This is a genomic window from Nitrospira sp. NS4 (genome assembly GCF_049546785.1).
In the GTDB taxonomy this organism is placed as follows: Bacteria; Nitrospirota; Nitrospiria; order Nitrospirales; family Nitrospiraceae; genus Nitrospira_D.
The window spans coordinates 505,478-617,306 of sequence record NZ_JBMWAN010000002.1; the positions used below are offsets into that span (position 1 = coordinate 505,478).

Sequence of the window (111,829 nt, forward strand, 5' to 3'; positions counted from 1 at the left end):
GGCCCGGTAGCGCACCTCGGTCCTGGCTGCATTGAAGAGGGTGAGGGTGAAATGCGTCCCGGCCGGCTCCCGCCTGAGGGTGGCGAGGTAGTGATTGAAGCCTGCGAGGGCGGCGCCTTTGCAGGATTGCATGGAGCCGCTTTCGTCCAGAATGAGGGTGATGTAGAGGGGGCGGACTGCCTGGTCCGGTTGCTGATGCGCTGGCCTGTCCATGATGGCGACCTCCTTCCAAGGGGTGGTGGATAGGCGCCATCCTATGCGATGACCGTGACAGGGCAGGTCACTCCGGACAGACCCTGCCGGGGGAGCGAAACTATTGTGACTCCAAATGGTTATGCGACAACAGGCGGCCGGAAAGTCCTGGATGCCGTGACATCCGGGGTCACGGAGACGGATTGGATTGCGGAGGGCGCCGCACTTGTTTGATGTTCACGCCACGTCCGGCACGCTCTGAAGCGGAAGGTCTTCTTCTGCCGATGCCGCGGCAAATGCCACAATCGCCCGTATATCCTCTTCCTTGAGAGTCGGAAAGTCCTGCAACAGTTCCTGGACGCTATCTCCCTCAGCCAGGCTGGCCAGGATAGTGCGGACGGTCACGCGCTACCCTTCACCAGCGGTTCCCCCCCCCCACATACCTTCGGATCGCGCACGATGTACTGGCGGTAATCCATACCTCCTCCTCTGTCCCCTGGACCAGGCGAGTTTCCAAAAGTATAGCCAAGATACCAGGGGAAGTCATTCCCCGGTCTCCAGTGCTCGTACCGATCGATCAGCCCCCCGGTTCTCTGACCGAGGCTCGAATGATATTGCGCGCCTCAGATTCGACCGCTACCCGCAGCCGCTCGGGCTTCAAAACCTGGACACCGCTTCCAAAACTGAGGATCCATCCGAGCAATTCCGGTGTATCGGCCACCTGGAGGGTCATGAGGAGCTGGCCGGTCTTGAGTTGCGTCACCTGCTGGCTGGGATGCCAGGTCCGGTCCTTCACCCAGGCGGCCGTGCCTTTGTCGAACTGGAGCTCGACGGTGATGCGTTCGCCGCGCATGACGACCAGCGCGTCTTCCACATAGGCCTCCAGATCGAAATGCAGCGGCATCTGATAAGGATGGTCGGTGGGCGTGAGGGATTTGACCCGCTCCACGGCGAACATCCGCACCTCTTTTCGCCAGTGGCAATAGGCGATCAGGTAGAGACCGCCGTCCACATAGCGTAACCGATAGGGATCGACTTCCCGCCTCGTGGTCACATTGCGTCCGGCGGAGAAATAGCGCATTTGCACCGTATGCCGGTGGGCGATGGCCTGCGACAGGATGTCGATCGTCTCGCGATGGTGCCGGTAGTTCTTGTGCGGGCCCAGGCCGACGGAAAACCACTGGTCCAGCCGCTGAAGATACTCGGTGGCGCCTGAGGGAATCGCGGCGGAGATCTTCGAGAGGGCCGAGTTCAGGGACGTCGCGATGAGGGTGCCCTGAAGCGGGCTCAGCAGCTGCCGGCTGAAGGCCAGGGCCATCAATTCGGTCGGGGACAGACGGAGGGCTGGAATGTTTTTGAATCCGTCGAGGAGCCGCCACCGGACTTCGCCGTCGATCCGTTCGGTCAGGAGCGGGAAATGGGAGGCTTCCAGCGCCGCCAGATCACGGCGGACCGTGCGAGGGTGGCGGCTCAGATCGTCCGGGATCGCCTCCACCAACTGCGCCAGGGTCAGGCCGTTACGGGCCGCGCCGAGGCGCTGCAGCAGATGCCATTGACGTGTGACCTGGTCATTGCGCGGCATAGAACACCCTGCTGGTACTGAGGTCGTACCATGCCACAAACAGAGAACATCGGAAAGCGTTCTCTCGGACGCCGCACGAGCCCTTTCGGGCCGGCTTCAGGGAATCAGACCGGTCGGCAGGCTGATGAGCCAAGGTGAGCCGTTGATCTGCCCGGCGGCCAACAGGGATTCGACCGGAGCCGGACGGCTCAAAGTTCTTGCGCTTTGGTCCAACGTGCAACCGGCGACGATGATGAGAAGGCATGGGGTGGATGACGGGTTTCGAACCCGCGACCTCCGGATCCACAATCCGGCGCTCTAACCAACTGAGCTACACCCACCATCCAGGGAGAGGTTTGGAGGCAATGTGGAAGGGGGATCTTAGCAAAGAGGAGCAAGGCCCCGCAACCGGCTCCGCACCGTCACTCGTCATCCGTGAAGCGACAAGCCGGTGACCCGGGCCCCGCCTGACGGTTGACGCGCTCACGCGGTCCGGGCGTCGAAAGCGGCCTGCATCTCATTCACGATCTCCGTCACGGTGGCGGAAGGATCGGCGGCGTCCCTGATGGGCCGGCCGATGACCAGATAATCGGCCCCGGCGGCGATGGTCTGGGTCGGCGTGGTCGCCCGCGCGTGGTCATCCACCCCTTTTCCCGCCGGCCGCACGCCGGGCGTCACGATGACGAACCGCGGCCCGACTTTCTGCCGGATCGCCGCCGGCTCTTCGCCGGACGCCACGACGCCGTCGCAACCGACTTCCGAGGCCAGGAGCGCCCGCGCGGTCACCAGGTCCTGCACGGTCCGCTGGATCCCCATTTCGCGCAAATCGTTGCTGTCGAAGTTCGTGAGCACGGTGACGGCCAGCAATTTCAGGGAAGAGCCCTCGCGCCCCTGCACCGCCGCGGTCAGCGCCTTGCGGTTGGCATGGACGGTGAGGAAATCGACCCCCATGGCCGCGACCCGCGCGGTGGCGCGGCGAACGGTTTCTTCGATGTCCAAGAATTTCAGATCGAGGAAAACCCGCATGTTCCGGTCGAGCACCCGCTTGATCATGTCCGGCCCGGCGGCGGTGTAGAGTTCCAGCCCGATTTTCACGAAGGAAATGTGGCCTTGCAGCCGGTCTAACAGACGCTCGGCTTCGGCCGCAGAGGGCACATCGAGCGCGAAGATGAGCCGGTCACGTGCGACGATCTTTCCCATAGAAATGCTCCTTACTCACGACAACCCCCGCGCATTCTTGACGATGCGCGGATTTCTATGATACAAGTTCCATTCTTTTTGGAGGACTCTACAATGCCTGTCATTCACAAGTCGACGATTCGCCAGGCCCGTCGGGCCGAACTCCGGCACAAGCGCAACCACGCCATCATGAGCGCGGTGAAGACACTGGTCAAGAAGGTGCAGACGGCGGTGGCCGAGAAGAAGGCGGACGACGCCAAGACCGCCCTGCTCACTGCCACCTCGGCCATCAGCAAGGCCGTGACGAAAGGCGCCCTGAAGCCCAATACCGCATCCCGTCGTGTGTCCCGCTTGACGAAGCATGTCAACGGCCTGACCGCTTCCCGCTCGTAATCGTTCTGACATTCGAGACCACTCGTGCCGATCCCCGTCCGGTTGTGGCCGGCGGTCGGCGCGGGGCATCGGTCGGCTCCCCCGTCGCAAAGCCGCAGAGCCTCAGCAGCACCCGCTCCATCACCATTTTAGGATGGCTGCTGCTGCCGCCCTTGAGCTGCCCGTCCGCCTCCAGAAACAACCGCAACGCCTGCTGCAGATGCTCCTCGGAAAACCGGTTGAGGAACGACCGCACTTTCAGCGGATCCATCCGCAAGGTCCGCGCGGCGTCGCCTTCGCGGCCCCCTTCACGGACCTGCTCCTTCACTTTCCAGATCCGGCGATACTGCCAGGCCAGCGATCCCAGGATGCGGAGCGGCGCCTCGCCCGCTTCCAGATTCCTGGCCAGGATCGACAGGACGCGCCCCCGATGCCCGTCGGCGATCGCCAGCGTCAGGTCGAAGACCGACGCGCCTGGCTCGACGCCCCGCAGCTGGTACACGTCGGCGGCGGTCGCGGGCCGGTCCGAATCGATATAGGACGCCAGCTTTTCCATCTCCCGGCGGGCCGCGTAGAGCGATCCGCCGCAGGTTTCCTTCAGCACCTCGACCGCCTTGTCATCCAGCCGCAGCCCGAGCCGCTGCGCGTCGCGGCCCAGCCAGGGCCCCAGCTGCATTTCCCGCAGGGGCGAGCAATCGACCGTCACCGCCGCGCGCGTGAGCGCCTGGGAAAATTTCAGCCGCCCGTCCAGCTTGACGGCGACAAACACCAGGGTCGTGCTCTCCACCGGCGCCGCCAGATAGGGCAGCAGCTTCTCCGCCTCGCGGGCCGGAAGCTTCTCGGCTGTCTTCACGAGCACCACCCGGCGCTCGGCAAACACCGGCACTTCCGACGCGCAATTGAGAATCTCCGACCCCTCCGCTTCGTCGCCATAGAACAGGTCGAAGTTGAATTCGCCGCCCTCGCCCAGCAGCGCCGCCTTGAGCGTGGCCACCGCCTCGTCGCGCAGCAAGTCCTCTTCTCCCGCGACGAGGTAGACCGGCGCGGGCGGACCCTGCTTCAGCGCGGACTGCAATTGTGTCGGATTGACGGCCGTTCCCATAGGTTCGCCTAAGAGTCTTATTTGGCTGCCGGGACAGCAGCAGGCTCTGAAGGAGCCGGCTTCTTCAGCCCGCCGGATTCCAGCTGCAACAGAAACCGCGAGGCCAAATCCTCCGCGACGAAGCGGCCCGCCTGTTCCAGCGCGCGGTTTTGCAACGAGCGGTTAAATTGCAGGTCGGAGGTGACGTAAAACTCCGACGACCCCTTGGCGATCTGCGACCAGACCATTTTCTTCGTCCTGGTCTCTTCCACCTTCACCGCCACCACGACTTCCGTCCGGCTTTCCAACGTCGTGGCTGATCCCGTGGGATTCTCCGGCGTCGGAGTCAGGGTGAAGCTCAACGTGGGAACGCTCACCGACAGGATCTGCCCGGTCAGGACCAGGTCGGCCGCCTCGGAATCCGGCACCACCTGGGCGCCGCTTCCGGACGAGAATTCGCGCCGCAGATAGTTCGTATAGCGCGTCTCCAGATTGGGCTCAAAACTTTTATTCTCCAAGGTGCGGATCACCAGGCGCGGCGGAGGCACGTCGGAGGTCTTCGCCGTCGTCCCGCCGATGGTCGGGCCGGCTCCCTCCACGCGGAATTGATAGCCGCACGACGGTAACAACAGGCTGAAGGCGAGAGGCACAAGGCATGCGGCAAGACCCGTCATACGCGATGACGCGTTGCCCTTCCCCACATCTCCGCCCCCTCCCCCCTCGCCCCTTGCCCTTCGCCGATCCATCATCACACCACGAAATTCATCAGCTTCTTCTCGACGTAGATTACTTTCTTCGGCTCTTTTCCCTGCAGCCATTCGGCCACGACTTCGCGGGAGGCCCGCTCGACCGCGTCGCGCGCCGCATCCGCCGCGACCTCGATCTTGCCGCGCAGCTTCCCGTTCACTTGCACGGGGATCGTCAGCCGGTCGCTGACCGTGAGCGATGGATCGAATACCGGCCAGGGCTGCTGCGAGACGCTCGGTCGATGCCCGAGCACCGCCCAGAGCTCTTCGGCCACATGCGGCGCAAAGGGCGAGAGGAGCAGGACGAAGGGTTCCAGCAAGGCTCTTGGACGCTGCTCGGCCTTGGTCATCTCGTTCGTGAACACCATCATCTGCGCGATGGCCGTATTGAAATGCAGCTCCTCGATATCCTCTGTCACTTTCTTGATGGTCTGATGCAGGAGGCGCTGCTGCTCAAGGGCGGGCGCCGAGGCCACGACGGAGGGCGACAGGCCGCCCTCTTCCGTCACCATGAGACGCCACACCCGTTCTAAAAATCGGGTGATCCCCTCCACGCCTCTGCTGCTCCAGGGCTTCATGGCCTCCAGCGGGCCCATGAACATTTCGTAGAGCCGCACCGCGTCGGCGCCGAACTGATCCATCATCTCGTCGGGATTCACCACGTTGCCGCGCGACTTGGACATCTTCTGATTGTCCTCGCCGAGCACGATCCCCTGATGCACCAGCTTCTTGAAGGGCTCCGGCGTGCTCACCACCCCGATGTCGTGCAGCACCTTGTGCCAGAAGCGGGAGTAGAGCAGATGCAGCACCGCGTGTTCGCTGCCGCCGACGTAGAGATCCACCGGCATCCAATACTGTTCCTTCGCCGGATCGACGAGCTGCGCCTGATTCTTCGGGTCGATGAAGCGGAGGTAGTACCAGCAGGACCCGGCCCACTGCGGCATCGTATTCGTTTCCCGCCGCGCCGGCCGGCCGGTCGCGGGATCGGTCGTCACCAGCCAGTCCTCCAGATTCGCCAGGGGGCTTTCCCCTGTGCCGGACGGTTTGAAGTTGCTGGTCTCCGGCAGGATGAGCGGCAGCTGCTCTTCCGGCAGGGGGCGGGATTCTCCCTCCACCCAGACGATCGGAAACGGCTCACCCCAGTAACGCTGGCGGGCGAAGAGCCAATCGCGCAGCTTATAGTTGATCGCTTTCCTGCCCTTGCCCTGCCGTTCCAGCCAGGCCGTGATCGCCGGGATCGCGTCGGCCGGCTTCATGCCGTTGAGCGAAAGCGAACCGTCGGCCGAGGCGGAATTCACCACCGTGCCGCGATCCGTCGCGACGAAGGCCGCTTCGTCGACCTTGCCGCCCTGAATCACTTCGCGAACGGGCAGCTGATAGGTCTTGGCAAAAGCCCAGTCCCGCTCGTCGTGCGCCGGCACCGCCATGATCGCGCCGGTCCCGTAGCTCATGAGGACGTAATCGGCGATCCAGACCGGCAGCCGCTCGCCGTTCACCGGATTGACGGCGTACCCGCCGGTGAAGCAGCCGGTCTTCTCCTTGTCGAGTTCGGTCCGCTGCAGATCGCTTTTGCGGACGGTGGCGTCGCGATAGGCTGCGACAGCCGCTTTCTGCGACGAACTGGTCACGACCTCGACCAGCGGATGCTCGGGAGCCAGCACCATATAGGTCGCGCCGAAGAGGGTGTCCGGCCTGGTGGTAAAGACGCGGATCGAACCGTTGCTGTCGGCCAGGGCGAAATCCACTTCCGCGCCGATGGAGCGGCCGATCCAGTTCTTTTGCATCTCCAGCGTGCTGGGGGGCCATTCGACGAGTTTCAAGTCTTCGAGCAGGCGGTCGGCGTAGGCGGTGATCTTCAAGACCCACTGGCGCATGGGTTTGCGAACGACGTCGAACCCGCCGACTTCGCTCTTGCCGTCGACGATTTCTTCGTTCGCCAGCACGGTGCCCAGCGCGGGGCACCAGTTCACCGGCACTTCTGCCACGTAGGCCAGGCCGCGCTTATAGAGCTGGAGGAAGATCCATTGCGTCCAGCGGTAGTAGTCGGGATCGGTGGTGCTGATCTCCCGCTCCCAGTCGTAGGAGAGCCCCACCCGCTTCATCTGCCGTTTGAACGTGGCGATGTTTTGCGCGGTGGTGAGGGCCGGATGCACACCGGTCTTCACCGCATATTGCTCAGCCGGCAGGCCGAACGCGTCCCAGCCCATCGGATGCAGCACATTGAAGCCCTTCATCCGCTTGTAGCGCGAGACAATGTCCGTCGCCGTATACCCTTCGAGATGTCCGACGTGGAGACCGGACCCCGAGGGGTAAGGAAACATGTCCAGGCAATAGAACTTGGGCTTCGAGGAATCGTCCAGGGCCCGGAACGGGCGATGTTCTTCCCAATAGGCCTGCCACTTCGCCTCGATGGCGTGATGATCGTAACCTTTGCTCATAAGCTCATCGTCATCCGGTCTTTAAATAGGATACTGAAAAAGACGGAGGACTCTAACACAGCCCCCCAAGGGTCACAAGATTCGCGGCGGGCCATGCCGCGCGCGGTTTGTTATACTGCGGGCTCTCATGGGACTCTACAGCCGCTACATTTTCCCCCGGCTCATGGACCGGTTCATGAGCGGGACGGAGTTTCAACAACTTCGTGCGGAGCTGCTGCAAGCGGCGCATGGCCATGTCCTGGAAATCGGTCTGGGTACCGGGCTCAATCTGCCGCACTATCCCGGCAGCGTCTCGCAACTGCGCGCGGTGGATCCCGCCCCCCTGCTGCCTGCTCGCCTGGCGGAGCGGAGCGCGGCCGCCTCGTTCCCCATTGAAGTATCCCGCATCAGCGCCGAACGGCTCCCGTATGAGGACCGGACGTTCGACTGCGTGGTGAGCACCTGGACCCTTTGCACGATCCCCGACCCGGTTGCCGCACTGCGGGAAATCCGCCGCGTGCTCAAGCCGGATGGAACCTTTTTGTTTCTGGAGCATGGGCGAAGCGAGAATCGAAAGATCGCCGCCTGGCAGGATCGCTTGAACCCGATTCAGAACGTGGTCGGCTGCGGGTGCCACTTGAACCGCAAGATCGACCGGCTCATCGTGGAAGCCGGGCTCACCATTACGAAACTGGATCGCTTCACCATGGACTCAGTGCCGCGCATCGGAGGGACCATGTACCGGGGCACGGCCGTCGTCAGCGCGCCCGAGAGCCCGGATGCCCGTTGAGCTGGACCAGCATGCTTTCGACAGAAGGCAATCCCGTAGACGTAGACAACGGCACTTAGAAACCCAAAGGCATAGAGGAATTAACATCGAACACTGCCGACACTCTAACGGCACAATGCAAATCCTCATGGCCATCCTGGAATCCAGCGTGATGACAAGACTCTCGATCATCTCGGCGCACCCACTCGGGCACCACCACGTTCATCCGCACAGGCTCACGATCTTTTCGAGCGTTATCTGAGATCGAGCTTGTCTTTTCCTGCTTTCTTCATAATCGAATCGGCCATTCCCTCTGTGCCTCTTTCACATGACAGGCGAAACTGCTTCTAATTCATTTTTTTGAGCGCTGCTGCAAGAAAGAGACGCTGTAGAAACGTCTAGTAGCGGGTTTGACCACACATTCTACCTACCGTCCGTTTGACATAAGCAAATTGGACGCGCAATTTTATTTTGACCTCTGCTTAAAGAGTTGTGACCAACCTAATCGATTGTTTCATGCTTGGGAGGGACTATCATGAAAATGAAGATGGGGGGTTCAATTCCATGGTTCGTCGTCTTGCTTCTGGCGTTCTCGGCTTGGGTTGGACCTGGCCCAGTGGCGGCACAAAGTTCGCCCGAGGCCTGTAGACTTATCGATGCGCTCGGCTTGGATAAGCAAATCAACCAGCACGCCCACGAAATACTCGCCGCCTGTGGACGTGTGCCCGCATCCGCGCCAGTAGAGATCAGCAGCGCTTTCAGTTCTTCTGCTCCAAGTAATTTAGGTGGGATTGATCAGGACGTCGTGCTTGGGGGAGAAGGGACCTATCCCCATGTGACTCAATCGGAAACCCAGGTCTGGACTGAGGGAAACACGAGCGTTGTGGCCTACAACGATTCCCGCACGGCACCGACCTGTTATGGAGGCGGTTCCTACTCCACTGACGGCGGGGCCACGTGGACGAATCTGAACTCGAGACCCTTCTGTTCCGGTCACGGCACCAATTACGGCGACCCAGTGCTGGTTTACGACAGGAAGCATACACGATGGCTGGCGGCATTTCTTGCAACCGGCTGTGGTGGCCAGGGTATCGGGATGTGGAGTTCGCCTGATGGGATCACCTGGTCGGCCGGATCTTGCGCGCATAGCGGCACGTCCGATGACCGCGAATCGGGCTGGGTTGACAATAACCCTGTAAGTCCGTTCTACGGTCGTGTGTATATCAGTTGGAACAATTTTGCAGTTGCCAACTCTCCCATCTTTGCCACTTATTCAGATGATGGAGGCGTCACTTGGAGCGTTCCGGTCCAAGTCGTGGCGAATGCGACCTTCATCCGCAATGTTCAATTGACGACCGGTCCTGACGGAGCCGTGTTTATTGCTGGCATGAATGAAGGCGGTGGCGGGTTGAGCCCACGCCTTAACCTTGTCTATCGTTCTACGAACGGCGGCACATCCTGGTTGGAGTTTTCGATGGGGTCGAGCTTTACGCCTCCGGGTACGTCATTCTGCGGGTATTTCGCCGCCATGTTTCCTTCCTACTGGCGGCACATGGGGTGGGGCGACATCGGAGCGGGACCAGGTGGGGTCATCCATTACGCCTACGCGCAAGGAGCCGCTGGCGACGCAGGGGACATTTACTACACGAGCTCGACGGACAACGGTGCGACCTGGAGCACAGCGATCAGACTGAACACCGACAGTGGAACCCGATTGCAGTGGCAACCTTCGCTATCGGTCTCACCGGCAGGTCATGTGTTCGTGAGTTGGTACGACGCCCGGAATACGACCGGCAATGCGTACGAACGCTGGGGAAGGGTATCAAACGACAATGGCCTGACATGGCAGACCGACGACGTGATCAGTGACGCCCCCAGTCCCCTGCCCCTTCAGCCCGATTCAACCGTCAATTCATGCTATGCGGGAGATTACGATCGGAGCTTTGCCGATGGCAGTGCGTTCTTCACGGCTTGGGTCGACGGGAGAGTGGCCATCAGCGGAGTCCCTCAGCAGGATGTTTACTTTGATCGGGTCACTGATGTGCCACCTCACCTTATCTTGACGGCAACTGGGTTTAAGCAAAAGGGGGCACAGTCTGCGAATCTATCTTGGATATCCGCGATTCCAGGCGGCAACGTCGACATCAAGCGCGACTCCACTGTGATGACCACGGTGCCTGACAGCGGCGTCTACACAGACAACATCGGGACCAAGGGCAACAAGGCTTCCTATGTGTACCAAGTGTGCTATGCAGGAACGACAGACTGCTCTAACCAAACGACGGTCAAATTCGGGAAATAAGTAACGAGAAACGAAAAAGAGAGAAATTGGATGGGTGGGCGGTCAAGCACCGCGGACATTACATTATGATGAGTTTTCTGAAAGGCGAGACCGCCGCTGCCTAATTCGCTGTGTTGCGGGTACCCGCGGTGGTTCCCCCCTGTTGCCGCGATCGCCTCGCGGCACGGAGTGCGGCTGCGTCCTTGCGCATCCAAATGTCCCGCCGGAGTGCTGTATCAGCAGCTACCCGGCCGCAGACTCTGGACGGCCGTTGAGCAGGGCCAGCATGCTCTCAACCGAAGGAAACCCGGCGGATGCGGCGGACGGCAATTGAGAGCTGGATTTGGCGCTATGGACAATATGGCCGATGCCGAACTGCCGCGCGGCCGTGAGACAGCCCTCATCGTCATCGACATACAGTGATCGATCCGGATCAAAGCCCAGGAGCCGCTGACAGGCCGGCCAGTATTCTGGCCGCATCTTGAGATAGCCGACCTCGAACGCGTCGAGAATGCGATCCACCTGCCGGTCGAGGCCGGTCTTGGCGGCCTTCACCGACACCCCCGCCTCGTGCGCATTCGTGACGATCGTCACGCGCTTCCCGAGCTTCCGCAGATCCCGCAGGAATTCTTCCGCCCCCGGCAGAAAGCCGATCATGTGATCCAGCTCGCGATGCAGCGCCACCACGTCGATCCCCACGCGCTCCGTCCAGTAATGCAGGTCGGTCCAGGCCAGTTCGCCTTCGACGGATCGGTACATGGCCATCAGCCGGTCGCGCGAGTCTTCGAAGGTGAGGCGGTGGAGCGCCGCATAGCGTCGCGGCAGCTCCTCCTCGAAAAAGAAGTTGTCGAAATGCCGGTCGAGGAGCGTGCCGTCCATGTCGAGCAGCACGTCGTCGATTCGGGACCAATCGATCGAGTGATCGGTGACGGGTGATGAGTGATGCGCCATCGGGATCTCAGTATACCTGACCCGGCCGGGAGCGGCGAGGCCTGTTGTGCTTATGAAAACCTGTATGATACGGTCCAGTCCACCTATGAGAACCAAACGCGACTCCGTCACGACCACGAACGCCCTGCCCTTCAGATCCGACGCCCCGATGCCGCTCGTGGCGATCATCGGCCGGCCGAACGTGGGCAAATCGACGCTGTTCAACAAAATCCTCGGCGTCAAGACCGCCATCGTCGATGACGTGCCGGGCGTCACCCGCGACCGGAACTATGCGGACGCAGTTTATCGGGAGCGCAAATTCCGGCTGGTCGATACCGGCGGCCTGGATCTCTCCACCTCGGACGGCATGCTGTCGTTGATTCGCCGGCAGTCCGAGCTGGCGATCGCGGAAGCCGACATCCTGATTTTCCTCCTGGACGGCCGCTCGGGGCTGACCCCGCCGGACCATGAAGTGATGCGGCTGCTGCGCGGCGTGACGAAACCGATCTTCTATGCGGTGAACAAGATCGACACGCCGAAGGCCGATCCCCTCGTGGCCGATTTCTATCAACTGGGCGCGGACGAGCTGTACCCCCTTTCCGCCGAACACGGCATCGGTGTCGCCGAGCTGCTGGACGCGCTCTACCCGCTGCTGCCGCCGGCGGACCAGGCCGGGGAGCTCGCGCAGCTCCCGCGGATCGCCATCGTCGGCCGGCCGAACGTCGGCAAGTCCACGCTCATCAATGCCGTCATGGGTGAAGAACGCGTGGTGGTCAGCGACGTGCCCGGCACGACGCGGGACCCGATCGATTCGCTCGTCACCCACAACGGCAAACGCTATGTGTTCACCGATACCGCCGGCATCCGGCGGCGCGGCCGCATCGACCGGGGCATCGAAGGCTACAGCGTCATGCGGTCGCTCCGGGCCATCGGGCGGTCCGACGTGGCCGTCCTGCTGCTCGACGGGGTGGAAGGCGTGACCGAGCAGGATACGAAGATCGCCGGCGCCATCCTCAAGCAGGGCCGGGCCTGCGCCCTCCTCGTCAACAAGTGGGACCTCCGCGCGGGCGATGCCGAGGCGCGGAAAGAGTATGAGCGGGAATTCAACCGGCGCTTTCCCTTTCTCACCTGGGCCCCGGTCTTCTACGGCGCCGCGGCCAAGCCGGACTCGCTACGTCAACTGTTTCCGCAGATCGACGAAGCCTACGGCTCGTTCACCAAACGGGTGCCGACCGGACAACTGAATCAATTCCTGCAGGAACTCCTGATCACCCATCCGCTGCCGGTGCGCAAAGGCAAGCCGTCGAAAGTCACCAAATCGGCCTTCATGACGCAGGTCGCCACGAAGCCGCCGGTCTTTGCCTTGTTCGTGGGGCATCCGCAGGACATCACGCCCTCCTATCTGAAATTTCTCGAAAGCCGTCTGAGAGAAACCTACGGATTTTCCGGCACCCCGATCCGCATCCTCGCGCGCAAGAAATAGCGCGCTCCTTCACAAGCGTTCGCTCGGCGCTCATCCCCGTAAGACTACGAGGTGAACGGTTTTCATCTTGACTCCCCTTCGATCGCATGTTATTCGCAGATTATCTGCGACCTATGTGCCGGGTGTTCGGACCGCCTTCCCGCAGGGAACTCGATAGCTCCCGGAACCGAAGCACGAACAGGTTGACTCCACTATGATGCCAGCACACATCGGTCTGCGCCTTCTGTTGATCGTGGCCTGCTCGACGGGCACCACGGCCCTGAGTACATCCGCCCCCGCGTTTGCGGAAGAGGCGCCCGCCTCCTCCGCAGAACCAGCCACGGAACAGGCCTCCGGTCAGTCTCCCGCGAATTCCGACGAGATCAACCCCTCCATTACGCTGAAGGGATCGGTGTGGCGAACGAAGCCGGGCATCGTGTTTTTGAAAACGCCCGTCGGCCTGATGACGCTCAGCTCGAAGACGACGCTGAAAGATCTGCGCGGCTCTCAAGAGGTCTCGTTTTGGGTGCACGGCTCCAGCATGGCCATCGACATCCGCAAGCGGGCTGACGGCTCACTGGTCCACCGCTACCTTAGCGGCCCCTTCACAACGGGAGAGGACAGGAAATTGCCGCGCTGGACCCCGGAAGGCGACCAGTCGTTTCACTACGGAACCCATGACGCGCGTCTCGCTGCCCTGCGTCAGGGTGATCCCGTGACCGTGGAAGTGGACGACACGGGCACGGTCATCGGCCTGCACGATCTGCTGTTCGACCTGCAGGTGGGGCAGATTCCGGCCGGCAGCTCCCAGACCCATCTGTTGTTGAGCGGCACGGTGTCCAAGCTCAAATCCAACTTCATTTTTTTCAGAACCCCCGTCGGCGTGATCAACGTGAATGCGAAGATCGGCATCAAGAACGCCAAAGTGGGGCAGACCATGACGCTCCATATCCATCAACAGCATGTCGTCGCCGATTTGGGGCCCTCCCGGGCCGCACCCCCGACCCATCGCTTTGTCACCGGCCCCCTCGAATTTGCGACGCCGGACCGGACCGGTGTGAAACTCTGGACCCCCGAAGGAGAACAGACGTTCCCCGCGGACCAAGGGAAATCCGTGCTGGCCAGCGCGAAGGAAGGCGCGCCCATTACCGTCGAGCTTGACGCAGAGGGGGCCGTCGTCGGATTTCACCGGCTCAATTAGCAGGCTGTTGATACAGGCCGGCGGCGGCCTTTCGGCCGGCCTTCCTTGACAGCGTTTTCATTCCCTCCGTAGACTCCATTGAACACCATGGCCATCACCGCCACCAAAACCGGTCCGGATCGATCCTCCGCCGATCTGTCGCGCACGACGGCCAGCTTCGACACGCTCTATCGCGATCATGTCGACCTCATGTACCGCTTCGCCACGCGGCTGTGCGGGGAATCCGAAGCGGCGAAAGATCTGGTCCAGGAAACCTTCCTCAACGCGTACCGGGGCTACAAGGCGTTTCGCGGAGACGCCCAGGTCTCGACCTGGCTCTATACGATTGCGTCCCGCGCCTGCATGCGGATGCGGCGCAAGCGCAAAGGGGAGCCGGACCATGAACTCTCGCTGGAGGAGTTCATCCCGACTTCGGACGGAGAATTTCGTCTTCAGATTCCGGTTGAGGGCCTCAGCCCGGAAGAGGCGCTGCAAAACAAGCAGCTCCGGCAGGCTCTCGATCAGGCCATTGCCAAGCTGCCCAAGAAATACCGGATGGTGCTGATCCTGCGGGACATGGAAGGGCTCAGCGCGAAAGAAGTCGGCAGCGTCGTCGGCCTCAATGAGCGCGCGGTGAAATCCCGCCTCCATCGAGCCCGCTTGTTCGTCCGGCGGGAACTCAGCGCGCGCGGCATCGCGGAGCCCGAAGAGACCCATAACGGTCACCGGTTGACGCACAGAGGAGCATAACCATGGTTAAACGCGCGACTGCTCAATCGGCTCGACAGGAACCGGCCCGGCCCCATCGTCACGGCAAAGCACGCTGTGTGGCCGTCTTGCGGAAGCTGTCCGCCTACATCGATGATGAACTGCCGGGCACCCTGTGCGCCGAGCTGCGCAAGCACCTCGGCGGCTGTCCCAATTGCGAAGAATTCGTCGCCTCGCTCAGACAGACGGTCACGCTCTGCCGGCATCAGCCGACCCCGTCCCTCTCCGCGACAGAACGGGCCCGCATGCGAGACCAGATTCTCAAGGCCGCCCGCGCCCGGTAGCCGCTCCGAATCCTTTTCAGGATTCAGGACTCCCATGGGACAGGATCGTCTCGCGTATCGCCGCATGACCGGAGAGACACGTTGTCGTGAATGGCATCATCCTATTCGCACTGTCGGCCCTATTCGCAATCTCCTCGGCCATGGCCACAACAGGCCCCTCTGAGCCGGGCCTGGACCGGGGACGCAGCATCTATGAACAACGCTGCCTTGAATGTCACGGAGCCGAAGGGCGGGGCGACGGGATGAAGGCGCCGTTCTTATCCCCCAGACCCGGCAACCTCGTCTCGGCCGCGACCTCCGCCAAGTCCGACAAGGACCTGCTCAAGATCATCGCGAACGGCCGCCCGCACACGGCCATGCCGGCCTGGAAGGATCACCTGTCCGAGGAAGACCAGCGGGCCGTCCTGCAATATGTCCGCTCACTCATCCGCTTCACTCGCCCTTTGACCCCGCCTCCCCCCGCGCCGTAACGACGGGGACCCCACGCCTCTGGCCCCTTTCGGATTCGTCAAAGCCCATGCTACAGTACCGGCTTTTAGACCTCTTTGACTCTTGCCAGGGGACAGGTGATGACTATGATTCGTCGTACTTTTACGGGCCTATATTCCTTCATCCTGCTCATGCTGGTCGCGCTCCCCCTCTCGGGATGGGTTGGCGCCGGCCAGGCGCTCGCGGCTCCGGGACACAAGCAGAAACCGGCGAGCCCGCCGAAAAGTCCGGCCACGGAAACCGCCCGCCTGTATGCCGAAGCCGTCGCCAAAGGAGACCGGACAAAGGCCGGGCAGGTGGACTTTGCCTGCCAGTTTCGTCTCGTGTCCGCCGCGCCGTCTGGGCTGAAGTCCTATCCCCCGGCCGACGATCCGTCGTACGAGGCCTGCTGGCAGGAATTGAAAACCGCCCATGCCCCCGCATTGAAGCGGGACGATATCGGCATGGCCGTGCTCTGGCCGAGTGCCGGCCCGCTGGTGTTCTTCGGCGACGAGCTGCCGCGCATGCCGGCCTCGGCGTTTGTCATGAATGAGCTGGGCGTGTCACCTCCGGGAAGCGGCCTGCATGTCGCCGTGACCGGGAGCCGGTCCCTGCCCTCCGGTTCGTTCCGCCTGAGCGCGAACGGAAAGGTGCTCGCCGTACCGACCACGCTCGTCACCTTGACCGTGACGTATCAGGATCCGCTCGCCTCGCCGGTGACCTATGCGTCCGGCACGGTCAAGTGGACCAATACGATCAAGCGCGCGCGAAAATCTCTGAAGTCGGTCGCGACGCAGTGGGTGGTGTTCACCGGGCTGAAGAAACACGGTTTCCCCGGCGATGCCGCCGTGCTCAATCTCCCGGTTGTGACGCCGCCGGCGGTACCGGGCATGCAGCCCGAGAAAATTCCCTTTACCACCGAGATCAGCCGCGTCCTCCCCGAGTCAATGGTATGGTGGGGACCCGAGGACCAGCCGGGCACATTAACGGCCGCCGCCGCACGCGCCGCCACGTTTCCCGAATTGCGCGATCGGGTGGCGCTCCTCAACCGCATCCTGATCATCGACCCGAACCAGGTGGACGCGCTGACCGTCCTGACGCGCAACCTCTATGCGGTCCTCCTGCGAGAAGGCGGCAAGGGCCACGATCTCATCGTCAAGGATCCGGCCCTGTCGCTGGTCGTCAGCGAGTTCTACTGGAACATCTATGCGCAATCGACCAGAACCGATCTGTCGAACGGGATGGAAATGGGAGGGTTCTCGCAACCGACCCCGGCCGATTTTCTCTTCCGTCTCCTGCCGGCGGCTGAAGCCCTCGCCAAGGTCCGGCCGGAGCAGCTCGACAACCGGTTCCGCCTGGGCGTCGCCTATCGCTGGAACAACGACCAGCAGGCCGCCATCGAGACCCATGAAGCCCTGGTCAAAGAAATTCCCGACAGCCGCCGGTCGGCCAAGGCCGAAGCCCTGCTGCAACTGGCCTGGTCCCGCCTGCATAAATCGGCGTGGAACCGGATCCTCCACGATCCGGAAATCAACCGCGCCTATGCCGACGCCGACGCATCGTTGGCGGTCGCCGATCTGCCGCTCGATAAATTTCTCGCCGAATACACCATGGCCTACAGCATGATCTTCATGCCGGACTACGGGGACAAGGCCAAGCTGCTCCACCATGTGACGGAAGCGAAGCGGTGGTTCGACGAGGTGCCCGGCAAGACCGACGAAATCTGGCGGTACTTCCTCCATTCGGAACTGCTGAAGGCCGTGCTCGACGCCGATCCGATGTTCCAACCGGTCCTGGCCACGGCGGAAGAAAAGAAGGGCTAGTCCCGGCAGGAACCGTCAAAAGGGCCGAAGCATGCAGGCCCCGCGAGCAGGAGGACCACCAGGCTGCTCTACCTCTTCCCCATCTTCGCCAGCTCGTCGAAATAATGCGCGAAGGCTTTCATCCCGCTGGAAGCCTGGCCCCAGTCGAAGTATTCGTTCGGCGCATGGTAGCCATGCTCGGGGAGACTGAGGCCCAGAAAGAGGATCGGCACCTTCCAGGCTTTCTGCATGGTCACCACGGCGCCGATCGACCCGCCTTCGCGAATGAAAGCCGGTTCTTTTCCGAATCCCGCCTTCGCCGCCCGCTTCACCGCTTCGACGTAGGGTCCCTCGAACAGCCCCTTGAACGGCTGGAGCATCCCTTCCCGTTCCACCTTCACATCGGGATTCACCTTGGCGACATGTTTCCTGAGCAGCGCGAACGCCTTTTCGGGAGTCTGGTTCGGCACCAGCCGCATGCTCACTTTGAGCTCGCCCTGGCCCGGCACGACGGTCTTGACGCCGGGGCCGTGATAGCCGCCGGTGAGGCCGTGCACCTCAAAGGTCGGCGCGGCCCAGATGCGGCGCATGATCTCGGCGGGGTCCTGCGTGCGCAGCGTCCGAAACCCGTAGGCCTGCTTGAACCGGGCGACCTGAAAGCCCGACTTGAGGAAGCTCTTGATCTCCGCTTTCGTCGGCTCCACCACATCGTCGTAGAATCCGGGAATCTTCACCTTCCCCGTCCTGGCATCCACGCAGGTCTGCGCGACTTCCATGAGTTCCGCCAGGGGATTGCGCGCGGCGCCGCCGGTGACGCCGGAATGGGCGTCCTTCGTGCCGGTTTTGAGCGTGAGCCGCGCGCCGAGCAATCCGCGCAAGCCGTAGGGCATGGCGGGCCTGCCTTTGGCAAGCCAGATCGTATCCGACACGACGACCGAGTCGGGCCGGGGAATCGCCGCGCGATTGTTGAGCCCGGCCGCAAAATGCGGACTGCCGATCTCTTCTTCGAGTTCCCACAGAAAGCGAATGTTGATCGGCACTCCCTGCTCGATCGCAAAGCGCGCGCCGAGCAACGCCGCCAGCGCCGGTCCCTTGTCGTCCGTCGCGCCCCGGCCATGATAGATGCCGTCTTCCTTGCGGAAGGCGAAGGGCGCTTCTTTCCATTCCGGCTCCTGCGCCGGCTGCACGTCGAGATGATTGTAGATGGTCACCGTCGGATGATCGGCGCCCGTCGTCCACCCTCCGGAGATGATCGGATAGCCGCCGGTTTCGACGACCTGCGCCTCCGCGCCAACACTCTTCAAGTATTGCACCGCGAGCGTCGCGGCGCGCGGCATCTCGCCCGCCCGCGCCGGATCCATGCTGATCGACGGCACTTCCACCAGCTGACCCAGCAGGTCTTCGAAGCTCGCCCGGCTGTCATTTACATACTGTTTGAGCTGTTCGTCATTCGTCATAGTCGTCTGCCTCCGGTCTCATGCAGAGGGATTATAACGACGAGACGCCGGAAGCGAAAGAAGGCGGGCGCGCGATCATGCTCCGAACAATGGTAGAATACGCCCGTGATGGCGCACGCATTGATACCGGCATTCGGATTCATCTCTGGGCTTCTGCTCTGCACGGCCGTCATCGCTCCACCCTTGCCAGCGTGGGCCGAGGAGCCGGTTCCGATTCAGGCTATCCTGGAAGAGCCGCGCATCTTTCATTTGCGGCAGGTGACCATGCAGGGCGTCGCGCGCGATGTGCAGCCGCTCGATCCCTATAAACTCCCGAACGAGAATGTGTGCTACGGCGCCTACCTCTTTAAACTCGAAGACGATACGGGCGTCATGTCCGTGGCCGTGCTCGGCATCTGCGGGAGGCCGCTGGTGCGCGACCCTGAAATCGAGGACGGCCAGCGTGTGGAAGTGAGCGCCACGATTCAAGCGCCCAGCCATGGCGGCTACTACCTGAGCTTTCAGGGACTCAAGGTCGTGACCGAGGAAGAAGGCCTGGTGCAAGCCGTGGCCACCCGCATTCTCCCGGTTATCGAATGACGAACATGCCGGCACCGGTACATCCATCACAGACGACGGTCGCCTGGATCGGCACCGGAGTGATGGGCGCCGCCATGTGCGGACACGTCTTGAAGGCCGGCTATCGCGTCTCCGTCCACACCCGCACGCCGGCCAAGGCCCAACCCTTGCTCGGTCAGGGCGCCGCATGGGCCGAATCGCTTCGCGCCGCCGCCGACCGCGCCGACATCGTCGTCACAATGGTCGGATTTCCCCGTGACGTGCGCGACGTCTATCTTGCGCCTGACGGCATCCTTGCCGGAGCCAGGCCGGGCTCGATCCTGATCGATATGACGACGACCGAGCCCTCGCTGAGCCGCGAGATCGCCGCAGCCGCGTCGGCGAAAGGGCTGTCGGCCATCGATGCGCCGGTCTCCGGCGGCGATGTCGGCGCGAAACACGCGACCCTCTCGATCATGGTCGGCGGAGATCGCCGCACGGTTGAGGTCGTGCGGCCGCTCCTCGCATGCCTGGGCAGAAAGATCGTCTATCAAGGACCGGCGGGCGCCGGCCAGCACACGAAACTCTGCAATCAGATCGTCATCGCCGGCACCATGGCGGGTGTCTGCGAGAGTCTGCTCTACGGATATAGGGCCGGGCTCGACCTGCATCAGATGCTCGAATCGATCAGGGGCGGCGCGGCAGCCTGCTGGACCCTGGATCATCTCGCTCCGCGCATGCTCCAGCGCAATTTCGACCCCGGATTCTTCGTCGAGCATTTTGTGAAAGACATGGGCATCGCACTGGAAGAAACCGCGCGCATGGGCCTGACGCTCCCCGGATTGACGCTGGTCCATGGCCTGTATCAGCGGGTGGAGGCGCTCGGCCACGGACGCAGCGGGACTCATGCCCTGTTGTTGGCCCTGGAAGACCTGTCCGGCATGACGGACTCCAGCACGTGAGGATGCCATGACTCGACCTCGATCCTTCCTCCTCCTCCCTCTCGCACTGGTCACGTTGTCGGCCTGCGCCGGCAGCAAAGGGTTCGACCGGGCGGACATGCGCGAAGTGCTGCGCCAGACGGTGAACCTGTCGCAGCAGCAAACGGCGCCGGGCGTCACAGAGCGGCCCGGACCGGCATTGGCCGTCCCCTTCCGCCTGGGTATCTTTTTCGCGCGCCGGGAGTTTCCGACCCGACGTGCCATTCAGCGGGTCGAATGGCTGAGCCGGGATAAGGAGGCGCTGCTTCGCTCGCTCGTTCCCTTGCAAGACCAACAGATCCTGCGCGAAAGCATCGTCATTGCCGACTCGTCCGTGCAGCATGCCTCCCTGACGGAACTCCGGAAAGCCGCCGCGCGCTACGGTGCGGACGTGCTCATGATCGTGACCGGAGTCGGTTCCGTGGATCGCTACAACAACGGGTATGCCGCCTTGTATCCGACGATCATCGGCGCCTATCTGGCGCCGGGGACGGTCAGCGAGGCGCTGTTCCTGATCGAAGGCAGCCTGTGGGATGTGCGGTCCGGCGTCGGCTATGGCACAGAAGGAGCGGAAGGCACGGCAACGAAGGCCGGACCCGCCACCTCGCTTGAGGATCAAGAGGTCCTGACCGAGGCCAAGGCCGCGGCACTCCGGAATTTCGGGGAGCGTCTTGACGACCTGGTTGGTCTCGCCGCACATACCGGCAAGAGTTTACGGTGAGTCAAACGACCAGAGAATCCCCAATAACAGGAGCTGCTGCGTCGACGCTAATCCGCTTATCCCGGGGCTGACCTCGCCACCCTTGAAGAACCCTCCTCCGACTCCCGTCGACTCGTCGTACCGGTACTCCAGCCGTACCATCGTAGTGGTCCAACGGTAGGGGAACTTGTATTCCACGGTTGACGTAATCGCCTTCACAAACTGCTCCTGTCCCGTCCATCGTCCGTTGCGGTCCCAGTAGAATTCCGGCCGCACAGCCAGGCTCCAGGGACCGGACACGTGCCACTTCGCCACCAGGTTGCCTCCCATGGCGAAGGTGCGCGGACTGCCTGGTTGATCGGCAATGCTCTCCGTGCCGATGTCATACGACGCCGCGAGAGTCAGGTCGTCGCCTTTCCATTCCAAAATGTGGTTGCCATAGAGGCGCCAGAATTCCAGAGAGGTCTTGTTCTGATCGGGCCCCCAATAGATTGTCTGGGTGGCCGTGAGACGCGGGGTGATCTTGTAAGCCCACTGGCCTCCATAGGACGGCTGGTCGTTCGGACGGGACAGATGAAAATAGCCGTTGATCACGAACGCCGCGACGGTGAGCCGTTCGTTCACCGGATACTTCGCATTGACGCCGAACATCATGTAGGGCGTGTAGTCGGCAATCCAGGAGCGTGTGTAGTTGTTATTGTCTTTCGCGTAGAGCGATTCATACCCGATCAAACTGTTGAACAGGCCGGCTGTCACCGTCAGGCCGTTCCCCACGGGAGCGAGGTACGAGACATTCGCCCGGTGCAGATGCCGCCAGGTATCAGCCCCGTCGACCTTCGGCTCTCCCTGGAGATAGGCAAAGTCTTTCGAGTCGTAACCTCCCTGCAGACCGAATTCCATCCCCCATCGTGAGGTCTCGCCGGCATCTTTGCGCACGTACACATAGCCCATGTTCGGCGCCAATTCGTTGTGACGGGAAGCTGTGGCCCGGCTCCGCCAGAGATGATTCTCGGGGAAGTTGAAATTCACGACGTAGCTGAGATCGAAGTAGGCGCCGTAATGCCAGTCACTTGTAGCTGTCTCAGGCGCACCGGCTGGAGCCGACAACGGTTTGACCGGTTCGTCCGATACCTGGCCAGAACTCTGAGACTCGACGGCATAGACCGGGACGACCAATGCGAATCCGATCGTGAGCCCGCACACACGAATCACCCAGTGACTTGAACGGCCCACACCGTTCTTCCTGGCAGGGTCAAGAAACTCTTTTTCTCCCACAACGCGCTCCATCCGTCTTCTCACGTTCGCACAAGATTCACGCCCCTTCGCCGCCAACTATCATCCCGTGCCTCATCAAGACGGGATCACAACGGAGTGCGTCGATGTAAAGAAATCGTACAAGATAATGGCCGTTGGTCATTCCGTCCGGAGCCGATAGCCGACTCCCAACTCCGTCACCAGATAACGGGGATGGGCCGGGTTTCTCTCCAGTTTATTTCTCAACTGCCGCATGTAGACCCGTAGATAGTGGCCTTCCTCCACATGAAGCGGACCCCAGACCTCTTTCAGTAACTGCCGATGGGTCAATACTTTTCCCGCGTGGCGGATCAGCGTGGTCAGCAGCTTGTATTCGATCGGCGTGAAATGAATTTCCTTCCCTGAGACGTGCACCTGCCGCCGTCCGAGATCCACCGTAAGATCGCCGAGCGTAAACACCGGCTCGGAGACATCGGCAGATTGAGAGGCGTGGCGAAGCGCCGCTCGCATCCGTGCGAGCAGCTCATGGACCCCGAACGGTTTGGTCACGTAGTCGTCGGCACCGAGGTCGAGCGCGGCCACCTTGACCTGTTCCTGATCGCGGGCCGACAGCACGATGATCGGCGTAGCGGTCCATTCCCGCACCCGGCGAATGACCTCGCTCCCCTCAAGATCCGGCAGACCGAGGTCCAACAGGATCAGGTCGGGGTTTCTGGCCTTGGCTTCGGTCAGGCCCTCCCGCCCCGTCGCAGCCTCATAGAGCCGAAATCCGTGTGCGGGCAGTGTTGTCCGGAGGAAACGCCGGATTTCCGGCTCGTCTTCAATTAAAAGTATCGTGGCTTCCTGTGACATAGGGCCCTGCGACCTCGATTGCCGCGCTTCGATTGATCAGGACTCTGCTTGCCGGGCCTCGCTCTGCTCTGTTTCCACTGGAGGCTGCTGATCCGGCAAGGGGATCGCAAACCGAAAGAGAGCACCGCCCCCTGAGCGATGCTCCGCCCAGATACGGCCGCCATGCGCCTCCACGATGCCGCGACAAATCGTCAGCCCCAGCCCGACCCCTCCCTCTCGTGCAGGCTTGGCGCGATAGAACTTGTCGAAGATGCGCGCCTCATCACCGAACGGGATCCCCGGCCCTCGATCTCCGATTTCGACGATCACTTCGCGATCGCCGGCCGACGCGGATAGATCGATAGGGGTTCCCGGCGGCGCGTACTTCACGGCGTTCTCCACGAGATTAATCACCACCTGTTCCAGAAGCACCCCGTCGACCAGCAACAGCGGCAGATCGGCAGGAAACGCCGTATTGACGGTATGCTCGCGCAACCGGCCCTCCAATCTGGCCAGGGCCGCTCCCACCACCTCATCCACAGGGTGCCATTCCTTGTTGAGTTGGACGGCCCCGGCCTCGATGCGCATCATGTCGAGCAGATTCTTGAGCAAGCGGTCCAGGCGGTCGGCCTCCCGGAAAATAGATCGAGAGAGCTCGCGCCGGGCGGCGGAATCCAGTTCGCCCTGTTCTACCATTAAGCTACTGGCGGCGCCGGTGATGGCCGCCAGCGGGGTGCGCAGGTCATGGGAGACGGAACTCAGGATGGCATTCCGCATGCGCTCCGTTTCTACCCGCACGTGAGCCTTCTCCGCTTCTTCGGACAGACGCGTCCGTTCGATCGCCAACGCCACCTGGTTCAGGAGAGATTCGAGCAGATGCAGCTGATCGGGGTCCAAGAGCCGGCTGGAGTCGGTCGGCCGTAGCGCCACCACCCCGATCGCCCCGGCGGAACCGGCCAGGGGCATATAGAGGGCGCTGGTTCCCGGAAGCGTATCGGTTCCAAGCCCGGCGCGCTCGTTGTGGTCGAATACCCATTGGGCCACACCCGACTCCTTGGGATCGAATTCAAAATGCAGCCCTTCACTGCGTTGGACTTGCACCCGTTTGTCGAGATCCGCCAGAAAGATCGCGACCTGGGCATCGAACACGTCTCGAAGATGCTTCGCCGCGAGCTGGGTCAGCATCCCGGTTCCCCGGTGCGTGGCGAGATCGCGGCTCATCGTGTACAGCACGCCGGTACGCCGTTCCCGATAGCGGGCCAGTTCGGCTTGCTGGTGGAGACGCACGGCGAGATTACTGATGACCAAGGCCACGACCAGCATCACCCCGAACGTCAACAGGTATTGAAGGTCGGAGACAGCGAAGGAGTAGTAGGGCGGGACGAAGAAAAAGTCGAAGAACGCCACGCTGAGGACCGATGCGAGCACCGACGGCCCGCGCCCGAGGCGAATCGCGATGACGATCACCGCGATGAGATACATCATGATCAAGTTCGCCGCCGAGAAGTACGGGAACATCAGCCAGGCGACCCCGCTCGCGCACAACACCCCGAGGGTCGCATGGGCATACCCTGAGACGTCGCTGGTTCTCCGGAGACTCCGGCGGACGAGCGGCTGTCCCTCGCCGGCCTCGCCCGTAATGACATAGATGTCGATCTCCCCGCTTTGCTGGATGAGCTCCGACACGACGGATCCGAAGATCCATTCCTTCCACCGGGACCTGACCGGCTTCCCGACGATGATCTTCGTCACGTTGCGGCTGCGCGCATAACTCAAGAGTTCCTGGGCCACGTTCTCGCCGATCAACGTGACCGCTTCGGCTCCCAGCTGCTCGGCCAACCGCAGGGTCTGCCCCAATCGATCCCGTTCCGCCTGCGGCAAGCGGAGGTGCCGGGGAATCTGCACGTAGACCGCAATCCATTTGGCATGCAGGTCTGCCGCCATCTGGCGCGCGGCCCTCACGAGGCGGGGGCCGCGCGGTTTCGTGTTGACGCACACCATGACGGTTTCCGCGGCCGGCCAGGTCCGCACCACCGCGTGATCGCGGCGGTAGACTTCCATCTGCTGGTCCACCCGCTCTGCCGTGCGGCGTAGCGCCAGTTCGCGCAACGCAATGAGATTGCCTTTGGAGAAAAAGTTCTGGATGGCGTGCTGAATCTGCTCGGGAACATAGACTTTCCCGTCTTTGAGCCGCTGCAGAAGATCGTCGGGCGGAAGGTCGATCAGCTCCACATCATCTGCCCGTTCGAGCATAGAATCCGGTACCGTCTCGCGAACCCGCACGCCGGTAATTTGGGCCACCACGTCGTTCAAGCTTTCCAGGTGCTGCACGTTCACCGTGGTATAGACATGGATGCCTGCCTTCAGCAATTCCTGAACGTCCTGCCACCGCTTGGCGTGGCGCAGGCCCGGGGCGTTGGTGTGTGCCAGTTCGTCGATGAGGATGAGGGCGGGACGGCGAGCCAGGGCCGCGTCGAGATCGAATTCCTGGAGCAGGGTTCCCCGATAGTCCACGGTGCGGCGGGCCAGCACGTCCAGTCCGCTCACCAAGGCTTCGGTTTCCGCTCGTCCGTGGGTCTCCACCACGCCGATGACGACGTCCACGCCGTCGCGCCGCTGCTCGTGCGCCGCCTCCAGCATGGCGTACGTCTTGCCGACGCCGGGGTTGGCGCCGAGGAAGACTTTCAGTTTGCCCTCCGCCTGCCGGGCTTCCTCCGCCTGCACACGCTTGAGGAGCGCGTCGGGATCCGGTCGTTTCTGGTTCAAGGGTCAGATCCTCTCTCGGCGTCGCGGTTGCTCGCTCAAATGACGCCTGAATTCTAGGGAAGGGCGGGAAGGGCGTCAACGAGACAAGCGGCCGTCGGAGTTCAACAGGCTGTCGGCACCGTTCCTGAATCATGACTGCCGGGCGATCACGATCGGTGACTAGCGCCCTTCATCCAGTGCAACATTCAGCTGGAAGACATTGACTCGTGGCTCCCCCAACAATCCGAACTGGCGGCCTTCGGTGTGCCGGGCCACCAGCGCTCCCACGGTGCTCTCATCCAGGCCTCGCGCCCCGGCTACTCGCTTCACTTGGTACAGAGCCGCAGCCGGGCTCATGTGAGGATCTAGCCCGCTGCCGGAAGCGGTGACAAGGTCCACCGGGATCGGCATCTCGTTGCCCGGATGAGCCGCCCGCAAGGCGTCCACTCTGGCTTGCACCGCCGCGATGAATGCCGGGTTCGTAGGCCCGAGGTTCGATCCGCCCGACGCAGCGGCGCGATAGGGAAAGGGCGAGGACGCCGACGGGCGGCCCCAGAAATACTCCGGCTTGTCGAAATACTGTCCGATCAACCTGGAGCCCACGACCATTCCGTCGCGGACGATCAGGCTGCCGTTCGCTTGATCGGGAAAGAACAGGTGAGCCAGCCCGGTGACCGTGAGCGGATAGACCAATCCGGTGAGGATCGTCAGGATCAGTAACATCGTCAGCGCAGGTCTTATGTGGTCTCTCATGACTGCCTCAGATCAAATGAAGCGCGACTAAGATCATGTCAATCAGCTTAATACCGATAAACGGCACCACGACACCGCCCAACCCGTAGATCAGAAGATGACGCCGCAACAATGGACCCGCGCCGATGGGGCGATACGCGATTCCTTTTAAAGCGAGCGGAATGAGCGCAATGATAATCAGCGCGTTGAAAATGACCGCGGACAGGACCGCGCTTTGCGGAGTTGCCAATCGCATCACGTTGAGCGCATTCAGAGCCGGATAGGTCGTGGCAAAGGCTGCGGGAATAATGGCGAAGTACTTCGCGACATCGTTGGCGATGCTGAATGTGGTCAAGGCTCCGCGGGTCATGAGCAACTGCTTGCCGATTTCCACGATCTCGATGAGCTTCGTGGGGTTCGAATCCAGATCGACCAGATTGCCCGCTTCTTTGGCGGCCTGCGTGCCGGTGTTCATCGCCACGGCGACGTCAGCCTGAGCCAGTGCCGGGGCATCGTTGGTGCCGTCCCCCGTCATGGCGACGAGCCGGCCGCCGGCCTGCATCTCGCGAATGAGCTGGAGCTTGGCTTCAGGCGTGGCCTGTGCCAGGAAATCGTCTACGCCGGCCTCCGCGGCCACAGCCGCCGCAGTCTGCGGATTGTCGCCGGTGATCATCACCGTCTTGATGCCCATGCGTCGCAGCTCCCCGAATCGTTCCTTGATCCCGCCTTTCACAACATCTTTGAGATCGATGACGCCCAACACTTTTGGCCCCTCCGCGACCACCAACGGTGTCCCCCCCTGCTTCGCAATGATTTCCACTTGTGCGCGGGTCGCACGGGAAAAATGCCCGCCCCGATCCGTCACATAGGCTTCAATGGCATCCGCAGACCCCTTGCGGATTTCCCTCCCGTTGAGATTGACGCCGCTCATGCGGGTTTGAGCCGAAAAGGGAATAAACATGGCGCCCAGCTCGTGGATGTCGCGGGCGCGTAATCCATACATCTCTTTCGCAAGCACGACGATGCTTCGGCCTTCCGGCGTCTCGTCCGCCAGCGACGAGAGCTGGGCCGCATCGGCCAGCGCCTGATCACTCACCCCTTCTGCAGGATGAAAGGCGGTCGCCTGACGGTTGCCCAGCGTGATGGTCCCGGTCTTGTCGAGGAGCAACACATCCACATCGCCCGCCGCCTCGACCGCCTTTCCCGACATGGCGATGACGTTGGCTTGCACCATGCGATCCATGCCGGCGATACCGATGGCCGAGAGGAGAGCCCCGATCGTCGTAGGAATGAGACAGACGAGCAGTGCCACCAACACCGTCACGGTCACCGGCGTTCCTTGCTCGATGGCCTGCACGCTATACAGAGAAAAGGGTAACAACGTCACCGTTGCCAAGAGAAAGATGATGGTGAGCGCGGCCAGCAAAATTGTAAGGGCGATCTCATTCGGCGTCTTCTGACGCTTGGCCCCTTCCACCATCGCGATCATCCGGTCGAGAAAACTCTCGCCCGGGCTCGCCGTGACACGAACGATGAGCCAGTCTGAGAGCACCTTCGTGCCCCCTGTCACGGCACTGCGATCGCCGCCGCTTTCCCTGATCACCGGCGCACTCTCACCGGTGATCGCGCTCTCATTCACCGACGCCACCCCTTCGATCACCTCGCCGTCAGCTGGAATGAACTCTCCGGCCTCCACCAGCACCACATCGCCTTTCTTCAACGCACTCGCGGAAACCGCATTGGACAGATCGCCCCGCTGGAATTGTTTGTTCGTGGCGGCCTCATCATCAACGCCTGGCTCCACACGCCCGAGCTGCCTTGCGATGATATCCCGGCGCGCCCGACGAAGCGAATCGGCCTGAGCTTTGCCGCGGCCTTCCGCCATGGCTTCCGCAAAGTTGGCGAACAGCACGGTGAACCAGAGCCACAGCGCAATCGAGAAAATGAACCAAGCCGGCGCTTCTCCGTTCCCGACCAGCGCTTGGACAAGTAAGAGGGTGCTGAGGAGGCTCCCCACGAGCACCACGAACATCACCGGGTTGCGGACCTGTAGCCGAGGGTCGAGCTTGCGCAGCGCCTCCAGCATCGCGTGTCGGACAAGCGGGGGATCGAAGAGCGGGCGCGCTTTCGTCGATGTCGACATGTGATTGCCTCTGCCTAGTGGCTAGCGACCCACCATCATCAAATGTTCCACGACCGGCCCTAACGCCAAGGCCGGCACAAACGTCAAGGCGCCGACCATCACCACCACTCCGATCAACAACCCCACAAACAACGGCGTGTGCGTCGGGAGCGTGCCCGGTCCAGCCGGCACAATCTGTTTTCGAGCCAGCGAGCCGGCGAGCGCCAATGTCGGGATCGCCAGCCAGAATCGGGAAATCAGCATGGCGATCCCCCCGCTGAGATTGTAGAAGGGGGTGTTCACATTCAGACCGGCAAAGGCGCTCCCGTTATTGTTGCCCTGAGAGGTATAGGCGTACAGAATCTCGCTGAAGCCATGTGCGCCCAGATTGAGAATCGACGAGGTACCGGACTCGGTGGCCACGGCGATCGCCGTGCACCCCAACACGAGAATCGGCATGATCAGGATCAGCAGCGCAGCCATCTTCATCTCGTACGGCTCGATCTTCTTGCCGAGATATTCCGGAGTACGCCCCACCATCAGCCCTGCGAGAAACACCGCGACAATGGCAAAGACCACCATGCCGTAGAGGCCCGAGCCGACCCCGCCGAATACCACTTCTCCGAACTGCATCAGGAACATCGGAACCAGTCCGCCCAAAGGGGTGTAGGAGTCATGCATGGAATTGACGGACCCGTTCGACGCGGCCGTGGTGACCGCCGCCCAGAGGCTGGAATTCACAATGCCAAACCGCGCCTCCTTGCCCTCCATGTTTCCACCCGCCTGATCCGGGCTGGCGGCCTGATCGATTCCCATTGTCACGAAGGCAGGATTCCCGCTCTGTTCCGCCCAGACAGCGAGTGTGACGAACGGGATCAAGAGAATGGTCATCGCTGCCAGGACCGCCCAACCCTGACGCGTATCCCCGACCATCATCCCGAACGTGTAACAGAGCGCCGCAGGGATCAGGAGGATCGCCAACATCTCGAGGAAATTGCTCCAAGGCGTTGGGTTCTCGAACGGATGGGCCGAATTCACGTTGAAGAATCCGCCGCCGTTCGTCCCGAGTTGCTTGATCGCGATCTGAGAGGCCGCCGGTCCGACCGCTAACACTTGCTCGACAGCCGTCGCGGGCTCTGTCTTGGGTTTCCCCTGTTCATCCAGCACCGGCTGCCCATTTGCATCCATCACGGGCTTGGCATAGCTGACCGGCTGAAGCATGGTGACCGGCTGGTATGAGGCAAACGTCTGCACGACGCCTTGTGACACCAACAACAGGGACAAGAGCAGGGCCAGCGGCAGGAGAATATACAGCGTACTGCGGACGAGATCGGTCCAAAAGTTGCCGATGGTCAGGGCGCTGCGTCGCGCGAGGCCTCTGATCAAGGCGACCAGGATCGCCATGCCGGTTGCAGCGGACACAAAATTCTGCACGGTGAGCCCCAACATTTGAGTCAGATAGCTCAGGGTGGTTTCGCCTCCGTAGGCCTGCCAATTGGTATTGGTCACGAAGCTCGCCGCCGTGTTGAAGGCGAGATCCGGCGGAACGGCGCCCGCCCCTGCCGGATTCAGCAGCAGGAAGTTTTGAAATCGCTGCAGCCCGTACAGCAGGACCAGCCCCATGACGTTGAATGCCAGCATGGCGATCCCATACGTCTTCCAATCCATCTCTTCGGTTTCACGCACGCCGCACAGACGATACACCAGCCGCTCAAGCGGGCCCACCACCCGGTCGAGTCCACAGACTTGGCCTTCGTACACCCGTGCCATGTACCAACCCATCGGTTTGACCAGAGCGAGCAGCACGAGAAAGTAGAGTGCGATTTGCGCCAGTCCATTGATCGTCATCAGAACCTCTCCGGCTTCAACAAGGCAATCATCAGATAGATCAGTAACCCGAGCGCGAGGATGCCGCCGATGAGATAGGACCCTGCCATGTCATCCTCCTTCTTACAGGCGGTCCAGACCGTGCAGCAGGCAACCTGAAACCGCAAAGAAGAGCAGCATGATGCTGAGGTACAGGAAATCCACCGGTCACCCTCCCTACCAGTATTCCCTAAGGAGTGATGTAGCACCCACAGAGTAAAAACGGTGTTAAAACCAAGGGACGGATCGTCAAGAGGGGATCAAAACTCGCTTGGATGGGAGAGAGACATGGAATGAGCCAGTCATGGCTCAATAGTGCAGCATACAGAATCCCGCTGAACCACAGAAGGTCGGTCCAGGATTCGCTACCGGCGCGACTCTCCCAGCACACACCACATCCGGCGCGTCCCGGATTTCTGGTCGGTGACCGGTTCGCCGCTGAAGAAACTGACCTGCCAGGCGACGATGTCGTCTTTGGGGTCCGGCGTCGCGGTCCAATAGATTTCAGAGCGGATGTTGGAGAAGGGATGACCGGCCGGCAGAGCCGGATCGTGCTGTGAGATATCGATCAAGGTCTTGAGCTCATCGATGGTCGGACCGCGCCAGCCTTTTATTCCGCCAACCTCCTTCGTCGTGCACCGTTCATTGGAGCGGCTCCAGACATCATGTTCCCGATCCGGCTCCTGCTCCCAGATGAGCCCGGTCTTGCCGTCCTTCACTCCCGCTCCGTTCAGGACCAGCGTGAATCGCGCCGCGCTCTCGTCCGCAAGACACTCTCCCGAAAGGAACAGAAGGGCGCACCCGAATCCGATCAGCCGGATACCCGCATGGAGGTAGGCTCGCCTCGTCATGGTGGTCCTTTCTTCCGCAAGGTCGCGGCGCGTTCGATGGGAGATTGCGCGCAGTCTGCCCCAGGCCGCTTGTCTTTTCAAGAGTCCGTGGGGCATGCTGGGCGCCGATTGACAGGGCCCGGGGGCGCTTCAAAACGGGAACGGTCATCCGGCCTGAAGACTATCGAGGGAGGAAGCCTATGAGCGGTGCGGAGCATCATCGTCGAATCGATGTGTTGGCGATCGGGTTGTTCGGTCTCGCGGTCGGAGCCTTGACGCTCGGCGTGGCACAACTCGGCGGCATTCCCAATTCGAACAAAGTCGGCACCCTGGTGATCGCCCTGATGTTCGGAGGGATTGTGCAAATTCTGGCCGGCATCACCGACATCCGCTATCACGAGCAACTGGGCGGCACCGCCCTGACGATGTACGGATTCTTCTGGACGACGGTCTGCATCGCAACGCTCGTGAGCGAAAGCACCTCCTTCCATCTCGACATGGTGCTGTTCGCCCCCATTAATCTTGTGTATGCAGCCTTTTCATTGGTGATGGTCTACCTCACCGCCTATCGCAACGCCACGCTCTGCATTCTCCACATCGTGATTGCCGTGACCTTCTCGTCGACCGTCCTGGAGCGGCTTAATGTGATCGGGGAAACCTTGCCCGGCATCCTTCATATCGTTGTCGGATTCATGGCCTTCTATCATGCGGTGGCGAGCTTGACGCAAGCCTTTACCGGGCATCAGTTGGTCCCGCTGGGCCCGCCGTTGCTGCACCGGAATGGTTCTCCGATGCGGCGTGTCACCGACCAGCCGGTTCCGGCACGCTGACTCAAACAGGTCACAATCTAGCGCCTGGATCGTTCATAATGCCGGGTGAGCAGCCAACCGCCCCACACGAACGAGCCCAGCATCAGCACCATGCCGACGTTGTAGACCAGATGCGCCAGGCGATGGTCCCACTCCAAGCAACCAAGCATCGTGAGCAGATTGTTCCAGTCGTGGCCGTCGGTTTCCTTCCCCGTCACGCCCCCTAGCAGGATGAGGTCCATGGCTCGCGCGTCGTTGATATAGGGCGCCACGTCCATGAGGCTTTCCGCCGTCCACCAGAGCGCCACAGATCCGCCGAACGGATCGCGGGTCTTCAGGACGAACGTGCCGAGGCAGATCAGCGGCATCAGCACCTGCCCCAGGCTTCCCCCGAGAATCATCATGAACCATCCGAAGGGGCTGAAGAACAGATGACCGGCTTCGTGGAACGGGAGATTGATGAGATGCAGGAACGACTCCCCCGTATAGTTGGTTTCGAGGGGCGTGACGATGAACTTCATGCCCCACCAGGCGAGCATAATAAAGACCAGCCCGCGACCCACGAGGGTCATGGAATCGGACACATGATCCGATTCGATCAGCCACTCTCGCACCATGAGAATCCACCGAGCCTCGCTCGCCACTGGAGCCGGTGCGACGACATGAGCCGGCAATGGACGATACTTCGCGAAGATGATCCCGCACCTCACACACTCGATCGTCGCATCGGGCCGATCGGCCTGGCACTTGGGACACAAGCGGGTCTCGGCTTCGAGAGCGTCCATGCCTGCATGCTAGGGTGAAGCCATCGATCCGGCAAGAATTTAGCGGGAACCTACTTGTCGGATTCTCCACGCCGCTATTGGAGTTCCCACTCGTCCCCCCACACTGATCACCGATCACTCGGTCTCAGCGGGTCACAATGGGAAATGGCGGGAAAATCAGGACGAAGAGGACGACCGTCGCCCACCCGAGCCCGATTCGCACAGCGCCGAGCGGAGACCGGGGGGAAGGAATCGGCGGGTGGGCCACACCCAACAGGCTCGACAGGAGCGCCCAGAGCCACCATCCCTGCCAGCCGAAGTAGCCCAGCACCAGCAGAATGGGGATCACGCCCAGCGCAACGGTCCGCTGGGTCTTCCCCCACAAGGCATAGGCCACATGCCCTCCGTCAAGCTGGCCGATGGGAATGAGATTGAGACAGGTGACGAAGAGCCCGAACCAGGCCGCCTCGGCGACCGGGTGCAAATTCACGCTCGCGCCTCTGGGCAAATCGCCAAATGCCCATGACACACCCCAGTCGACGAGCAGCGATCGGCCGACCAGAAAGGGACTGGTTGGGCTGATCCCGATCTCCACCTGCGACCAATGCAGCCCCACCACCAACGCGGTGAGCGCGACGGCAAACCCCGCGAGAGGACCAGAGATGCCGATATCGAACAGGGCCTTCCGCTCCACGATTTGCCCGCGCACACGGATGATCGCCCCAAACGTGCCCACCAGCACCGGCAGCCCAGGAATAAAGAGCGGCAGCGAGGCCGGAACACGGTGCCATTTCGAGCAGAGAAAATGCGCCAGCTCGTGCGTGCCCAGGATCAACAACAACGTCGCGGCAAAAGGGATTCCCTGCAACAATTCCTCGGGACGTTCAACCAGCAGATCCCAGGCTCCGCGCATCGGACGAAAGAGGTTGGGATGATCCTGGTAGGCCCCGGCCCAGAGGGTCGTAAAAATGGTGAGGGCGAACAATCCGATCGGTAGCACATAGCGCGAGAAGGTCGATTCGACATAGTCGCCGGCATCCTCCTCCGCGGGCTCGCTGACGAACGACCGGTCCATGTCCTCATCAATAGGAGCATCTGCCGACCGCCGGTCACGATCCATGAGGGCTCCTAGGCGGTGGCGTAGAAAGGATTGTGGGCCAGCTCTTCTTCGACGGTCGTGGCTGGTCCATGGCCCGGCAGCAGGCGATAGGCCTGCGGCAACCCGAGCACTCCGGTCCGGACCGATGTCAGATGGGTCTGATAGAGCGTGTGAGGATTCGAACGGCCGATGGACCCGGCGAACAAGGTATCGCCGACGAAGCAGAGCGGCGTCTCCGGATCATCCACTCGATAGCAGATCCCTCCGGGGGTATGGCCGGGCGTTGCCAGACAGCGTACGAGCCGACGGCCGACGGCGATCGTCTGTCCATGCTGCGGCACTTTCAGCTGCGCCGCGGGAGGCTGCCAACTCAGCAGCTCGACATCCTCCGCTCCAAGATACACCGGCGCCTCGCGAAACTTCAGAATCTGCTCGATCCCGTCGGCATGGTCCGCATGACCGTGCGTCAGGCAAATCCCGACCAGGCTCAAACGGTGCGCCGATAAGAACTCGATCATGGCCGCGGGATTGTAGGCCGTGTCGATCAGCAGCGCCTCGCCGCCGTCATGGACGACATAGCCCTGCACCCCATAGCCATTGATCGATCCCTGGATCGTGTCCACCCAGACAGGCGGACGCTGCGCAGCCGGCTCCCACTTCTCGATCGCGATCTGCTCCAACGGCCCGGGACGAAGGCCGAGGGCTTTCGCCAAAGCCCGCACCTCCATGCGATCGCGCGGCTGATCGCCGCGCTCCAGCGCCGTGATGTCGCCACCGGGCAAGCCCGTCAACCGCGCGAGATCCACAACCGAGAGGCCCTGGCCCGTCCGGGATTTTTTCAGAATGTCACACAGCTCGTCTTCTAAGGGCATGCCAAGCGATCACTCCGTTTATTATCATTCTTCCCCTGTCCTCTCCAAGGCCGGCGGTGGGGGTCGTTCTTACTGCGCGCATGCACCGAGCACTAACCGCATTGATGAGAATGAAATTGATCCTACGTGCGCGGGGCGCGAGCAAGAGAACGCCCCCGCCGCCGGCCACTCCTTCACCCCTCCGGACTCAGCTCGATCTCTTTCACTTCACCGAAGGTCGAAAGCACCTTCGGCAGCGATTCGCCGGAGCCGACGGCGACGATCTTGAGACGATCGGGATGGAGGTGCTTCTTGGCCGCTGCCAGCACGTCCTCCCTGGTCAGCTTGAGCACCTTCTCACGGATCTGCTGGAGAAAATCCTTGGGCAGTCCGTCGTACTCCAGGTCCACCAGGCGGCTGACGATTGCCGAGGGACTGCTGAACGAGAAGATGAACGAGTTGACGTAGGCCTCTTTCGCCTCGGCCAACTCCTGGTCGGTGACCGGTTCGGTGCGCATCCGCTCGATGTTGGCCACGAAGCGGCTCACCACTTCCTGCGTCGAGACCAGTTTCGTTTCCGCCCGCATGAGCCACACGCCCTGATCATGTATGCCGGAATTCAACCGGCTGCCCACGGAGTAGGCCAGGCCGCGTTTGGTCCGCACGTCGTTGAATAGCCGGCTGCGGAAGGAACTCCCGCCCAGAATGTCGTTGGCGATCGCCAGGGCGACATAGTCCGGATCGTTCTCTTTGATCGTCAAATGGCCGACCCGAAGATGGGTTTGGGAGGTTTCTTTGTTCACGAACCGGATCGCCGGCTTGGCCATCTCGCTGTCCGGCACGTCGGCAATCTTCAGATCCGGCAGGGTCCCCTTCGCCCAATCGCCGAACACCTCGCGCAAAGCCGCCAGCATCTCGGCTTTCTCGAAGTCTCCGGTCACCCCCAGGATGATGCCGTTGGGATGGATCGTGTTCCGGTGAAACGCCGCCAGATCGTCGCGGGTGATGCGTGTGATCGAGGCGATGGAGGTTTCCCTGGCGGTCGGATGATCCGGCCCGTACAACAGTTTCATGAACTCCCGGCCTACGATGGAACCGGGACTATCCTGCCGGCGGCGTATCCCTTCGAGGGCCTGCAGCTTCGCAATTTCGACCCGTTCCGGATCGAACGCCGGCGCCCGCAGCAATCCCGCAAAGATCTGGAGCCCCCGCTTGAGATCCTTCTTGAGCACATCCAGCGAGGCGGAGCCGGATTCGTGTCCGATCGAAATGCCGACATTCCCGGCGAAGTGTTCCAACTCTTCGTCCACCTGCTCCGCCGACAGACCGCCGCCGCCGCCGGTCCTCATCAGCGCCCCGGTCAGAGAGGCCAGGCCGATCTTGTCCGCCGGATCAAGCCAGGATCCGGTCTTCATCGTGGCCGACACCGTGACGAGCGGCAGCTCATGATCCTCCAGGAGGTACACCACCATCCCGTTGTCGAGCACCACTCGATCGGGCTCCGGCGGAGTAAACTCGACCGGCTTGAACGTCATCGTGCGCGGATCGCCGAGCACGAGCTCTCCCGCACAGGCGGTTGTCACAGAACCCGCCAACAGCACAGCCGCCGTGAATAGATACGGCATTCCAACGCCCTTCGCCTCTTGCCCCTTGCCTCTCATCCACCTCATCGCGTCACCTCGCTGCCCGGCACTGAAGCCATCTTCTTCCCGTTCGGTTTTTTCACCAGCGTCCCCACCGTGCGATTGGATTTCGTAAAATATTCTTTCGCGACCCGCTGGATGTCCGCCGCCGTGACGGCCGCGACCCGATCCCGCGATTTCAAGACATGGCGCCAATCCCCCGCCACGGTCTGATACAAGGCCAGTTGCGACGCGAGCCCGCCGTTCGAGCGAAGCGTCCGCACCATATCGGCATCGATGTTGTTCAGGATCTTTTCCAATTCTTTGGCCGGCACCGGTTCGGTCTTCAGCCGGTCCAATTCTTCGTAGAGCGCCGCTTCCACCTCGGCGGCCGTGTGGGGAGCCAGCGGCGTCGCGGTGAGGATGAAGAGATTGGGCGCGCCCACGCCCGGATAGTTGGCGTCGGAGCCGACGGAGGCGGCGAGCCGCTTCTCGCGCACCAGCTTCGTCTGCAAGCGGGAGGTGAGGCCGTCGGTCAGCACTTCATCGATCACGTCGAACACCTCGTCGTCGGGATGGCCCAGACTCGGCTTGTGGTAGCCGATCGCCACGACCGGTTCGGCCTCGAACTCCACTTCCACGCGCCGTTCCCCGCGCTGTTCCGGTTCCACCGTCACGATGGCCGGAGCCTGCGGAGCCGCGGGAATCCTGCCGAACGTATTGTCGATGAGGGCGATGACCTCTTTCGGATTCACGTCGCCGACCAGCGCGATCGTCGCATTGTTCGGCCCGTAGTAGGTCTTGAAGAAGGCTTCGGTCGCCGCCGGGGTCAGCGAGAGAATGTCCGACCCCCAGCCGATGGTCGGAATCCCGTAGGGGTGCGCGCGGAAGGCCGCGGAGGTGAAGGTCTCGAACAGCAGGCCGTTGGGACTGTCGTCATTCCGCAACCGGCGCTCTTCCATCACGACCCCGCGCTCTTTGTAGAATTCGCGAAGCACCGGATTCGCCATGCGGTCCGCTTCGATCGCCGCCCACAGCGGCAGGCGGTTCGCCGGCAGGCTGATCGTATACCGCGTCAGATCTTTCCCCGTGGAGGCGTTGAGGCCGACCCCGCCGTGGCGCTGATAGAGCAGCGCCATTTCATTGCCGACCACATATTGTCCGGCCTGGGCCTGCAAGTCGGCGACGCGCTTTTGCAGCGCCTCGATCTCGGCCTGCTCCTCCGCCGTCGCCGGGGTGCTTCTCTTCGCCAGAGCGCGCTGCCGCTCGTCGAGGAGCGTCCCGACGCGGTGCTGTTCGTCGAGCAGCGGTTTCTCTTTTTCATAGTCTTTCGTCCCGACGGTGCGCGTCCCTTTGAACGCCATGTGCTCGTACAGATGGGCGATGCCGGTCTGCCCCGCTTGCTCGTTGACGCCGCCCACCCCGAAGGTGATGTTGATCGACACGACCGGCGTTTGATGACGCTCGACCATCAGGATGGTCAGGCCGTTGGCGAGCTTATGCTCGATGACCCGGTCGGCCAGGCTCGGCGAAGCCGCGAACAGCAGGTCGAGGTTCAGGCCAAGGCCCAGGACCAGAACCAGGAGGACCACGGTGAAGCATGAAGCGTGAAGCGCAGGAAAAGCCAAGAAACGACCGCGTGAAAACCAGGCCGAACTGGTCACTCCGGTGTTGTACGAAATCCTTCCTTGCACGAGATACGCTTGACGAGAGACGAGAGACGTTCGAGTTGTCATTGAAAGATCTCCATCAGTTGTTCCGGCCGTTCAATGAACCAATCGGGCTGGCAGGCCGCCATCTTTTCCCGGTTGCCCATGCCGTATCCGACGGCGCAGACCCGGATGCCGGCATTGTGCCCGCCGTTAATATCGTTCGTGCTATCCCCCACCAGAACCGCGCGTTCCTTGGGCACGTTCATCTGCTCGAGAATGTGCAGCAACATGCCGGGCTCCGGCTTGAGCCCGAATCCGTTGTCGCCGCCGACGACGTAATGAAAATGCTGCGCGCCCAGCCCGTTCAAAATGGCGGTCGTGTACTCGATCGCTTTGTTCGTCGCGACCGCCTTCTGCTTGTCGGAGAAATGCCGCAGCATGGGCTCGATGCCGGGGAAGAAGACCGTCCGGTCCAGGCAGTGTTCGAGATAGTGGCCGCGAAAGACTTTCAAGGCCTCGTCGAAGCTGACGCGCTCGCTCTCGCCGACCGCCAGCCGCAACAGCTTCTTCACCCCGTCGCCGACAAAGCCGAAAATTTCCTCCAGCGGACGTTCCGGCAGCCCCAACTCAACCAGCGTGAGATTGACCGAATGGGCGATGTCCCATTTGGATTCGATGAGCGTGCCGTCGAGATCGAAAATCAGGAGATCGACCGGGGTCTTCGTCATGGTGCAACCTTTCGCAATGTCTCGCCCAGTTCCGCCAGGATGCGGCCCTTCTCGGCGTCTGTTTCCTTCAGTTCGGCTTCCCGGACCAAGTCGATCATGCGTTTCAGCCCGACATGCGGCGGAATCACCGGCTCCATAATCCGCCACTTGTTCCGGACGGCTTTGACGCGAAACCGCACTTCCTCAGTCATTTCCTCCGGCACAAAGGCGGCCGTTTCGAGGTAGACCGCCCCGAGCACCTGAAAGGTGACCGGGATCACGACCTCGAGCTTGTTGACCACCTCCCACTGCCGGTAGTCCTCGGGAACTGTGACGTCGCTGATCACGACCACCCGGCCCCAAACCGGTTCGTCCCGCCAATCAATATACGGCACCAGCGTCTCGAACGACATGGCATCCATCCGCGCCCCCTTCTTGTCGAGGGTCACGTACCGCTTGACGATGGTGGTCGGTGATTGATCGAGCGACCCGCTCTGCGCCAGCGCCACAAGGGGACAACTCAGCAAAACCAGCAGGAAGAGAAGATGGCGCATCGGTCGCATTACGAGAACTCGCTCCTATTGGATGGCATGCAGCTTCATCACATTCGTTCCGCCGGGCCTCCCGGCCACGGTCCCGGCCAGCAAAACGACCCGATCGCCCACGACGGCCAGCCGGTCGGCCTTGAGCCGGCGATCGATGTCCGCAATCTGCTCGTCGGGGTCCGGCACCCACTGCATCAGCCGCGGAGTCACCCCCCAATACAGCGCCATGCGGCGGCGGATCGGCTCGTGCGGCGTGAACGCCACAATCGGCGCCGCCGGTTGATGCTTGGACAGCAGCCTGGCCGTCATGCCCGATTCCGTCAACACCGCCAGGGCAACGGCCCCTGTTGCCGCCGCAGCAGACGCGGCCGCGCTGCACATCGCTTCGGCGATCGTCTCCGTCTGCCCCGGCGAACGGTCGGCGGCCGGCGCGAGACGCGGTCCCGCTTCGGCCGCCTGCACAATGCGATCCATCACGGCGACCGTCTCCACCGGATACTGACCGCGCGCCGTCTCCCCGGACAACATGACTGCATCGGTCCCGTCGAAAATCGCGTTGGCCACATCGGACGCTTCGGCCCTGGTCGGCACCGGTTGCGTCATCATCGATTCCAACATCTGCGTGGCCGTAATAACAACCCGGCGGCGCCGGTTGGCGTCCAGGATAATCCGCTTTTGGAGGACCGGCACCGCCTCCGGCCCCATTTCCACGCCTAAGTCGCCGCGCGCGATCATCACGCCGTCGGCCTCATCCAGGATCGCGCCGAGCGAGGCAATGGCTTCGGCCCGTTCGATCTTGGCGATAATCGGTTGATCGCCGCCACAGGCCCGGACGAACTCGCGGGCCGCCTGAATATCCTCAGGCCCCCGGACGAACGAGAGGGCCAGGTAATCGACCTGATGGGCGACGCCGAACCGGATGTCCGCCCGGTCCTTCTCCGTCAACGTGGGGGCGCTGACCACGGTGCCCGGAAGATTCATGCCCTTCTGCGAGGTCACCAGACCGCCGGTGATCACCCGGCATTCGACCGTGCCTCCCGACACCGACGATGCCAGCAATTCGATGCGGCCGTCGTCGATCAAGATTTTGGCGCCGGGGCGGACATCTCTGGCCAGTTGCGGATAGGTGACGGGAAGATCGATGGTCAGGGAAGGGGATACGGTTTGCGCGCCGATCTGTCCGCCCGAACGCAGCAGGCCCCCCACCAGTCTGACGCGTTGATCGACAGCGAGTTCGACCCCCGCATCCGGTAGGGTCCCGAGGCGAATGCGCGGGCCCTGCAAATCCTGGAGCACGGCGATCGTCGCCTGACGACGGTCCGCCACTGTTCGAATGGCTTCCAGCGTGGCAGCGTGGCTCTCCGGCGAGCCGTGGGAAAAATTCAGGCGCGCGACATTCATGCCGGCCGCAATCAGCCGGTCCAGCATGGCCGGTTCACGGCTGGCCGGGCCGATCGTACAGACGATTTTGGCTCTCCGCATGGCAACGGTCATGCGTCACGCGCTCACTTCGGATTGGAGTCTGGTCTAACAGGATAGTGTGTCGACTGGATCGGCGACTCACGCTGACTCTACATCCACATATCCAGCATAGGAAGACATTCTAACCCAGGCATTGGATGACCGCAAAGGACTTGCCCGAACAGAATCCGGCTCGTTTGACCTGCTCCGGCCTGCGTGGTACGGTCATTTACCTCCCGCAGGACAAGGACATACTCTCCGTGTGTTGGAATCGATGGCTTCACCGTGTTGCCGGTCCGCTCTTCGCGTGTTTCTTTCTCGGGCTGATTGCGCTCGCTGCGCCGGCGCCAGACACCTCCGCAGGCGCACTCGCATCGGAACAGGTCCTGCAGCCCTCGCAGGAGAACGCGCCCCAGAAAGCGCGCGATCTGCTCCGGATCCTGCAGGATCGACAGGGTGTTCCCCTGCCCGGTTATGTCGGAGGCCGGGACTTCAAAAACCGTGAGCGGCGGTTGCCTCCCGGCCGGTACCGGGAATATGACGTGAACCCGAAGATCCGGGGCCGTTCGCGCGACGCGGAACGAATTGTGATCGAGCAACGCACGGGCAAGGCCTACTATACGGGCGACCATTACCGGTCGTTTACTCCCCTCAACTAGAACCGAAGGAACCCATGACGCAATCCCACACCTTGGCCGGTTATCTTCAAACTCCGAAGCCCCCCTGGTCGTCCTTGCTCGTGGTGCCGGCGGGAAAAACCGCGGCCGGCCTGGTGAAGGCCCCGCCCGGATTCGCGCTCCGCGTCATCAACGGGAAGAAATGCTCGACACCGGCAGGCGTCTTTGCCGAATTCGCGCGGGCCCTTGGCTTTCCCGACTACTTCGGCCACAACTGGGATGCGATGGAGGAATGTCTCGCGGATCTGGAATGGCTGCCGGCCAAAGGCTATGTGTTGCTCATCACAGACGCGCAGGCGGTCATTCCCGAGGATGAGGAGGAATACGAGACCCTGTTGGAGATTCTGAGCGACGCCGGCGAAGCGTGGAGCAAAGGACAGGCCGGAGGGTCGCAAGCAGTTCCTTTTCATGCCCTCTTTGCGGTGTCGGAACAGGAACGGCTCAGGCGAGCCCATTGGGACCTTGAAACAGCACCGACGGGGAACACGCAAGCTCCACATCAGAAACCGTCGCGGAAGAAATCCTCCTAGCCTGTTTGATCAGCTGGACCGCGGACCACGCTATCCGCTGATTTCCTTCCGGCGGCAGAAACCGGAATCCGTACATAGGGACGTGGTCTGCCATTAACCTACAATCGTGTGAGCAGACGCCAGGCAGACAACTGAACGCCGGATGGCAAATTCAAGGCCGCTGAGCGGGATGCTGTACAAACATCCGGCTTTGGTGAGACGCTGCCCCTAGAGGCCGGCTTTACGGGAAAGAGTCAGCAGACTGCTCCAGAAATGGGAGGCGGAACGCACGACATACCCGCTCATTTCCTGCGCGGCGGAGGTATCGCCCGGTCGCGTTGAACGGAGTAACTCATTCCAGCTGGCCCGCACCTGGATGCGATGGGCCTTGCAGATTCCGTGAGTTTCCCGCCGATCCTCGAAAGGGGCCTTTTCTCCAACGATGGCGGCTTGTCCCTCCTGCCGACACCATGAACAGACGATCGTCATACCAGCTCCCTTAGAGAAAAAACCAAACAAGTACTCGTAACAACAGCAAGAGTCGGGCCGTAACGTGAGAGATCGCCGGCCTTCAGAATATGGCCAGAATCCACATTCCTCACGGCCTGCAATGACTCTGTCGTTGTATCCAATCGGCCGGGCGTATCCTTTTGTGACACTTTTTGTCCCCACATGGGGCGTTCCTCGGCATCTCTCTCAATTCGACTGAGACTTCCTTGACCGGCACGAGAGAGCATGTTAGGGTGCGCCCCCATTATGAAGACCAGCCGCTCCGCGAAACTCTTTGCCGACGCTCAGCAGCTCATTCCCGGTGGGGTGAACAGCCCCGTTCGCGCCTTCCGTTCGGTCGGCGGACAGCCACGGTTCATCAAACGCGCAAAAGGCGCCAGGCTCTACGACGTCGACGGCAACACCTATCTCGACTATGTGCTGTCGTGGGGCCCGATGATCCTGGGACATGCAAATCCCGCCGTCACCCGCGTGATCAAGAAAGCCGCCGACAACGGCACCAGCTATGGCGCGCCGACGGAACTGGAAGTCACGCTCGCCCGCATGATCCGCGATGCCTTCCCGTCGATGGAAAAGGTCCGCCTGGTCAGCTCCGGCACCGAAGCGGTGATGAGCGCCATTCGCGTGGCCCGCGGCTTCACGAAGCGGGACAACATCTTGAAATTCGAGGGGTGCTATCACGGGCACAGCGACTACCTGCTGGCCAAGGCCGGGTCCGGGCTTGCCACCTTAGGCATTCCCGATTCTCCCGGCGTCCCGGAAGATTTTGCCAAACACACCCTCACCGCCCCGTACAACGACATCGAAGCCGTTCGGAAAATTATCGCCGGACAGCGCCGGAACCTGGCCTGCATCATCCTGGAACCGATCGCGGGGAACATGGGGGTCGTGCCGCCGGCGCCGGAGTTCTTGTCCGGGTTGCGCCGGTTGACGGAAGAAAATGACATCCTGCTCGTGTTCGACGAAGTGATTTCCGGATTCCGTGTGGGATTCGGAGGCGCGCAAGGGCTCTACGGCATCAAGCCGGATCTCACCATCCTAGGAAAAATCATCGGCGGGGGCTTGCCGGTCGGTGCCTATGGCGGACGGAAAGAGATTATGGACTTGATCGCCCCGTCGGGGCCGGTCTACCAGGCGGGCACCCTCTCGGGCAACCCACTGGCGGTCTCCGCAGGCATTGAAACGCTGAAGCAGTTGAAAAAGAAGGGCGTCTACAAGAAGCTCGAGACCCTATCGGCCGCCCTCGCGAAGGGTATCGGCGAAGCGGCGAAGAAGGCCGGCATTCCCCTCACGCAGACGCGCGTGGGTTCCATGCTCACTTCGTTCTTCGTCTCAGGCCCGGTGACCGATTGGAATACCGTGAAGCAGTCCGACACCAAACGCTACGGCCAGTTCTTCCACAAGATGCTCGAGCAGGGCGTCTATCTGGCTCCGTCACAATTCGAAGCCGCGTTCCTCTCCACCGCCCACACTTTTCAGGATATCGAAAAGACCATCCGGGCCGCGCATTCAGCCTTTAAGAGCCTCTAAACTCGACCGTCGTTCGTATCTCGCCAGATACAAGAAAGCTGCCGATTCGATACAGCTGCGGCCTTGCGGGTTGATCAAAACGATCGTCCAGCAAGGCCGCAGCGACGCTAGTACGTTGAGCCCGTGAGCGAAGCGAGAACGACGCTGGCGGGCGTTTTCAAGAGCTTCTCTATTCGTCGTCCTCGTCGTCCGCTTCCAGCGCCTCCTGACGCTTCTGCTCCTCCATCGCGTTATGGAGCAGCATGCGGATAAACATCGAATAGAGCGAGCCTTTTTCGAGCGTGCCGCCCGGGGGAATCGCGATCTTGCCTTCCTTGATCATCTTATCCATCCACACCTTCTGATCCGGGGCGATCAGAATCGGGACTTCCACCAAGCCGACTCGACCAAACATTTCCATGATCTATCCCTCCGCGACGATGTCGCTTATGAGCTATCAGCCATCGACTGTCGGCTCTGAAAATGCCACGCCGTTTTCCCCGTTGTCAACCGAACCGCTTCTGGCACGGGCTGTGCGATGCCGATCCAGGCATGCGGCGCCAAACAGCCTTCCTTCTCGCCTGCCTTGTCCTCTGTCTGAATAGCATTGTTCCGGCGTGGGAAAGTGCCCAGGCCGCGCGGCTCTCGACTTCCAATAGCGATTCGACTTTTCAACAGAAGTGCGACCTCTGCTGGAGCCCGTCGGCAAACGATTCCGCTCCTCTTCCATCCACCTTACAACCCTATCGACAACCCTCTCGCCGGCATCATCCTCCAGGGAGCCGCCCCCATCGATTTCCCAAGGGCCGTTACAAGATCACACCTTCCCAGAAACAGGTCCGGCCTTCCGTGCTCGGACGGATGGCCAGACCGAGAATGCCGGCCAACCAGCCTATCCACACTATTGATGGCGATACGCTTCGGGTAGGATCCCAGCGGATCCGGCTCCGAGGCCTCGACACGCCGGAGTTATCGGAGCCGGGCGGTCTGGAGGCGAAACAGCGGCTGGAGCAACTGCTGCACGACGGCCCCATTCGCATCGTACCCCACGGGCAGGATGTCTACGGCCGCACCGTCGCCGACGTGTTTGTGAACGGGAGGAATGTGGCGGAGGTGCTGCGGAGTGAAGGATTTGCAAAGCCGGGATCGTGATTCTGTCACCCGTGGCTCAACGGCAGGACAAGAAAACGACAGCTATGGTAATGTGAGGCCGCCGGATGAAACTGAGGTTTGAGTGGGACGCACGCAAGGCGCTCACGAACCGAGTCAAACACGGAGTATCGTTCGAAGAGGCAACAACTGTCTTCGCCGATCCGCTCGCAGGTATCCTCGACGACCCGGATCATTCGGTTTCAGAGTTCAGGGAAATCATTATCGGGCTGTCTCGAAAACAACGGCTGCTGCTCGCGTGCTTTATTGAAAGTAACCATGTGATCCGTCTTTTCAGCGCCAGAAAAGCGACGAAACTGGAACGTCAGGATTATGAAGAAAGAGGAAAGCCCTAAACGACCGCGCAAACCTAAGGATGAGATGCGAGCAGAATACCGGTTCGACTACGCAAAAGCGAAACCGAATCGGTTTGCGACTCGTATCAAGAAAGGTGCGATCGCAGTGATCCTCGATCCCGATGTTGCGGAGGTCTTTCGTTCGTCCGATGCTGTCAACTCCTTCCTTCGCTCCGTCATTTCGACGCTACCTGAACGCCGACACAAGCGAGCGCAAGCAAGCTGACGATTACCGGAGCTGTTGATAAAATCCGCCGTCGCCGCGACCTGCCTTCGTTGATTGCGGCCTTGCTGGGTAGGCCTTCTGAACAGCCTGCGAAGAGTTCTCAAAGAATCAAAGGCGATCTCAGGTCGCTCAATTTTGTGGCTGAGTAGTCAGTAGAGTGTGTCAACGCAGTGCAAGTTGTAGCGCTCTCTGAATTCCCGTTTTGCATGGTACGCAGGTTGCGCTATACTGGCAACGACTAGGAGGACTCACCGTGGCGAAGACACTCCCCTCCCCTCCGCCTGAATTCGACAAACTCCCGGTTGCCGAACAAATCGATTACGTGCAGGCGCTGTGGGATCGGATTGCCGCAAGCCCCGACCAAATCCCTGTGCCGGAGTGGCACACACGCGTCATCCGTGAACGCCTGGAGGCCTACCAGATGAATCCAACCCCAGGTCGGCTTTGGGCGGATTTACGGAAAGATATCGAACAGAAGATTCGGGATCGCTGACCTCACCGATGACGCACCGAGTCATCTTCCAGCCCTGGGCTGAACTTGTTATCGAAGCAGCAACCCTGTGGTACAACGCCCAGTAATCCGACTGAACAAAAACGGCCTGATCCAATACTGCGGGCTGATCGCCGGATAGACTGCAGGATTCGCAGTCTATCTCGAACAACAACAGGGAACGATCTCTTGATAAGAGTCGGATTTCCTTTTAGACTTGCCGTCCAGTGAGCTGCGTAGGTTCCCGCGCTATGTTGCACGGGTAGCCTGCAACAGACTTATTAGTTAGACACCGACGCCATGGAACCGTATCTCTTCTATGGAGTTGTGCTACCCGAAAGAGCCCAGCTAACACTTCAATTCAGTGTCGGCTTTTCTCACATCGCTTCCGGAGTTGAAGGCACAGCGAAGGTAAGCATCATCCTGAACCAGACTGCTGTCACTGTTGAAAGCGAGCACAACTGGGATATCTTCGACCTTCGGAATCTCGTCAAGAACATTGTCCAAAATCATCTGGCTATGGTTGGCTATCTCATGGGCTACGCCTACGATTTCGAGGTAACCCGCGTCCTAAATCAAAGCCGCGAAATCGATTACGTTTTTGGCATTGACATTCCCTGCCTTGCGGAGCGAAACAAAGATATTGATTTAGCCGTTGCCTTGGCAAGCCTTCGTGAGAAGACTATTGGCCCGAACGGAATGTTTCTGAATCGCTGCTTCTCCGATCTTACGGCTTCAATGAAACATGCTGACGACACTGCCTTCTACTGCTACAGGGCAATTGAATCTCTGCGTCACCACTGTGCTGCAGAACACAATCTGTCTGGTGCAAGCAAAACCGCGCAGTGGGAGAAGTTTCGTGAAGTTTCGGGATGTACAGAGGAGGTTCTCCGCCAAATCAAGGTAGCCGCCGATCCTTTACGTCACGGTGAGGCGGCGGGAGGCAGTTCAGAAGACCGCGCGAAACTATTCACGGCAACTTGGGGCGTTGTCGATGGCTATCTCCGCGGTGTCTAACCTCTCGGTCAAGAGGGACGCTCCGCCGGCAAGCCGGCTCCGTGCCCCTTACCTCAACCGTTCGGCGTCATCGACGAAATGACTGCACGATACATGCGGGACGACTGGGCTACAGAGTCGGCCCCCAATAGGCATGAGGCTGTACAAGTTCTTTCCCAATGACCGCGTTGACTTCGTTCACCACCGACTGGTTCGGCTAACGCCTCCGACTGCATTCAACGATCCTTTCGACATGTTGCCAGTCGTCGAGTCGGTATTTCGCACAAAACGAGCCACAAATGCTGCAAAGCCGCGTCCCGGAACTCTTGGAAGTGTGTTGTCGGACATACATGCGCTCGGGGAACGAATGGCCGATAGTCTCTTCAACCGCCGTGGCCTCCTTCAAGAATACCTGAGCATCACCTATGGTGTTCTTTGCTTGTCTGAGAGGTATGACAGTCTCCTCATGTGGGCCCACTACGCGAGCGATCACAAGGGGTTCGTCGTGGAGTTCGACGTCTCGCACGCGTGGTTCAATCAGGGGACGGCAAATCCCGGGGAAGTAGGTGTCGGGGTCGTGCGCAAAATTACCTACAGTGACGAGCGGCCCACCATATCGCTGCAGTCTAACCCGATCGATAATTATTTCGCTAAGGGCGCTGAATGGTCCTACGAAGGCGAATGGCGACTTGTATTGCGGCTGGATAAAGCGACAAAGACACTGTCAACGCCTACAAGTCACGTGCAGCTGTTCGAAGTTCCCCATACCGCAATTTCCTCTATCATCCTCGGCGCACGAATCTCTGTCGCTGATCGCAAGATGCTGATGCAATGCCGCGAGCTACCGGCCTTTGCTCATGTGCGTTTAGTGCAGGCAAGCTTGAGTCCACGCCGATATGGGCTGGAGTTCAGTCCAATACCGAAGCAACAGGCGTGTACGACTGGAGAGGGCACACATAAGAGCAGGAAACGTCGACCGCGGTAGGCCATGAGAAGGTTTGCTTCAAGCTTCGGTGCTTGGTCGATGCATTGCTGCCGAACCCCGCGATGAAGCCGACCGGCAGAACAGCCGCCCTTCGCTTGCCGTTCGCCGCCGGCTTATCACCATGCGTTAGCCATCCCAATTCAAATGTGGGGGCCATCAAATGGGGTCACATCTTGTAATATTATATTTGGTTGATGCAGGATCTCTCATGGCTCGTCCGCTGCGCATCGAATTCCCCGGGGCCCTCTATCACGTCACCTCACGTGGCAACGCGCGGCAGCGAATCTTTCGCGATGACGAGGACCGCGAGACGTTCCTGAGCACCATGGCCTGGGTCGTGGATCGGTTCGGCTGGCGCTGTCAAAAAGCAGAAAATGTACCGGGAGTCTTTCTAGCTATGGCCCGCTTGTACTCCCATGATCAACTCGTCAAGACACTCATGCGTCGTCCGGATATACGCGCGGAGGTCGAGCGCATTGAGCGGGAGGAATCCGCACTGCTCAACGCCTTGCTCAAGGCGCGGCAAGAAGCGGGTCTGACGCAAGCGCAAGTGGCCGAACGCATGGGCACCCCCGCCGTCGCTCGCCTGGAGCGGGCCCTCGCCAGCGAGAACCACTCCCCATCAATTTCGACCTTACGAAAATACCTCAAAGCTTGCGGCAAGCGTCTGCTCCTCCGGATTGCATAAGGACACTGGTTCTGTTCGACCGACCGAACAGTCGTCACCGCTCAGGCCACACGTCATTTGAGCGAGGGAAAGGGATTCTTTTCTTGTGGAGTGCCTTGAGCGGCGACCGCCGAGAGTTCAGAATGTGACTGCTCCTACCTCCACGGAATCACAACTAAAGGGAGATCTCGATGCTCGCTCATGAACTACTGCGCAAGGAAGGCATTCTGCTGCTTCGGCCGCAGGGCCCGATCCAAGCCGGTGATTTCGAGTCTGTTGCAAAACTCGTCGATCCCTACATCGAACAAACAGAAGAGCTGCGCGGCGTCCTGATAGAGGCACCGTCGTTCCCAGGTTGGGACAGCTTTGCCGCGCTCGTGTCGCACCTGCGGTTCGTTCGCGACCATCACCGGCACATCGCGAAGATCGCGGCGGTCTCGGACAGCGCAGTCCTCTCAATCATCCCGCACATCACCAAACACTTCGTCAAAGCCGAGTTTCGCCACTTCAACGCGAACGATCGCGAGGCAGCCCTCGCCTGGTTGCGCGAGTGAGAGACATGGACAGAACATGTGCCGGACATCCTTGTGGGGACTTTGGCGAACGTTTCGTCATGCGGATGGTAGACGGAGACTGATCCATGAACGCATTCATCAGTTGGTCCGGAAGCCGCGAGTTGCTGATCGCCAAGGCCGTGAAGGAGTGGCTGGGGGCGGTCGTTCCTGAGGTGCAATCCTTTGTCAGCCCCGATCTGCAGAAAGGCAAACCCTGGTTTGCCGAGCTGGCGAAGGAACTCAAGGACGCGGATATGGGTTTCATGTGTCTTGCCCCGCCTCGAGTTGCGAGCGACTGGCAGCTGGTTGAGGCGGGGGCGATCTGGAAAGCGGCCGGAAGCAGCGGGCTATTCCCGCTCTGCTTCCACATCCGGGAGAAGGATGTCCCTGAGCCCTTGCGGGCGTTCCAAATGACGCACTTCAACCAAGAGGATTTCAGGCGCCTGGCCAAGAGTGTCATAAACCTCACGGGCCAGACGTCTCGCTGGACGACGAAGCGCCAACGGGCTTTTGATAAGAGCTGGCTGCAGCTAAAAAGGAACGTCGAACATGCATTGCGTCAGCCGGACGACGGGGTGCACACGACGCGAGGGTTCATCCATGCCGTGGCCGGCGGCTGGTGGGAACGCCTCTGGTCGGAAAAAGACACGACGAAGCTGAGCTGGATGTGGTTTGAGCCATCCGACGACGGGACCGGTCAGACGATTACCGGTCACGGCTTCAGCAAAGGAGGCTCATTCGCCTCCCAGTGGGAAACCATTCTCGTCTCAGTCCAGGCGCACCTGCCTGAGCCGATCCTGGAGTATTACTGGGAAGGCCGTCATACCCACGCACCGAACTTGCTGTTCGGGGGTAAGTGTTCGATCCAATTCAGGATCTCAGCAAACGGGACCATCGAGGAGGGAAGCGGGGAATTCAAGGACGTGTGCATGACCGAGGCGCGGCCGCCGACGACTAAGTTAGTCGCGCTCCAGCGGGCGACCCCGGAAGAGATCGCGATCATGACCGGCAAGAACAAGAATACGCGAGCGCGGCGGACACTCGCTGACAAGAAATTGAAAGAGTGGCTCTAGCATCGTCACAGAGAGGCGCCGACACGTAACACTTGCTGGACAACGATATACATCCACGAACAGCAGTACTTGCCACACTAACCGCCGGCAAGCCGGTGAGTGCCGCGTAGGTCGCACGTTAGATGCCATTCAGAGGGTGAGGACTGACAAGAAAGGAAACACTGCCGGTGAGTTACGGCTTCTTCTTGTTCTTGTCCGAGGGATTCTCCGAAAACAGCAACCAGCCGAGCACGATGAATCCGATCGCCACACCGGTGACGGCCAGCCAGGTTCCAAGCTTATCCATTTTGTGACTCCTTCGCCTCACACGTCTCTCGTGAAGCGTCTCTCGTATCTCGCCAAGCATGACAGCCGCTTCCGTTTCGCGCTTCACGAACGACGGCTTTAAACAGAGCGCGGGCCAGACTGTAGCGCGGCCACCAGCCCCTTGTCGAGGCGTTTCACTTTCCCCTTGCCATCGGTTGCCGCCAATCGCGCCGAACCTTCGACCACCACACGTCCGCTCGTCTTCTCGCGCAACACATGGGAGAACGTGAACGAGGCCGGCGTCACATCGGACACGACCGTCTCAACCAGAATCGTCTCGCCATAACGGGCCGGCGACCGGTAATCCACTTCCGCTCGCACGACGACGAACACCGTGCCTTCTTCCATCAATCCCGCAACGGAGAATCCACGCTGTTCAAGAAATTGCGTCCGTGCCCGCTCAAAGTACTTCAGGTAATTGGCGTAGTACACCACTCCGCCGCAGTCGGTGTCCTCGTAGTAGATCCTAATTTCCATAGAAGCTCGTCGCTCGTACCTCGTGAAGCGTATCTCGTCAGAGCCGTTTGATGAGATTTCTGAGCATCTTGGACTCGTGATCAAGCTGTTCCAGGAGATCGTCGGTCTCAATTCCCGTGAGAAGATTCAGGTCACAGGCAATTTCGATGTGAGTTTCCAGCTCTGCACAAGAGCCCAGCGCGATATAAAGAAACTGTCTATATTCGGAGTTATGTTTCCGATTAAAACCTTCCGCAATGTTTGACGGAATCGACACAGCGGCCCGACGCATCTGAGAAACTAACCCATACAGTTCTTGCTGCGGAAATCCTTTGGTAACTTGATACACGAGGATAACCAGGGCTTTACCGAGCTTCCACACCTCAAGGTCACGAAAGTTCCGTATCCTTTCCATCCGGCTCTCCTGGCCCGAAGAGATACGCTTCACGTTTCACGAACGACGGCGCCTACAAGCTCAGCGTCGGGAATTTCGGCAAGGAGCTTTCAGCGGCGCCGGTGAGCTTGAGGACGATGTCGTACAACTGATGCACCCGCTCGGCCTTGATGGGCTCGAAGCCATGGCCGAGCACGGCATGGTGGGCCGCGTCGAGGAGCGGTTTCATCGTGGGCCAGTCGCGCAGAAAGGCTTGGCCCAGCTGGTCGCCGAGTCCGGCGAGGGCGCGGAACTGACTCTGCAACGGCAGCTTGTATTTGCCGTCGAGGTCTTCCAGCCAACAGGTGCGGCAGGTTTCCTGAAGCGCCTGCGGAAGTTGCTCCGGCTGGACGTCCCAACTCTTGATTTTGTATTGCTTGAACAGCTGGCGCTGCGCAAAGGCCTCGAGCGCCCGCACCAGGGCGATCATCGCACCCTCCGGATCATGGGCCACGTGGACCCGGCGGTCGGCATGGGCGAGCAGATCCGTCGCGAGCGAGTCCTTGACCGCGGCGGGATCCAGCACGAGCCGTTCGAGGAATCCCGCATTGGCTTTGATCGCCGGCAAGACCGCTTTCAATCCCGGCGGCCCGCCCCAGAGGGAGGCCATCTCCAGCGCCTTGGCGGCCGTTTTCAATTTGTCCCACGCCTGCCGGTAGTGGAAACGCTCCCAGAGATCGTATCCCTCTGCGAGATCGGCGAAGGCGCGGTAGGTCGGCTTCTGCCCGCCGCTGACTCTGGCTTCGATCTCGTGAAACACCCGGGCCGACGCTGAAAACAATCCCCGATTGAACAGCTCGGAGGCCTCGCGCCGCGACACGGCCGCCACGTCGTCCCAGAGATTGCTCTGGACCCACCGGACCTGCCGGCCGCCGAGATCGATCGCATCGCCATCCTGGCCCTCGCTCCAGGGTACGAGCGACACCGTTCGGGAACTCGCGGGCAGCGCAACGAGCGTCAGGGATCCGGCCATCGCGGGCGTGGCCCCGGTGAGATCCACGACCAGTTCGCCGGGATGCACCTCCCACGTCCTCAACAATTCCGGAAGGGCGATCGCCAGGGCATGGTGACAGGCGCTGACATCGGCCGCGTCGGTCAGCGTGATCCAATCCCAGCGCCGCGGCATATGCTCGATTTTCGGCTGAATGGCCGACTCCACCAGCCCTTTCGCCGACTCCGGCAGGACAAAGCAGAGCGCCTCAGGCTGGAGACGATTGATCACATAGACGGCGGCCGCCGCGTCGTCGGTGAACGCCACCACGAGAGCTTTTGTCGGTTGTTCGTGCGCCATCGCGCGCGGACTATAACATTGCCTCCGGGCCTGTTCAAATCACCTTGAAAGAGCCCGTGACACCTGTGCGCCCCGTTTGACAGGACCCCCGCCCTCGCCTAGAATCCCGCTCCATGAAGGACTTCGCCCTCAAAGCGTTTGCCGACAGCGCGAACGTGAAACAGCAGTTTGCCCGCGACCACGCCGACCGGATCGCCCGGGTCGCCGCCCTGATGGTGACGGCTTTCCGCGAGGGCCGCAAAGTGCTGCTGTTCGGCAACGGAGGCAGCGCCACCGACGCCGCGCACATCGCCGCCGAGTTTGTCGGCCGCTATAAACGCGAACGCCAGCCTCTGCCGGCCCTCGCTCTCGCCACCGACATCGCCGCCATCACCTGCATTGCCAACGACTACGGATATGATGAACTCTTCGCCCGGCAGGTGCGCGCCCATGGCCGGCCAGGCGATATCGCCATCGCCATCAGCACCAGCGGCAATTCACCGAACGTGTTGAAGGGCGTCGAGGCGGCCCGCGCCTGCGGGATGATCACCGTCGCCTGGACCGGCGGCAGCGGCGGGAAGCTGGCGGGACTCGTCGATCATCCGTTCGTCGTGCCCTCGACCGTCACCGCCCGCATTCAAGAAAGCCACATCACGCTCGGCCATGTATTGTGCGAACTCGTAGAGGAATCACTCCTTGGCCACGCGTCCTAACCGGACTCCCCCGCAGCGCCCGGCGCCCCGACAGGTTCCGCCGATCGATGTATCGGATCTCACGACCTATCCTCTGAAGAAACGTCACAGCAAAGTGCGGGTCTCCGACTTCGCGCAACCCTGGCAACGCGGCGGCTCGTTTGCCCGGTTCTATGCGTCGCTGCCGGACATTCTGGCCGTGAAGACGCTGCGCGCCGTGGCCGCCGCAATCGCGACGGCCCACCGCCGGCGTCGCCCGGTCATCCTGGGCATCGGCGCGCATGTGATCAAGGTGGGGCTCACGCCCTTGCTCGTCGATCTCATGGAGCGGGGCATCGTCACCGCCGTGGCGATGAACGGCGCCGGGATCATCCACGATTTCGAGCTTGCGCTGCTGGGCCACACGTCCGAAGAGGTCGATGCCGAAATCGACGAAGGCCGCTTCGGCATGGCCGAGGACACCGGCCGCCTGCTGAATGAGGCCATCGCGCGCGGCGCCGAGAACGGGCAGGGCCTCGGCGAAGCGGTCGGCCACTACATCAATCGCGCGCAGGGCCAGTTCCGCCACAAAGCCACGAGCATTCTGGCGACCGGCGCACGGCTCGGCATTCCGGTCACCGTCCATGTCGCCATCGGCACCGACATCATCCACATGCATCCTTCGGCGGATGGCGCCGCGACCGGCGCGACCTCGCTGCTGGATTTTCGCCGGCTCGCCGCCGTCGTGGCGGGCATGGAAGGCGGCGTGTACCTGAACGTGGGATCGGCCGTGATTCTGCCGGAAGTGTTTTTGAAGGCCGTCTCCTTAGGCCGGAACCTCGGCCATCCTTTGGCCAGGATCACCACCGTCAATATGGATTTCCTGTCGCACTATCGGCCCCTGACCAATGTCGTCCGCCGCCCGACCCAAAAGGGCGGCAAGGGCTACCAGCTGACCGGCCACCATGAAATCATGCTGCCGCTCTTGGCGGCGGCGGTCCTTGAGCAATTCCGCTAGTCCGGCGCCTGCGTCATGACAACGCCCTCCCCCGAGAGACCGCAGCCCGACTCCATAAAATGGAGCCCTGACCGATTGCAGGCCGAGTGGGACACGCTGAACGAGCGCTATTTCAGCGGACTCCTGCCGGCAATCGCCATCGTATGGAGCCGCCGCCTCACCTCCTCGGCGGGCATGTTTGTCAGTCGCGGCGGACCTCGCCCGCGAGTGGCGAATCTCATCTCCCCGCATCGGATCAGGCGGGAAATTCGCCTCTCCGAACCACTGCTGACCCAACTGGCTGAACGGACGCCGCACGCCGAGCAAGAGCTGCTCAACACCCTCGCGCACGAGATGATTCACCAGTGGCAGTTCGATGTGCTGAAGCGGAAGCCGAACCACGGCCCCGATTTTCTGCGGAAGATGACGGAGATGAATCGCAGCGGGCTGGTGTCGATTACGACCTACCATTCGCTGCAGAAGGAAGTGCTGGCCCTGGCCCGGTTTGCCTGGCGCTGCACAGGCTGCGGACGGGTGTATCGCCGCCAGCGCAAAACCATCGAACCGCGGCGGCATGTATGCGGGTCCTGCCGCGGCCCCCTACAGGAACTGCCGCGCCGCCAACCTGCGGCCGCCGCGCCGCCGGCCCCTGTCGAACCGGACATCCTGCCGGCCTGCTCCACTCCACATCCGGCGGCTCAACTGGCGCTGAATTGGGACGCGGTGACCGGCTCCGACAGCCTCGTTCCCTAGGCCGCCTTCGTCTTCTCCTCCGGCCGTTGAGCGTCGGGATGTTGATCGGGAAACACAACACGACCGCAGTCAGCGCCCCACCGTCTCGTTCTTGCCGGACGACCGGCTCTGCGGCCAATGCGATCCGTCACCGCCAACCGCGCAGACGCCGGATAGACTCGGGCAGCAACTCACGATGGACCCGGATGGTCTCAGGGCCGGAATTGCGTCGTGGCGGGCCGCCGACAGAGGATTACCGCCCCATCGGATAAGACTCCTTGCAGCCGCTGGAAGATCGGCCTTACGCAGCCTCCCCGGGATCTTCCTCCATCTGTCGCCGCGCTCGCTGGAATTCCAGATCCAGTTCCCTCAGGAGTGCCGGTACCGCCTCCGGATCTTTGGCCGCCGAAAGAGAAATCCGCTCACAGACTCTTGCCATGCCGGCCGCCCCAAGATGAGCGGCGCTTATCTTGAGGCTGTGCGCCATCCGCCGGACATCCTCGGCCCGTCCCTGACGGGACGCCATCCCGATCGTGCTCAACCGGGTGGGCGTGTCCGCGAGGAAATGACGGATGAGTCTCCCCAGGAATCCCGGATCATCGTCTTCGCTCAACATGTGCAGCCCGCCGAGGACGAGGGGATCGCTCGGGAAGACGGCTCCGGACGGGAGCGTCTCTGCCGGCGGCGGGATCATGGGTCCGGTCCGGTGCCATCGTTCAAACACCGCAGCCAACGCCTCGGTCGTGACCGGCTTGGACAGATAGTCGTCCATCCCCGCCTGAAGACACTCTTCACGATCGCCCTGCATCACATTGGCCGTCATGGCGATGATGGGGATGCGGCGAGAGGGGTACGGGAAGACAGGGGTCTCCGAATCCGTGCCCTCCTGCCTTCGGCCTCGCGCCTCCAACATGCGGATTTCACGCGTGGCCTGATAGCCGTCCATCTCCGGCATCTGACAATCCATGAAGACCATGTCATAGGGGATGCGGGACAAAGCCTTGATCACGTCCAACCCGTTGGCCACCACATCCACGCGATAGCCAAGCCGTTCGAACATCCGTACCGCCACTTTTTGATTAATGACGTTGTCTTCGGCCAGGAGAATCTTCATCCCCGGTGACCCGCTCGCCTCTGCGAGGGTGTGCCGCGTCACGAGATCCTGCCCTGCCGGCGACGCCCCCCCTGCGACGGCGTGACGGTGCTGGTCCAGCACCAGTAAGAGGCAGCGATGGAGCTGGCTCTCCCGGATCGGCTTGGTCAGATAGGCCGATACCCCCATCTCCTTGGCGCTTTTCGCGTCTCCCCGCCGGCCCACCGACGTTAACAGCACGATGCCCGGCGGCGAGGCCACGGTCCTGACGATGGCTCGCGCCAGTTGCAGGCCATTGAGCCGGGCCAGATCGAAATCAAGAATCGCCAGATCGTATCCTGTCCCGGTCCGGCTCTGCTTCTGCACATGCTCAAGGGCCGCGGCGCTGTCACTCATCACGGTGGGAATCAGCCCCCACTTCTTCATCAAGAGATCCAGGATCCGGCAGTTGATCGGCCTGTCATCGACAATCAAGACCCGCACCCCCTGCAGGGTTGCTCCCTCGCCGGCCGGCATACCGGGCTGGACGGGAAGCTGGTCAACCCGCACCGTGAACCAAAAGGTGCTCCCCGATCCCGGTTGACTCGTGACGCCGATCTCGCCGCCCATGATCTCCACGAGCCGCTTGCAGATCGCCAGCCCCAATCCGGTGCCGCCGTATTTCCGCGTCGTCGACCCGTCGGCCTGGCTGAAGGCTTGAAACAGCCTGGCCTGTTGCTCCTCCGAAAGACCGATGCCGGTGTCGGTGATGTCGAACCGGACCACGACGGCGCTCCCTTGCCGGGACACAAGACTCACTTGAATCACGACATCGCCCTTCTCCGTGAACTTGATCGCATTGCCCACCAGATTGGTCAGCACCTGTCGCAGGCGGCCCGGATCGCCCCGGACGGCGCTCGGCACCTCCGCATGAAAGAGACAGGCAAGGTTCAGATGTTTGGAGGAGGCCCGTTCGCTCAGCAAGTCGAGGGAATCCTCGACCGTATGGCGCAGATCAAAGTCGATGAGTTCCAGACTCATCTTGCCCGCTTCGATCTTCGAGAAATCCAGGATTTCGTTGATGATCGTCAGCAGATGGTCGCCGCAGTTGCGAACCGCCTCCGCATACTCGCGTTGCTCGGCCGTGAGCTCGGTCTCGAGCAGCAGCTCCGTCATGCCGATCACGCCGTTCATCGGTGTCCGTATCTCATGGCTCATCGTCGCCAGGAACGCCGATTTGGCCTCGGTCGCGGCGCGGGCCCGGGCGAGGGCTTCGTCCAAATCGTGGTTGCTCCGCTCCAGCTTCTGCGCATAGGACGATAGCGCTTGTTCCGACTCCTTGCGGAGCGAAATGTCGCGGATGAACGCGCTGAACACGACCGTCTCAGCCAACCGCAGCGGCGCAATCGAGACTTCGACGGAAAAGGACCGGCCGTCGCGATGCTGGGCCTGGAATTCCACCAGCTGTCCCAGAATCCTGGTTTCGCCCGTCCGGAAATACCGGCTCATTCCCTCCCGGTGCGCCGATCGCATGGATTCCGGGATAATCGTGTCCGCCAGATCCCGCCCGATGGCCTCATGCGCCGGCCAGCCGAAGAGCTGTTCTGCCTGGGCATTCCATTCGGTAATGGACCCGTCTTGATCCATCGTCACCACCGCGTCGAGCGCCGTATCGATGATCAGCCGCGTCCGGCTTTCATTCTCCCGTAAGGCGGCTTCCGCCTCGGCGCGTTCGAGAAACAATCCGATCTGACTGCCGATGGTGCCGAGCGTGCGCAACAGATCGGGATCGCGGGGAAGGCTCTCCCGGCTGAAGAACTCCATGATGCCGAAGACGCTCGCGCGCAACCAGACCGGAAAGGCGCAGCCCGCGTGGATGTGGTTGAGCGCCGCGGCGGCGGCCCGGATGAACTCCCGATCCTGTGTCACATCCGCTTCCCAGATCGGTTCCCCCCGCGCCCAACAGCGGCCGGGAAACCCGATCCCTGAAGCGAACACCTCCCGACGGCTGGCCGCCAGAAACTCCTGCACCGGACCCGGATGCGCGCCCCAGGCCTGCACACAGGTCAACGATCGTGTCCGGTCATCGACCTGCCAGAATACGCCCACCTCCCATTCCAGACCGGCCGCAATCACCCGCAGAAGATCCGGAAGCGCGTGCTCCACCGTCGACGCCTCCGCGAGGACTTTGGCGACCGCATGCTGCAGTGCCTGGCGACACTCCGCCCTTTTCTGCTCCGTGATATCGCGAATGACGCTGAGCACGGAAAGCGGCGCCTCTCCTTCTCCCGGCAAGGGGACCGCGGTCATTTCAAACCAGCGCGACTGCCCCAGGAGCCCCGTGAACCGGCATTTGCACAGCACGCTCTGCCCCTGCAGCGCCGCCGCATGCGCATCTTCGTACCGCTCGCGATCATCCTCATGCACGAAGTCCGCAATATCGCGTCCGACAATCGCCTCGGGAACCCCCGCATCGAATAGCGCGCACCCTGCAGGATTCACCTGCAACACGCGCCGGTCGATGCCCGCGACCAACACCCCCGCAGGTTCGGCTTCGAGGATCGCGTGCAACCGTCGTTCCTTCTCACGCGAGTGTATCCGCTCGTCCTGGGCTTCCTGCCACTCCGTCTGAGCCCGGCTGGTGGCCCTGACCAACAGTCCGATCAGCGGCATGACAATCAGCACACCGGCCGCCCCCACCGTCCACAAAAAGTTCCGGACCGGCGCCACCACTTCCGAACGCTCCACACGCAAGAGCACCGTCCACCCCGGCCCGTTCGCGTCGGTCCGTGCATGCGTGCGGGCATACCCCGTGAGCATCGGCACCCCACGTCGCAGATGCTCTTCTTCGACGAACCCCGACTCCCCTGACTGCGCATAGCGGACCGACGGCAGCCCGCTCGTGGCTAAATTCACATCGCCTGTATGGAACGCGTCCGAATCGAGAAAGACGGTCCCGTCGTTCCGCATCACCTGATATTCGACCGTATGAAAGAAGGAGGTGCGCTTTTGAAACAGCCGGATCGCGTCCGTGACCAAATGTTCCAGCCGTCCGGCCCCCACCCGGGTGGACACCACCCCACGGAAGTGACGCTGCCCGGCATCGGTCCGATGGTCCACAATCGGAGCCGTGAAGGAGATGGCCTCGAGCCCGTCACTCACCTCGTCGGTCCCGATATCGCCGATATAGGAATTTCCTCCCTGCTCCGCCGCCCGGAACCAATCCTCCGCGTGGACGTCGAGTCCTCGCGTCGAAGGATCCGTCGCCTCTGTAATGCGGCCCGTGGCATCGGTCACCCCGATCCACGAATAGAGAGGATAGGCCTGATGAAATGCTTGCAGGATATGCTGTCTGGAGGAGGAGGTGCCCCCGCTCATCCCCATGGTTTCCGAGAGGATCTGAATGTCGCCCGCTCGCTCGTTGAGGAGAATATCGAGCTTCGCGGCGATTTCCGCCGCCATGATGGCAATCGTCTCACCGGAGGCGGCGACCATCTGCCGTTGCAGCCAGGTAAAGCTGACCGTGGCAGCCACCACGGTGGCAAGCGTGATCAGCCCGATCAATGTGAATTGCCGGCGGTAGCTCAGCCTTGACCATTGTCCTCCGGCTTGTGCCGCCGCATCAGGCCCTGACACCATGGGCTCCCTTCTGCTTGTATCTGCCTGACACCCCGGGCCTCCGGCCGGACTACGGAGAGGCACGCCATTCCCTGCGCAGCCCCGTGCCCTGTCTTCGGGCCTCTTCTTTATCGGGCTGATTTTTCAGAAACTTAAGAAACGCGATGGGAAATTGTGCCGGCCGGGCCACACCAAAACGTGCCGCTTCCCATGGGAAGAGCGGCCAGGTATGATGGCCCCATGCCACACAAGATAGTGACACGCGAACAACTGGTCAGCCGGCTGCCGGCTCTCCGCGCGGGAGGAGCCAAAATCGTCTTTACCAACGGGTGTTTCGATCTCATGCACATCGGCCACACCCGCTATCTCCAGGCCGCCAGAGCCCTGGGCGACCTCTTGATCGTCGGGGTGAACAGCGACGCCTCGGTCAGGAGCCTGGAGAAGGCTCCCGAGCGCCCGATCGTGCCGGAGGCCCAACGTGCCGAAGTCCTGGCGGCGTTGGGGTGTGTCGATTTCGTCGTCCTGTTTCCCGAACCCGATCCCCGCGCGCTGATCGCCGCCGTCCAACCGGACATCCTGGTCAAGGGCGGCGACTGGCCTCCGGATCGCATCGTCGGCCGCGACATTGTGGAGGCGCGGGGAGGTCTGGTGACCACGATCCCGTTGGTCCCCGGTCACTCGACGACCGCCTTGATTCACCGTATTCGCTCAACCCACGCGTAATCCGTGTCACGCACATCACCCCCCGCAAATGAATGGATCGCCCCGCTGGTGTCCGCGCTCGGCCGCGCGTCGGCACGCCCCTGTGTGACGGGGCTCCATGGATCGACGGGCGCCTTCGTCCTCACTTTTCTTGCCAACGCGCCGGCGATGGCGGCACGCCGGGCCACCCCCTGGCTGATCGTGACCGCGGACAACGACGCCGCCGAGCGGCTGTTTGCGGATCTCCGGTTTTGTCATCAGCTGATCGGCGCGCCGGCCGACCGGGTGACATTGTTTCCCCAATGGGAAACACTCCCCTACGAAGCGACGGCGCCCCACATCGGCCTGGTCGCCCGCCGCATGCAGACCCTCCATCGCGTGCGCACCACGCCGGGCACCATCCTGGTCACATCGGTCGCCGCCTTAATCCAGCGACTGCTCCCGGTAGACGCCTGGACGCAAGCCACCCTGCAGCTCACACGCAACGGCACCATCGAGCGGGAGGCGCTCACCAGCGGACTCCTGCGCCTGGGCTACCGGCGCGTGTCGGTCGTGGAGATTCCCGGCGAGTTCAGCATCCGCGGCGGGCTGGTGGATATTTTTTCGACGGCCTATGCCGACCCGCTCCGCGTCGAATTTCTGGGCGACACGGTCGAGGCGATCCGCTTGTTCGACGCCGCCACACAGACCTCGGTGAGCAAATTGGACGAGGCCTGGATTCTGCCGGCCCGGGAATACCTGCGCCCGGCCGATCATCCCGACGCCTGCGCCCCGGTTCCCCCCGATGCCGAATGGCGCTCTCCGGACCTGTATCCGCAGATGGGCACGCTCTTCGACTATCTTTCGGCGGAGCCGGTACTGATCCTCGACCGGCCTGATGCCTTGCAAGCCGCCTGCGCCGATCTCCGGGAGAAGATCGACGACGGGTATCTGCGCCACGGTGAACGGGACGCCGCCAACCCCTACCCGTCCCCCGATCGTCTGTTCATGGCCTGGGACGAGATCGAAATTTTGTCGGCCGGCTGGCCGACCCTGGCGTTGGAGCCGCTGACACCGGCGGACGACTCCTGGGAACCGGTATGTCCTTTTCCGGCCCAGACTCCGGCCGCCGCGGGATTGGGTGTCCGCGGCACCCCCTTCAGCCAGACCTTGACCATCCTGAACCAACTGCGCGACGGCCACCGTGTCATCCTGATCGCGCGCAGCCACGGCCAGGTCGAACGGCTGCTCGCCTTGTTCCGCGAACACGATCTCCCGGCCGTGGAGTGGCAGCCCTCCGCCTGGCCGCGAACAGAGGCGGGAAAACCCCCGTTTGCCGTCGTGCAGGGCGAACTGTCGGCCGGCTGGCTCTCCGGCGATCTCCGTCTTGCCCTGCTCACGGAAGAAGAGCTTTTTGCGAAAGGCGCCCGGCATAAGCCGCAGCCCAAGAGCAAGACGGCCACGTTTCTCTCGTCGCTCGAAGACCTCAACGTGGGCGACTACGTCGTCCATGTGCAGCACGGCATCGCCCGGTATCTCGGCCTGAAGCGGCTGACTGTACAGGACTTCGAAAGCGATTTCCTGATCCTGGAATTTGCCGGCAGCGACACGCTGTATGTGCCGCTGGACCGCCTCAGCCAGGTGCAACGCTACAGCGGCGCCGAGGGGCATGTCCCCCGGCTCGACCGGCTCGGCGGCACCAGTTGGGCCAAGACGACGGCCCGCGTCAAAAAAGATATCGAGGAAATGGCGCAGGATCTCATCGACCTCTACGCCAACCGCGAACTGGTCAAGCGGGACGGCTACGGCAGCGCCAGCATGCTGTATCACGAGTTCGAAGCGGCATTCGAATATGAAGAGACGCCGGATCAGTTGACCGCCATCAAGGACATCCTGCGGGACTTGGAGTCGCCCAAACCGATGGATCGGCTCGTCTGCGGCGACGTCGGCTACGGCAAGACGGAAGTGGCCATGCGCGCGGCCTTCAAGGCGGTCGAGAGCGGACGCCAGGTGGCCGTGCTGGTGCCCACGACGCTCCTCGCCCATCAGCATTACGAGAACTTCGCGGAGCGGTTCGCGCCGTTTCCCGCCAAGGTCGCGGTTCTCTCCCGCATGCAGTCGCCGAAGGATTCCAAAACGATCCTGAAGGAGGTCGCCTCCGGCGTCATCGATGTCGTGATCGGCACCCACCGCCTCCTGCAGAAAAACGTCGTCTTCAGGAACCTCGGCCTCGTCATCATCGACGAGGAGCAATGGTTCGGCGTCAAGCACAAGGAGCGGCTGAAGCAGTTGCGCACGCAGGTCGACGTGCTGACGCTGACCGCGACGCCGATCCCGCGCACGCTGCAGATGGCCATGTCGAGCGTGCGGGACCTCTCGATCATCGACACGCCGCCGGCCGGCCGGCTCGCCATCCGCACCACGGTCATCAAGTCGAACGACAAGGCGATCCGCGACGCGATCCTCCGCGAGCTGGGCCGTGGCGGCCAGGTCTACTTCATCCACAACCGCGTGGAGACGATGCCGGCGACCGGCGCGTGGCTGCAGCAGCTGATCCCGGAGGCCCGCATGGTCATGGCCCACGGACAGATGGACCCGACGCTGCTCGAAGCGATCATGCTGAAATTCGTCAAACACGAAGCCGACGTGCTGATCGCGTCAGCCATTATCCAATCAGGCATCGACGTCCCCACCGCCAATACGATCATCGTCAACCGCGCCGACACGTTCGGCTTGGCCCAGCTCTATCAATTGCGCGGGCGGGTCGGGCGCGGCGGCGAACAGGCCTATGCCTATCTGCTGATCCCCGACGAAGGAAGGCTGTCGGACGACGCGCAGAAACGGTTGACGGCCATTCAACAGTTCACGGAACTCGGGTCCGGGTTCCGGATCGCCGCGGCGGATCTCGAAATCCGCGGCGCCGGCAACCTGCTCGGCAAAGCGCAGTCCGGGCACATTGCGGCCATCGGGCTCGATCTCTACATGACCATGGTCGAGCAGGCCGTCCAGCGGCTCAAGGGCCACGTCGTGGAGGAAGAGCCCGATCCGACCCTGCGGGTGCCGGTCTCGGCCTTTATTCCGGAAACCTACGTCGAGGACCCGCACCAGCGCCTCTCGTTCTACAAGCGACTCAGCGCCTGCACCCAGGTGGGAGAGCTCGCGCTGCTGCACGGGGAAATCCAGGACCGGTATGGATTACCGCCGGAACCGGTCGAACGGCTGCTGGAAATCATGCAGCTGCGCGTCCTGGCAAAGCTACTCAGGCTCAGCGCCATCGACGTGACCCATCAATCGGCCATCATCACCTTGAGCCCCAAAGCTTCGATCTCCGAGTCCGCCATCCACGGCCTGATGGATCGGCTCAAGAAACGACTGCGATTCATCTCACCCGTCTCCTTCGAGATCCAGATGCCGCATGACGACTGGCCTGCGACCTTTGCAGAACTCAACACAACCTTGCAAAGCCTCGGACACTGTGATACCAACAAATCCACCACATGACACCGACGAGAAAGGCGCAATCCCCCGCACGATGACACCGAGCCCCGCGAACACTCCTCACATCCCCGTCAGGCACGTGTCGGTCGGCCTTGCCGCTCTGCTCGGCAGCCTGGTGTGGCTCCTGGCCGGCTGCACGCCGCCGCAGGAAGAGGCGGTGCTGGCCCTGGTGAACGGGCGCATGATTACGCAGGCCGAGTTTGACATCCGTTGGAACGAGCTCTCCGAGGCCACGCGCGCCCGGTACAACAAGGAGGGGGGCAAGCGCCGCTTCCTCGACGAATTGATCACGCGCGAACTGCTGATGCAGGAAGCCCGGCGCCAGGGCCTGGACCAGAACGACGCCATTCGCGATCGCACGCAGCGCTACAAAGAACAGCTCATTCTCGACGAGCTCCTGAAAGAACGGCTCCGCGAAAAAGTGGAACTGACACCGGCCGAACTCACGGCCTATTACGACAAGCATGCCGATGAACTGCTTGCGCCGCTGAAAGTCCAAGTGTCCCAGATGCTGTTGGCGAACCTGCCCGCCGCCAAGGATTTGAAGAAGCAAATCGACAACGGAACCGATTTCGCCCGGTTCGCGCAACGCTATTCTCTCGACGAGAAGACCAAAGCGAAAGGCGGCGACCTGGGTCCGTACCGGAAAAGCGCGCTCGACCCGGACGTCGATACCGTGGTCCAAACGCTGAAGCCCGGCGTGGTCAGCGATCCGATCAAGACCGACGCAGGTTATTACCTGGTAATGGTCAGCCCGCTCGCCCCGGAAACGATCCAGGCGGATTTCGCCACACGCGAACGCCTCCGCCAGGAACTGCTGGCCGACAAACGGCGCAAACGGTTCGAAGAAGTCATCTCCGATATCCGCGCAAAAGCCACGGTGCGCCTCGCCGAAGGCTCCCGCTACATCACCGAAGACACGGGCACCCCCTAACGCCCGCCTTCGCCACTCCTCAACACCTGTCGGTTTCGTGTACAATCGGTCGATTGCTCATCTGCGCCTCGCTGAGGAGAAGGGTGTCGTGCGTCACATTCGTTGGCTCCGGAGAAGCTGCCTGTTCCCCCTCTCGGGCCTGCTCGGCCTCCTCTGGCTGACACCGGCGCCCCCCGTCTTGTCGGCACCGCACCTCGAGGACCGGATCGTCGCCGTCGTAAACTCCGATCTCATCATGCTGTCGGACGTCAAACGTGAGCTGGCTCCTGAGCAGGAACGCCTCAGGAAACAGCACCAGGGAGACGAATTGGCGCAGCGGCTCAAGATGGCCGAATACATGGCCCTGACCAAGATGATCGAGCGGCGTTTGCAGCTCCAGGAAGCGAAAAACAAGGGGGTGGATGTATCGGATCAAGAGGTCAAACAGGCCCTCCAGCAGATGAAGCAGCAGGGGGAACAGGTTGACGAGACCGATCCCTTCACCTTCAGAAACGTCCGGGACCAGCTGACCCTCCTCAGAGTGGTCGACCGAGAAGTCCGCAACAACGTGATGGTGGGCGAGGCGGAAATGAAGCGCTACTACAAGGAACACCAGACACGCTTCGCCCTCCCCGAAGAATACACGCTGAGCCAGATTCTGATTCGTCCCCGCCCGGCCGACGGCACGGCCGAAGCGCTGGAGAAAGCCCGCATCGCCCTGGCGGATCTCAAGCGCGGAGAGAAATTCGAGGATGTCGCGGTGCGTTACTCGGACGGACCGAACGCCTCGCGGGGCGGGCGGCTCGGACTCGTGCGGCAGGGAGAACTGATGCCCGCGATCGAACGGGCGATTGCGCCGCTCGTACCGGGCGGCATCTCCGACATCGTGGAAACCGCCGAGGGCTTTCACATCGTCCGCGTCGATGAACGAACCCCCAAGCAGTTCCGGCCCTTCGAGGAAGTGAAGTTTGAAATTCAGGGGCTGGTGTTTCAGCAGAAAAGCGAGGATGTCTTCCAGTCCTGGCTGGTCAACCTGAAAAACAAAGCCTACATCGAAATCAAGTTTTGACCAAGTCCCGCAAGCTGCCCCACAGATGATCCCGCCCCTCCCCGGTCATGATCGAATAGGGAATAAGCATCTGGCCCTCCGGCAGCTGAAGCTCGCGATGCGTCTCGCGCAGGGTGCGGACCCGCTCGCTTGGCTTGAGCTTGTCGACTTTCGTGGCCACGACCAGCGGCTCGCGCCCGATGGAGCGCAGCCAGGCGACCGTCTGACGATCCTGTTCGGTCACCACCCGGCTTTCGACCAGCTGTACCACGCCGAGCAACGAGGGTTGTTCCGTGAGGTAGGAATCGATCAGCGGCCCCCATTCGGCGCGGACCGACTTGGAGACCCGCGCGAAACCGTACCCCGGCAGATCCACCAGGTAAAACTTCGCCAGCCCGGGATCCGAGGTCGTGATCAGAAACAGATTGACGGCTCTGGTTTTCCCCGGCGTCCGGCTGACTTTGGCCAAACCCTTCCGATGCAGCAGGGAATTGATCAGGGAGGACTTCCCGACGTTCGATCGCCCGACGATGGCGATCTCGGGTATGTCGCCCTGAGGAAAATGTTCTGGGGCCACGCAACTTTTGATAAACTCGGCGGAGAGGATTTTCATGGTCGTCTCATACGTGGAAGGCCGAAGGATTCCGCCTCATATCGTTGTACACACTAACAGAACAACGCCCTAGAAACACCCCCCTATGCCCAAGTCAACCAGACGCCGGACCTTTACGCGCCTCCTGGCGTGGGTAATCTTGCTGATCGGAATTCCGATAAGCCTGCTCGCCTTCACCTGGCTGCTGACGCTCCCGGATGTCTCGGTCCTCGCCACAGCGAATCCCGGCCCGACGGCGCTGATGGAACATCGCCAGGAGATGAGCCGTGCGGAGCACCGCCAGATGCCACGCCGATGGTCATGGGTGCCGCTCGCGCGCATTTCCCCTCACCTGCAACATGCCGTGATCGCGGCCGAGGATGCCTCGTTCTTCATCCACGAAGGATTCGATTGGGAAGGCATCAAGGACGCGGCGATTCACAATCTCGAAGCCGGAGAGATGAAGCGGGGCGGCAGTACCATCACCCAGCAACTGGCGAAAAACCTCTACTTGTCTGCTGAGCGGTCGATGCTCCGGAAAGCGCGCGAGGCCCTGATTACGCGCTCCCTGGAACACCATCTGACCAAAGAGCGGATTCTTGAACTCTATCTCAACGTCGCCGAATGGGGAAACGGAGTGTATGGAGCGGAAGCGGCGGCCCGCCATCATTTCGCCAAATCGGCGCAGGAGCTGACACAAGAGGAAGCGGCCTGGCTGGCGGCGATCCTGCCGTCACCCCGCCGCTACGATCCCCTCCGCAAGACGACCTCGCTGACCAAACGACACCTGCGCATTTTGAGGAGCATGAACAAGATTCCGACAATCTCTTCGGGGCGTTGAGGATTTAAACGGAACGGACGAGGAGTCTGTCAAAAACGGTCTTTCACAACCGGCTTACCCTTTCCATCCCACCAGCCCGCCGCCATGCGGGGCGTCACATGGCTGATAGTGAAGCGGCCGTCAGGCGACAGGACCAGTGCCCCGGCGGCTCCGTCGATTCTCGTGACCAGCTTACGCAGCACCGCGCGGGCTGCCATGGCCGGACTCGTGCCTCGCTCCAGCCGATCGCAGATCTCCTTCGCGACGGCAATCCGGACGATCCCTTCCCCCAGCCCGGTCATCGACACGGCGCCGCTCTCATTGTCGGCATAGACGCCGCAACCGATGATCGGCGTGTCGCCCACCCGCCCCGGCAGCATCAGATCGACGCCCCCGGTGGAGGCCCCGGCAGCGACAGTCCCGGTTCGATCGAGCGCCACTGCACCGACCGTCTCTTTCCCGGCGCGCTCGCGCAACGCCAGACCGCCAGAGGTCATCGCGCGATAGAGCTGCAGGGTCTTCGGCGACAAGACCCGCGTCATTGTCGTCTTGCGCAGAACGTGACCTGCTGGTCGCCGTGGTTGCCGTTCCAACCGGAAGTGTTTTGCAAAAGCGGAGGCCGGTTTCCCGACCAGCAACACATGATGGGTCTGCTCCATCACCAGCCGGGCCGCCGAAATCGGATGGACGATTCCCTCGATCGACGCCACCGCGCCGGCCAGCAGTTCCCGTCCTTCCATGATCGACGCATCCATCCGCCGCACGCCGTCGAGCTGCACGTGCGAGCCTCTGCCGGCATTGAAGAGTCCGCTCTGCTCCAAGACGCGAATGGTCTGTTCGACGGCGGTGAGCGCAGGGGCCCCGCGATCGAGCCAGTGGTAGCCGATCTGCAACGCCGCAGTGAGGCAATCTGCCTGGGCAGCGGTCATCCGGCGAAGGCCGGCGCCGCCGTGGGCAAGAAGAAGAGGACGGGCGGGCTTCAATTGAGCAACAAATCCCTGGCTCGTTGATAGGCGGGATCCTGCATCCGGTCCAGGTCGGACCGGACAAATCCCAACCCGGTGACGCAGAGCTCGAAATTCTCCGAGAGCTTGCGGAACAGGGGCGGATCGATCTCGGCCCCGTGATCGCCGATCTGGGCCACGATACCGTAGGAGCGTTTGCCGGCCTTCACGTAATCCACGAGAAAGTCCTTGTGATAGATCAAGCCCGCCGATTTCAGGCGGCGTAAATACTCCGGAAAGAGCCCGGCCATGAACAGCGTGAAATCGCCGATATGCCGGTGCACGTCGCGTTCGCGTTCGAGCGACTGGGCGTCGAGCAGGACTTCGGATTCATACAGCAGATCCACGACCGTCTCGACCGGCTTCTCCTGTCGATCTCGTATCTTATAGAGCTGATCGGTGGAGGTGAAATCGACGAGGAGATTGGACACGTAGCTGGTCACATTGAGATCGGGCCAGCCGAGATGTTCCGTAAAACTGCGCTCCGTGAGCGCCCCGAAGAACTGACGGAGAGGATGCTGCGGAGATACGCTTGTTCCCATGCGCCACCTCTTACAACATTCAAAGACACCTGCCGCAGTATACCAAATCCGCACGCAGCGCCGAATTCGGTCTTCTTGTTTGTCCTATCGGTTCCCGGTCCCCAGACTTGAGCCTCGCTTACGACGACGGCCGATCCCGGCTGTCGAGCACGAACGTGACCGGCCCGTCGTTCACGAGTGACACCTGCATATGGGCGGCAAACACGCCGGTTTCGACCGGCGTCCCGAACGCCCGCAGGTCCGCCGCGACCTGTTCGTAGAGGCGCTTGGCTTCATCGGGAGGCGCGGCCTCGTCGAAACTGGGGCGGCGCCCGTTCATCGTGCGGCCCAGCAAGGTAAATTGCGACACGAGCAGGACCGAGCCGCCCACATCAACCAGCGACCGATTCATCTTCCCCTGCTCATCCGAAAAGATCCGGAAGGTCCTGAGCTTCTCGACAAGATAGCGACAATCCGCCTCCCCATCGCCCTTGGCCACGCCCAAGAGCACCAGCAATCCCGTCGCGATCCGCCCGACGACTCTCCCGTCCACCTCAACCGAGGCGCTCGTGACCCGCTGGAGAACGGCCTTCATCGATCACGTCCGTCCGCGTTGCAGTTGCGCCAGCGTGCCTTCGAGCGTGAGGAGTCTGCGCTTCGTCGGCAAGCCGCCGGAGAACCCCCCCAGCGAGGCATCCTGCGCCACGATCCGATGGCAGGGAACCACGATCGGCAGCGGATTGGCTCCCACCGCATTGCCGACCGCACGGGCATACTGCGGCCCACCCACGCGCGCGGCCACCCATTGATAGGAGCGGAGCCTGGCATAAGGCACATTCAACAGCGTCCGCCACACCTTGCGCTGAAAGGCCGTGCCGCCGGACAGATCGAGCGGAAGCTCGAACTTCTGCCGTGTTCCCTCCAGATATTCGATCAGTTGCTGCTGCGCGGCCTTCAGTCGGGCCGTCGCCTCGCTCACGAAGGGCTCAGTGGACTGCCTGCGCAACGAGGCTTCCACCGCCCGCTTCGATTTCTTCGGCAGCGCAATCCCGTCGAGGCCTTTGTCCGTCTCGGAAATACCCATCCAGCCCCAAGGGGACTGAAACAGAATCGCGCGTCTCTCTTCTCTCTTCCCCATCGCCCCTAGCCTCGTGCCACTCGCCCAAGTTTCCGTTTCGCCATGCCCCACACCACATCCAATTCTTCCGACTTCAATAGCGCGTGAACGCCGAGATACCCGCTCACACTCAAGCCGATGGCTACGATCAGCATCACGGTCTTGGCGATCCATTCATCGGGTCTGGACCAGACCTCCGCATCGGCCACCCACCAACAGGCCGCCACCAGCGGGAGACAGGCCACCAGCGCCCGGCCCAAGGAGAGACCGACCGACCGCCACTCCACGCCCCCGATCCGCCGATTCAGTACCACGACTAGGATACCGCCGTTCACCATCGCAGCCAAGGCCGTCGCCAGTGCTAACCCCGCCGCGCCCAGGACCGGCATCAACGCGAGCGAGAAGACGATGTTCGCCGCCACCGCGATCGCCGCGGAGATGGCGGGCAGCTTCGTATCTTGCAGCGAATAGAAGGCCGCGACGATGATCCGCACCCCGCCGAACGCCCAGAGCCCCACGGCATAGCACAAGACCGCCAGGGCAGTCTCCGCCGTGTCGTGGGCGGTGAACGTGCCATGCTCAAAGAACAGGTGCACGATCGGCGTGCGGAGCAGAATCAGCCCGACCATCGCCGGCAGGATGATGAAGAGGATCATTCGGAGGCCGAACCCGAACGTCGTGCGCAATTCATCGAGCGCACCCCGCGCGGCCTGGGCCGAGAGCGTGGGAAGAATCGCCGTCGCCAAAGCGACACCGAAGATTCCGAGAGGAAACTGAATAAGCCGCATCCCGTAAAACAGATAGGTGGGGCCTCCCGCGAAGAACGAGGCGAGAATCGTGCTCACCGTCAAATTCACCTGCGTGACCGACAGCCCCAAGAGCGACGGCACCATGAGCTGGCCGATGCGGCGCACGCCGGGATGGCCGGGCTCGAAGCGCATGCCGAAGAGGAGGCCGCGGAGCTTTAGCCCCGGCACCTGCATCGCGAACTGCGCCGCGCCCCCCGCCACGACGCCGACGGCCACGCCAAGTATCGGCTCCGTCACATAGGGAGAAAGAAACAGCGCGCCTCCGATGATGAAGACATTGAGGAACAAGGGCGAGAAGGCCGGCGCGGCAAAAGCGCGGACGGAGTTCAGAATTCCCATGGCCAAGGCTGCGAGGCTGATGAACAGCAGATACGGAAACATCACCCGCGTCAACAGAGTCGCCAGCGCCAGCTTGTTCGCATCGGCATGAAATCCCGGCGCCAGCAGCCACACCAGCCAGGGCGCGGCCAGGATCCCCAGCATCGTCACGAAGGTGACGATCGTCAGCAAGGTGGTGAAGACCGCGCTCGCCAACTCCCAGGCTTCGCGCTTGCTGCGCAACGTATGGTACTCGGTGAAGACCGGAATAAAGGCCGACGACATCGAGCCCTCGGCAAAGAGTTCTCGCAACAGGCTAGGGATGCGGAAGGCGACATAAAACGCATCGGCCGCCGCCGTGGCCCCGAACAGGCGAGCCAGTACCATGTCCCGGATGAAGCCGAGGATGCGGCTGGCAAAGGTGCCGAGGCCGATCAGCCCGGCGGCTTTCACCACCGAATGCTGCTCGCTTGTGCCTGCTTGCGCGGAGACCGTTGGTGCGCTCGATTCGGACATGGATGCGGATTCTAGCGGAACCACGGCAGGGCGTCTATCGAACCACGAGTTTCCGGGCAATCAATGTTCAAGAGGCAACACTCGCTTGAAAGCTTCCGGCCCAAATCAATTAAGGCGGCAGCCGACAACATTCTCTCACAGAGAGACGCTGGGTCACCAGCCATCGTGGCGGGACAACACGGCGTTGCCTGAATCCTGCGACGAGGGCAAAAAGCATCCTGAACACCGTTCAATGCTGATTACCGAGCCCGTCTGGAACTCGCCCGCATGGCAGCTTCCTGTTGCATTAACGCTCTGTGTACAACAGGAGCAGGCCGGCGAAGAGCATAAGGAGCGTGGGCCACACCAGAGGGCTAAGGCGGTTTCCACCACCGCGCTCGCGCAGCAGTTTGGCGGTTCCCACAAGAATGCCCATGACGGCAAAAGCAAGGTGCTGCCAATAGACCCGCGGCATATGGGCATGAACGAAGGAATGAAGCGCCAACAGCAGACCTGAGGCGATGCAAAGAATGGGGAAGGTGAGACCCCGGAGCGAGCCATGACGGTCCCCGCTCCGGCTGCCTGCAACCGGTGAGCCTTCGGCAATCCCGATGGCGACGGCTACGGCAGCGAAAAGTTTATGTTGGAGCGTCTCGGCATCGGTGAAGGTCTCGACGAACCCGATAGGGCCCCATGGCCAATTATCCGGATCGCTTCGAACGAAGAGGAAAGCGCCAAGTAGCAGCCATGCCGCAGACCACAACCACCGGGTGACACGCAGACCACGGTTCAGGATCCCGCCGAGCTCCATTGCCAATGCGATCAGTGCGAGGATGAAAAGAGCGGCACCCGCCCCGTGATGGTTAAACTCGGAGTACTCGATCTTTTCAATGGGGCGTAGTTCGGTGATTGAATGATGGTCTGTACCGGGATGGTCTTCTGAAGCGGAAAGCACCGCTAGAGAGGGCGAGGCCAGGCAGATCGCCAGGATGAGGGCGACTACACGGCTGGAGAACGTCGCCGCACCGATCAACCCGGCTTCGACCACCCGGCGCTGCTCACGGGTCTCGGTCTGTGCTGATGGCGCAGATGCGATCGGACCAGACATGAACGCGGATTCTAGCGGAAGTATCGAGGGGCGTCCAGGGAAGCGGAAGTATCCAGACTCTTAAGATTCCAAGGCCCGCGCCTTTGGTGCTCAAGCCAAGAATGGGGTTGAGAGAGCGAGATTGGTTGATCGAGGATGGTTGTCCGGCTCTCGCTGCGCCCAATTGAGCTGGCATCGTCCCTCGCAAAGATGGTCCTACGTTATTTTGAGGCCGGTGACAGAGTGTGATAGGGTCCGCCGATCATGCCGAACCCGGTTCAGTCCTTCACACTTGTCGATGTTCCCGGCGGCGTGCCCCTGCTCGGCCACCTGCGTGCGTTCAAGGGGCGCCCGTTGGAGACGATGTCGGCATGGTGGCGTCGGCACGGCGATGCGCTCCGCTTCAGGCTCGGTCCCAAGACCCTCTATCTCTTCAGTCATCCGGAGCTGGCCGAGGAGATTCTGGTCCAGCAATCCGACCGGTTCGTGAAAGTGTACGACCCTCGGCGGCCGGTCGGCCTCGCGCTCGTCCTGGGCAATGGGTTGGTGACCAGCTCGGGCGAGGTCTGGAAGCGACACCGGCGCATCATCCAGCCGGTCTTTCACCGCTCTCGCATGGCCGCGATGGCCGACCGGATGGCGCAGGTGGGCGAGCAGCGGCTCGCCGGCTGGGCGGATCACGCGGGACAGCCGGTCGACATCGCCGCCGAAATGATGCAGCTGGCCCTGGAAGTGATCGCCCAAACGATGTTCACCACCAGCGTGGCGCACCATATCGATCAGATCAACCATGCCCTGCGCGTGAGCCTGAAGTACGCGTTCGACTCGTTTCACAATCCGCTACGCCCGCCCCTGTGGGTACCGACCGCGCGCAACCGTGAATTTCGTGCAGTCATGCAGTTTATGGACGGGCTGATCTATGGATTGATCGCCGAGCGGCGCCGAAGCGGCGCGAAACATGACGATCTCCTCGATCTGCTGCTCCAGGCTCGCGATGAGGAGACCGGCGCCGGGCTGAGCGATCTGGAGCTGCGGGACGAAGCGCTGACGATCTTCGCGGCCGGACATGAGACCACCGCGAATGCACTCGCCTGGACGTGGTACCTCCTCGCTACCCATCCGGAGGCGAAAGCACGGTTTCACGAGGAAGTGGACCGGGTCCTCCAAGGGAGGACCCCGAACGCCGACGATCTTCAACACCTCCCGTACACACGCGCGGTGTTCGATGAAGCGCTCCGTCTGTATCCGCCGGCCCCGGCCGTCCAGCGGAAGGCGGCGACCCGCGCCACCGTCGGCGGGCTGTCACTGCCGGCCGGCGCGATCGTTCTCGTCGGCGCATACAATATTCACAGGCATCCAGCCTATTGGCGCGACCCCGAGCGGTTTATGCCGGAGCGCTGGCTGGACGGCGAACGGCCGGCTGCCCGATGCGCCTACCTGCCGTTCGGCGCGGGGCCTCGGGCCTGCGTGGGGACGCACTTCGCGACGGTGGAAGGGCCGCTGCTCCTGGCGCTGATCGGCCGCCGCTATGATCTGCGACTGGCCCAGGAGAGCGTCGAGCCTGAACTCATAGTGACCTTGCGGCCGAAAGGCGGTATCCGCATGGTGCTGCAGCCGCGGCACGCGCCGGAGATGACCGGCACCTAACAGGCTGTTCGCTCATGCCTGCTTGTGCGGAGGTGCTCGACTCAGTCGCGGAGACAGATTCTAGCGGCACAATGGCAGGGCGTCTGTGGAACCGGAGGTTTCCGGGCGATCAGCATTCTAGAGCAAGCGATTAACTTTCTTCGTGATGCAAGGCGCACGTGGTGCCAAAGGCGGGACTTGATTTGCGATTGATCAGCACACTCAAACCTGACGCAACTTTCACAGACTTTTCACCACGAAGCCTAAGACTTACCCTATGACAAGGGGTGCGGTTGAGTGGGAGCGAATGAGCGGCAAATCGCTCTGCCATACGACCATTTTGCGACCCGCATTTTCTATCTCGATCGAGTTCTGGTCGCCCCAATAGAAAGAGGAAAATTGGTACTGAACCGAAACCTTGAGACCTTTGTAAGTCTATTCTTGTGATTTGATACGAGGCAGAAAACCGTTCTCGCTACTCTCAGGTTCCTCCCTCATGCCCTCTTTTCTTACGATCAACCTTGAAGCCCAAAAGCTTCTGTAGAAGGCTGATGGTGCGGGGATGTTCGAGGCCAAACACTCGCAATTGGATAGCGAGGGTGCGCAGATAGAGCGACTTGGCTTCGGCATGCCTCCCTTGGTAGTTGTAAAGTCCAGCGAGATTACTGAGACTGATGGCGGTGTGGGGATGCTCGGGCCCAAGCACCTGCTCGCAGATCGCGAGGGCGCGCCGATGGAGCGACTCGGCTTCGGCATACCTCCCTTGGCTCTCGTAAAGGCTGGCGAGGTTATTGAGACTGGCGGCGGTGTGGGGATGCTCGGGCCCAAGGACTCGCTCCCATATGGCGAGGGCGCGCTGATAGAGCGGTTCGGCCTCGGCATACCTCCCTTGGCTGCGGTAGAGGCTGGCGAGGTTATTGAGACTGGCGGCGGTGTCGGGATGCTCGGGACCGAGCACTCTTTCGCTGATGAAGAGGGTTCGTTGATAGAGCGGTTCGGCCTCGACATACCTCCCTTGGCTCTCGTAAAGGCCGGCGAGGCCATTGAGACTGGTGGCGGTGTCGGGATGCTCGGGACCGAGCACCTGTTCCCGGATCGCGAGAGCGCGTTGATAGAGCGGCTCGGCTTCGGCGTATCGCCCTTGGCTGCCGTAGAGGCTAGCGAGGTCATTGAGACTGGCGGCTGTGTCGGGATGCTCGGGACCGAGCACCTGTTCCCGGATCGCGAGGGCGCGCTGATAGAGCGGTTCGGCCTCGGCATACCTCCCTTGGCTGCGGTAGAGGCTGGCGAGGTTATTGAGACTGGCGGCGGTGTCGGGATGCTCGGGACCGAGCACCTGTTCCCGGATCGCGAGAGCGCGTTGATAGAGCGGCTCGGCTTCGGCGTATCGCCCTTGGCTGCCGTAGAGGCTAGCGAGGTCATTGAGACTGGCGGCGGTGTCGGGATGCTCGGGACCGAGCACCTGTTCCCGGATCGCGAGAGCGCGTTGATAGAGCGGCTTGGCCTCAATGTATCGAGCACGCTTTGAGAGATATACTCCAGCCTGGTTTAGCAGGTGCGCGGCCTTTTCGGTTGCTATTTCCCATCGCTCTATGGCGGTCGCGCAAGCCAGAGCATGGGGGATCAATTGCTCATACCGGGGCCAGGAATCGACGGTGAGGTGTGGTAAGCATTCGTTGACTAGAAGAACTACCTTCTCTGCCCACACCCGTTGCGTCTCCTTATCCATCATGTCTTGGATCACGGCCTGTACCAACCGATGGAGGCTAAAGGATCGCTGCTGCGGATCGCGGTGAATGAGCGACCATCGCCCGACCTCTTTGAAGAGGTTGGCGAATTCCAGTGGCTGTCCGACCACGCGGCTGAGTGGCTCTTCCAAAGAAACGATCCCCCCGGTGAAGAGGTCCTCCGGGATGGCTTCCGGGGCCAAGAACGCGCTCAGCCGAAAAAGAGCCTCGGCTGCAGGATGACAGCTGATCGTTCTGGTACAAGCGAGCGAGAATGTCACAAAGACCGAGGGGTGCTGAGGCAAATCTCCACCTCGTTGGTCCAGGAGCCGCATGCGTTCGGTCTGATAGAGGCGGAGGTATTCGGCTGGGGACGAACCAGTTTCTTCAAGGAAAGCGCCGGCCTGGTCTAGTGCCAATGGGAGGCCTTCCAGGATTTCAGCAATCTGTAAGGCGTCCCGCCGTACGCTTTCAGGTATCGCATCAAGGTTTGCATTAGACTTGAGGCGTTGGGCTCGGCGCAGTAGGAGTCGAGCGCCTTGTTCCGGGCTGAGCGTCTTCAGCTGGATACAGGGACCGAGAAACCCGGTCGCGTGGGCGCGTGAGGTGACCAGAACATGTCCGTTGCGTGATCGAGGAAGAAATTCCGTTGTGACTGCGAGGTCATCGGCATTATCGAACACCAGCAGCCAGTTTCGGTGCGTGTCCAGCCAGTGCAAAACCCCGCGCACAATTTCCAGTTGGTCCCTACCTACCGCGCTGGGAAGTTTAAGCTGTAAGGCGATAGCGCTGAGGTCAGAGATAAGGGTGTCACGTGATTCTGCGCTGACCCAGAATACCCGTTCGTACGCGTATCCATGCTGGTACACATACTCGGCGGCGGTGTCGGTCTTGCCAATCCCACCAAGGCCTTTAAGAACCACCGTCTGTTCCGAGGAGAGGGCCACCTTAAGTTCCTGGCAAATCTCCTCGCGGCCCGTAAAGAACAGATTGCGCCGAGGAAGATTTCCGATCATTGCGGTTGAAGAGACAGACTTCTGGGGTGGAGCCGAGAGCTCTTGGCGGTTGGACAGGGTACTACTCGTAAGCTTAAGAAGGCGCTGTGCGACTGCGAGAAAGACCAGATCCTGTTCCGGCTCTGTAAGCGCATTCAGCGGGTCCTCGGGCGAATTGGCTGATTGCAGGGCCGAGAGTGAGAGCTGATGAGGTCCCTGTGACGGATCTGGGTATTTGAAGTAGGTTTCCCGAAAGAGGCAGGGGCTGATGATGATGGGGATGATCACCGTGCCTCGATCCTTGGCGTTCATGAGCAGCACGGGCAATTCGCTGTTGCGAATATACCTGGAGGCCAGGAAGGCCTTACTTACTAACAAGACCGCAGCAGTCGCCTGCTCAAGTCGTGTGCGGATTTGGCTCTCCCACTCGTCACCGGATTCTAGCGCCGGGTCAGACCAGACTACGATATGTTTTTGAAGAATAAGGGGCTCGAGATGTTGAGATAGTCGATCCAGCCATCGCTTACTGGGCATATCCCCCTGGTTGTCCTCATGGGCGTATGAGATAAAAATAAGAGGTTGGTTGGTTTCCGACATGTTGTCACACGTGGGGGAACTCCAGAGGATGGTCCTTTAGACGAAAAGAGCGGGATGCGAATAGCGGTCTTCCACGAGGAAGAAGATACGCGAGACATTAGCGAAAATCGAGAGGGTAATGGATAACATTTTGAACAGTATTGGCGTGGGGAGGTGTCGCGCCGGTTGGCCTTAGAGAGACCGGACGGCGCGCCGCCCGATGCGCCCCCGTCTCAGCAACACGGGGGCCTATGGATACAAATCACTGTCCACCAGCCACCTGATTCAGGAACACCAGCAAACTATTTTGGGCCAGCTTGAATTTCGATGGTATGAGAAGCGGAATTCTTGCGGCTTTTCTGGACGATGATCAAATCTTCCTATCCTTCCTGAATCGGTTCATCCGGCAATTCGTTGGGGTTGTCGCCGGAGCTGCCTGGGCAGGCTTCGGCAAGGACAACTCCGCAAGCGGCGATGGCATGGAAAAGCCCTTCGGCAATGTCGCCGCGCTGCAAACGCTCGACGGCCGCTTGGACCACCTGCCTCCATCGTTCATCCGACACCAGCCCCGTTAGCGAACGATCCGGCAAGACATAGGATCTGCTTCTCCACAATTGACAGCATGATCAGCACGCCCGTGCGCTCGCGCGTCTGCGAGACCGCATGTTGTGCAAAGGCCCACTCGGCTCTCAGTATCAGCCTGTGCCTGCTTGCGCGGAGGCCGTTGGTGCGCTCGATTCAGACATGGATGCGGACAACGGCAGGGCGTCTCTCGAGCCGGACGTTTCGGGGAAATCAACGTTCAAGGGCAACACAGGCTCGCTGCTTAAGCCGGGATTTGATTTGGGCGCATTTCGACATCGTCAACACCAATGATGGTTCACAGGTTGTGTATCGGAACTTCGACAGCTTCAGATCTGATAATGGCGCGATATTGAGTAAAAGGGGATAAGCGGACAATCGCTCTGCTATACGACCGTTTTACGACCGCCGCATCTCCCCATGAATAGTCGCTTCGAGTACACCCGATTCACCTGGGTCAACATCATCATACGGAACAGCAATAAAGCTGGTCGATTTCTCAAGGGAGTTGACCTATCCTAGAGCCGCTCAACAAGAAATGTCTGAGAGGCGAACGCCAGTGGAGAACAACCGCAATGCGCTGATTGGCCGGTTTGCGCCCGGGCTTCGGCAACTGCTGGACTACCGGCGGGAATGGCTCCACGTCGATCTCGTGGCTGGCCTCTCGGTTGCCGCCGTGGCGATTCCCACGGCGATTGCCTACGCGCAACTCATTGGCTTCGAGCCGGTCGTGGGGCTGTATGCGGCCATTCTTCCGCTCGTGGCGTATGCGCTGTTCGGGACTTCGCGCCAGCTGATCGTGAATCCCGACGCGGCCACCTGCGCCATCTTTGCCGCCACCGTGCTGCCGCTCGCCGGCGGCGACTCCGGCACCCTCCGGTCACTCTCCATGGCGCTGGCGGTCTTGACCGGGCTGGTGTGCATCGCGGCGGGGGTCTTCCGACTCGGCTTCCTGGCCGACTTTCTCGCCAAACCGATCCTGGTCGGGTATCTGAACGGCGTGGCCATCAGCATCTTTGTCGGCCAGGTCGGCAAAGTGGTCGGCTTCGCCATGCAGTCGCGCGGCATCATCCAGATGCTCATCGAGCTTGCCGGAAAGCTGCATCAAACCCATCTGCCGACGCTGGCCGTGGGATTGACGACCCTCGCGGTCATCATGGGCAGCAAACGCTGGTCGCCTCGTGCGCCGGCGCCGTTGCTGGCCACCGTCGCAGCCGTGGCGCTGGTCTATGGCCTCGGCCTGGAAGACAGGGGCGTGGCGGTTGTCGGCGAGTTGCCGGCAGGACTGCCGAGCCTGAGCTGGCCCCGCTTCGATGCGGACAGCCTGAAACTCCTTCTCGGCGGCGCGTTGAGCGTGGCCCTCGTGAGTTTCAGCAGCGGGATGGTGACGGCGCGGAGCTTTGCCGAACGGAATCGCTACGACATCGACGCCGACCAGGAGTTCATCGCGCTGGGCGCCTGTCAGATCGCCTCCGGTTTGTCGGAGGGGTTCGCCGTAACCGGAGCCGATTCGAGAACGGCCGTCAACGATGCCATGGGCGGCAAAACGCAGATGGTCGGGCTGATCGCGGCCGCCACGATGGCAGCGGCGCTGTTCTTCCTGACCGGGCCTCTGCGGTATCTGCCGGTGGCGGCGTTGGGCGCGGTGCTGATCTATGCGGCCGTCGGACTCTTCGATGTGGCCGCGCTCCGCAAGATGTGGCGTGTGAACCGGGCGGAGTGCGTCTTGTCCCTTTTCACGACGGTCGGGGTCATCTGGCTGGATTTGCTGCAGGGCATTCTTCTGGCGGTGGGGAGCGCGTTGCTCCTTGTGCTCACGCGCGCGTCGCGACCGCCGGATGCTGTGTTGGCCCATGTGCCGGGAATGAGAGGATGGCACGACGTGGCCGACCACCCAAAGGCCGCCACCCATCCCGGCCTTCTGGTCTACCGGTTCAGGTCCGGGATCATGTTTTTCAATGCGGGCTACTTCAAAAAGCGGGTACTGGAGCTTGTCGCAAGCCAGGCCGGCATCGAATGGGTCATTGTGGATGGAAGCACGATCAACCTGGTGGACATCACCGGGGCGGAAACGCTCGAATCTCTCGCCGGAGAACTGGCCGCAAGGGGCCTTCGCTTCGGCTTGGCCAACGTACGCCGTGATGTGCGCACCGTACTCGAAAACGCCGGCGCACTTGAACGCATCGGGTCCGATTCCATCTTCCCGACGCTCAACACGGCGAGCGAGGCCTTCCTCCATCGCGTGAGACGATCATAAAGGACAGCCGGCCGATCCTCTAACGAGCAGAAGTCTCGAGACCGTGATGGCGATAGGTCGGGAGGATTTTGTGGACGACGCTCACAACGCTCTATCCTTCCTGAATCGGTTCATCGGGCAGCTCGTTGGGATTGTCGCCGGGACGCCCTGGACAGGCTTCAGCGAGCACCAACCCGCAGGCTTGAATCGCACGGGAAAGCCCTTCGGCAATATCGCCGTTATGCAAACGTGCGACGGCCGCTTGTACCACCTGCTGCCATCGTTCCGCCGACACCAGCCCCACTAATGAACGATCCGGCAGGACATAGATCTGCTTCTCCAGAATTGACAGCATGATCAACACGCCCGTACGCTCGCGCGTCTGCGAGACCGCATGCTGCGCGAAGGCCCGCTCGGCCCTCAGCGCCACTTTCTGTTGCATGCGCTCGTGTGAGGTCAACAGCCGGACGACCGCCGGAGCCCTCCCGATCACGCTCCCGCTCACATAGGCGAGCGTCACGGCGAGGACGAGCCAGGCGGCGTTCGATGCATGCCAGCCCCAAGGAACCCAGGAGACCTCGATGGTCAGCATCGCCGCCAGGGTGAGGAAGGCTGCGATCAAGCCCGCCACGTGTTGCGCGTCGCGATAGAGCCCGGACCGCGCGACGATCATCGGCACGATCTCCGCGCTCGTGTGTTGCTCGGCTTCCTGCACGGCCTGCGTAATGCGTTCACGATCTTCTGCCGACAACGCCGTCCCTTTACCAGTCCCCACTGGCGCCTCCTCCTCCAAAATCGCCGCCCCCGCCGCTGAATCCTCCTCCACCTCCAAACCCGCCGCCTCCCCAGCCTCCGCCCCGGCTGCTGTAGGAGGTCCAGTCGTCAAAGCCATGTCCCCGGCGGCCCGACATCGCGGTCCCTAATAATAAAACCAGCAGCAAGGTGACCAGGCCCGTGACGATGGCCGGAACCAGCCAGGGTGACAGCCACAGGGCGAGGCCGGTGCCAGCCAAAGCGCCGACGACGCGATTCACATTCGAGAGGGCCAAACCAAAGACCACTCCGACGAGCAGGGCCGTCAGGATCTGCCCGACCATGTCCTCACCGCCAACCGGCTTCGATGGCCGCTCGGGCGCCTGATAGGTGCCTTCGATGGTCTTCAAAATTGCCTCGACACCGGCGGTGACCCCGCCAGGCAGATCCCCGGCGCGAAAGCGCGGGACGATTTCATTGCGAATGATCTGCGCCGACCTGGCATCGGTCAAGGTGCCCTCAAGGCCATAGCCCACTTCGATGCGGACCTTGCGCTCCTTCAGCGCCACCAGCAAGAGCGCCCCGTTGTCCGTCCCCTTCTGGCCAAGCTTCCAGGTCGTGGCGATGCGATGGGAGAACGGCTCAAGGGGTTCGCCTTCGAGGGAGGGCAGAATGAGGACGGCAACTTGATTGCTCGTCTTCGCTTCGTGAGCCGCGAGGCTGGCGGTCAGGGACTCCATCGTCGCAGCTGGCAGCACGTGAGACGGATCGACGACGCGGCCTGTGAGAGACGGCACCTCCAGCGCCCAGGCCGAGGCAACCCAGAGCACGAGGCCCAAACACAACATGAGCCGCGCCGGCTCATGCCAGACACGGCTCATGGTGAACGTCTTCATGATCGATCCGATATCCCCTAGAATTTGACCTCTGGTGGCTTGGCGACAGCCTTCTCATCCGCCACGGTGAAGTTGGGCTTCTCATCCAGATGGAGCAGGAATTTCGCCGTCAGATTGGTCGGGAAGAAACGAACCATCTTGTTGTACTCCGCCACCCGGTCGATGTAGCGCTTGCGCGCGACGGTGATACGGTTCTCTGTCCCTTCCAGCTGGCTCTGGAGATCGCGGAAGTTTTGGTCCGCCTTCAAATTGGGATAGTTTTCCGCCACCGCCAGGAGTCTCCCCAAGGCCGAGGTCAAGCCGGCCTGCGATTTCTGAAACTGTTCAAACGCCGCCGGGTCTTTGAGCGTTTCAGGTGTCACCTGAATCCCGGTGGCTTGGGCGCGCGCCTGCACGACGCCTTCGAGCGTTTCTTTCTCATGTTCGGCATAGCCCTTCACCGTCGCCACGAGGTTGGGAATGAGATCGGCCCGGCGTTGATACTGATTGATGACCTCGCTCCAGGCGGCCTTGGTGTCTTCGTCCAATCCCTGGAGATCGTTATAGCCGCATCCGGACACAAGGCCCGCGCAGGCGATGACGACCGCCATTACCACATTCGTCCATCGATCACGTCTCATAGCCCCCCCTCCTTCGACAGCGCCGGACGCCATTGTCGTCCGATCCGGCGATCATGCTATCATGCCCATAGTCATTTATATACGCCGGTCAAGAGGTCCCCATGTCGCTGGAGTCGTCGTCTCATTTGCCGGGCGGGTTTCAAGTCCGGCATCGCGCTCTGGGCGTCTATCAAGGCAGCGCGATCGAGTTGGCGTTCTGGCACCCTTCTTCCGGGATGCCGGAGTACGGTCTGTGCCGCTTCTCCACGGAGACCAAAGCGCAGGCCCTGGTCGATTTTCTCTGCTCGCCGCTGTGCGGGGAACCGATGGATCGGAGCGACTTCACCCTCGAGCCCTACGATCTGGATGAACACGAGCGCTTGATCAACGAGCACCCCCTTCCCTCCGCCTGGGAAACCCCGCTGTAACAGAATGCCGGAAGGGGCAATCCGTCAGACGTGAAACGTGTAAGGGCCCGGAGGAAGATCCACCGGCATCCCCGCGTTTCACCTTTTCACGCCCTTCTTTTACCGATGATGAGCAAGGCGCAGCGGGATCGGCCGGGTGAGAAGAGAGGCTTGTTCGGCATCCCGTTAGCGAGAGGGGCTGTGTGCGACTTCTTCGGCGGGGACTGGCGAATGACCGCGGGAATGGGACTGAATGAAACTCTGGAGGCGCTTGTCATCCTGCGCTTTGCGCAAAAACTTGAAGGCAATGCCGCGCGACGTCACGGAGCGGACCATGGCGGCCACTTCGAGAGGAGGACCCTGGTCGGAAATGGCCACCTGCAAATAGAAGATGTCATCGATGCGAACCTGCGTCTCACTCTTGATGATACAGCCTCCCACCGAGAGATCCATCACGGTCCCTTCGCCCCGGACTTTCCCGCCTGAAAACGACAGAAACAGCCGCACCGGGATTCGGAGATGCTCGCGCCGATCGACCCGCTGCTTCCCTCCGTCGAAGTTCATTCGGAAAGTCAAAAATCGAAAGCTGCATTCCTGGCAATGAAACGGCGCAATTCCCAGCCACGACGCCACATGTTCACGCGGCGATTGCGGATAGGAACGGAGCACATGGTCCGTTTGACACTGCGGGCAGGTGAGCCGACGGGCCATGGTAAACAATATCCTTACCAGGTGTCTGAAACGCGCAGCGATGCACAAGCAGACAACAGATTCGCGTCATGTTCCCGTACGCTGTTGTCGGCCTGCGACGCGCCGGAAACCCCTGTGTCCACTATAGATAGCTTTCTCACTCAGTCAAGCGGAATGCCAACTCGCGCAACACGGCGGGTCGTTTCCCGCAGGGCTCCAGGTAGACTGAGCAGCAGGCTCGCTGGCAGGTGTGTAAAACCCAGAAGTTTCTTGTCTCTTCTCACCGTTCAGACGATGATGAGCCGGTAATCGGAGAACTGTGGATCGGATGACCCTTCAGCACCCCTCCCAAAACATCCGGGAGCGCCGCCAACACCCCCGGAAGACTGCGTCGCTGCAGGCCGCCTTTACCTCGCCGGACGGCGAGGCGGGAGAGGGCACCACCCTGGATCTCTCCGCCGGCGGCTGCAAGTTCCACAGCCTTTCTCCGCTCGTGCTGCACGCGCAAATCGAGATCCAGATTTTCATTCCCGGAGAGCACATTCCCATCACGGTGCCGATGGGGTTGGTCCGCTGGACCGATGGCATTCACTGCGGAGTGGAGTTTCTACAGCTCACCGACGTCAGTCGCCAGTTGATCCGTCGCCTCTTCGGCCTCTAACGGCGCTCGCGCGCCCGGCCAGCCGTCCCGTCACCCAGGCCCATTGAAAGTTGAAGCCCCCGATGCGGCCATCGCAATCGAGGATTTCGCCCACCAGATAGAGGCCGGGTGCCAACTTCGATTCCATCGTCCGAAAGTTGATCTCTTCGAGCGGCACTCCACCAGCCGTGACTTCTGCATAGTTCCAGCCGCGATCCTGCACGACGGGGAACGGAAACTTCGTCAGCAGGGCGAGGAGATGGTCGCGATCTTTCCGCGGCAGTTGCGCACTGGCCGTCTGGCCGTCGCAGCCCGCATGCCGGATGACGGCATCGGCGAATCGTTGGGGCAGCCGCTGGGCCAAGGTCTTCCCGAGCGAGCGGCGGGGGTGTTCCCGCGTTTGCTCCATGAACCACTGCCGGAGCTGTTCCTGGGTCTCACCGGGCAGAAAGTTGGCGTAGACCTCGGCCGATTCACCCTGCTTCCGCGCCAGGCACCAAAAACGGCTCGCGTCCATGACCACCGGTCCGCTGATGCCGAAATGTGTCCAGAGCAGACTGCCTGTCCTGATATCAATAGTTCGACCATTTACAATTGTCGTCAGTTCGACTTCTTGCGAGAGACCGGAGAGCGTCTTGTGAAACATCGTGTCGACCAGCACCAGCGGCACGAGTGCTGGGACGGTGACAGTCACCTGATGACCCAACCGCCGGGCTAATTCGTAGCCGAATCCATCGCTTCCCGACTTGGGGATCGAGCGGCCGCCGGTCGCCAGAATGAGCTTCTTCGCAACGAGGGTTCCATGGGTATGATGCACCCGGAAGCCCGCCTCCGTCCCTGTCACTTGCTCGATCCTCTGCACACGATGGTCCGGACAAATGGTCACACCCACCTTACGACAGCGGTCAACGAGAGCATTGAGCACGGTCCGGGCCTTGTCGGTAACAGGAAAGAGCTTGCCGGTTTCTTCCCGCTTCAGGTTGACGCCCATGGAGGCAAACCACGAGATGGTCTCTTCAACGGAAAAGGCGGCGAGGACATTCTTGATGATGCGGCGATTGCCGAAGAAGTCGGTGGGCGACACCTCGTCGTGCGTGACGTTGCAGCGGCCTCCTCCGGAGACAAGGATTTTCGCTCCAATGGTCTTGGCCCCATCCAGAACGACGATGCGAGACGGGCCTGACTGCTCCACCGCTTCTCCGGCGAAAATCGCCGCCGCCAATCCGGCTGCACCAGCGCCGATGATCGCGACATCGCACCCCGGACAACTTTCAAGATTAGACATTTTTAACTACCGGTTAACACGGAATTAATCTGCCGATGTTACGTTCCTCCTCGTATGGTGAGGCCGGTAACGTCCTCGTCCATGATTACTGGAGGTAGATCCCATGACCTGTCAGAAATGCAAGGGCCTCATGATCGAAGAGCAACATCCTGAACTCGCTCCCGAAGCGCTCGTTCATCGATGTCTGAACTGTGGCCTGGTCCTCGATTCGTTGATTCAGAAGAACCGACTCACCAGCCGTCGCGGGAAAGACAGCCTCCTGCATGCGGCGTAAAGGAAGAGTTCTGAGCTGGTCCCATCCGGTGGGACGGAGGACTTGCCCTACCACCGGATCGGGCGGGTGTGGACGTCGCGCGTGCGGTTAGATCGAAAACTCTGCCCAGAGAAACGTATGGTCTGAAGGGTCTTTCGCTCGCCGCGGCTCGACGTCCACGTCAACCCTCACACATTTCTCCGCCAGGGGTGCGGTCGCCAGAATATGATCGATGCGCCACCCCTTGTTCGCCTCCAACGAACTCGGCGCCCGGTAATCCCAAAATGTGTACTGCTGTCGATCCGGATACAACTTCACAAACACGTCCTCGAATCCCCATGCCAGCGTCCGCTCATAGGCTTTTCGTGCATCCTCGTGATAACAGACATGCTTGAGGTGTTTCTCCGGACTGTGAACATCCATCGGTCGCGGCGCCACATTCATGTCACCGCACCAGATCGCAGGCTGAGAGGGAGAGAGATGTCGCTCGAAATACTTCCGCAGCCGGTCGTACCAGCCTAATTTATATTGATACTTGGGTGAATCGATCTCATACCCCTGCGGCACATAAGTGTTGATGATCGGAATGCCGTCGATCACCACGCGCAGGAGCCGCGCATCCTCCGACTCCCCCCCGTCGTCGAATCCGTGGAACACGGCCTCCGGTTTCTTCCGGCTCAGAATCGCGACGCCGTTATACGATTTCATGCCTCGAAAGGTAATCTCATAACCTGAAGGGGCCAGCGCCAGTAGCGGGAACTCGCTGTCCTGCACTTTCGTTTCCTGCAGACACAGCACGTCCGGCTTCTGTTGATCGAGCCAATCCAGCACGATCTGGAGGCGCTTGCGCAGGGAATTGACGTTGAAGGTTGCAATCTTCATAGCAATGAATAGGGCTGCCGGGCGGGGATGCTAACAGATGAGGACGGCGGGAACAAGCCTCGAGCCATGTATTCGGGCGGCGTTATCCGGCTGCCTGCTTCAGCCCGGCAATGTTCAATGACCGCACCGCATCGCCAATGGCATCGATCACTTGAGGGCGGGTAAACCCTCGCCGCCAGGCCAGTCCGATTCGCCGTCCGGGCACCGGTTTGGCCAGATCAATCACGACCAGCCGCTTGTTGTGATATTTCGGCGTCAGGGCGCTGCAGGGTAGCACTGTGATGCCGAGCCCCGACGCCACCATCTGCCGGATGGTTTCCAAGGAATTGCCCTGCCATCCTTCGGCGTCTGACCGGCTGAGTTCCGGGCAGGAATCCAATACCTGCTGCCTGAAGCAGTGCCCAGCGTGCGGCAACAGCACTTTCTCGGATCCCAATTCACGCGAATCAATGACTTTCTTTTTCTGCCAGGGATGTCCCACAGGCACCAGCGCCTTGAACGGTTCATCATAGAGCGCCCGCGTCATCAGCCCGTGCTCCTCTAAGGGCAACGCAATCATGATCACGTCGAGCTTCCCGCTCTTCAGCATGGCGACGAGATTAAGCGTCAAATTCTCCTCGATCTCCAGCGGCATCTTCGGCGCGCGTTTATTGAGCAAGGGGACCAGATCGGGCAGGATGTACGGACCGACCGTCGCAATCACCCCGAATCGAAGCAGCCCGGCCAGTTGATCTTTCCCCTGGGAGGCAATGAGCCTGATCTGATCCGCATCCTCCAGCACGCGTTGCGCCTGATGGACAATCTGTTCTCCCAAGGGCGTGAGGGTAATACGGTTCTTCCGTCGCTCAAAGATCGTGCAGCTCAACTCTTCCTCAAGTTTCTGAATCGCCAGGCTGAGCGCCGGCTGTGTGATGCAGCAGCGCTCTGATGCCCGGCCGAAGTGCCGCTCCTGTGCTACCGCGACGATGTATCGAAGTTCCGTCAGGGTCATAGACATCCCTCGATTTGGTTTACGATAAGTACCGTAAATCATCACTCTATATATAATCAATTGGACTGATCAATTGTTTGTCGCTAACTTGATGGCAAGACGATCGATGATTTCAGACAGCGAACCGGACGACGCGCTGAAGGTGCCGGTCGAACCGGCCGCAGAACCCCATCAGGGGGACAAGGAGGCAACCATGAGACCCAGATTACTATTCATGGCATTGGTCCTGATCGCGGTCACAGGCGTGCTCGGGGGATGTCAGAGTGTACGCATTGCGGATGCACCGGAGGCGTCAGGCGGTTCGACCCTGAGGTTCGCCGGCGGTGCAACGCCGGGCTCCGGGACGACCGACCGCGGGGAGGCGGGGTCGACGTTTCGCTTACGTCCGCCCCTTGGTCGGGAAGACGCGAGGCCGGCTACGAAGGCCGCCAGCGCCGCTGAACCAGGATCGACGCTCCGGTATCGCTGATCATCCCGGGGCGCTTGCACGAAGGACCTCGTCCGTATAGAAGATTGAGTCGAATCGTACTACCAACACTCCATGGAGGTGGAAGATGAATCTGGCAATCCGACGATGGCGAATGATCGGCGGGGTTGTGTTGCTGGCGGGAGTAGGCATGACTCTCCCTCTGAGCCCGGTGTTCGGCGAGAAGCCCGCCGGATCAGCCACACCCGCGCCCTACCAACTCCCCACGATCCTGGGTCTGGAGGATCCGAACACCTTCGTCCCGGCCGAGAACCCCTTAACGGCCAAGAAAGTCGAACTCGGCCGGCTGCTGTTTTTCGACAAGCGCCTTTCAAAGAATGACACAATCGCCTGTGTCAGTTGCCACCTGCCGGACAAAGGCTTTACCGACGGCAAGCGCGTCTCGACGGGGATCAACGGACTCACAGGCGGCCGGAGCGCGCCGGCCTCACTGAACCGCGTGTTCAGCAAAGGGCAGTTCTGGGACGGGCGGGCGGACACGCTGGAGGACCAATCCATCGGACCATTTGTGAGCCCGGTCGAACATGGCTTCATCGACCACAATGAGATGGTTGCCAAAATGCGGAAGATCGCCGGCTACCGGAAATTGTTCCAGGAGGTCTTCGGCAGGGAGATCGTGATCGAGGACGTCGGCAAGGCCATTGCCAGCTTCCAGCGGACGATTCTGTCGGGCAACAGCGCCGTCGACAAGTACGATCTCGAAGGAGACGAGAAAGCCTTGTCCGAATCGGCGCGGCGCGGCCTCGAGTTGTTCCGGGGAAAGGCCCGCTGCACGCGCTGCCATTCGAGCTTCAACTTTACGGATGAAAAATTTCACAATCTAGGCATCGGCTGGGATACCAACACGGTGGACCTCGGCCGCTATATGGTCACGAATAACCCGGAGGACATCGGAGCGTTCAAGACGCCGACCTTGCGGGAAATCGCCCGTACTGCGCCCTACATGCACGACGGCCGGTTCAAGACACTGGAAGAAGTGGTGAAGTTTTACAACCAGGGCGGGATCAAGAATCCCCACCAGGACAATACCATCATCCCGCTCGAACTGACCGACCAGGAACAGCAGGATCTGGTCGCCATGCTGAAGGGGCTCAACGGAGAAGGCTGGCAGCACGTGACCGCGCCAAAATCCTTTCCGAAGTAACGTACCGGCCGGCGGTCAAGTCAGAGGGTCTCGCGGGACCATCGCGCGAGGCCCTCTCCAGTCTCTGTTTAGGATGCAGCCATATCCACCAGGTACCGCCGAAGAATCGCCTGCTCCACGCGGGACCGGCCTCGATCGGGGGCGGGGAACCTGAGCACCAGATGGACTCTGCCCGGCTCCTGAAGCTGAATCGTAATGCGCGGTTCCGGCGAAGGTGCTTCCAGCAAATTGGTCTGTTCGAGCATTTTCATGTGCCGGGCCGCTTCCTCCATGAAGGGCCCGCATTCGGCCTTCGCCCCTGCCAGCAACGTGCGCTCCGCTTTCTGCCAATCTTCATCCGCCTTGAGAGGCACGATCAGCGTATACAGACCATATTCTTGGTCCGGATTTTCTCTGACCAGCGCGTTTGTGAGCAGCAGGCTGTTGGGAAAGCTGGTCACGCGTCCCGTATACAAATGGGTCGCCTGGCCGGGACCGATCTCCAAGAGCTTCGTCGCGAAGACGTCATGGTCCAGCACCACACCCCGGTAGCCGGCAATCTGAATCCGGTCGCCGACAGCGTACACTTTGCTGCCCACCCGAAGCGCAGCCCCGCTCCAGCACAGAATCAACTCCTTCGTCGCCAACACCAGGGCCGCCGCAAGCGCCACCAGAGAGACGGCAAAGGCCTGCAGCTCGTGCGCCCAAATAACCACCAGACCGGTCAGAAACACGAAGACCATCGAATTTCTGGTGGTGACGACCCATCGGCGCTTCGCCTCCATCGACAAGGTCGGATTGCGCGAAATCCATCGCACCACCAGCGTCCGCGTCAAGACGATCGACACGAGGAGTATGAGGGACTTGAGCCCGTCCAATACGACGGAACTGTCAAACTGCATCCACCCGATCTGCATACTTCCTCCCGGCTCTTCCCTCTCTCTGATAGTTCAAGTGCGATCCCGGTCATCCGGCACAGCGGACAGCACGATACGGAACCCGAATCCGTCCTCCTCCCCGTCCACAGATCCGGGACCTGCCGCCGTCCCCCAGCCCTCCTACGCCAGGCCCTGCAGTCCCTTTTCGATGAATCGAGCCCTTGCTTACCAGCCCCGGAGGAAACCTGCCAGAAAATTCTGACTCTCACTGGCGGATGGAGGGCACTCGCAGAGTAGTGAAGAACTATTTCGGCAGAAGAACGACGCCGACGGCATTTCCCAACCGCCTGCTAGTGAGTCAACAGCGTGTCACGCGTGCCCGGCACACATTCGTCCCGCTTCCAGGACTTCAGGATTTTCTGCTCGTTAAAAACGAGCGTATACCGGTAACAGTAGAGCGTGGGTTTCGGCCCTTCCCCGCCCTTACTCATGAGCGCTCCCACGGACTGTGACGCCTCGCCGAACATCGACGGGTCAAGATCCTTGTCGCTCATAGACACCCGATAGGTCCAGACCGTATCCCCGCCCAACGCCGGGGCCTTCGCCGTATGCGGCGCTCCGAACTGCTCGCGGATCTCCTCCTGGGTCAGGCGGTTCACTCCCTTCTTGAGATAGGTATCCCGCAATGGCGCGCCGCAGGCGCCAAGGGCGAGCGCCAGCATGACGACTAATCCGCATAGCGCCCGCCGGGTCCCGTCGATGCGCCAGGTCATGATTGGGAATTGATCTGCTGCATGCGCTTGATCGAGCAATACAACGCGTAGCCCTGCGCCAACATGCCGGTCACCAGGAGCCCGAGCGCCGTCGGCAGCCAGCTCGTGCCCGGATGGTCGAGGCCGTGCATGCCGCAGACGAACCCCAACGCGATCGCCACGATCCCCACCGCCCGGGCGATCATCGCATTCATGCGCCAATTAGTGGAGGGCGCTTCTTGTTCAGACATCATCCGATTACCCTACTCTGGACGGGAACTCCACTTCAACTCTGCGGCTTACGGAAGGCGGCGAGCCGGGCGTCATAGAGAGCCGCATCGGCCTCGCGATGCATCTTGTGCAACAAACCGGCGAGGGCTTCCACACTCTTCCCCACTTCTCCGTCAGTCGGGCCTAACGCCTTTTCTCTGATCGCCAAAGCACGTCGATATACAGGCTCCGCCTTCTCCAGTTGGCCTTGGGCAACATAGAGCAGTCCCAAATTATGCAGAGAGAGGGCGACATCCGGATGATCCGGCCCAAGCACCCGCTCTTTTATCGTCAGCGCGCGAACCAGCAAGGGCTCCGCCTGAGTATATTGCCCGTGCATCCGGTGCAGCACCCCGAGGTTGTTCAGCGTGGCGGCGACGTCGACGTGGTTCTCTCCATGGACATCCTGATAAATCTTCAATGCCTGCAAATAGAGGGGTTCGGCTTCGACATATTTTCCCTGCGCGGCGAGGGCTTGCGCCTCGCTTGAAAGCGCCACTCCCACATGCCGATGATGCAGCCCGTCTTGCTGCTCGGCCTTCCGCACCGCGACGGCGAAGATCCGCTCCGCCTCTTCGTAATTCCCCTTCTGCATCGCGCGCTGACCGGCGGCCATCGCCGATTCCCAGCTCTGCTGTTCGCAGGACAGGAATAACGCCACGAGGAGGACGGCGAGCATCTGTGAAACGGCCTTGCGCATCACGCCTTCAGTTGCTCCGCGATGGATTCGGCCGGATAGGTGACAATTTCGGCCAGGGTCGGGTGATAATGCGGCATGCGGAGCAGATCGTGCACGGTGCCGCGATAGTACATCACGGCAATCAGTTCATGAATCAGCTCGCCGGCCTCCGGCCCGACGATCTGGGCGCCCAGCAAGGCCCCGGTTGACGGCTCGGCCACCAGCTTCACAAACCCGTGCGTCGCGCCCAGACACATCGCTTTCCCATGATCGGCAAAGGGATAGGAACCCGTGAGATAGGGAATTCCGCGCCTCCGACAGGCCTTCTCCGTAAGCCCTACGACGGCGACCTGCGGATCGGTAAAGATGACTTCCGTCACGAGCCGATCATCGAATGACTTCGGAGCTTGTTCCGGGTGGCAGGCGTTCCACCCGGCCAGTTCTCCTTGTTGAATCGCAATATGCACGACGTCGTACAGATTCGTGACATCGCCGACCGCAAACATATGGGGCTGCGAGGTCCGCATGGCTCCGTCCACGACCACACGACCTTCGTCCACCCTGACACCGGCGGCGGGAAGATTCAACCCGGCGATATCGGGGACGCGCCCCAGCGCATTGAGCACCAGCTCTCCGGACAGCGTCTGCTCTGTTCCCTGGCGCGACACCCGGACCACCGGCTTTCCCCCGTCGATGCCGACCCGACGCACTTGCGCGCCGCACATGACCGAGAGCCCTTCTTCCTCCAGCGCGGCTCCGACGGCGGCTCCGACATCCGCATCGAGGTGCGAGAGGACATGGGCGGAGCGCTGGACGATCGTCACCGCGGTGCCGATGCGCGCAAAGAACTGGGCGAACTCTAACCCGACCGGCCCGGCCCCGAGCACGATGAGGGACTCCGGCTGGTCCCGCCGCTCTAGCAAGGTGTCGCTGGTCACGCACGCCTCAAGCGTCACATCGGGAATGACGTCCTGCCGCGGGACCGAACCGGTGGCAATAATAAAGGCCTTCGCGGTAAGCAGGTCGTTCCCGACCTGGAGAAGATGCGGGGAGAGAAAAGAGGCCGGGGCTTCATAGAGGGTATAACCGGGATCGCGCAGTTGCTGGATGCGATAGTCGGCGAACTCGCGGACCAGTCGTTCTTTCCGATCCACGATGGCCGAGAGCGCCGCCCGGACGTCAACCGGAGCCAAACCGAACTCCGGCGCCCGCCGCATGAGCGCGGCAATCTCTGCCGAGCGCAAGATCGTCTTGGTCGGCATGCAGCCCCGCAAAATGCAGAGCCCGCCGAGCGGCCCGCGATCCACGATGGCCACATCCGCTCCGGCTTCCCTCGCCGTCCTGGCCGCCGCATAGCCGGCCGATCCGCCGCCGATCACGATGACATCATGCACCCGTTGAGTTGCCACAAGACTTCCTTCTATAGTTGAGAGCCGAAACACTACGGCAGGATGTTCAAAAAGGCCGTCCAGCAAGGCCGCAGCAAGCGAAGAGGCGAAGCGTACTCGCTGCCGTACGTTGAGCCTCCGAGCGCGGCGAGAACGCCGCTGGCGGACTTTTTCAGCATCCTGCGAAGAGGATACACCATGATTCAACTTGGCCGCTATCGACACTACAAAGGGAACGACTACGAGGTACTGGGCGTCGCCCGGCATTCGGAAACGGAAGAGGAATTCGTCGTCTACCGCGCGCTGTACGGCGAGCGGGGACTCTGGGTTCGTCCTGCCGCCATGTTTCTGCAAACGGTCCTGGTCAATGGACAGCCCCGCCCGCGCTTCCAATTCGTCGCAGAATGCCCCATTTTACCGGACCGCTAGCCTCACCATCCGAATTCACGGGCCGGTCCGAGGCATCCTCATGCCTCCTGCTTAAGTATAAGCCGCCGCGTTCCGATACGGGGAGCGAGGAGACACTTCGATGTCCATCGTCCGGGCTGTCCATGGAGTCGTCGAACCGAATCCGGCCGAACCAGCGAACCCCGCTGATCCACGCCTCAACACCGTCGATACGGATGGGGAAAATGACCAGCGCCAGCCGCCGGCCGGCCGGGTTGTGCTGGCAGCCCAAGAGGCCTGCGAGGAACACAACAGAAACACCCGTCCTTCAAAACCAGCCATGCTGGCGCGTGACCTCATGACGGCGCCGGTTCTGACCCTCCCCTCCGACAGCACCTTGGCCGAAGCCTGGGGCATCATGACGCGCCGATCCTTCCGCCATCTGCCCGTCACGTCATTCCACGGCGCCCTGGTCGGGATGGTCTCGGACCGGGATCTGATCCGCCACATGCCTGAACTGGTCACCATCGGCGCCTCTACCCAGGCGGCCGGTCGAAGACTGGCGGAGATCATGAGTCCGCGCGTCTTGTCGGCGACCCCGACGACCGACATTCGGGACATCGCCCGGGTGATGATGGAGGAACAGGTGGGCGCCCTGCCGATCCTGGATCCCGATCGGCGGCCCATTGGAATCGTCTCGAAACAGGACCTGCTCCGCGCACTTGCCAACCACGGTCCGCTTGAGCTCTGGACCTGATCCCCCACTTCTGCGGTTCCCGTCGATATCAGCCTTCTCTCAGTCAACCCGCACAATCAACAGGTTCCGGCGCCACCCCCTCGAAAGACGGCCTGCCTTTGTGGAATAGGCCCACGCTCGGATTCGAGCTACTCTTCCTAGCGTGATAACCGGCGAAGTGGGTGATGTGACGGTCACCCCGCCACTCACGAGCGAGGACAGAGAGGGCTCACCATGACTCCGATGAATTCATTCTTCAGCACACCGGTGGCATTCGGGATCTCCGGCCTCGTGTTGTTTGCAATCGGCCTGTTGGTGAAACACCCCCGCGGGCAACGCTGGGTGCTGGGCCTCAGCCTGTTCCTCTATGCCCGCTACCTCGTCTGGCGCCTGCTCTACACGCTCCCGACCGACGATCTGGCGAGCATGATCGTGGGCTGCATCGTGGTACTGGCCGAACTCTACGGATTTTTCCAATTTGCCTTCTACACCTATCAATCCTGGACGCCGCTCGAGCGCCAGCCGGTTCCGCTGACCGCCTATCCCACCGTTCCCACCGTTGATATCATGGTCACGGTAGTGGACGAGCCGCTGGAGATTCTGTCCCAAACGCTGGTGGGCTGCCTGTCTCAGGACTATCCCAAGGACCGGTTCCGGGTCTACGTCCTGGACGACGGCCATCGGCAAGAAGTGAAAGCGCTGGCCGGATCGCTCGGCTGCGGCTACCTCCGGCGTCCCGATCGCCCCCGCCACGCCAAGGCCGGAAATCTGAATCATGCCCTGCGGCTGACCGATGGCGACCTCATTGCCGTCTTCGACGTCGATCACGTCCCGACGCGCGCCTTCTTGAAGGACACGGTCGGCTTCTTCACGGACCCGCAGGTGGCCATCGTCCAGACACCCCATCATTTTTACAACCCGGACATCTTTCAACGGAACCTCCGTGTCGGGGACCAGGTCAAGAACGAACAGGCCCTCTTCTTCAGGTCGCTGCAAGCCGGACGCGATGCGCATAACAGTGCGTTCTTCGCCGGCAGCTGCGGCCTCTTCCGCCGGAAACCGCTGGAGGAGATCGGCGGCTTTCAAACCGCCACCATCACGGAAGACATCCATACCAGCATGCAGCTGCACGCGAAGGGCTATAAGTCCTGTTACCTCAACCGCGTGCTGGCGGCCGGCTTGATGCCGGAGACCTTCGAGGGCTATCTCAAACAGCGTAAACGGTGGGCCATGGGAAGCATCCAGGTCCTCCAACATGACAACCCCCTCACCAAGCGCGGCCTCACGCTGGCGCAACGGATCGACTATTTCGGGTCCATTTTCTATTTCTTCTTCGGCACACCGCGCCTGATTTGTCTCGTGGCTCCCTTGGCCAGCCTCCTCTTTCACACGCCGCCGATGAAAGCTGATGTGTGGGCCCTCTCGGCCTATTTCCTTTCCTTCTACATTGCTTCCGCCCTGATCATGCGCCCGGTGAGCCGCGGATCGCGCAACCCCTTCTGGTCGGACATCTATGAGACCGCGATGTGTTTTTCACTCAGTGCCGTCGTACTCAAAACGCTGGCCACACCGCGGAAAGAACGGCCGTTTGAGGTGACTCCGAAAGGGCAGCGAGTCAGGAAGAACACGGCCACGGAACTGTCGCTGGCCTGGCCCCTGCTGCTCACCTTCGCCCTGTTGATCGTCGGGCTCGTGTGGGGGATTCAGCAATGGCGGCAGGGGACCGGTGATCCGGGGTTGCCGGTCAGTCTGTTCTGGGGCTCGGTCAATCTGCTGATGGTGACCATTGCGCTCTTCGTGGCGAGCGAACAGACCCAGGGCCGGCAGATGTTCCGGCTCACTCGCGACTATGCCGGCAGGATCCTGATCGATGGAGATACGGTCCCGGCGCGCGTCACCAACATCAGCGAGCGCGGCGCCGGCCTCGTGCTCGACCGTCCGCTCTATTCCACGCAACACTCCGTGACGTTGATCCTGCCCGCCTCACGCGGAACCATCATCCGATTGAACGGACACATCGCGCGACAAGCTCCCTTGCCGTCGGGACAGGTTGACGTCGGACTCCTCTTCCCTGAATTGACCCCGCTTGCCAGGCGGACCCTGACCGAAATGATGTTCGGTGACCCTGCTCCGTGGCGGGAGGGCGACCGGTTTCACCCCGGAATCGCGAGCAGCCTGCGGTCGCTGCTCCTCGCTCTGGCCGTCCCCTGGCGAAGGTACCGATGGGACCAGCGGCGCATGGTCCGTCTTCGGACTCACACCCCCTGCCGCCTGCACACCTCGAACCGGCTCCTGACGGGGTACCTGACGGACATGTCCTTTACAGGTGTCAGTGCCGTGTTCCGCCGCACCCCGACCGGCTCCCTGGCGGGAAGCCTGCTGGAGTTGCCACAGGTCACATTAAAGGTCAGCCCGGTCGCGATCGTCCGCCGATGGAGAACGACCTTGGTTCGCTTCCGCGTCGACAGCGTCGAGCGCGGCGAGCTGCGCTGGCGCGATTGGCATGAGTGCGAGTGGCAACAACGTCGCCTGGAAGGAACGCCAGGCCATGTCTGACGGACGGCTCTCAATACACCGGCTCACGCAGGAGCTGTGCTATACGTGGTTCGCCCCGCGGTTTGTACAGTAAGGAGAGGATCGATGGCGCGATTGGCACTAGTCTTATTGGCGGCACTTGTCCTCATCGCCCAGCCGGCCGCCGGCCATGCGGGAGATGTGTTTACCGGGTTTCAGATCGATAACAAGAGCCAGTACTTCGGCTATCTTGGAGTGCGGGTGCCGGTGCATCAAATGGCGGGCGGGACGAATCTCTTTGTCCAGGCGATGACCGCGGGACTGGGGTACAGCTTCAAAAGCAACGGACAGCTGTTGGATGCGAACGTGCAGTTCATCGTGCCGGCGCTCGGCATCAGCCGGAACGTCGGCGGCTGGACACTCTCGGCCCTCGCCGGGCCGCAGTTGCGCCGCATCGAAGAAGAACGGTGGAATACCAGTCCGTCGATCGAGAATCAAATCGGGGCCTATGGCCAACTCGAAGCGTTTTACTGGCATGAGAAGGGCAGCTTCCACGCCATCACCTCCTATGCCGACCTCGATAAATTCTTCTGGGGCCGCCTCCGCGGGAAACTCCTGGTACACACAGCCGACAAGGGCTGTTGCACGACCTATGTCGGATGGGATGTGGCGGCCATGCAAAATGACGACTTTCGTGCCGTCCAATCAGGGCCGCTCGTCGAAGTCCCCATCGGCAAGGTCTTTCTCCTTGCGAAAACCGGATATCAATACAGCAGTTCCTTCCATACCGGCGTCTATGGAGGAGTCGAGATTTATTTTCCCTTTTGAGACGCCGTCACCCGATCGGCGTCCATCGGGCAAACGTCGCCGCCTGACCGACCCGGGCGCCGCGAGCCTCCACCACATTCCACACCGTCGCGTCCTCGACCAGAAAGCGCTTCCCGGTGGCTGAAATCCTGACTCCCCGATAGCCCGCGAAAAAGCCTTGCGCGGCCGCCACGGCCAGCATGCGGGCGCGCTCATCGCGGTTCATCGGTTCCGCCGTCAGACGAGACGGCGTGGTCGTCAATTGCTCCCAGGTCATTTCCCACAGATCGAGCGCCGCCTGATTGCCGTAATTCAGGACCGGATCGCTTTCCGTGCCGTGCGACACAACCACAGAGGGCGCGGTGAACAGCGCCCGCGCCTGGTCCTCCGGCGAACCGGTTCGATCCAGCAATTCCCGACCGGTCCAGCGGCGAAAGCTCTCGAGCAGGCATTGCGACCAGGTTACGATCGCCGGCTGGGTCCACAAGGCACTGGCCATGGCATCTCCTCCTGTCAGGCGGGCATAGCTGTGCTGCTACCACGTCCGGAGGGGCAAGGCAAGCGGAGGGATCAGGGCTTGGCTGATTTGACTTTGCGGGTATCCGGTTTCGGAAGCAGCCGGTACTCGACGAGACGGCAACCGCAGAAAGCGATCTGTCGGGCGTCGGTCGTGACGCGCACGATCATCGAATGGCAAAACGCGCATTCCGGGGAGCGGGGATCGCGGCCGATGGTCCAGCGGGGAATTGACATGTTGTCGGGGTTCAGCCTCTGTTCGTCCATGACCTCTCTATCGGCACCGGCGGAAAAATCTGAAGCCCATTCCCTTTCGATGCGCCCGCCCTGGCATGCCGCGAAGGCCCTATGTATAATGGATGTTCGTTTGAACTCCACTGATGATCGTTAGTGAGGAATAAGTCATGGCAGGCAAGACCTTATTCGATAAGATTTGGGATTCTCACATGGTCCGTGAAGAGCCGGACGGGACGACGCTGTTGTATATCGACCGGCAGCTGGTGCACGAAGTCACCTCGCCGCAGGCCTTCGAGGGCCTGAAACTGGCCGGGCGACGCCCCCGCCGACCGGCGGCGACGCTCGCCGTCCCCGACCACAATGTGCCGACGACTGACCGCCGGCTCGGCATCGCCGACGCCGTCAGCGCGAAGCAGATCCAGACCCTGGAAGAAAATTGCCGGGACTTCGGCATCACCCTGTTCGGCATGAACGACATCCGCCAGGGCGTCGTCCACGTCATCGGCCCCGAACAAGGGTTCACGCTCCCCGGCACGACGATCGTCTGCGGCGATTCCCACACCTCGACCCATGGCGCCTTCGGGGCCCTGGCCTTCGGCATCGGGACGAGCGAAGTGGAGCATGTGCTCGCGACCCAGTGTTTGGTGCAGAAGCGGCCCAAGACGATGGAGATTCGGGTGGACGGCGTCCTCTCCGACCGGTGCTCAGCCAAAGACATCATCCTCGCCATCATCGGCAAGATCGGCACGGCCGGCGGCACCGGCTACGTGATCGAATATACGGGATCGGCCATTCGCGCCTTGAGCATGGAAGGCCGCATGACGCTCTGCAACATGTCGATCGAGGGCGGCGCCCGTGCCGGCATGGTCGCGCCCGATGAAAAGACGATCGCCTACATCAAGGGACGCCCGCTGGCCCCGAAGGGCGAGCTGTTCGAGCAGGCCGTGCGCGCATGGGAGCACCTGAAGACGGATTCGAACGCGAAGTACGACGCCACCCTCGTCCTGCGGGCCGAAGACATTGCCCCGCAGGTCAGCTGGGGCACCAGCCCCGGCATGGTGTTGGGCGTGGATCAGCGCGTGCCCGACCCCTCGACCATGACCGATGAAAAAACCCGCAAGGCCACCGAGCGCGCGCTCGAATACATGGGCCTCGCCCCCAACATGCCGATCACCGACATCAAGATCGACACCGTCTTCATCGGCTCCTGCACGAACTCGCGCATTGAAGACCTGCGCCTCGCCGCCACCCTTGCCAAAGGGAAAAAGGTGGCGAAGGGCGTGCACGCGATGGTGGTGCCCGGCTCCGGCCTCGTCAAGCAACAGGCGGAGCAGGAAGGACTCGACCGGGTCTTTCGCGACGCCGGATTCGAATGGCGGGAAGCGGGCTGCAGCATGTGTCTCGCCATGAATGCCGACGTGCTGCAACCGGGCGAGCGCTGCGCCTCCACCAGCAATCGCAACTTCGAAGGACGGCAGGGCGCGGGCGGGCGCACGCATCTGGTGTCGCCGGCCATGGCCGTCGCCGCCGCCGTCGAGGGACATTTCATCGATATTCGCCATTGGTCATAAACATCACCACCCGTGAACGAACAAGGCGCATAATGCATCGGGAACAATCCAAGACTCACGCCTTACGGTTCACGTTTCACGTTTCACGAGGATCATGATGCAGGCCTTTACGACACTCACCGGCTTAGTAGCCGCGTTGGACCGGGTCAACGTCGATACGGACCAGATCATCCCGAAGCAGTACTTGAAAACGATCAAGCGCACGGGGCTGCGCGAAGGACTGTTCTTCGACTGGAAGAAGCAGAAGGACGGATCGCCGGACCCGAATTTCTTTCTCAATCAAGCCCGCTATCAGGGCGCCACGATTCTCTTGACCCGCGACAACTTCGGCTGCGGCTCCTCACGCGAACATGCGCCCTGGGCCTTGCTCGATCAGGGATTCCGCTGCGTCATCGCGCCCAGCTTCGCGGATATTTTCTACAACAATTGCTTTCAGAACGGCATTCTTCCGGTGGTCCTGAAGGCCGACGAGGTGCAAGCCTTGATGCGGGATGTCCTCGCAACACCCGGTTACCAACTCACCGTGGATCTCGGCAAGCAAACCGTAACCACGCAAGACGGAAAGTCCTACGGATTCGAGATCGATCCGTTCAGGAAGGATTGTTTGTACCGTGGGCTGGATTCCATTGGATTGACCCTGCAACACGAGGCCGCGATCACCTCATACGAATCGAAACGGAAGACCGAAGCCCCCTGGTTGTTCGCCGATCTTCCCTCATGACGTGAGGACGGTCTCCATGAAGCTGTTGCATCCGAAATTCCTGCTGACGTTTCTCCTGTTTCTGGGGGCGGCCTATCTGCTCGTCGCCTTCAACTGGAGTTACTCGGACGGGAGCCGGGCGGGCTACATCCAGAAGTTGTCCCAAAAAGGCTGGGTCTGCAAAACGTGGGAGGGAGAGCTCGCCATGACAACCGTGCCTGGGGTCGCGCCGGTCCTCTGGAGCTTCAGCGTGTGGGACAAGCATGTGGCCGACGATCTTACGAAAGTCATGGGCAAGCGGGTGATTCTGCATTACAAGGAATACCGCTACCTCCCCACGACCTGCTTCGGGGAAACAGACTATTACGTGGATCGGGTCGAAGTTCAGGAATAATCGGGCGGCGGTTCAGTAGACCGTCACAGCCAGCGCCGCGCCCGAAACGCCATCAACATCCCCGCCGCGATCAGTCCCATCGCCCCCAGCACAGCCGGATAACCCCACTGGGACTTCAGCTCCGGCATATATTCGAAATTCATCCCGTAAATGCTCGCAATAAAACTCAGGGGCATGAAAATGGTCGTAATGACCGTCAGCACGCGCATGACCGCGTTCAGCCGATAGCTGACGCTCGAGAGATAAATATCCAGGCTGGCTGAGACCATCTCGCGCAGGGTTTCGATGGTATCGATGATTTGCACGACATGGTCGTACACGTCGCGGAAGAACACCTTCGTCGGTTCGTGCAGGAAGGGGCAGTCTGAGCGCGACAGGCCGTTCGTCGCTTCGCGGAGCGGCCAGACGGCCCGGCGCAAGAACAACAACTGCCGCTTCAGCGCATGAATCTCTTTCAGCGTGTCCGGTTTCGGATCGGCCACCACTTTCTCCTGGAGCGACTCGATTTTCTCCCCGAGTGCTTCCAGCACCAGAAAGTACTGGTCGACGATCGCATCCACCAGCGCATAGAGCAGATAGTCGGCGCCGCTCTGCCGCATGCGGCCTTTGCCGCCCTTGAGCCGGTCCCGCACCGGCTTGAAGACGTCGGTGCCGTTCTCTTGAAACGACAGGACGAAATTCCGCCCGAGCACCAGGCTGACCTGCTCGACGAGCAGATCCTGCCGCTCGGTGAGCGACAGCACCTTCATGACGAGAAAGAAATAGGTGTCGTAATCGTCGAGTTTCGGCCGCTGATCCGTGTTCGCAATATCTTCGAGCAACAACGGATGGAGCGAAAACTGTTTCCCGAAGGCTTCGAGCAGCTCGAGCTTGTGCACACCGCCGATATCCACCCAGGTGACCGATTCATCGGACGGCGGCTGCAGTTCGTCCGGCCTCGTCACGGTCCGCTCCTCGCACCGGCCGCCGGAATAATTGAACACCGTCATGGGGACGGTATCGGCCTTCTTTTCGCCGACATAGACGAGGGTGCCCGGAGGCAGACCGCTTTTTCTGGATCGCTTTTGCACCAGCTTCATGGCGGCTCTGCTTGTACGCAGATTCTCCCGGGAGGTCAAGCGGCCCCCCCGTATGCCTTTCAATCAGGCCGTGACCTTGATACTCTGATCCCATGAATTGGGATCACGAATATCGTGCGCTCACCTCGGCCATGCGCGAAGCCGGCGAGGAAGCTTTACGGCGCGCCAGGGACGGATTTCAAATCTTCACCAAACCGGATCATTCACCCGTCACATCGGCCGACCATGCGGTGAACGACATCCTGCAGGATCGCCTGCTCGGGCAATTTCCCGATGACGGCTGGTTGTCGGAAGAATCACCCGACAGCTCCGTCCGGCTGAACAAACCGCGTGTCTGGGTGATCGATCCGATCGACGGTACGAAAGCCTTTATCCGGCGAGAGCCGGAGTTCTGCATATCGGTCGCGCTCATCGAAGGCACCCGGCCGATTCTCGCCGCGATCTTTAATCCCTCAACCGGCGAGTTGTATACCGCCATGCGCGGACAGGGCCTCCACCTCAATGAGGCGCCGGTGCCCAGGACCGAAGGCCTCTCACGCCCGCAGCCGATCGTGGCGCTTGGCCAGTCGGAGATCCAGAGCGGCCGTTTTAAGCCGGTAGAGGACCGTATCGCCCCCCGCCCTATGCACTCGATTGCCTGGGCCATCGCACGCGCCGCGGGGGGCGCCATTCACGGGGTAATGACCTTCGAGCCGGAAAACGAGTGGGATGTTGCCGCCGGGGTCCTGTTGATCGAAGAAGCCGGGGGCTCGGTCTGTGACGCAGCGGGACAGCCGCTGCAATTCAACCGGCCTATTCCACGCTGCCAGGGATTTTTCGCCACCGCCTCCGGGTTTCCGGACAGCCTGACCTCCCGGATCCTCACCCTGCCGCGCGTACCCCATTAAGCTCACACGGACACACTACGATGCATATTGCCGTGATAGGGATGGGATTGCTGGGACGGGCGGTTGCGGAACGGCTGCATGACCAGGGGCATGCCGTCACGGTCTACAATCGCACCGCTGCCAAGACGGAACCGCTGCGCGCACGAGGCCTCGCTGTCGCCCCCTCGCCCTCCGACGCCCTCGCCGCTGCCGACTGTGCGTTGTTGTTCCTCACCGATGCGGCAGCCATTCGATCCGTCCTCTTCGAGGCTACCCCTCCCGAGGCGCTCCGCAACCGCACCATCATTCAGATGGGCACGATCAGCCCCGAAGAAAGTCAGGCGCTGCTCGCGTCCGTGACGAAAGCCGGTGGCGACTACTGCGAAGCACCCGTCCTGGGAAGCATTGCCGAAGCCCTTGCAGGCAGCCTCCTTGTGATGGCCGGCGGCACACAGGACCAGTTTGATCACTGGAATCCCGTCTTTCGCTCCCTCTCATCTGCCCCGACCTTGATCGGGACCGTGGGACAGGCCGCCACACTCAAGCTGGCGCTCAATCACCTGATCGCAGCAGAACTCACCGCCTTTGCTTCAAGCCTCGGATTGATCCAGCGATCGGGGGTCTCCGTCGATCACTTCATGGCAATCCTCAAAACCAGTGCGTTGTTTGCTCCCGCGTTCGAGAAGAAACTGCCCCGCTTGCTGACACGCCAATACGACAACCCGAATTTCCCTACGACTCATCTCTTGAAGGATGTGAACCTGTTTGCCGGAGAGGCCCGGCATCGCGGGCTCCCGGTGACCAGCGTGGAGAGTCTTCGCTCCATTCTGGAGGACACGATCGCGCGCGGATATGGGGAAGCGGATTATTCGGCCCTGTTCGAAACGATGAACCCGAAGGACTAGCAGAATCGCGACATACACCACAGGATGCTCAAAAAGGCCGTCCGGCAAGGCCGCAGCAAGCGAAGAGGCGAATCGTACTCTCTGCCGTCCGGTGAGCCTCTGAGCGTGGCGACCTGCCTGCGCGAAGCGCTTCGGCGAAGGCAGGGAACGAAGCTGGCGGACTTTTTCAGCATCCTGCTAAGGAGCTGGCGGGGTATCGCTCAAACTCGCATGCGACGACTTCCTGGTGAGATGAAATGTGCCGCCTTTTTCGGTGGGCGCCTGGTTGGCCCCGATCCTGGTGTACCACCATCGACCTTCACCCTCGGTATAGTCCGGTGAAAGCTCCACGGTAAATCCACCCTCACGATCGTTCTCCCGCTGCACCCACATGCCCTGCCAGAGATGGCCGTTGAGCGCTTGAGTCTCAAAATGGCCGTCCTTCCAGGCGTAGGTCCCATTGCCCTGCTCGTCTAACCTCAGGGTGAGAACGGCTCCGTCTTCATATTCCCACTCGCCGGCAAGCACGCCGCGATCGCCCGGATCCTGGGACACCGCTGCCGGGGCATCCGGCGCCGGCAAGGGCCGGTGCATCTCTGTCGCAGCACAGGCTGAGATGAGGCCTGTGATAAGAATCAGCCCGGTGATAGATATTCGCCTGTCAGACATAGCTTGTTCGCCTCCGAAACGACCCAATCAAGCTACCATGCGAATAGCCGATGGACAAGGTGCCGGGGTAAGCACAGACCGCGCAGACTTGGGTCAGCAGAGTTTCTCGAACCGGCGGCAGGCCTCGTCGAGATCGACATCGGTCTTGGCATAACTGAACCGGAGGAACCGGGCCCCTTCCGGTCCGGAGAAGAAGGCTTCCCCGGGGACCCCTGCCACACCGATTTTGTCCAACAACGACATGGCCCGCTCTTTTCCCGTCGTCCCCGGCAAGCTCGACACGTCGGCCAGCACGTAGTAGGCCCCTTGCGGTATTGAGGGAGTCAGTCCCGCGCGCGTCAGCACCGCGCAAAATCGATCCCGCTTCCGCTGGAACTCCCGAGCCATCTGGCGATAGAACGATTCCGGCAGCTCGGTGATGCCGGCCGCCACGCCCATCTGCAAGGGCGCGGGCGCGCAGACATAGAGCAGATCGTTCATCGCCCCGATGAGCTGCGCCCAGCGCTCCGCCGCCACACTGTAGCCGATCCGCCATCCGGTGATACTGAAGGTTTTCGAGTAACCGCCGATCGTAATCGTCCGCTCGGCCATGTCGGGCAACGTCGCGATGCTGATGTGCCGACGACCGTCGTAAAGAAAATATTCGTAAATCTCATCCGTGAACACAAAGAGATCATGGCGCTTCGCGATCGCCGCAATCCCTTCCAGCTCCGCGCGCGAGTAGACTTTTCCGGACGGGTTGCCGGGGCTGTTCACGACGATCGCCCTGGTCCGATCCGTCACGGCCCCCGCCACGTCGTCGAGCGAGAACGTCCATTCCGGCGCCTGCATCCGCACCACCACCGGCACGGCTTCAACCGCATGGAGCGCCGTCAGGTGATACTGATAATAGGGCTCGAACAGGATGACTTCGTCGCCCGGATTCAAGAGCGCGGCACAGGCGCAATGGAACGACCCGGTAGCCCCGGCGCTGACGGTGATCTCCGTTTCCGGATTGGCCTCTATGCCGTTGTACTGTTCCAGCTTGTCCGCCAGCGCCTGCCGGAGTTCGGCCAGCCCGTCGAACCTCGTGTAGGTATTCACCCCGCGATCCATGGCCCGCTTTGCCCCATCGATGACCGGCAAGGGCACCGGCGTGTCGCACACCCCTTGGGCCATGTTGAGCCCTTTCGCCTTGGCACAAGCCTGGGTCATCGCCCGGATTTCTGATGGCCCGAGCTGCGCCATCCGCCGGTTGCCTGTCCGTTTCATCGACACTCCTTCCCGCCTGTCGTTGCCCTGCTATATTTCATACTACGCTCATTTTTCGCAGAGCCGCCGCCGAAGGTCAACTCTCCGGCGGGTACAGCCCCCCGGAGCCTTAGTGGCCTCCTCCCCCCTAACGGAGGTACCCCCTCCGGGGAAGGCGCAACGTGCGGGAACGAGATAGGCTTTCCTTAAGCGAGGTTTCTGGAAGGAGCGACGAATGCCACTGCACCATCAACCTTCTCCCGGACAAGGCACCGGCGAAGATCCCCACAAGGACCGTCGAGGAAGGAGAATCCCCTTTTCCTGCCGCCTGTTCTTCTTCGGTGACGACGATTTCGAGGGCGAAGCTGCCTTGCTCGACCTGTCCGCGAACGGCTGCCGCGCCAGCTCGTCGATCCCCGTCGAGAAGGGGATGCTGCTGCGCCTGTCTCTGTTTCTCTCCGACCATCGATGGCCGCTACGGATCAATGAAGCCGTCGTTCGCTGGATCGATGGGGAGGAGTTCGGGCTGGAGTTCGTCAACATCACCATGGCTCAGCGGGAACGGCTGAGAACCCTGGTGATGAAAGTAAAATAGCCGCATCAGCCGGTCGCCCTGTGCGTCATTCCCCGCCGCGACCGAACCGGACAACCGCGTAGACCTGATGGCCGGAACGAGCCGGTCCTACGGATTCCCCCACAGTTCTTCCAACCGTTGGGCCCGCCCGCAGTTGAATTTGTAGAACTTATACCGGACCGGGTTCTTTTTGTAGAAATCCTGATGATAGTCCTCGGCAGGATAAAACACGGATGCGGGAACGATCTGCGTCACAATCGGTCCGGCGAAACGCTTCGCCTGTTCGAGCGCCTTTTTTGAGTCCTCCGCCAATTTCTGTTCCTCCACAGTACTCGGGAAAATCGCCGCCCGGTACTGATTCCCCTGGTCACAGAACTGCGCATTGGGTGTGAGCGGGTCCACGTTGTGCCAGAAGGCGTCCAGGAGTTTCTGGTAGCTCACCCTGGCCGGATCGTAGGTCACCTCGACCGATTCGGCATGGCCGGTCTTTCCCGCCGACACCTGTTCGTAGGTCGGATTGGCCGCGGTTCCGCCCATGTAGCCGGAGACGGCGGAGAGCACGCCATCCACTTTCTCAAAGGCCTCCTCCATGCACCAAAAACATCCGCCGGCAAAGTAGGCCTTGGCCGGAGCGGATGCCGCTGTCGCTGCCGGAGAGAGCCACCCGATCCCTCCTCCGAAAACAATGATGAGTGCCGCACAGACACCGGTGACGGAGCCCCGCAGTTTCATAGACAGCATCTCCTCTCGTGATCGGCCAGACCCGCCGCCAGGCCCGTACATTCTATTACGGAGATCGTGCTCCGTCGGATGTGGCAAATCACGATCCGCGCGGGACGAGTGGGGGAGTGGTCGGCATATGACTGGAGAAACAGAGTGGCTCTGGTCGTCAGGCCCTTGCGCCGGGATTACATCGAGAGTTCCTGGTATTCAACCGGCTCTTCCGATCGAACAGGCCGCTTGCCGCCGCCCATCTGCTTCATGATGAGCTCGATCGCCTCCTCCGGCGAGGAGGCCACGGAGACCTGCCGCTTGCCGAGCTTGCGAAAGAACGCCACATCGGCGGGGGACGCCTCCACCAGGATGACGGGCTTCCCCGCCTTCACCGCCAGCGCCACCTCGGACACGGTCCCCGACCCGCTCAACCCGCAGGCGACGACGACATGGCTCGTCAACACATTGATGTTGTTGCGGGCGTTGCCCATCTCCGTGATGATCGGCACATCGACATGCCGCGACACGTTGTCCTTTGCCGTGGGCAAGATCCCGACCGTGAGGCTGCCCCCAACCCGTTTCGCGCCCTCGCAGGCGGCGTCCATCACGCCCACGTCGCGCCCGCCGGTCAGCACGACCCACCCCCGCCGCGCGATAAATTCTCCCAGCACCCGCGCATTGTCCAAGTCCTTCTTCTTGGCCTTGGCCGGCCCCATCACTCCGACGATAAATCGCATACTGCTCCCGTTCCTCACAGATTCGCTCAAAACCGCGACGCGGCTAATGTGACATCGGTATGAGCCCAGGCAGACGTGAATTGTTGTTCAACGGCGTCGGCCTCGCTCCCCTTCTGCTGCGCCCGCAGGCTCTGGCTCAACCCGAACAAGCTCCACCCGTTGTTCGGGTTGCGCTGAAGGTCCGCCCGATAGACCCGCTCAGCCTCTCCCGGCTGACCGGCCAGCAACAGGATCGCACCCAGATAGTGGCGCACGGGAATCGGCCAGTAGGGAGGCTCCATATACGGGAGCGCCTCTTCCAGCTGCACCCCTTCCCGTAGGATCTTGATCGCGTCGTCATAATGCTTCTTGCGCGCGGCAATGTCACCCGCCAGCAACCGTTCCGCGATATTCAGCAGGGTCCGCTCCGTCTTCTGCTCTGGGCTCCGGTCGCGCCGGAACTGCTTCGCCAGCCCCGCCAGCACAAAGTGCTCGCCTTCCGCTCCGGGAATCCGGCCGGTCGCCGCCAGGGCCAATCCCCGGCCCATCCGCCAGATGCCCCCATGAAACCGCAACCCTTTGGCCGGAACCGGTTCCTGCAGCAAGTCCTCCCACCGGCCGAACCGGATGAGCGAAAAGAGCGGCGTCGGAAGATAGAACTCCTTCCATGTGTCTTTTCGCGCTTCGCCTTCGGTAATCGTCCCGGTCAACTCCCGCGCGACCTTCAGGGCTTCCCCCTGGCGGCCTTCCATGGCGAGCGATGCCCAGAGAAAGTGCAGATTGTGGGTGTAGTAACCGTCGGCATACTCGCCGGTCAGGTCGCGCCCTGACAGGTAGGTCTTGTCCACCTGCACCGCATCGGCGTTCCGCTCCGCCGCCTCATGATACTGTCCGAGACGGATATAGATATGAGAGGGCATGTGCACGAGGTGGCCGGCACCGGGCATGAGGCCGGGCAGACGCTCGGCGCAGGCCAGGGCTCGCTCGGGTTTCGGCGAAGCTTCCACGGCATGAATGTAATAGTGGCAGGCCCCCGGATGGTCAGGATGCCGGGCGAGCACCGATTCCAGCGTCGAGACGATTTCCTCGGTCCCCGGTTGCGGCCGTCCGTCAGCCGTCCAAAAATCCCAGGGGCGCAGATCCATCAGCGCTTCGGCGAAGAGCGTCCCGGCATCCGGATCGTGGGGCGACTGCTGCCACAGGGTCCGCATGGCGGACGCATAGGCCTTATCGAGCGCCGGGCGGGATCCGCCCTTCGCACTGTACCGCTTGCTCAAGGCCTCGATGTACCGTTGCTCCGCGGGACTGACGCGGCCGGCCTGCGCCCGGGCGTTCTGCAACGCGGCCCACGCGCGGCGCTCATCGGCCTTGGCCATCGGCGCGTTGATATTGGGCCCCAAAGCCAGGGCAATGCCCCAATAGGCCATCGCGGCGGTCGAGTCGCGGCGGGCCGCTTCCTCGAAGGCCAGAATCGCCTCCTCATGATTGAACGCATAGAGCCAGCGCAGCCCTTGATCGAAATACTGCTGCGCCTGTTCCGACCTCGTCGTGATCGGATGGTGGAGAGACCCGAGATTTGCAAAAAGCGGAACCGCATCGGGAGACGCGTTGGCGACGGTGCCGGCGCACACGATGGCCACACAGAGCATCGCGCCGGTAACCAGGCGTCCGGCACAACTCAGCCGGCGCGCGAGTCGGGGCAGACTGAACCGTGATCTGGCAAGGACCGGGCGAGGATCAATCGGTGTGGTAATCAATGTTGCGAATGAGAACCGCTCGTTCACGATCGTCCAAAAAGACTTCGATCCTGTCTCCGACATGGGCAGGCCGGTCGATGCGGGTATTTTCGTCTAACGCCACACGACGCTCGGTATCATCCGGGAGACGAATCACATAGGCCCCGCCTTCGATCGCCAGTACATACCCCTTTGTGGCATGCCTGCCCGCCGGTTGAGCCGGAAGGAGGTGGCCGTCGGAATGGGCGCCCAGGGTGCCCCGGACTATCCCCAAACCGAGGGACTCTTCCCTGCCGCTTCCTCCTGACGCGCACCCGGCAAGAACCAGGACATAGACGGCAATGACGAGACCCCTGCTCATAAGCGATGTGCCCCCGCTTACAGGTTGAGCGCCGGCTTCTGAGAGGCCTTTTGTAAACCAGCGGCGACGGTGGCGCTCGTCTTGGCAGCCCGCGCGACTCTGGCTTTCTTCGGAGGGGGAGGCGCCAGTGACGCCGCAAGGATCGGCATCTGCCGGGTCTCCATTTCCTGGCCCAAATATCTCAGCACCTGTTGCTGCGACCCCACCAGCGCTTTCAGCTCTTGCAGTTGCGCCGACAACCGCGCCACTTCCTGCCGTTGGGTCAGAAGTTCGGTGCGTAACGCCGCCACGTCTTCGAGAGAGACTGATTCGACGGCGGTCTCAGCCGGCTCCGGAACCGTGAACGTCAGCGGGACAGGCGGGCGAGGGGCCGGAACCGGTCTGTCGAGCGGAGCGGCGGCAACCGTCCCTTCAATGCCTCCGGGAAAATCATCGGAAGTCACAGCAGCCGAACTTTCAACAGGCTCCGCCTTACCGTGCATCCTTTCCCAGGCCCGGTTGAGGAACGAGCTACCGGTCATCTTGCTTTCGACGAACGACGCCACCTTGCGACCGAGCTGGCCTAGCTGCACGACCATCTCGGCGACCCGGCGGAAGCAGATGGCTCCTGATTCTCTCACGTTCTCGCCAAATGATCGTTTTTCAGTCCGTGCGGCGGAAATCTGTTCCGGGGTCGGAATGCGCGCGATCAGGTTGATGGGAGCGTCGCTAAACCGGCGGGACATGGGAAGACCTCCTTGCTGAGCGGCGGACCATCCAGAGCGCCGAGGCACCGTGTAGCTTGTCACGACAATCTGATTGGAGGGACGCGAATATCCTGTGGGTTCGGCACCGTCAGGGGCGAACCGACCGGCCCACTACGTAATTCTCTACTCCTGCCACCCTGACGAGTCAATGGTTTTTCCGATTAACAGGAAAATAAGAGGTTCTACTTGGATCCCAAAGGCTAAGGCCGAGAATATGGCAACACCGGAAAGTTGTATTTCCAGGGAAAGATCCGGACTGGGTCCACTGTATTTCCCCCTGCCTTCGCTAACACAGGGCGCAACCCTGTTCCGTCCACGCTCCTCCGTTCACGACCGTTCAGTCAAACCATGGTTTCTGACACCATTCGCAAGGACATCAACGGGTTAGAGTTACGGCCATGCTCATGCCCGACCTCACCGTTCTTGTTTGGCTAAAAAATCGCCCTGCTAGGGGGGAATTTG

At 61.5% G+C, this 111,829-nt stretch carries 111 protein-coding genes, 1 tRNA gene and 1 pseudogene (1 of these 113 only partly in view); 50 read left to right on the top strand and 63 right to left on the bottom strand.

What is annotated here, in order from left to right; all coding sequences use genetic code 11:
* From ACO9S2_RS06995 to pyrF, 5 genes are all read right to left on the bottom strand, one after another.
* A protein-coding gene (locus ACO9S2_RS06995) for a VWA domain-containing protein (RefSeq protein WP_423721236.1) crosses the window boundary here: on the bottom strand, positions 1-213 show its beginning. 477 nt of this gene lie to the left of the window's left edge; 213 of the gene's 690 nt are visible here — the first part of the coding sequence; the start codon lies at positions 211-213; its stop codon lies off the left edge, out of view.
* Positions 214-429: 216 nt separating this feature from the next.
* Positions 430-597, bottom strand: a complete 168-nt coding sequence (locus ACO9S2_RS07000) for a DUF433 domain-containing protein (RefSeq protein ID WP_423721237.1) — start codon at positions 595-597, stop codon at positions 430-432.
* Between the two features lie 172 nt (positions 598-769).
* Positions 770-1,774, bottom strand: coding sequence for a helix-turn-helix transcriptional regulator (locus tag ACO9S2_RS07005; RefSeq protein WP_423721238.1), 1,005 nt, complete (start codon positions 1,772-1,774; stop codon positions 770-772).
* Positions 1,775-2,017: 243 nt separating this feature from the next.
* A tRNA-His gene (locus ACO9S2_RS07010) sits at positions 2,018-2,094 on the bottom strand.
* A 142-nt stretch (positions 2,095-2,236) separates the two neighbouring features.
* Positions 2,237-2,953 carry an orotidine-5'-phosphate decarboxylase gene (gene pyrF, locus ACO9S2_RS07015; protein WP_423721239.1) on the bottom strand — a complete coding sequence of 239 codons (717 nt, stop codon included), beginning with the start codon at positions 2,951-2,953 and terminating at the stop codon, positions 2,237-2,239.
* 93 nt (positions 2,954-3,046) lie between these two features.
* On the opposite strand from pyrF, the gene rpsT reads away from it, so the two are divergent.
* Entirely contained in the window at positions 3,047-3,325 is a 279-nt protein-coding gene (gene rpsT / locus ACO9S2_RS07020) for a 30S ribosomal protein S20 (protein ID WP_423721240.1), read from the top strand.
* Here the strand turns inward: rpsT and holA are convergent.
* Genes holA through leuS form a run of 3 tightly spaced genes read right to left on the bottom strand, consistent with a single transcriptional unit; the run spans position 3,297 to position 7,569 of the window.
* Positions 3,297-4,406: a DNA polymerase III subunit delta gene (holA, locus tag ACO9S2_RS07025; protein ID WP_423721241.1), complete on the bottom strand. Its 1,110-nt coding sequence runs from the start codon at positions 4,404-4,406 to the stop codon at positions 3,297-3,299. The two genes, rpsT and holA, sit on opposite strands and share 29 nt — an antisense overlap.
* Positions 4,407-4,423: 17 nt before the next feature.
* Positions 4,424-5,086 carry an LPS assembly lipoprotein LptE gene (gene lptE / locus ACO9S2_RS07030; RefSeq protein WP_423721242.1) on the bottom strand — a complete coding sequence of 221 codons (663 nt, stop codon included), beginning with the start codon at positions 5,084-5,086 and terminating at the stop codon, positions 4,424-4,426.
* Positions 5,087-5,133: 47 nt separating this feature from the next.
* A complete protein-coding gene (leuS, locus tag ACO9S2_RS07035; protein WP_423721243.1) occupies positions 5,134-7,569 on the bottom strand; it encodes a leucine--tRNA ligase in 2,436 nt (811 codons plus the stop codon).
* A gap of 127 nt (positions 7,570-7,696) precedes the next feature.
* Here leuS and ACO9S2_RS07040 point away from each other — a divergent pair, with 127 nt between their 5' ends.
* Together ACO9S2_RS07040 and ACO9S2_RS07045 are read left to right on the top strand one after the other, a co-directional pair.
* On the top strand, positions 7,697-8,338 hold the full coding sequence (locus ACO9S2_RS07040) for a class I SAM-dependent methyltransferase (RefSeq protein WP_423721244.1): 642 nt from the start codon (positions 7,697-7,699) through the stop codon (positions 8,336-8,338).
* Between the two features lie 514 nt (positions 8,339-8,852).
* Positions 8,853-10,619, top strand: coding sequence for a sialidase family protein (locus ACO9S2_RS07045; RefSeq protein ID WP_423721245.1), 1,767 nt, complete (start codon positions 8,853-8,855; stop codon positions 10,617-10,619).
* Positions 10,620-10,841: 222 nt separating this feature from the next.
* Here ACO9S2_RS07045 and ACO9S2_RS07050 read toward each other — a convergent pair whose 3' ends face one another.
* Positions 10,842-11,549, bottom strand: a complete 708-nt coding sequence (locus ACO9S2_RS07050; protein WP_423721246.1) for an HAD family hydrolase — start codon at positions 11,547-11,549, stop codon at positions 10,842-10,844.
* Between the two features lie 148 nt (positions 11,550-11,697).
* On the opposite strand from ACO9S2_RS07050, the gene der reads away from it, so the two are divergent.
* From der to ACO9S2_RS07080, 6 genes are all read left to right on the top strand, one after another.
* Complete coding sequence (gene der, locus ACO9S2_RS07055) at positions 11,698-13,011, top strand: ribosome biogenesis GTPase Der (protein ID WP_423721573.1); 1,314 nt, start codon at positions 11,698-11,700, stop codon at positions 13,009-13,011.
* Positions 13,012-13,204: 193 nt separating this feature from the next.
* Positions 13,205-14,191 carry a hypothetical protein gene (locus tag ACO9S2_RS07060; RefSeq protein ID WP_423721247.1) on the top strand — a complete coding sequence of 329 codons (987 nt, stop codon included), beginning with the start codon at positions 13,205-13,207 and terminating at the stop codon, positions 14,189-14,191.
* Positions 14,192-14,278: 87 nt separating this feature from the next.
* Entirely contained in the window at positions 14,279-14,920 is a 642-nt protein-coding gene (locus ACO9S2_RS07065) for an RNA polymerase sigma factor (protein ID WP_423721248.1), read from the top strand.
* Between the two features lie 2 nt (positions 14,921-14,922).
* A complete protein-coding gene (locus ACO9S2_RS07070) occupies positions 14,923-15,222 on the top strand; it encodes an anti-sigma factor family protein (protein ID WP_423721249.1) in 300 nt (99 codons plus the stop codon).
* 86 nt (positions 15,223-15,308) lie between these two features.
* On the top strand, positions 15,309-15,692 hold the full coding sequence (locus tag ACO9S2_RS07075; protein WP_423721250.1) for a c-type cytochrome: 384 nt from the start codon (positions 15,309-15,311) through the stop codon (positions 15,690-15,692).
* Between the two features lie 105 nt (positions 15,693-15,797).
* Positions 15,798-17,513, top strand: a complete 1,716-nt coding sequence (locus ACO9S2_RS07080; protein WP_423721251.1) for a tetratricopeptide repeat protein — start codon at positions 15,798-15,800, stop codon at positions 17,511-17,513.
* Between the two features lie 68 nt (positions 17,514-17,581).
* Here the strand turns inward: ACO9S2_RS07080 and ACO9S2_RS07085 are convergent, their stop codons facing one another.
* Positions 17,582-18,949, bottom strand: coding sequence for a M20/M25/M40 family metallo-hydrolase (locus ACO9S2_RS07085; RefSeq protein WP_423721252.1), 1,368 nt, complete (start codon positions 18,947-18,949; stop codon positions 17,582-17,584).
* A gap of 108 nt (positions 18,950-19,057) precedes the next feature.
* On the opposite strand from ACO9S2_RS07085, the gene ACO9S2_RS07090 reads away from it, so the two are divergent.
* Genes ACO9S2_RS07090 through ACO9S2_RS07100 form a run of 3 tightly spaced genes read left to right on the top strand, consistent with a single transcriptional unit; the run spans position 19,058 to position 21,187 of the window.
* Positions 19,058-19,528, top strand: coding sequence for a hypothetical protein (locus tag ACO9S2_RS07090; RefSeq protein ID WP_423721253.1), 471 nt, complete (start codon positions 19,058-19,060; stop codon positions 19,526-19,528).
* Positions 19,529-19,533: 5 nt separating this feature from the next.
* A complete protein-coding gene (locus tag ACO9S2_RS07095) occupies positions 19,534-20,448 on the top strand; it encodes an NAD(P)-dependent oxidoreductase (RefSeq protein ID WP_423721254.1) in 915 nt (304 codons plus the stop codon).
* A 7-nt stretch (positions 20,449-20,455) separates the two neighbouring features.
* Complete coding sequence (locus ACO9S2_RS07100; RefSeq protein WP_423721255.1) at positions 20,456-21,187, top strand: hypothetical protein; 732 nt, start codon at positions 20,456-20,458, stop codon at positions 21,185-21,187.
* On the opposite strand, the gene ACO9S2_RS07105 is transcribed toward ACO9S2_RS07100, so the two are convergent.
* The 8 genes from ACO9S2_RS07105 to ACO9S2_RS07140 all read right to left on the bottom strand — a co-directional run bounded on the left by ACO9S2_RS07105 (position 21,179) and on the right by ACO9S2_RS07140 (position 31,567).
* The gene (locus ACO9S2_RS07105; RefSeq protein WP_423721256.1) at positions 21,179-22,453 is read right to left on the bottom strand and encodes an outer membrane beta-barrel protein; all 1,275 of its coding nucleotides are present in this window, start codon (positions 22,451-22,453) and stop codon (positions 21,179-21,181) included. The genes ACO9S2_RS07100 and ACO9S2_RS07105 overlap by 9 nt on opposite strands.
* Before the next feature lie 126 nt (positions 22,454-22,579).
* Positions 22,580-23,272, bottom strand: coding sequence for a response regulator (locus tag ACO9S2_RS07110; protein WP_423721257.1), 693 nt, complete (start codon positions 23,270-23,272; stop codon positions 22,580-22,582).
* A 36-nt stretch (positions 23,273-23,308) separates the two neighbouring features.
* Positions 23,309-26,017, bottom strand: a complete 2,709-nt coding sequence (locus ACO9S2_RS07115) for a DUF4118 domain-containing protein (protein WP_423721258.1) — start codon at positions 26,015-26,017, stop codon at positions 23,309-23,311.
* Between the two features lie 159 nt (positions 26,018-26,176).
* Entirely contained in the window at positions 26,177-26,749 is a 573-nt protein-coding gene (gene kdpC, locus ACO9S2_RS07120) for a potassium-transporting ATPase subunit KdpC (RefSeq protein ID WP_423721259.1), read from the bottom strand.
* Positions 26,750-26,756: 7 nt separating this feature from the next.
* A complete protein-coding gene (gene kdpB, locus ACO9S2_RS07125) occupies positions 26,757-28,871 on the bottom strand; it encodes a potassium-transporting ATPase subunit KdpB (RefSeq protein ID WP_423721260.1) in 2,115 nt (704 codons plus the stop codon).
* A 21-nt stretch (positions 28,872-28,892) separates the two neighbouring features.
* A complete protein-coding gene (kdpA, locus tag ACO9S2_RS07130; protein WP_423721261.1) occupies positions 28,893-30,698 on the bottom strand; it encodes a potassium-transporting ATPase subunit KdpA in 1,806 nt (601 codons plus the stop codon).
* Entirely contained in the window at positions 30,698-30,787 is a 90-nt protein-coding gene (gene kdpF / locus ACO9S2_RS07135; protein ID WP_423721262.1) for a K(+)-transporting ATPase subunit F, read from the bottom strand. Before kdpF ends, kdpA begins: the two co-directional genes overlap by 1 nt.
* A 294-nt stretch (positions 30,788-31,081) precedes the next feature.
* Positions 31,082-31,567, bottom strand: a complete 486-nt coding sequence (locus tag ACO9S2_RS07140) for a DUF1566 domain-containing protein (RefSeq protein ID WP_423721263.1) — start codon at positions 31,565-31,567, stop codon at positions 31,082-31,084.
* Positions 31,568-31,746: 179 nt separating this feature from the next.
* Here ACO9S2_RS07140 and ACO9S2_RS07145 point away from each other — a divergent pair, with 179 nt between their 5' ends.
* On the top strand, positions 31,747-32,376 hold the full coding sequence (locus ACO9S2_RS07145; protein WP_423721264.1) for an acetate uptake transporter: 630 nt from the start codon (positions 31,747-31,749) through the stop codon (positions 32,374-32,376).
* Positions 32,377-32,393: 17 nt separating this feature from the next.
* On the opposite strand, the gene ACO9S2_RS07150 is transcribed toward ACO9S2_RS07145, so the two are convergent.
* The 8 genes from ACO9S2_RS07150 to pyk form a co-directional block, all read right to left on the bottom strand.
* The gene (locus ACO9S2_RS07150) at positions 32,394-33,140 is read right to left on the bottom strand and encodes a zinc ribbon domain-containing protein (protein ID WP_423721265.1); all 747 of its coding nucleotides are present in this window, start codon (positions 33,138-33,140) and stop codon (positions 32,394-32,396) included.
* Between the two features lie 124 nt (positions 33,141-33,264).
* Positions 33,265-34,239: a site-2 protease family protein gene (locus ACO9S2_RS07155; RefSeq protein ID WP_423721266.1), complete on the bottom strand. Its 975-nt coding sequence runs from the start codon at positions 34,237-34,239 to the stop codon at positions 33,265-33,267.
* Positions 34,240-34,247: 8 nt separating this feature from the next.
* Positions 34,248-35,090, bottom strand: a complete 843-nt coding sequence (locus ACO9S2_RS07160) for an MBL fold metallo-hydrolase (RefSeq protein ID WP_423721267.1) — start codon at positions 35,088-35,090, stop codon at positions 34,248-34,250.
* A gap of 173 nt (positions 35,091-35,263) precedes the next feature.
* Entirely contained in the window at positions 35,264-36,694 is a 1,431-nt protein-coding gene (locus ACO9S2_RS07165; protein ID WP_423721268.1) for a M16 family metallopeptidase, read from the bottom strand.
* Positions 36,695-36,735: 41 nt separating this feature from the next.
* Entirely contained in the window at positions 36,736-38,427 is a 1,692-nt protein-coding gene (locus ACO9S2_RS07170; RefSeq protein ID WP_423721269.1) for a M16 family metallopeptidase, read from the bottom strand.
* Positions 38,424-39,071, bottom strand: coding sequence for an HAD family hydrolase (locus ACO9S2_RS07175; RefSeq protein WP_423721270.1), 648 nt, complete (start codon positions 39,069-39,071; stop codon positions 38,424-38,426). Before ACO9S2_RS07175 ends, ACO9S2_RS07170 begins: the two co-directional genes overlap by 4 nt.
* Entirely contained in the window at positions 39,068-39,613 is a 546-nt protein-coding gene (locus ACO9S2_RS07180; protein WP_423721271.1) for a hypothetical protein, read from the bottom strand. Before ACO9S2_RS07180 ends, ACO9S2_RS07175 begins: the two co-directional genes overlap by 4 nt.
* Before the next feature lie 15 nt (positions 39,614-39,628).
* A complete protein-coding gene (gene pyk / locus ACO9S2_RS07185; protein WP_423721272.1) occupies positions 39,629-41,089 on the bottom strand; it encodes a pyruvate kinase in 1,461 nt (486 codons plus the stop codon).
* 125 nt (positions 41,090-41,214) lie between these two features.
* Here pyk and ACO9S2_RS07190 point away from each other — a divergent pair, with 125 nt between their 5' ends.
* Positions 41,215-41,715: a ribonuclease domain-containing protein gene (locus ACO9S2_RS07190; protein ID WP_423721273.1), complete on the top strand. Its 501-nt coding sequence runs from the start codon at positions 41,215-41,217 to the stop codon at positions 41,713-41,715.
* 14 nt (positions 41,716-41,729) lie between these two features.
* Complete coding sequence (locus ACO9S2_RS07195) at positions 41,730-42,263, top strand: barstar family protein (protein WP_423721274.1); 534 nt, start codon at positions 41,730-41,732, stop codon at positions 42,261-42,263.
* Positions 42,264-42,470: 207 nt separating this feature from the next.
* Here the strand turns inward: ACO9S2_RS07195 and ACO9S2_RS07200 are convergent, their stop codons facing one another.
* Entirely contained in the window at positions 42,471-42,731 is a 261-nt protein-coding gene (locus ACO9S2_RS07200) for a hypothetical protein (protein WP_423721275.1), read from the bottom strand.
* Positions 42,732-42,998: 267 nt separating this feature from the next.
* Here ACO9S2_RS07200 and hemL point away from each other — a divergent pair, with 267 nt between their 5' ends.
* The gene (gene hemL, locus ACO9S2_RS07205; protein ID WP_423721276.1) at positions 42,999-44,282 is read left to right on the top strand and encodes a glutamate-1-semialdehyde 2,1-aminomutase; all 1,284 of its coding nucleotides are present in this window, start codon (positions 42,999-43,001) and stop codon (positions 44,280-44,282) included.
* A gap of 169 nt (positions 44,283-44,451) precedes the next feature.
* Here the strand turns inward: hemL and ACO9S2_RS07210 are convergent, their stop codons facing one another.
* Positions 44,452-44,682 (bottom strand): hypothetical protein, encoded by a 231-nt coding sequence (locus ACO9S2_RS07210; RefSeq protein ID WP_423721277.1) that lies wholly within the window; start codon positions 44,680-44,682, stop codon positions 44,452-44,454.
* Positions 44,683-45,122: 440 nt separating this feature from the next.
* Between ACO9S2_RS07210 and ACO9S2_RS07215 the strand changes: the two genes are divergently transcribed.
* The 9 genes and pseudogenes from ACO9S2_RS07215 (at position 45,123) to ACO9S2_RS07255 (ending at position 50,757) form a co-directional block, all read left to right on the top strand.
* Entirely contained in the window at positions 45,123-45,413 is a 291-nt protein-coding gene (locus tag ACO9S2_RS07215) for a thermonuclease family protein (RefSeq protein WP_423721278.1), read from the top strand.
* Positions 45,414-45,478: 65 nt separating this feature from the next.
* Complete coding sequence (locus tag ACO9S2_RS07220) at positions 45,479-45,766, top strand: BrnT family toxin (RefSeq protein ID WP_423721279.1); 288 nt, start codon at positions 45,479-45,481, stop codon at positions 45,764-45,766.
* Between the two features lie 479 nt (positions 45,767-46,245).
* A complete protein-coding gene (locus ACO9S2_RS07225; RefSeq protein ID WP_423721280.1) occupies positions 46,246-46,485 on the top strand; it encodes an addiction module protein in 240 nt (79 codons plus the stop codon).
* Positions 46,486-46,782: 297 nt separating this feature from the next.
* Positions 46,783-47,499 carry a hypothetical protein gene (locus ACO9S2_RS07230; RefSeq protein WP_423721281.1) on the top strand — a complete coding sequence of 239 codons (717 nt, stop codon included), beginning with the start codon at positions 46,783-46,785 and terminating at the stop codon, positions 47,497-47,499.
* Between the two features lie 346 nt (positions 47,500-47,845).
* Positions 47,846-48,463 (top strand): DUF2971 domain-containing protein, encoded by a 618-nt coding sequence (locus tag ACO9S2_RS07235; protein ID WP_423721282.1) that lies wholly within the window; start codon positions 47,846-47,848, stop codon positions 48,461-48,463.
* A gap of 208 nt (positions 48,464-48,671) precedes the next feature.
* Positions 48,672-48,824, top strand: a pseudogene (locus tag ACO9S2_RS07240) (transposase); the annotation flags it as partial.
* A gap of 36 nt (positions 48,825-48,860) precedes the next feature.
* Positions 48,861-49,151: a helix-turn-helix domain-containing protein gene (locus ACO9S2_RS07245; RefSeq protein WP_423721575.1), complete on the top strand. Its 291-nt coding sequence runs from the start codon at positions 48,861-48,863 to the stop codon at positions 49,149-49,151.
* A 170-nt stretch (positions 49,152-49,321) separates the two neighbouring features.
* Positions 49,322-49,684 (top strand): STAS/SEC14 domain-containing protein, encoded by a 363-nt coding sequence (locus ACO9S2_RS07250; protein ID WP_423721283.1) that lies wholly within the window; start codon positions 49,322-49,324, stop codon positions 49,682-49,684.
* A gap of 86 nt (positions 49,685-49,770) precedes the next feature.
* Positions 49,771-50,757 (top strand): TIR domain-containing protein, encoded by a 987-nt coding sequence (locus ACO9S2_RS07255; RefSeq protein WP_423721284.1) that lies wholly within the window; start codon positions 49,771-49,773, stop codon positions 50,755-50,757.
* A gap of 384 nt (positions 50,758-51,141) precedes the next feature.
* Here ACO9S2_RS07255 and ACO9S2_RS07260 read toward each other — a convergent pair whose 3' ends face one another.
* The 3 genes from ACO9S2_RS07260 to ACO9S2_RS07270 are packed head-to-tail and all read right to left on the bottom strand — an operon-like array spanning position 51,142 to position 53,243.
* Positions 51,142-51,540: an acyl-CoA thioesterase gene (locus tag ACO9S2_RS07260; protein WP_423721285.1), complete on the bottom strand. Its 399-nt coding sequence runs from the start codon at positions 51,538-51,540 to the stop codon at positions 51,142-51,144.
* 37 nt (positions 51,541-51,577) lie between these two features.
* A complete protein-coding gene (locus tag ACO9S2_RS07265) occupies positions 51,578-51,934 on the bottom strand; it encodes a four helix bundle protein (RefSeq protein ID WP_423721286.1) in 357 nt (118 codons plus the stop codon).
* 52 nt (positions 51,935-51,986) lie between these two features.
* Positions 51,987-53,243: a TIGR02710 family CRISPR-associated CARF protein gene (locus tag ACO9S2_RS07270; protein WP_423721287.1), complete on the bottom strand. Its 1,257-nt coding sequence runs from the start codon at positions 53,241-53,243 to the stop codon at positions 51,987-51,989.
* Between the two features lie 113 nt (positions 53,244-53,356).
* Between ACO9S2_RS07270 and ACO9S2_RS07275 the strand changes: the two genes are divergently transcribed.
* The 3 genes from ACO9S2_RS07275 to ACO9S2_RS07285 are packed head-to-tail and all read left to right on the top strand — an operon-like array spanning position 53,357 to position 55,643.
* Positions 53,357-53,935 carry a D-sedoheptulose-7-phosphate isomerase gene (locus ACO9S2_RS07275; RefSeq protein WP_423721288.1) on the top strand — a complete coding sequence of 193 codons (579 nt, stop codon included), beginning with the start codon at positions 53,357-53,359 and terminating at the stop codon, positions 53,933-53,935.
* Positions 53,919-54,911: a hypothetical protein gene (locus ACO9S2_RS07280; RefSeq protein WP_423721289.1), complete on the top strand. Its 993-nt coding sequence runs from the start codon at positions 53,919-53,921 to the stop codon at positions 54,909-54,911. Before ACO9S2_RS07275 ends, ACO9S2_RS07280 begins: the two co-directional genes overlap by 17 nt.
* A gap of 15 nt (positions 54,912-54,926) precedes the next feature.
* Positions 54,927-55,643: a SprT-like domain-containing protein gene (locus ACO9S2_RS07285; RefSeq protein ID WP_423721290.1), complete on the top strand. Its 717-nt coding sequence runs from the start codon at positions 54,927-54,929 to the stop codon at positions 55,641-55,643.
* 280 nt (positions 55,644-55,923) lie between these two features.
* On the opposite strand, the gene ACO9S2_RS07290 is transcribed toward ACO9S2_RS07285, so the two are convergent.
* Positions 55,924-60,333: a PAS domain S-box protein gene (locus tag ACO9S2_RS07290; protein ID WP_423721292.1), complete on the bottom strand. Its 4,410-nt coding sequence runs from the start codon at positions 60,331-60,333 to the stop codon at positions 55,924-55,926.
* A gap of 219 nt (positions 60,334-60,552) precedes the next feature.
* Here ACO9S2_RS07290 and rfaE2 point away from each other — a divergent pair, with 219 nt between their 5' ends.
* The 4 genes from rfaE2 to ACO9S2_RS07310 all read left to right on the top strand — a co-directional run bounded on the left by rfaE2 (position 60,553) and on the right by ACO9S2_RS07310 (position 66,473).
* Complete coding sequence (rfaE2, locus tag ACO9S2_RS07295; RefSeq protein ID WP_423721293.1) at positions 60,553-61,035, top strand: D-glycero-beta-D-manno-heptose 1-phosphate adenylyltransferase; 483 nt, start codon at positions 60,553-60,555, stop codon at positions 61,033-61,035.
* Between the two features lie 3 nt (positions 61,036-61,038).
* On the top strand, positions 61,039-64,494 hold the full coding sequence (gene mfd, locus ACO9S2_RS07300) for a transcription-repair coupling factor (protein WP_423721294.1): 3,456 nt from the start codon (positions 61,039-61,041) through the stop codon (positions 64,492-64,494).
* 31 nt (positions 64,495-64,525) lie between these two features.
* Positions 64,526-65,425, top strand: a complete 900-nt coding sequence (locus ACO9S2_RS07305) for a peptidylprolyl isomerase (protein WP_423721295.1) — start codon at positions 64,526-64,528, stop codon at positions 65,423-65,425.
* 88 nt (positions 65,426-65,513) lie between these two features.
* On the top strand, positions 65,514-66,473 hold the full coding sequence (locus ACO9S2_RS07310) for a peptidylprolyl isomerase (RefSeq protein ID WP_423721296.1): 960 nt from the start codon (positions 65,514-65,516) through the stop codon (positions 66,471-66,473).
* Here ACO9S2_RS07310 and yihA read toward each other — a convergent pair.
* Complete coding sequence (gene yihA, locus ACO9S2_RS07315; RefSeq protein ID WP_423721297.1) at positions 66,463-67,065, bottom strand: ribosome biogenesis GTP-binding protein YihA/YsxC; 603 nt, start codon at positions 67,063-67,065, stop codon at positions 66,463-66,465. The two genes, ACO9S2_RS07310 and yihA, sit on opposite strands and share 11 nt — an antisense overlap.
* 85 nt (positions 67,066-67,150) lie before the next feature.
* Here yihA and mtgA point away from each other — a divergent pair, with 85 nt between their 5' ends.
* A complete protein-coding gene (gene mtgA / locus ACO9S2_RS07320; RefSeq protein WP_423721298.1) occupies positions 67,151-67,885 on the top strand; it encodes a monofunctional biosynthetic peptidoglycan transglycosylase in 735 nt (244 codons plus the stop codon).
* A 29-nt stretch (positions 67,886-67,914) separates the two neighbouring features.
* Here the strand turns inward: mtgA and ACO9S2_RS07325 are convergent, their stop codons facing one another.
* From ACO9S2_RS07325 to ACO9S2_RS07350, 6 genes are all read right to left on the bottom strand, one after another.
* The gene (locus tag ACO9S2_RS07325; protein WP_423721299.1) at positions 67,915-68,847 is read right to left on the bottom strand and encodes an isoaspartyl peptidase/L-asparaginase family protein; all 933 of its coding nucleotides are present in this window, start codon (positions 68,845-68,847) and stop codon (positions 67,915-67,917) included.
* A complete protein-coding gene (locus ACO9S2_RS07330) occupies positions 68,844-69,410 on the bottom strand; it encodes a hypothetical protein (protein ID WP_423721300.1) in 567 nt (188 codons plus the stop codon). The genes ACO9S2_RS07325 and ACO9S2_RS07330 overlap by 4 nt, the downstream gene beginning before the upstream one ends.
* Before the next feature lie 118 nt (positions 69,411-69,528).
* Positions 69,529-69,984, bottom strand: coding sequence for a D-aminoacyl-tRNA deacylase (gene dtd / locus ACO9S2_RS07335; protein ID WP_423721301.1), 456 nt, complete (start codon positions 69,982-69,984; stop codon positions 69,529-69,531).
* 3 nt (positions 69,985-69,987) lie between these two features.
* Positions 69,988-70,527, bottom strand: a complete 540-nt coding sequence (locus ACO9S2_RS07340) for a methylated-DNA--[protein]-cysteine S-methyltransferase (protein ID WP_423721302.1) — start codon at positions 70,525-70,527, stop codon at positions 69,988-69,990.
* A gap of 5 nt (positions 70,528-70,532) precedes the next feature.
* Positions 70,533-72,149 carry a murein biosynthesis integral membrane protein MurJ gene (gene murJ, locus ACO9S2_RS07345; RefSeq protein WP_423721303.1) on the bottom strand — a complete coding sequence of 539 codons (1,617 nt, stop codon included), beginning with the start codon at positions 72,147-72,149 and terminating at the stop codon, positions 70,533-70,535.
* 286 nt (positions 72,150-72,435) lie between these two features.
* A complete protein-coding gene (locus ACO9S2_RS07350; protein ID WP_423721304.1) occupies positions 72,436-73,236 on the bottom strand; it encodes a hypothetical protein in 801 nt (266 codons plus the stop codon).
* A gap of 243 nt (positions 73,237-73,479) precedes the next feature.
* Between ACO9S2_RS07350 and ACO9S2_RS07355 the strand changes: the two genes are divergently transcribed.
* Positions 73,480-74,862, top strand: a complete 1,383-nt coding sequence (locus tag ACO9S2_RS07355) for a cytochrome P450 (RefSeq protein WP_423721305.1) — start codon at positions 73,480-73,482, stop codon at positions 74,860-74,862.
* Between the two features lie 460 nt (positions 74,863-75,322).
* Here ACO9S2_RS07355 and ACO9S2_RS07360 read toward each other — a convergent pair whose 3' ends face one another.
* Positions 75,323-78,160 (bottom strand): tetratricopeptide repeat protein, encoded by a 2,838-nt coding sequence (locus ACO9S2_RS07360; protein ID WP_423721306.1) that lies wholly within the window; start codon positions 78,158-78,160, stop codon positions 75,323-75,325.
* A gap of 359 nt (positions 78,161-78,519) precedes the next feature.
* Positions 78,520-78,729: a hypothetical protein gene (locus ACO9S2_RS07365; RefSeq protein ID WP_423721307.1), complete on the bottom strand. Its 210-nt coding sequence runs from the start codon at positions 78,727-78,729 to the stop codon at positions 78,520-78,522.
* A gap of 551 nt (positions 78,730-79,280) precedes the next feature.
* Here ACO9S2_RS07365 and ACO9S2_RS07370 point away from each other — a divergent pair.
* On the top strand, positions 79,281-80,978 hold the full coding sequence (locus ACO9S2_RS07370; protein WP_423721308.1) for a SulP family inorganic anion transporter: 1,698 nt from the start codon (positions 79,281-79,283) through the stop codon (positions 80,976-80,978).
* A 91-nt stretch (positions 80,979-81,069) separates the two neighbouring features.
* Here ACO9S2_RS07370 and ACO9S2_RS07375 read toward each other — a convergent pair whose 3' ends face one another.
* From ACO9S2_RS07375 to ACO9S2_RS07385, 3 genes are read right to left on the bottom strand one after another with little or no spacing between them, the layout of a single operon-like run.
* Positions 81,070-81,732: a TPM domain-containing protein gene (locus ACO9S2_RS07375; RefSeq protein ID WP_423721310.1), complete on the bottom strand. Its 663-nt coding sequence runs from the start codon at positions 81,730-81,732 to the stop codon at positions 81,070-81,072.
* On the bottom strand, positions 81,719-82,606 hold the full coding sequence (locus ACO9S2_RS07380; protein ID WP_423721311.1) for a TPM domain-containing protein: 888 nt from the start codon (positions 82,604-82,606) through the stop codon (positions 81,719-81,721). The genes ACO9S2_RS07375 and ACO9S2_RS07380 overlap by 14 nt, the downstream gene beginning before the upstream one ends.
* Before the next feature lie 17 nt (positions 82,607-82,623).
* A complete protein-coding gene (locus ACO9S2_RS07385) occupies positions 82,624-83,226 on the bottom strand; it encodes a LemA family protein (protein WP_423721312.1) in 603 nt (200 codons plus the stop codon).
* 101 nt (positions 83,227-83,327) lie between these two features.
* Here ACO9S2_RS07385 and ACO9S2_RS07390 point away from each other — a divergent pair, with 101 nt between their 5' ends.
* Positions 83,328-83,633, top strand: coding sequence for a hypothetical protein (locus ACO9S2_RS07390; protein ID WP_423721313.1), 306 nt, complete (start codon positions 83,328-83,330; stop codon positions 83,631-83,633).
* Positions 83,634-83,798: 165 nt separating this feature from the next.
* On the opposite strand, the gene ACO9S2_RS07395 is transcribed toward ACO9S2_RS07390, so the two are convergent.
* Positions 83,799-84,323, bottom strand: a complete 525-nt coding sequence (locus tag ACO9S2_RS07395) for a PilZ domain-containing protein (RefSeq protein WP_423721314.1) — start codon at positions 84,321-84,323, stop codon at positions 83,799-83,801.
* A 307-nt stretch (positions 84,324-84,630) separates the two neighbouring features.
* On the opposite strand from ACO9S2_RS07395, the gene ACO9S2_RS07400 reads away from it, so the two are divergent.
* Positions 84,631-84,963, top strand: a complete 333-nt coding sequence (locus ACO9S2_RS07400) for a PilZ domain-containing protein (RefSeq protein WP_423721576.1) — start codon at positions 84,631-84,633, stop codon at positions 84,961-84,963.
* On the opposite strand, the gene ACO9S2_RS07405 is transcribed toward ACO9S2_RS07400, so the two are convergent.
* Positions 84,926-86,227, bottom strand: coding sequence for an NAD(P)/FAD-dependent oxidoreductase (locus ACO9S2_RS07405; RefSeq protein WP_423721315.1), 1,302 nt, complete (start codon positions 86,225-86,227; stop codon positions 84,926-84,928). The two genes, ACO9S2_RS07400 and ACO9S2_RS07405, sit on opposite strands and share 38 nt — an antisense overlap.
* 103 nt (positions 86,228-86,330) lie before the next feature.
* On the opposite strand from ACO9S2_RS07405, the gene ACO9S2_RS07410 reads away from it, so the two are divergent.
* Positions 86,331-86,501: a hypothetical protein gene (locus ACO9S2_RS07410; RefSeq protein ID WP_423721316.1), complete on the top strand. Its 171-nt coding sequence runs from the start codon at positions 86,331-86,333 to the stop codon at positions 86,499-86,501.
* Positions 86,502-86,588: 87 nt separating this feature from the next.
* Here ACO9S2_RS07410 and xth read toward each other — a convergent pair whose 3' ends face one another.
* Positions 86,589-87,362 carry an exodeoxyribonuclease III gene (xth, locus tag ACO9S2_RS07415; protein WP_423721317.1) on the bottom strand — a complete coding sequence of 258 codons (774 nt, stop codon included), beginning with the start codon at positions 87,360-87,362 and terminating at the stop codon, positions 86,589-86,591.
* Between the two features lie 82 nt (positions 87,363-87,444).
* A complete protein-coding gene (locus ACO9S2_RS07420; protein ID WP_423721318.1) occupies positions 87,445-88,353 on the bottom strand; it encodes a hydrogen peroxide-inducible genes activator in 909 nt (302 codons plus the stop codon).
* Between the two features lie 193 nt (positions 88,354-88,546).
* On the opposite strand from ACO9S2_RS07420, the gene ACO9S2_RS07425 reads away from it, so the two are divergent.
* A complete protein-coding gene (locus tag ACO9S2_RS07425; RefSeq protein WP_423721319.1) occupies positions 88,547-88,822 on the top strand; it encodes a hypothetical protein in 276 nt (91 codons plus the stop codon).
* Between the two features lie 85 nt (positions 88,823-88,907).
* Complete coding sequence (locus ACO9S2_RS07430; RefSeq protein WP_423721320.1) at positions 88,908-89,984, top strand: cytochrome-c peroxidase; 1,077 nt, start codon at positions 88,908-88,910, stop codon at positions 89,982-89,984.
* Between the two features lie 68 nt (positions 89,985-90,052).
* Here ACO9S2_RS07430 and ACO9S2_RS07435 read toward each other — a convergent pair whose 3' ends face one another.
* The 5 genes from ACO9S2_RS07435 to ACO9S2_RS07455 form a co-directional block, all read right to left on the bottom strand.
* A complete protein-coding gene (locus tag ACO9S2_RS07435; RefSeq protein WP_423721321.1) occupies positions 90,053-90,880 on the bottom strand; it encodes a mechanosensitive ion channel domain-containing protein in 828 nt (275 codons plus the stop codon).
* A gap of 311 nt (positions 90,881-91,191) precedes the next feature.
* A complete protein-coding gene (locus ACO9S2_RS07440; RefSeq protein WP_423721322.1) occupies positions 91,192-91,614 on the bottom strand; it encodes a hypothetical protein in 423 nt (140 codons plus the stop codon).
* Complete coding sequence (locus ACO9S2_RS07445; RefSeq protein ID WP_423721323.1) at positions 91,611-91,847, bottom strand: hypothetical protein; 237 nt, start codon at positions 91,845-91,847, stop codon at positions 91,611-91,613. The genes ACO9S2_RS07440 and ACO9S2_RS07445 overlap by 4 nt, the downstream gene beginning before the upstream one ends.
* A 32-nt stretch (positions 91,848-91,879) precedes the next feature.
* Positions 91,880-92,563 (bottom strand): tetratricopeptide repeat protein, encoded by a 684-nt coding sequence (locus tag ACO9S2_RS07450; protein WP_423721324.1) that lies wholly within the window; start codon positions 92,561-92,563, stop codon positions 91,880-91,882.
* Positions 92,563-93,951: a dihydrolipoyl dehydrogenase family protein gene (locus ACO9S2_RS07455; RefSeq protein WP_423721325.1), complete on the bottom strand. Its 1,389-nt coding sequence runs from the start codon at positions 93,949-93,951 to the stop codon at positions 92,563-92,565. Before ACO9S2_RS07455 ends, ACO9S2_RS07450 begins: the two co-directional genes overlap by 1 nt.
* A 177-nt stretch (positions 93,952-94,128) precedes the next feature.
* On the opposite strand from ACO9S2_RS07455, the gene ACO9S2_RS07460 reads away from it, so the two are divergent.
* From ACO9S2_RS07460 to ACO9S2_RS07475, 4 genes are all read left to right on the top strand, one after another.
* Positions 94,129-94,359, top strand: a complete 231-nt coding sequence (locus tag ACO9S2_RS07460) for a DUF1653 domain-containing protein (protein WP_423721326.1) — start codon at positions 94,129-94,131, stop codon at positions 94,357-94,359.
* A 100-nt stretch (positions 94,360-94,459) separates the two neighbouring features.
* Positions 94,460-95,074 carry an HPP family protein gene (locus ACO9S2_RS07465; RefSeq protein WP_423721327.1) on the top strand — a complete coding sequence of 205 codons (615 nt, stop codon included), beginning with the start codon at positions 94,460-94,462 and terminating at the stop codon, positions 95,072-95,074.
* Between the two features lie 213 nt (positions 95,075-95,287).
* Positions 95,288-97,609 (top strand): glycosyltransferase, encoded by a 2,322-nt coding sequence (locus tag ACO9S2_RS07470; protein ID WP_423721328.1) that lies wholly within the window; start codon positions 95,288-95,290, stop codon positions 97,607-97,609.
* Between the two features lie 84 nt (positions 97,610-97,693).
* Positions 97,694-98,395 carry a hypothetical protein gene (locus ACO9S2_RS07475; RefSeq protein ID WP_423721330.1) on the top strand — a complete coding sequence of 234 codons (702 nt, stop codon included), beginning with the start codon at positions 97,694-97,696 and terminating at the stop codon, positions 98,393-98,395.
* A gap of 7 nt (positions 98,396-98,402) precedes the next feature.
* Here ACO9S2_RS07475 and ACO9S2_RS07480 read toward each other — a convergent pair whose 3' ends face one another.
* Together ACO9S2_RS07480 and ACO9S2_RS07485 are read right to left on the bottom strand one after the other, a co-directional pair.
* Positions 98,403-98,873, bottom strand: a complete 471-nt coding sequence (locus ACO9S2_RS07480; RefSeq protein ID WP_423721331.1) for an MEKHLA domain-containing protein — start codon at positions 98,871-98,873, stop codon at positions 98,403-98,405.
* 71 nt (positions 98,874-98,944) lie between these two features.
* The gene (locus tag ACO9S2_RS07485; protein ID WP_423721332.1) at positions 98,945-99,157 is read right to left on the bottom strand and encodes a hypothetical protein; all 213 of its coding nucleotides are present in this window, start codon (positions 99,155-99,157) and stop codon (positions 98,945-98,947) included.
* Positions 99,158-99,294: 137 nt separating this feature from the next.
* Here ACO9S2_RS07485 and leuC point away from each other — a divergent pair, with 137 nt between their 5' ends.
* The 3 genes from leuC to ACO9S2_RS07500 all read left to right on the top strand — a co-directional run bounded on the left by leuC (position 99,295) and on the right by ACO9S2_RS07500 (position 101,792).
* Positions 99,295-100,698, top strand: coding sequence for a 3-isopropylmalate dehydratase large subunit (leuC, locus tag ACO9S2_RS07490; RefSeq protein WP_423721333.1), 1,404 nt, complete (start codon positions 99,295-99,297; stop codon positions 100,696-100,698).
* A 97-nt stretch (positions 100,699-100,795) separates the two neighbouring features.
* Positions 100,796-101,419: a 3-isopropylmalate dehydratase small subunit gene (gene leuD / locus ACO9S2_RS07495; protein WP_423721577.1), complete on the top strand. Its 624-nt coding sequence runs from the start codon at positions 100,796-100,798 to the stop codon at positions 101,417-101,419.
* A 16-nt stretch (positions 101,420-101,435) separates the two neighbouring features.
* Positions 101,436-101,792, top strand: a complete 357-nt coding sequence (locus tag ACO9S2_RS07500; protein WP_423721334.1) for a hypothetical protein — start codon at positions 101,436-101,438, stop codon at positions 101,790-101,792.
* A gap of 23 nt (positions 101,793-101,815) precedes the next feature.
* Here the strand turns inward: ACO9S2_RS07500 and corA are convergent, their stop codons facing one another.
* Complete coding sequence (corA, locus tag ACO9S2_RS07505; RefSeq protein WP_423721335.1) at positions 101,816-102,871, bottom strand: magnesium/cobalt transporter CorA; 1,056 nt, start codon at positions 102,869-102,871, stop codon at positions 101,816-101,818.
* Positions 102,872-102,963: 92 nt separating this feature from the next.
* Between corA and ACO9S2_RS07510 the strand changes: the two genes are divergently transcribed.
* Both ACO9S2_RS07510 and ACO9S2_RS07515 read left to right on the top strand, forming a co-directional pair.
* Positions 102,964-103,758, top strand: a complete 795-nt coding sequence (locus tag ACO9S2_RS07510) for a 3'(2'),5'-bisphosphate nucleotidase CysQ (protein ID WP_423721336.1) — start codon at positions 102,964-102,966, stop codon at positions 103,756-103,758.
* A complete protein-coding gene (locus ACO9S2_RS07515) occupies positions 103,683-104,642 on the top strand; it encodes an NAD(P)-dependent oxidoreductase (RefSeq protein WP_423721578.1) in 960 nt (319 codons plus the stop codon). Before ACO9S2_RS07510 ends, ACO9S2_RS07515 begins: the two co-directional genes overlap by 76 nt.
* A gap of 177 nt (positions 104,643-104,819) precedes the next feature.
* On the opposite strand, the gene ACO9S2_RS07520 is transcribed toward ACO9S2_RS07515, so the two are convergent.
* Positions 104,820-105,290, bottom strand: coding sequence for a hypothetical protein (locus ACO9S2_RS07520; RefSeq protein ID WP_423721337.1), 471 nt, complete (start codon positions 105,288-105,290; stop codon positions 104,820-104,822).
* A 93-nt stretch (positions 105,291-105,383) separates the two neighbouring features.
* Positions 105,384-106,541 carry a pyridoxal phosphate-dependent aminotransferase gene (locus ACO9S2_RS07525; RefSeq protein ID WP_423721339.1) on the bottom strand — a complete coding sequence of 386 codons (1,158 nt, stop codon included), beginning with the start codon at positions 106,539-106,541 and terminating at the stop codon, positions 105,384-105,386.
* Positions 106,542-106,755: 214 nt separating this feature from the next.
* On the opposite strand from ACO9S2_RS07525, the gene ACO9S2_RS07530 reads away from it, so the two are divergent.
* Complete coding sequence (locus ACO9S2_RS07530) at positions 106,756-107,115, top strand: PilZ domain-containing protein (RefSeq protein WP_423721340.1); 360 nt, start codon at positions 106,756-106,758, stop codon at positions 107,113-107,115.
* Between the two features lie 87 nt (positions 107,116-107,202).
* Here the strand turns inward: ACO9S2_RS07530 and msrA are convergent, their stop codons facing one another.
* The 5 genes from msrA to ACO9S2_RS07555 all read right to left on the bottom strand — a co-directional run bounded on the left by msrA (position 107,203) and on the right by ACO9S2_RS07555 (position 111,346).
* Positions 107,203-107,826, bottom strand: coding sequence for a peptide-methionine (S)-S-oxide reductase MsrA (gene msrA, locus ACO9S2_RS07535; RefSeq protein ID WP_423721341.1), 624 nt, complete (start codon positions 107,824-107,826; stop codon positions 107,203-107,205).
* A 176-nt stretch (positions 107,827-108,002) separates the two neighbouring features.
* Positions 108,003-108,545, bottom strand: a complete 543-nt coding sequence (locus tag ACO9S2_RS07540) for a cytochrome (RefSeq protein ID WP_423721342.1) — start codon at positions 108,543-108,545, stop codon at positions 108,003-108,005.
* Between the two features lie 26 nt (positions 108,546-108,571).
* Positions 108,572-110,173 carry a hypothetical protein gene (locus ACO9S2_RS07545; protein WP_423721579.1) on the bottom strand — a complete coding sequence of 534 codons (1,602 nt, stop codon included), beginning with the start codon at positions 110,171-110,173 and terminating at the stop codon, positions 108,572-108,574.
* An 88-nt stretch (positions 110,174-110,261) separates the two neighbouring features.
* A complete protein-coding gene (locus tag ACO9S2_RS07550) occupies positions 110,262-110,621 on the bottom strand; it encodes a hypothetical protein (RefSeq protein ID WP_423721343.1) in 360 nt (119 codons plus the stop codon).
* A 17-nt stretch (positions 110,622-110,638) separates the two neighbouring features.
* A complete protein-coding gene (locus ACO9S2_RS07555) occupies positions 110,639-111,346 on the bottom strand; it encodes a hypothetical protein (RefSeq protein WP_423721344.1) in 708 nt (235 codons plus the stop codon).
* Positions 111,347-111,829 lie beyond the last annotated feature (483 nt).

Bases quoted from the DNA above. Each gene is read 5' to 3' on its own strand.
- ACO9S2_RS07255 (WP_423721284.1), top strand. From the start codon at position 49,771: ATGAACGCATTCATCAGTTGGTCCGGAAGCCGCGAGTTGCTGATCGCC.
- ACO9S2_RS07550 (WP_423721343.1), bottom strand. From the start codon at position 110,621: ATGAGCAGGGGTCTCGTCATTGCCGTCTATGTCCTGGTTCTTGCCGGG.
- ACO9S2_RS07555 (WP_423721344.1), bottom strand. From the start codon at position 111,346: ATGTCCCGCCGGTTTAGCGACGCTCCCATCAACCTGATCGCGCGCATT.
- holA (WP_423721241.1), bottom strand. From the start codon at position 4,406: ATGGGAACGGCCGTCAATCCGACACAATTGCAGTCCGCGCTGAAGCAG.
- ACO9S2_RS07480 (WP_423721331.1), bottom strand. From the start codon at position 98,873: ATGGCCAGTGCCTTGTGGACCCAGCCGGCGATCGTAACCTGGTCGCAA.
- kdpB (WP_423721260.1), bottom strand. From the start codon at position 28,871: ATGTCGACATCGACGAAAGCGCGCCCGCTCTTCGATCCCCCGCTTGTC.
- leuC (WP_423721333.1), top strand. From the start codon at position 99,295: ATGGCAGGCAAGACCTTATTCGATAAGATTTGGGATTCTCACATGGTC.
- ACO9S2_RS07090 (WP_423721253.1), top strand. From the start codon at position 19,058: ATGGCGCACGCATTGATACCGGCATTCGGATTCATCTCTGGGCTTCTG.
- ACO9S2_RS07405 (WP_423721315.1), bottom strand. From the start codon at position 86,227: ATGTCTAATCTTGAAAGTTGTCCGGGGTGCGATGTCGCGATCATCGGC.
- kdpF (WP_423721262.1), bottom strand. From the start codon at position 30,787: ATGGCAGGGTCCTATCTCATCGGCGGCATCCTCGCGCTCGGGTTACTG.
- ACO9S2_RS07435 (WP_423721321.1), bottom strand. From the start codon at position 90,880: ATGCAGATCGGGTGGATGCAGTTTGACAGTTCCGTCGTATTGGACGGG.
- ACO9S2_RS07530 (WP_423721340.1), top strand. From the start codon at position 106,756: ATGCCACTGCACCATCAACCTTCTCCCGGACAAGGCACCGGCGAAGAT.
- ACO9S2_RS07145 (WP_423721264.1), top strand. From the start codon at position 31,747: ATGAGCGGTGCGGAGCATCATCGTCGAATCGATGTGTTGGCGATCGGG.
- ACO9S2_RS07245 (WP_423721575.1), top strand. From the start codon at position 48,861: ATGGCCCGCTTGTACTCCCATGATCAACTCGTCAAGACACTCATGCGT.
- ACO9S2_RS07360 (WP_423721306.1), bottom strand. From the start codon at position 78,160: ATGTCGGAAACCAACCAACCTCTTATTTTTATCTCATACGCCCATGAG.
- ACO9S2_RS07045 (WP_423721245.1), top strand. From the start codon at position 8,853: ATGAAAATGAAGATGGGGGGTTCAATTCCATGGTTCGTCGTCTTGCTT.
- mtgA (WP_423721298.1), top strand. From the start codon at position 67,151: ATGCCCAAGTCAACCAGACGCCGGACCTTTACGCGCCTCCTGGCGTGG.
- ACO9S2_RS07200 (WP_423721275.1), bottom strand. From the start codon at position 42,731: ATGACGATCGTCTGTTCATGGTGTCGGCAGGAGGGACAAGCCGCCATC.
- ACO9S2_RS07040 (WP_423721244.1), top strand. From the start codon at position 7,697: ATGGGACTCTACAGCCGCTACATTTTCCCCCGGCTCATGGACCGGTTC.
- hemL (WP_423721276.1), top strand. From the start codon at position 42,999: ATGAAGACCAGCCGCTCCGCGAAACTCTTTGCCGACGCTCAGCAGCTC.
- ACO9S2_RS07155 (WP_423721266.1), bottom strand. From the start codon at position 34,239: ATGGATCGTGACCGGCGGTCGGCAGATGCTCCTATTGATGAGGACATG.
- ACO9S2_RS07140 (WP_423721263.1), bottom strand. From the start codon at position 31,567: ATGACGAGGCGAGCCTACCTCCATGCGGGTATCCGGCTGATCGGATTC.
- murJ (WP_423721303.1), bottom strand. From the start codon at position 72,149: ATGTCCGAATCGAGCGCACCAACGGTCTCCGCGCAAGCAGGCACAAGC.
- ACO9S2_RS07540 (WP_423721342.1), bottom strand. From the start codon at position 108,545: ATGCGATTTATCGTCGGAGTGATGGGGCCGGCCAAGGCCAAGAAGAAG.
- ACO9S2_RS07420 (WP_423721318.1), bottom strand. From the start codon at position 88,353: ATGACCCTGACGGAACTTCGATACATCGTCGCGGTAGCACAGGAGCGG.
- ACO9S2_RS07215 (WP_423721278.1), top strand. From the start codon at position 45,123: ATGGCCAGACCGAGAATGCCGGCCAACCAGCCTATCCACACTATTGAT.
- ACO9S2_RS07230 (WP_423721281.1), top strand. From the start codon at position 46,783: ATGGAACCGTATCTCTTCTATGGAGTTGTGCTACCCGAAAGAGCCCAG.
- ACO9S2_RS07190 (WP_423721273.1), top strand. From the start codon at position 41,215: ATGACCGCAAAGGACTTGCCCGAACAGAATCCGGCTCGTTTGACCTGC.
- dtd (WP_423721301.1), bottom strand. From the start codon at position 69,984: ATGAAGGCCGTTCTCCAGCGGGTCACGAGCGCCTCGGTTGAGGTGGAC.
- ACO9S2_RS07050 (WP_423721246.1), bottom strand. From the start codon at position 11,549: ATGGCGCATCACTCATCACCCGTCACCGATCACTCGATCGATTGGTCC.
- ACO9S2_RS07430 (WP_423721320.1), top strand. From the start codon at position 88,908: ATGAATCTGGCAATCCGACGATGGCGAATGATCGGCGGGGTTGTGTTG.
- ACO9S2_RS07475 (WP_423721330.1), top strand. From the start codon at position 97,694: ATGGCGCGATTGGCACTAGTCTTATTGGCGGCACTTGTCCTCATCGCC.
- ACO9S2_RS07100 (WP_423721255.1), top strand. From the start codon at position 20,456: ATGACTCGACCTCGATCCTTCCTCCTCCTCCCTCTCGCACTGGTCACG.
- ACO9S2_RS07500 (WP_423721334.1), top strand. From the start codon at position 101,436: ATGAAGCTGTTGCATCCGAAATTCCTGCTGACGTTTCTCCTGTTTCTG.
- ACO9S2_RS07330 (WP_423721300.1), bottom strand. From the start codon at position 69,410: ATGGGAACAAGCGTATCTCCGCAGCATCCTCTCCGTCAGTTCTTCGGG.
- ACO9S2_RS07340 (WP_423721302.1), bottom strand. From the start codon at position 70,527: ATGGGGAAGAGAGAAGAGAGACGCGCGATTCTGTTTCAGTCCCCTTGG.
- ACO9S2_RS07425 (WP_423721319.1), top strand. From the start codon at position 88,547: ATGAGACCCAGATTACTATTCATGGCATTGGTCCTGATCGCGGTCACA.
- ACO9S2_RS07195 (WP_423721274.1), top strand. From the start codon at position 41,730: ATGACGCAATCCCACACCTTGGCCGGTTATCTTCAAACTCCGAAGCCC.
- der (WP_423721573.1), top strand. From the start codon at position 11,698: ATGCCGCTCGTGGCGATCATCGGCCGGCCGAACGTGGGCAAATCGACG.
- ACO9S2_RS07175 (WP_423721270.1), bottom strand. From the start codon at position 39,071: ATGACGAAGACCCCGGTCGATCTCCTGATTTTCGATCTCGACGGCACG.
- pyk (WP_423721272.1), bottom strand. From the start codon at position 41,089: ATGACCGTTGCCATGCGGAGAGCCAAAATCGTCTGTACGATCGGCCCG.
- ACO9S2_RS07460 (WP_423721326.1), top strand. From the start codon at position 94,129: ATGATTCAACTTGGCCGCTATCGACACTACAAAGGGAACGACTACGAG.
- ACO9S2_RS07070 (WP_423721249.1), top strand. From the start codon at position 14,923: ATGGTTAAACGCGCGACTGCTCAATCGGCTCGACAGGAACCGGCCCGG.
- ACO9S2_RS07350 (WP_423721304.1), bottom strand. From the start codon at position 73,236: ATGTCTGGTCCGATCGCATCTGCGCCATCAGCACAGACCGAGACCCGT.
- ACO9S2_RS07105 (WP_423721256.1), bottom strand. From the start codon at position 22,453: ATGGAGCGCGTTGTGGGAGAAAAAGAGTTTCTTGACCCTGCCAGGAAG.
- kdpC (WP_423721259.1), bottom strand. From the start codon at position 26,749: ATGAGAGACCACATAAGACCTGCGCTGACGATGTTACTGATCCTGACG.
- ACO9S2_RS07390 (WP_423721313.1), top strand. From the start codon at position 83,328: ATGTCGCTGGAGTCGTCGTCTCATTTGCCGGGCGGGTTTCAAGTCCGG.
- kdpA (WP_423721261.1), bottom strand. From the start codon at position 30,698: ATGACGATCAATGGACTGGCGCAAATCGCACTCTACTTTCTCGTGCTG.
- corA (WP_423721335.1), bottom strand. From the start codon at position 102,871: ATGAAGCTGGTGCAAAAGCGATCCAGAAAAAGCGGTCTGCCTCCGGGC.
- ACO9S2_RS07180 (WP_423721271.1), bottom strand. From the start codon at position 39,613: ATGCGACCGATGCGCCATCTTCTCTTCCTGCTGGTTTTGCTGAGTTGT.
- ACO9S2_RS07520 (WP_423721337.1), bottom strand. From the start codon at position 105,290: ATGTCTGACAGGCGAATATCTATCACCGGGCTGATTCTTATCACAGGC.
- leuS (WP_423721243.1), bottom strand. From the start codon at position 7,569: ATGAGCAAAGGTTACGATCATCACGCCATCGAGGCGAAGTGGCAGGCC.
- ACO9S2_RS07445 (WP_423721323.1), bottom strand. From the start codon at position 91,847: ATGATGTCTGAACAAGAAGCGCCCTCCACTAATTGGCGCATGAATGCG.
- ACO9S2_RS07065 (WP_423721248.1), top strand. From the start codon at position 14,279: ATGGCCATCACCGCCACCAAAACCGGTCCGGATCGATCCTCCGCCGAT.
- ACO9S2_RS07465 (WP_423721327.1), top strand. From the start codon at position 94,460: ATGTCCATCGTCCGGGCTGTCCATGGAGTCGTCGAACCGAATCCGGCC.
- yihA (WP_423721297.1), bottom strand. From the start codon at position 67,065: ATGAAAATCCTCTCCGCCGAGTTTATCAAAAGTTGCGTGGCCCCAGAA.
- ACO9S2_RS07470 (WP_423721328.1), top strand. From the start codon at position 95,288: ATGACTCCGATGAATTCATTCTTCAGCACACCGGTGGCATTCGGGATC.
- leuD (WP_423721577.1), top strand. From the start codon at position 100,796: ATGCAGGCCTTTACGACACTCACCGGCTTAGTAGCCGCGTTGGACCGG.
- xth (WP_423721317.1), bottom strand. From the start codon at position 87,362: ATGAAGATTGCAACCTTCAACGTCAATTCCCTGCGCAAGCGCCTCCAG.
- ACO9S2_RS07355 (WP_423721305.1), top strand. From the start codon at position 73,480: ATGCCGAACCCGGTTCAGTCCTTCACACTTGTCGATGTTCCCGGCGGC.
- ACO9S2_RS07440 (WP_423721322.1), bottom strand. From the start codon at position 91,614: ATGACCTGGCGCATCGACGGGACCCGGCGGGCGCTATGCGGATTAGTC.
- ACO9S2_RS07170 (WP_423721269.1), bottom strand. From the start codon at position 38,427: ATGACAACTCGAACGTCTCTCGTCTCTCGTCAAGCGTATCTCGTGCAA.
- ACO9S2_RS07085 (WP_423721252.1), bottom strand. From the start codon at position 18,949: ATGACGAATGACGAACAGCTCAAACAGTATGTAAATGACAGCCGGGCG.
- ACO9S2_RS07080 (WP_423721251.1), top strand. From the start codon at position 15,798: ATGATTCGTCGTACTTTTACGGGCCTATATTCCTTCATCCTGCTCATG.
- ACO9S2_RS07110 (WP_423721257.1), bottom strand. From the start codon at position 23,272: ATGTCACAGGAAGCCACGATACTTTTAATTGAAGACGAGCCGGAAATC.
- ACO9S2_RS07060 (WP_423721247.1), top strand. From the start codon at position 13,205: ATGATGCCAGCACACATCGGTCTGCGCCTTCTGTTGATCGTGGCCTGC.
- rfaE2 (WP_423721293.1), top strand. From the start codon at position 60,553: ATGCCACACAAGATAGTGACACGCGAACAACTGGTCAGCCGGCTGCCG.
- ACO9S2_RS07410 (WP_423721316.1), top strand. From the start codon at position 86,331: ATGACCTGTCAGAAATGCAAGGGCCTCATGATCGAAGAGCAACATCCT.
- ACO9S2_RS07260 (WP_423721285.1), bottom strand. From the start codon at position 51,540: ATGGAAATTAGGATCTACTACGAGGACACCGACTGCGGCGGAGTGGTG.
- ACO9S2_RS07305 (WP_423721295.1), top strand. From the start codon at position 64,526: ATGACACCGAGCCCCGCGAACACTCCTCACATCCCCGTCAGGCACGTG.
- ACO9S2_RS07265 (WP_423721286.1), bottom strand. From the start codon at position 51,934: ATGGAAAGGATACGGAACTTTCGTGACCTTGAGGTGTGGAAGCTCGGT.
- ACO9S2_RS07250 (WP_423721283.1), top strand. From the start codon at position 49,322: ATGCTCGCTCATGAACTACTGCGCAAGGAAGGCATTCTGCTGCTTCGG.
- msrA (WP_423721341.1), bottom strand. From the start codon at position 107,826: ATGAAACTGCGGGGCTCCGTCACCGGTGTCTGTGCGGCACTCATCATT.
- ACO9S2_RS07150 (WP_423721265.1), bottom strand. From the start codon at position 33,140: ATGGACGCTCTCGAAGCCGAGACCCGCTTGTGTCCCAAGTGCCAGGCC.
- ACO9S2_RS07095 (WP_423721254.1), top strand. From the start codon at position 19,534: ATGCCGGCACCGGTACATCCATCACAGACGACGGTCGCCTGGATCGGC.
- ACO9S2_RS07005 (WP_423721238.1), bottom strand. From the start codon at position 1,774: ATGCCGCGCAATGACCAGGTCACACGTCAATGGCATCTGCTGCAGCGC.
- ACO9S2_RS07395 (WP_423721314.1), bottom strand. From the start codon at position 84,323: ATGGCCCGTCGGCTCACCTGCCCGCAGTGTCAAACGGACCATGTGCTC.
- ACO9S2_RS07210 (WP_423721277.1), bottom strand. From the start codon at position 44,682: ATGGAAATGTTTGGTCGAGTCGGCTTGGTGGAAGTCCCGATTCTGATC.
- ACO9S2_RS07510 (WP_423721336.1), top strand. From the start codon at position 102,964: ATGAATTGGGATCACGAATATCGTGCGCTCACCTCGGCCATGCGCGAA.
- ACO9S2_RS07525 (WP_423721339.1), bottom strand. From the start codon at position 106,541: ATGAAACGGACAGGCAACCGGCGGATGGCGCAGCTCGGGCCATCAGAA.
- ACO9S2_RS07485 (WP_423721332.1), bottom strand. From the start codon at position 99,157: ATGGACGAACAGAGGCTGAACCCCGACAACATGTCAATTCCCCGCTGG.
- ACO9S2_RS07235 (WP_423721282.1), top strand. From the start codon at position 47,846: ATGGCCGATAGTCTCTTCAACCGCCGTGGCCTCCTTCAAGAATACCTG.
- pyrF (WP_423721239.1), bottom strand. From the start codon at position 2,953: ATGGGAAAGATCGTCGCACGTGACCGGCTCATCTTCGCGCTCGATGTG.
- ACO9S2_RS07385 (WP_423721312.1), bottom strand. From the start codon at position 83,226: ATGAGACGTGATCGATGGACGAATGTGGTAATGGCGGTCGTCATCGCC.
- ACO9S2_RS07450 (WP_423721324.1), bottom strand. From the start codon at position 92,563: ATGCGCAAGGCCGTTTCACAGATGCTCGCCGTCCTCCTCGTGGCGTTA.
- ACO9S2_RS07380 (WP_423721311.1), bottom strand. From the start codon at position 82,606: ATGAAGACGTTCACCATGAGCCGTGTCTGGCATGAGCCGGCGCGGCTC.
- ACO9S2_RS07160 (WP_423721267.1), bottom strand. From the start codon at position 35,090: ATGCCCTTAGAAGACGAGCTGTGTGACATTCTGAAAAAATCCCGGACG.
- ACO9S2_RS07290 (WP_423721292.1), bottom strand. From the start codon at position 60,333: ATGGTGTCAGGGCCTGATGCGGCGGCACAAGCCGGAGGACAATGGTCA.
- ACO9S2_RS07285 (WP_423721290.1), top strand. From the start codon at position 54,927: ATGACAACGCCCTCCCCCGAGAGACCGCAGCCCGACTCCATAAAATGG.
- ACO9S2_RS07165 (WP_423721268.1), bottom strand. From the start codon at position 36,694: ATGCCGTATCTATTCACGGCGGCTGTGCTGTTGGCGGGTTCTGTGACA.
- ACO9S2_RS07275 (WP_423721288.1), top strand. From the start codon at position 53,357: ATGAAGGACTTCGCCCTCAAAGCGTTTGCCGACAGCGCGAACGTGAAA.
- ACO9S2_RS07545 (WP_423721579.1), bottom strand. From the start codon at position 110,173: ATGCTCTGTGTGGCCATCGTGTGCGCCGGCACCGTCGCCAACGCGTCT.
- ACO9S2_RS07220 (WP_423721279.1), top strand. From the start codon at position 45,479: ATGAAACTGAGGTTTGAGTGGGACGCACGCAAGGCGCTCACGAACCGA.
- ACO9S2_RS07270 (WP_423721287.1), bottom strand. From the start codon at position 53,243: ATGGCGCACGAACAACCGACAAAAGCTCTCGTGGTGGCGTTCACCGAC.
- ACO9S2_RS07400 (WP_423721576.1), top strand. From the start codon at position 84,631: ATGACCCTTCAGCACCCCTCCCAAAACATCCGGGAGCGCCGCCAACAC.
- rpsT (WP_423721240.1), top strand. From the start codon at position 3,047: ATGCCTGTCATTCACAAGTCGACGATTCGCCAGGCCCGTCGGGCCGAA.